This window comes from Streptomyces sp. NPDC051180 (genome assembly GCF_040689545.1).
GTDB lineage: Bacteria > Actinomycetota > Actinomycetes > Streptomycetales > Streptomycetaceae > Streptomyces.
The window spans coordinates 222,603-315,880 of sequence record NZ_JBFBBC010000009.1; the positions used below are offsets into that span (position 1 = coordinate 222,603).

Below are 93,278 nucleotides of genomic sequence, written 5' to 3' on the forward strand. Positions count from 1 at the left end.
ACCGTGATGGCCATCTCCTCGCGCATGACGGCGAGGACGACGCTCGCGCCGGTGACCGCCCTGAGCCGCTGGAGCGGGTGCCGGGCGGCGGCCACCAGGCCGGGGTGCGGTTCCCATGCCTGGCCGAGCCGGTAGAGCTGCGGGCCGACGCGGTACCGGTTGCCCTTCCGTTCGACCGCGCCGACTCCGACGAGCTGGTCGAGCAGCCGGTGCACGCTGCCCTTCGGCACCCCGCAGGCGAGTGCGAGTTCGGTCACACCGGCCTCGTCGCCGCTCCGGCGCAGGGCGTCGAGCAGGGCGAAGGCCCCTTCGAGGACGCTCCTGCCCCGCTCCGGTCCGGCCGTCCGGCGGGCCGCGGCGGCCGCTTCGTCGCCTTCCGGCGCATGCGTCGTACCGGTGTCCATGAGTCTCCCCCGACCCTTCACGCCCCAGCCGCGGTCCCCCGATGGCACGGCTCCGGGCACGTCTCCCACCATGCCGCAGACCGGACGAATCGGCGAAGGGCTTGCGCCGCGCGTCGTGTCGCCGGGCCACCTGCCGGAACGGGGTGCCGGCACCCGTAAGGTGTCGGCTCATGAGACACGCTCATCCGCCCGCTCCCCGGTCCCGGCGCCGCAGGAACACCGCCCTCGCCGGCGGGGTGCTCGGCGTGGCCGCCGTCGCGGCCGCGTTCGTCGTCGCCGCGACGCCCTCGCAGTCCGCGCCGCGGCCGGCGGCGGAGAGCGCGGCGAAGAACGCGGCGAAGAACGCGGCGAAGGGGCCCTGGCTCCGGGCGGCGGGAGCGCCGTTGACGGTGATCGCCCATCGGGGAGCACCGTCCGCGGCGCCGGAGAACACGCTGATCTCGGACGAGGTGGCGCGCCGGGGCGGGGCGAAGTGGATCGAGAACGACGTCCAGCCCAGCAAGGACGGCGTGCCGTACGTCGTCCACGACTCCACCGTCGACCGGACGACCGACGGCACGGGTCCGGTCCGCGGCCTGACGGCCGCCCAGCTGGACGCGCTCGACGCCGGTTCCTGGTTCGCCCCCGCGTACGCCGGCGCCCGGATCCCGACGCTGGCCGCACAGCTGGAGGACCTGCGCGCGCGGGGCGGGAACCTGCTCCTGGAGATCAAGGGCCCGCACAGCCGGGCGCAGGTCGCCCGCGTCGTGGAGGAGATCCGGGAACGGGACATGACCGGCCGGGTCTTCGTGCAGAGCTTCGACATCCCGTCGCTGCAGCACGTCCACGAGCTGGCGCCCGAGCTGCCGCTGGGTCTGCTGCGCGACCACCTGGACGCCGACCCCGTCGCCCTCGCCGAGGAGCTGGGCCTCTCGGCGTACAACGTGGCGGACGCGGCGCTGTCCGGCCGCCCGGCGGTGGTCGCCGAGCTGCACGCGGCGGGTGTGGCCGTGAACGTGTGGACGGTGGACCGTCCCGCCCGCTGGAAGGCGCTCGCCGACCTCGGGGTCGACGGGGTGATCACCAACCGGCCGACGGAGCTGGCGGGCTGGAACAGCGCCCAGCTGCCGTAACCCCTACTCGACCCTTCTCGCCCACTTCGACGGATTAGTCCTCTTCCGTCCAGCCCTACCGCCGCTCCGCCAGTTCGGGGAGGAGTCCGGGGTTGACCCGCGTGAGAATCGCCTCGACCCGCTCGGGGTCGGCGGCCGCCCACAGCACGTCGCGGGCCGCGCGGTACTTGGCGGCGAGCCGTTCCCGCTGGGCCGGCGGGAGCGCCGCCGACCGGTCGGCGCGGCTGTTGTGCGCGTTGTCGGCGATCTTCACCAGGGTCGCCTCCGGGTTCGCGGCGATGGCGCGGATCTTCTCCTCGTAGGGCGTGCCGGGCCGGTTGGTGACGGCCTCGACGAGGGCGACGACCCCGTCCGGGACGCCCTCGGCCCGCAGCCGGTCGGCCGTCCAGTCGGTGTCCTCGATGACGTCGTGCAGCAGCCCGGCCATGGCCAGATGCGCGCCGAACGGCGCGAGTCCCGCCGCCACCGCGCGCACGTGCTCGACGTAGGGGGCGCCGGCCTTGTCGACCTGCCCGGCGTGCGCCAGGGCCACCAGTTCGTCCACTTCGGCGAGAGACTTCATGCCCCCATCATGGCGGGAGGCTCCGGCGCGCCGCGCGGCGCCCGTGCGGAGGGGGCCCGCGGACGCCACATACTTGTCACACGAGAGCGGGAATCCCTTCGCGCGGGACCCGGTTGCCGCGTGCATGACTCTCGGAGCAACGCTCGGCTCGACGTCCCGTCAGCTTCCGATCGACGACACGGTGCGGCTCGCGCGGGAGGCGTACGACGCCGGCCTGCACTCCGCCTGGTTCGGCCAGTCCTTCGCGTACGACTCCCCCGCGCTCGCCGCGATCGTCGGCCGCGAGGTGCCCGGCCTCCATGTCGGGACGGCGGCGATCCCCGTCTTCGGCCGCCATCCGCTGCTCGTCTCCAGCCAGGCCCAGACCGCCCAGGCGGCGACCGGCGGCCGCTACCACCTCGGGCTCGCGCTCGGCACCCGCCATCTGACCGAGACCGGCTTCGGCCTGCCGTACCGGCGTCCCGTCGGGCTGCTCAGGGAGTTCCTCACCGCCCTGCGCCCGCTCCTGGAGACCGGGGAGGCCGACTTCCACGGCGAGTTCCTCACCGCGACGACGCCGTACTCGGCCGCCGTGCCCGGCGCGCAGCCGCCGGTGCCGGTGCTCGTCGCCGCGATGGGGCCGCAGGCGCTGCGGGTCAGCGGCGAACTCGCCGACGGCATCCTGCCGTTCCTGGCCGGTCCGCGCGCGCTGGCCGAGCACATCGTGCCCGCGGTGACCGCCGCCGCGGCCGCGGCTGGGCGGCCGGCTCCCCGGATCGTGGCGCTCGTGCCCGGGGTGGTCGCCGCCCGCTCGGAGGTCGACGCCGTACGGCGGAGCGCCGCCGAGGCGCTGGCGCTGTACGAGCGGATCCCGTCCTACGAGCGGGTCATCGGCCTCTCCGGCGCCGACCGGGCCGCCGACCTCGCGGTGATCGGGGACGAGGAGGCGGTCGCCGCCGAGGTGCGCCGGTACCGCGAGGCGGGGGCGACGGAGGTCGTCTTCACCGCGACGGAGCTCAACGGCGAGGACGGTCGGCGCCGGACGTGGAACCTGCTGGGGCAGCTGTCCCGTCAGGGGTGATCTCGCCTTCGCCCTCGGTGTCGAGGTGCGGCAGGATCCGGTCCAGCCAGCCGGGGATCCACCAGGCGCGTTTGCCGAGGAGGGTCATCACGGCGGGGACGAGGAGCAGCCGCACCACGGTGGCGTCGATGAGGACGCTGACGGCGAGGCCGAGGCCGAGCATCTTGACGACGATGTTGTCGGAGACGATGAAGGCCGCGAAGACGCTGACCATGATGAGCGCGGCGCAGGTGATGACCCTCGCGGTGATCTCCAGGGCGTGGGCCACCGACGCCTCGGCGTCGCCGGTGCGCAGCCACGCCTCGCGGACGCGGGAGAGCAGGAAGATCTCGTAGTCCATGCTCAGGCCGAAGACGATGGCGAACATCATCATCGGGACGTAGCTCTCGATGGGCACCTTGCCGGAGACGCCGAGCGCGGGTCCTCCCCAGCCCCACTGGAAGACGGCCACGACGACGCCGTAGGAGGCGGCGATGGAGAGCACGTTGAGCACGGCGGCCTTCACCGCCACCAGCAGGCCGCGGAAGACGATCAGGATGACGAAGAAGGCCAGGCCGACGACGACGGCGATGATGAGCGGCAGACGGCTGGAGACGATGTCGAGGAAGTCGACCTGCGCGGCCGTGGTGCCGGTCACGTAGGTCTGCGCGTCGGTGCCGGCGACCGCCTGCGGCAGGACGTCGTCGACGAGGTGGTCGGTCAGCTGGGTCGTCTTCTCGTCCTGCGGCGAGGCCACGGAGTACGCGGTGCCGATGAGGACGTCGCCGTCGGGGGTGGTCTGGAGCGGGGTGATGAAGGCGGCGTCCGGGACGCCCGTCAGCGACTGCTGGAGTTTGGTGCCGAGCGCGGCCCGGTCGGAGGCGGGCACGGCGGACTGGTCGACGACGACGGTCAGCGGCCCGTTCGCGCCCGGCCCGAAGGCCGTGGAGATCAGGTCGTACGCCCTGCGGTCCGTGAAGGACTTGGGGTCGGCGCCGTCGCCGATGTGGCCGAGCTGGATGAAGAGCAGGGGGAAGGCCAGGATCAGCAGGGCGATGACGCCGCCGCCGAGGAACCACCAGGGGCGCTTCTGCACCCGCTGGGCGTACCGGTGCCAGGTGCCGTGCGCCGGGGCTCCGGGCTCGGCGTCGGTCTCGGCCACGGGCTTGCGGACGTGATAGCGGTCGATGCGGCGGCCCAGGAGTCCGAGCATGGCCGGAACCAGGGTGAGGGCGGCGATGACGGCGGTGACCACGGTGAAGGCCGCGGCGAGGCCGAGTTTGCCGATGAAGGTGACGTCGGAGACCCACAGTCCGGACAGGGCGATGATGACCGTGCAGCCGGAGACGAGGACGGCGCGGCCGCTGGTGGTGGTCGCCAGGCCGGCCGCGTCGGCGGGATCGTGGCCGTCCATGAGGTTCTGGCGGTGGCGGGTGATGAGGAAGAGTGCGTAGTCGATGCCGACGCCGAGGCCGATCATGGTGGCGAGCGTGGGGGAGACCGTGCCGAACGTGAAGGCGGCCGCGGCGAGGCCGAGCAGGGCGAGTCCGCAGAGCGCGCCGAGGAGCGCGGTGACCAGGGGCATGACGGCGCCGATGACGCTGCCGAAGCCGATGAGGAGGACGAGGATCGCGACGGCGAAGCCGATCGCCTCGCTGCTGCGGTCGTCGGCCGCCGGCCGGGCGAGCTCGCCGAGCGGGCCGCCGTACTCCACGGTGACGCCGGCGTCCCTCAGCGGCTGCACGGCCGCGTCGACGCCGTTCAGGTAGTCGCTGCCGAGGGTGGAGGGCGTCACGCTGAAGCGCATGGTGATGTACGCCGTCTTGCCGTCGGTGGAGAGCGGTCCGACGTTGGGGGTGCCGGCCGGGAGCGCGGGCGGGGTGGTCCCGGGCGGCGGCAGCGGGTTCTGGACGCTGAGGACGTCGGGGAGCTTCGCGAGCGCGGCGACGGCGTCGTTGACGGTCGACGCCTCGTCGGTGAGCGGGCCCGAGGGCCTGTTCAGGACGACCTGGGCGCCGTAGCCGCCGGCCGCCGGGTCGTGCGCCTGGAGGACGGCGAGGCCGTCCGCCGACTGCACGCCGGGGAGCGCGAAGTTGTCGGAGAACTGCCCGCCGACCGCCCGGTCGAGGACCTGGAGGCCCGCGACGGCCGCCAGCCAGAGGGCGATGACGACGAGGAAGTGCCGGGCGCACCAGTGGCCGGTGCGGTAGAGGGCACCCCTGGGGGGTGCTGACCGGCGCGGAGCCGGGTGTCCTGCGTTCATGGGCGTGCCCGTGTCCGGTTGGGAATCCCCGAGCTGGTACCGGCACCGACGTCATGCGCGGGCCTACCCGACCCATTCTTCGCCCGCCGCGTCGCTCCGGCATCTCGGCCGGGACGGGAGCGCCGCGGCGGGCCCGTCGCCTCAGGCGGGGAGGCTGTTGGGGTGGGACGAGCGGCGTGCCGCGGCGAGCAGGGCGTGGATGCGGGGGCCGGCCTGGTCGATGTCGGTGAGGGGGGTGGGGAAGGGGAGGCGGGCGTCGTGGTGGCCGGCGCGGTGTTCGAGGCGGAGGGTGAGGCCGTACCGGTCGAGGGCGACGGGCAGGACCCGGACGAGGTCGCGGTCCGGGCGCGGCCGGACGAGGCGGAGCAGCAGCGGGACGAGTTCGGCGTGTCCGGCGACGAGGTGGGTCAGCAGGGCGGCCTCGGCGCCGGCCAGCGGGTCGGGTTCGACGGCCTGGAGTTCGTCGAGGCCGACGTAGGTGCGCCCGTCGGCGTCCTCCAGGAGGGCCTGGCCGAACTCCATGCACGTGCTGTCGGTGGCCTCCGCGACGTAGGGCGCGGGCAGAAGTCCCGTCAGGGTGACGCGGGCGCGCAGGCGTTCGCGGACGGGGGTGGGGGCGATGTCGGTGAACTCCAGGCGGACCGGGACGCGGTCGGTCCCCGCGGCCTGGCAGTCCTCGGACGGGTCGTGCAGGTGGATGTGGCCCATCGGTCCCGTGCCGTCGAGGCGGTGCACCTCCTGGTGGAGTCCGTCGGTGACGACGTTCATCGAGTGGGCGGCGGTGAGGATCGACCGGACACGTTCGGCGGGCCGGGGCCGGGCGGTGGGGGCGGTGAAGGGACGCATGCACGTTCTCCCGGTACAGGTGGCGGAGACCTTGACCATTACTTAGGCAAGCCTAACCTAACCCATACTCGGCGAAGAGAAGAAGGTCACAGTGGTACGCCCTCCTGCTCCTTTGTCGATCTCCCCTAGCATCCGAGCATGACGGTCCTGCCTGACGACGGCCTCTCCCTGGCGTCCGAATTCCCTGACGCGCCACACGAGCAGTGGCAACACCTGGTGGCGGGTGTCCTGCGCAAGTCCGGCAAGGAGGTCTCCGGCGACGCCGCCGAGGACGCCCTGTCCACCCTCCTGGAGGACGGGATCACCACCCGTCCGCTGTACACCGCGCACGACACCGCTCCCGACGCCGGCCTCCCCGGTTTCGCCCCCTTCCTCCGCGGCGACCGCGCCGAGGGGAACACCGTCGGCGGGTGGGACGTACGCCAGCGCCACACGGTGGCCGACGGCGACGCGGTCCTCTCCGACCTGGAGAACGGCGTCACCTCCCTCTGGCTGGGCGTCGGCGGGAACGGCATCCCGGTGTCCTCCCTCGCGGCCGTCCTCGAGAACGTCTACCTCGACCTCGCGCCCGTCGTCCTCGACGCGGGCGACGAGACCCCCGCGGCCGCCGATCGCCTCCTCGCCCTCTACGAGGAGCGGGGCGTCGCCGCCGCCGCGGCCCGCGGCAACCTGGGCGCGGACCCGCTGGGCTTCGAGGCCCGCACCGGCCGCCCGGCCTACGACCTCGCGGCCGTCGCCGGCCTCGCGCGCCGCTGCGCCGACGGGTACCCGGGCCTGCGGGCCCTGACCGTGGACGCGCTGCCGTACCACGAGGCCGGCGGCTCGGCCGCCCAGGAACTCGGCTGCGCGCTCGCCACCGGCGTGGCCTACCTGCGCGGCCTCACCGACGCCGGACTGAGCGTCACTGAGGCGTGCGGCCAGCTGGAGTTCCGCTACGCGGCCACCGCCGACCAGTTCCTCACCATCGCCAAGCTCCGCGCCGCGCGCCGCCTCTGGGCCCGGGTCGCCGAGGAGTGCGGCGCCCCCGAGGCCGGCGCCCAGCTCCAGCACGCCGTCACCTCGCCGGTGATGATGACCCGCCGCGATCCCTGGGTGAACATGCTCCGCACCACGGTGGCCACCCTGGCCGCCGGCGTGGGCGGCGCCTCCAGCGTGACGGTCCTGCCCTTCGACGAGGCCCTCGGCCTGCCGGACGCCTTCGCCCGCCGTATCGCCCGCAACACCTCCACGATCCTCATCGAGGAGTCCCACCTCTCGCGGGTCATCGACCCCGCCGGCGGTTCCTGGTACGTCGAGCGCCTGACCGACGAACTCGCCCACGCAGCCTGGGAGTTCTTCCAGGGCATCGAACGCGACGGCGGCCAGGCAGCCGCGCTGCGCTCCGGGGCGGTCGGCGCGCGACTCGCCGAGACCTGGGCCGCCCGCAGCGCGAAGCTCGCCACCCGGCGCGAACCGATCACCGGCGTCAGCGAGTTCCCGCACCTCGACGAGAAGCCCGTCGAGCGCGCCCCCGCCCCCGAGCAGCCGTCCGGCGGCCTCCCCCGGGTCCGGCGCGACGAGGCGTTCGAGGCGCTGCGGGCCCGCTCCGACGCCCACCTCGCGGCGACCGGCGCCCGGCCCCGCGTCTACCTGGCCGCGATCGGCCCGGCCGCCGCGCACTCCGCCCGCCTGGCCTTCGCCGCCAACCTCTTCCGGACCGGCGGCATCGAGCCCGTCACCGAGGGCACCTTCGAGGAGAGCGGCGCCCCCGAGGCGTGCCTCTGCTCCAGCGACGCGCTGTACGAGGAGGCCGCCGAGGCCACCGCCGCGGAGCTGCGGGCCGCGGGCGCCGCGCACGTCCTGCTCGCCGGCCGCCCCGGACAGTACGCCGGAGTCGACACCTACGCCTTCGCCGGCTGCGACGCCGTCGCCCTGCTCTCCACCACCCTTGACCGCATGGGAGTGTCCTGATGTCCATCCCCGATTTCTCCGGGATCGAGCTCGGGGCACAGGCCGCCGCCGGCGGCCCGGAGGCGTGGCGCACCGCCGTCGAGAAGGCGGCGGGCGGTGACGACCTCCTCTGGGAGACCCCCGAGGGCATCGGCGTCAAGCCGCTCTACACCGGGCAGGACCTGGAGGGCCTGGACTTCCTGGGCACCTACCCGGGCATCGCCCCGTACCTGCGCGGCCCGTACCCGACGATGTACGTCAACCAGCCCTGGACGATCCGCCAGTACGCCGGCTTCTCCACGGCCGAGGAGTCCAACGCCTTCTACCGGCGCAACCTCGCCGCCGGACAGAAGGGACTGTCGGTCGCCTTCGACCTGCCGACCCACCGCGGCTACGACAGCGACCACCCCCGAGTCACCGGCGACGTCGGCATGGCGGGCGTCGCCATCGACTCGATCTACGACATGCGGCAGCTGTTCGACGGCATCCCGCTGGACAAGATGACGGTGTCGATGACGATGAACGGCGCGGTGCTGCCGGTCCTCGCGCTGTACATCGTGGCCGCCGAGGAGCAGGGCGTACCGCCCGAGAAGCTGGCCGGGACCATCCAGAACGACATCCTCAAGGAGTTCATGGTCCGCAACACCTACATCTATCCGCCCGGGCCCTCGATGCGGATCATCTCCGACATCTTCGCCTACACCTCGCAGCGGATGCCGCGCTACAACTCCATCTCCATCTCGGGCTACCACATCCAGGAGGCGGGCGCGACGGCCGACCTGGAGCTGGCGTACACGCTCGCCGACGGTGTGGAGTACATCCGCGCGGGCCGCGCCGCCGGTCTCGACGTGGACGCGTTCGCACCGCGCCTGTCGTTCTTCTGGGCGATCGGCATGAACTTCTTCATGGAGATCGCGAAGCTGCGCGCCGCGCGGCTGCTCTGGGCGAAGCTGGTCAAGGAGTTCGAACCGAAGAACACCAAGTCCCTCTCGCTCCGCACCCACTCGCAGACCTCCGGCTGGTCGCTCACCGCCCAGGACGTCTTCAACAACGTGACCCGGACCTGCGTGGAGGCGATGGCCGCCACCCAGGGCCACACCCAGTCGCTGCACACCAACGCCCTCGACGAGGCGCTGGCGCTGCCCACCGACTTCTCCGCCCGCATCGCCCGCAACACCCAGCTCCTCATCCAGCAGGAGTCGGGCACCTGCCGGAGCATCGACCCGTGGGGCGGCAGCGCGTACGTCGAGAAGCTCACCCACGACCTGGCCGCCCGCGCCTGGAAGCACATCCAGGAGGTCGAGCAGGCCGGCGGCATGGCCAAGGCGATCGACGCCGGCATCCCCAAGCTGCGCGTCGAGGAGGCCGCGGCCCGCACCCAGGCCCGGATCGACTCCGGCCGGCAGCCGGTCATCGGCGTCAACAAGTACCGGGTGGCGAGCGACGAGCAGATCGACGTCCTCAAGGTCGACAACTCCTCCGTCCGCGCCCAGCAGATCGCCAAGCTGAAGCGGCTGCGCGAGGAGCGCGACGAGCAGGCCACCCAGGACGCGCTCGCCGCGCTCACCCGGGCCGCCGCCGGCGAGGGCAACCTCCTGGAGCTGGCGGTGGAGGCCGCCCGTGCGATGGCCACGGTCGGCGAGATCTCCGACGCCCTGGAGAAGGTCTACGGACGGCACGCGGGCCAGATCCGTACGATCTCCGGTGTGTACCGCAACGAAGCCGGCGAGTCCCCCTCCGTGGACCGCACCCGGGCCCTGGTGGACGCCTTCGGCGAGGACGAGGGGCGCCGACCCCGCATCCTCGTCGCCAAGATGGGCCAGGACGGCCACGACCGCGGCCAGAAGGTGATCGCCACCGCCTTCGCCGACCTGGGCTTCGACGTGGACGTCGGCCCGCTCTTCCAGACCCCCGCCGAGGTGGCCCGCCAGGCCGTCGAGGCGGACGTGCACATCGTCGGGGTCTCGTCGCTGGCGGCAGGACACCTCACCCTCGTACCGGCGCTCCGCGAGGAGCTCGCGGCCGAGGGGCGCGAGGACATCATGATCGTGGTCGGCGGGGTGATCCCGCCGCAGGACGTGGAGACGCTCCTGGAGATGGGCGCGGCCGCGGTGTTCCCGCCGGGGACGGTGATCCCGGACGCGGCCCACGACCTGGTCACCCGGCTCGCGGCCGACCTCGGGCACGCCCGGTGATCGGTCTCGACACCTATGTGGAGGGTGTACTCGGCGGGAAGCGGGCGCTCGTCGCCCGCGCGATCACCCTCGTCGAGTCCACCCGTCCCCAGCACCGGGCCCTCGCCCAGGAACTGCTCACCGCGCTGCTGCCGCACAGCGGCAAGGCCGTGCGGATCGGCATCAGCGGGGTGCCCGGTGTCGGCAAGTCGACGTTCATCGACGCGTTCGGCACGATGCTCACCGGGCTCGGCCACCGGGTGGCGGTGCTCGCCGTCGACCCGTCGTCGACCCGGACGGGCGGCTCCATCCTCGGCGACAAGACCCGGATGGAGCGGCTCTCCGTCGACCCGGCGGCCTTCGTCCGCCCCTCCCCCAGCGCCGGCACCCTCGGCGGGGTCGCCAAGGCGACCCGCGAGTCGATGGTGGTGATGGAGGCGGCCGGCTACGACGTGGTGCTGGTCGAGACCGTGGGCGTCGGCCAGTCGGAGACCGCCGTCGCCAACATGGTGGACTCGTTCCTGCTGCTGACCCTGGCCCGCACCGGCGACCAGCTGCAGGGCATCAAGAAGGGCGTCCTGGAGCTGGCCGACGTGGTCGCGGTCAACAAGGCGGACGGGCCGCACGAGCGGGACGCCCGCGCGGCCGCGCGCGAGCTGGCCGGCGCGCTGCGGCTGATGCACGGCGCCGACCCGTACTGGACGCCGCCGGTCCTCAGCTGCAGCGCCCGCGAGTCCGCGGGCCTCGACGAGGTCTGGAGCCGCCTCACCCACCACCGCGAGCTGCTCGACTCCAGCGGCCGGCTGGACGCCAAGCGCCACGACCAGCAGGTCGACTGGACCTGGTCCATGGTCCGCGACGAGCTGCTGCGCCGTCTGCACACCGACCCGTCGGTCCAGGAGCTGGCTCCCGGTCTGGAGCGGCGCGTCCGGGACGGCGAGCTGACGGCGACGCTGGCGGCCGAGCGCATCCTGGCCGCCTTCGGGGAACGCCGGGACTGATCCGCGTCACGGGCGCCTGGGGGGAATCCCCTCAGGCGTCCTTCTCCATGCCCGGGCGCAGTCGCGCCAGCAGGCCGTAGAGCGTCGTGCTGTCCTCCGCGCCGAGCGTGTCGAGGGCGCCGTGGGTGGCCTGCATCTCCTCGCGGACCCGCCGGATGACCTCCCGGCCCTCGTCCGTGGCCACCACGTTCTTGACCCGCCGGTCGGCGGGGTCGGGCTCCCGGCGCACCAGACCGCGGGCCTCCAGGCGGTCCACGATCCCCGTCACGTTCGACGCGTCGCACACCAGCAGGGTCGCGAGGGCGCGCATCGGCAGCGGTCCGCCCAGCTGGGCGAGGACCTTGGCCTGCGTGGACGTGAGGCCGTGGTGCGCCGCGGCGGCGGCGAAGTCGCGCCACTGGGCGGTGCCGATGGCGGCGAGGAGTTCCAGCAGCTGGAGCTTGGTGGGCGTCTCGGAGGTCGTCGCGCTCATGCTTCGAGCGTACTCACGATGCTTGACATTATCAATTGTTTACTTGACCTCCTCAAGTATCGGGGTCTACCTTCGACGAATTACTTGATGTCATCAAAGATCTATGACCTGAAGCACCGAGAAGGCCCCCACTCATGAGCCATGTGACTCCCCCGCCCGCCGGAGAGCAGCGACGCGAGACGCTCGTCGTCTTCGCGCTCAGCCTCGCCGCCATGGTCGTGTCGATGATGCAGACCCTGCCGGTCCCGATTCTCGGCCTCATCCGCACCGACCTGGGCACCACGACCGCCGGCGTCAGCTGGGTGACCACCGCCACGCTCCTCTCGGCGGCCGTCTTCACCCCGCTGCTCGGCCGCTTCGGCGACCAGCACGGCAAGAAGCCCACCCTGGTGGCCGTCCTCGGCGTCATGGTCGCCGGCTCCGTCATCGCGGCCCTGGCGACCTCGCTCCCCGTGCTGATCCTGGGCCGCGTCCTCCAGGGCGCCGCCACCGCGATCTTCCCGCTCGCCCTGTCCGTGCTCCGCGAGGAGGTCCGCCCGCAGAAGCTGCCCGGCGCGATGTCCCTCGTCAGCGGCACCCTCGCCTTCGGCAGCGGTCTCGCCCTCGTCGCCACCGGCCTGCTCACCTCCGGCTCGGACGCCGACTACCGCAGCGCCTTCTGGATGGCGACGGCCTTCGCCGTGCTCGCCCTGCTCGCGGTCGTCCTGCTGGTCCCCGCGACCCGCCACAAGACCGGCGGCCGTACCGACTTCCTCGGCGCGCTCACCCTGGGCGTCACCCTGCTGCTGCTCCTGCTGCCCATCTCCCAGGGCCACGAGTGGGGTTGGACCTCCGGCCGCACCCTCGGCAGCTTCGCCGGCGCGGCCGTCATGACCGTCGTCTGGGTCCTCACCGAGCTCAAGGTCCGCGAACCCCTCGTGGACATGCGGATGTTCGTCCACCGCCCGGTCCTCATGGCCAACCTGGCCGGCGTCCTCGTCGGCTTCGGCATGTTCGCGAACTTCCTGGGCGTCTCCTACCTCGTCCAGATGCCCGAGGCCCTCACCGGTTACGGCTTCGACGCCTCCATCCTGCGCGCCTCCGTCGAGTTCCTCCTGCCGGGCGCGATCGTCTCGCTGCTCGCCTCCCCCATCGGCGGCCAGCTGGTCCGCCACCGCGGGCCGCGGACCGCGCTCACCCTGGCCGCCGCGCTGGGCGCCCTGGGCTTCGCCTGGCTGGCCCTCGACCACGGCCACATCGCCTCGGTGATCGGCGCCGGCGTCGTCGTCGGCGCGGCCGTCAGCTTCGGCTACGCCGCCATGCCCGCCGTCATCATGTCGAGCGTCCCGCACCACCAGAGCGGCATCGCCAACGGCATCAACTCCATCTCCCGCTCCACCGGCAGCGCCATCGGCAGCGCCGTCGTCACCACGATCCTGGCGTCGCAGACCCTGGAGCACCTGCCCGCCGGCGTCCCCGCACTCCCCGCCGAGTCCGGCTTCACGCTCACCTTCTGGATCGGCGCCGCGGCCTTCGCGCTCGTCGCGGTCATCGCCCGGGTCGGCCTGCGGGGCGGCCACGCCCCCCGTACGGCTCCGGTGACCACGCCCGCCCCCGAGAAGGCGGAGGCGGCCGCGGTCTGAGCCGTGGCGTGCGAGGGGCCGGGCGCGTCGGACGACGCACCCGGCCCCTCGCCGTCTCCGGCCCGGTCAGACGCGGTCGGCCGCGATCAGGACGTACTGGAACGAGCCGTCCTTGTACGACTCGATGAACGCCTCCTCGATCCCCGTGACCAGCGACGACGTGGCGCGCAGCTCCCAGTACGGGAGGGTGTCGGGGGTCAGGTCGACGACGGCCTGCGGGACGAGGCGGTTGTCGGCCATGGCCTTGAGGTACTCGCGGCGGGAGTGGATGTTGCACTCGAAGTGCGCGTTGATCTGGGAGACCCACTTCGAGGGCTGGCCGTAGCGCGGGTTCCAGCAGCCGGTGATGGTCACGTAGCGGCCGCCGACCTTGAGGAACCGGGAGTGCTCGGCGAAGAGGTCGTCGAGGTCGACGTACATGCTCGACTCGTTGTTCCACGAGGCGGCGATGCCGCCCTTCTCGAAGGGGGTGTCGAGCATGTTGCAGACGCGGGCGCGGACGTGGTCGTCGATGCCCAGCTCCTTCGCGCGCCGGTTGCCGAAGTCGGCCTGCGTGGAGGAGAGGGTGACGCCCTCGACCTTGCAGCCGAAGCGCTGGTGGGCCATGACGCTCGAACCGCCGCGGCCGCAGCCGGCGTCGACGAGCGTGTCCGCGGTGCCGACGGCTCCGAGGTGATCGAGGAGCACCTCGGCCTGCGCCGACTCCAGCCGGTGCAGTTCGGCGATCAGCTTCTTCTCGTACTCGCTGTCCTGGGGGTCCCCGAGGGCGGCGTGGTCGACGGCACCGATGCCGTAGTGGTGGTGGTAGAGCCCGTCGACGTCACCCAGGCGCAGGTTCACGGGCCTGGCCTCCTGGTTCCAGTAGCGGGCGATGTCGCCCTGGTAGGGGGACGCCGGACCCGGGACGAACGCGGAGATGCCCTGGGCGGTGGTGAGCTCGGTGTTGGTCACAGATGATTCCATTTCTTACCAGAAGTCGGGCAGGCTGTAGCGGTAGGTATTGGTCTGGTGCCAGTGGTGGTTGCCGTCGATCCACGTGGCCACGCCCCGCAGGAAGCGCTGCACGGTGACGACGGGACAGGCGGCCGCCAGGGCGGCGGCCTCGGCCTCGAAGGCGCGCATGAGGTCGTTGTGGACCTCGACGGCCTTGAGGTAGCCGTCCTGCTCGGAGAGGTTCTCCCGGTCCGAGAGCACCACCGGCAGGTTCAGGTGACGGCCGGGAGCGGCCAGTTCCTTGGTGTACGAGTACAGGTCGTTCACGATCGTGCAGGCGTTCCCGGCGAGGGCGATGACCCGCTGCATCGCCGGCTGGGCGTGCAGGTCCGCGGGCAGCTCGTAGCCGCCGACGGTGTCGGTGATCGTGGGACACGGACGGAAGTTGTTGAACTGCCGCATCACCAGGTACTCCCACACCTCCGGGGTGTGGTCCGTCTGGGCCCAGGCACCCTCGGCGAGGTATCCCAGGTGGAGCCGGGCCATGTCGTGCCGGAAGCGGTCGGCCTGCGAGGGCGTGGCCTGCCGGACGAAGTACTCCATGGCCGAGCGGTACGCCCGCCGCGGGGCGTCCGCGTGCAGCGACTCCTCCCACGGCGCCTGGTACTCGCCCGTCGTGTGCAGCGGGTCCAGCGCGGTGTGCGCGAGGAGAAGGCGGCCGCCGAGGCCGATGGGCGAGCCTCCGTGGTCCTCGCAGTAGCAGTCGTCGACCGCGTTCTCGGCCACCATCAGGCGCGTGGCGATCATGAGGTGGTCGACGGTCGGGGCGTCCGGATGGCAGGCCACCATGTACTTCCCGACGGAGAACCCGTCGAACTGCTTCTCCCACTCCTCGGGGAAGAGCTCGACCTCCTCGACCGCCCACTCCTTGATCCTGCGGCCGATCTCGGCCACCCGCACCGGGTCGGGCTCCGGCACAGGGTGGTAGTAGAGACCGGGGATCTCCAGCACCTCCGCCGGCGCCTCGACCGCCTCGGCAGCGGCCGGCCGCGCGGGGCGGGCCAGGCTCAGGGCCGCCGTGCCCAGGCCGGAGGGACCTCTCAGGATCCGCTCCAGGCCGGGCCCCGGCGTCGCCGGCGCGGCGGGAGCGGGGACGTCCGGAGCCGTGACGGCGGGCGGCCCCGGAACGACGGGGGCGGGAAGGACCGGCGCAGGCGCGGCGGCCGCAGGGGTGGGCGGGGTCGCCGCGGCCACCTCGGCGACGGCCTCGGCGACGGCCTCCCCTGCGGCGTCGGGACCGGCGGCCCGGGCCCGTCCGAGGACATGCGCCCCGAAGTGGGCCGCGGCGGTGGGGAGGGTCGACTGCAGGGGGGAAGGCCCGGGCTCGGGCATCCGTTGCTCCTTGCTGGAATGGGTGGTCTGTCGCGGATCCGGGGCACGCCCGCCCGGCCCGGAAGGGTCCGGGCTGTCGGGTGGGCCGGCGCCGGGTCGGCCGCGCGTCAGTCGCGCCTGCGGGCGATCTGCACGTTCTCCAGCACACCGAGCGCGTTGGGCACCAGGATCGCGGCGGAGTAGTAGGTGGTGACCAGGTACGACATGATCGCCTGCTCGCTGATGCCCATGAAGCGCACCGAGAGGCCCGGCTCGTACTCCTCCGGAAGACCGGTCTGGCGCAGCCCGATGACGCCCTGGTTGTCCTCGCCGAGGCGCATGGCCAGGATCGAGCTGGTGTTCTCCTTGCTGATGGGGATCTTGTTGCACGGGAGGATCGGGACCCCGCGCCAGGCGGGGACGCGCTGCCCGTGGAGCTCGACGGTGTCGGGGTAGAGCCCGGCGGCGTTCCACTCGCGGCCGATCGCCGCGATCGTGCGGGGGTGGGCGAGGAACAGCTTGGTGCCGCGGCGGCGGCAGAGCAGCTCGTCGAGGTCGTCCGGGGTGGGCGGGCCGGCGTGCGGCTGGATCCGCTGCTTGAAGTCGGCGTTGGCGAGGAGGCCGAACTCCGGGTTGTTGACCAGCTCGTGCTCCTGGCGCTCGCGCAGCGCCTCGATCGTCAGCCTGAGCTGCTCCTCCGTCTGGTTCATCGGCCCGTTGTAGAGGTCGGCGACCCGGGTGTGGACCTTCAGGACGGTCTGGGCGACGGAGAGTTCGTACTCGCGCGGCTTGAGCTCGTAGTCCACGAAGGCACCGGGCAGGGCGACTTCGCCGGTGTGGCCCGCCGACATCGCGATCTCGGCCTCGCCGTGCTTGTTCTGCCTCTGCCGGGGCAGCGATCCGAACTCCGCCAGGTGTCCCTGGAGTCCGGGCGCCTGGGACACCACGGAGGCGAAGTCGGCGCGGGACAGGGTGAGAAGGGTTCCGGCCGTCTCGGCGGTCGCGGTGTGGTCCCAGGTGGCGTCGGCGTCCAGCAGGGCGTTCTCGCCGAAACGGTCGCCGTCGGCGAGCACCGCGACCGCGACCTCGTCGCCGTACTTGCCGACGGAGGTCTGTCCGATCCTGCCGTGGGCGATCAGGTGGATCTGCTCGGCCCGGGCGCCGCGCTCGACCAGCACCTCGCCGGCGCGGAAGTCGCGCTGGACGCAGCGGTCGGCGATCGCGGCGAGTACGGCGTCGTCCTCGAAGCCGCGCAGCAGGGCCAGTTCGCCGAGCTCGCGGGGGATCACCCGGACGCGGCTCCCGTCCTGGACGAACTCGATGCGCCCGTCGCCGACGGTGTAGCTCAGCCGGCGGTTCACCCGGTAGGCGCCGCCCTTGGTCTCGACCCACGGCAGCATCCGCAGCAGCCAGCGGGAGCTGATCTCCTGCATCTGCGGCGCGGACTTGGCGGTGGTGGCGAGGTTGCGCGCTGCCGCGGTGCTCAGGCTGGACTGGCGGGGCGGGTCCACCTGGACGTCCGGGCCGGTCTCGACGGTCATGGGTGCGGGCTCTCCTTCTCAGGGGCGGTCCGGCGTATGCACGCCGATCGGGGCAGGACGCATGAAAGAGGGTCAAACTCCGGGAATTCGTCCAGATCCCGGGGAACAGTAACGGCCGGTAAGCCCGGCCCGCCCGCAGAGTTCGGGGCCATTACCCCGATGCAGTGATCTTGTTTCATTGGTGGTTTATCCGTCCGACCAGCGGCATTCGAGCCAGTTGGCCGAGCGCACCCCGGCCCGTCGGGCCGGAAGGGGCCCGTTCCGGTGGTTTGGCCGAACTCCGTGTAGACCGCATAGGTGCCTGAGGCATGTAGTGGAGACGGCGATCCACGTCAGAGCCACCGATGCGCGCTTGCGAGGCCCCCATGTCGAAAGCCATGACGTTCCCCCAGGACCGGACCTGCCCCTACCACCCGCCCGCCGCCTACCCCCGCGTCCACGACGGGCGACCGCTCTCGCGCGTCACCCTCTGGGACGGGCGGGCGGTGTGGCTCGTCACCGGGCACACGGCCGCCCGGAGCCTGCTGGCCGACCCCCGGCTGTCCACCGACTCCACCCGTGAGGACTTCCCCCTGCCCACCGAACGGGCCGCGACCCTGCGCCGCCGCCGGCGCGCCGCGCTGCTCGGCTGGGACGACCCCGAGCACAACGCCCAGCGGCGGATGCTGATCCCGAGCTTCACCCTGAAGCGCGCCGAGGGGCTGCGGCCCCGCATCCAGGAGACCGTGGACCGGCTCCTGGACGCGGTGGAGGCCCAGGGGCCGCCGGCCGAGCTGGTCTCCTCCTTCGCGCTGCCGGTCCCGTCCATCGTGATCTGCGACCTGCTCGGCGTGCCGTACGCGGACCACGACTTCTTCGAGGAGCAGTCGCGCCGGCTGCTGCGCGGGCCGACGGGCGCGGACACCGAGGACGCGCTCGCCCTCCTGGAGGGGTACCTCGGGGACCTGATCGACGCCAAGCGCCGCAGGCCCGGCGAGGGCGTCCTGGACGACCTGGTCGGCCGTGGTTCCGGCGACGACGGGCCGGCACGCCAGGAACTGGTGGAGCTCGCCACCATCCTGCTGGTCGCGGGGCACGAGACCACGGCCAACATGATCTCCCTCGGTACGTACACCCTGCTGCGCCACCCCGAGCGCCTCGCCGAACTCCGGGCGGACCCCTCGCTCGTACCGGCCGCCGTCGAGGAGCTGCTGCGGTTCCTTTCGATCGCCGACGGACTGCTCCGGGTGGCGCGCGAGGACGTCGATGTCGACGGGACCGTCATCCGGGCGGGCGAGGGCGTGGTGTTCTCGACGTCCGTCATCAACCGGGACACCGTCGCCTACCCGGATCCGGACACCCTCGACTGGGAGCGCTCGGCCCGCCACCACGTCGCGTTCGGCTTCGGCATCCACCAGTGCCTCGGGCAGAACCTCGCCCGCGCGGAGCTGGAAATCGCCCTCGGCACGCTGCTGCGCCGGCTGCCGGGGCTGCGTCTGGCCGTGCCCGCCGACGAGATCCCCTTCAAACCGGGGGACACGATCCAGGGGATGCTCGAACTCCCCGTCACCTGGTGAGGGGAGGACCGCCATGCGTGTCTCGATCGACGGCGCCGTCTGCATCGGCGCCGGCCAGTGCGCCCTGACCTCCCCCGACGTCTTCACCCAGGACGACGACGGCTTCGGCACGGTGCTGCCGGGCCGGGAGGACGGAGGCGGCGGGGCGATGGTGCGGGTGGCCGCCCACGCCTGCCCCGTACGCGCGATCACGGTCCACGAGACCGGAGGGGCGCCCCGTCCGTGACGGCGGACCGGCACCGTGCCGAGGGGCGCGGTGCCGGTCCGGGGGTCGGGGGCCTGCGGGGCGGTCCGTCAGGCGGAGACCTCGGGGAGCAGGCCGGTGGCCGGCGCGGCCAGGTCGGTGAGCTGGTGCAGCTGGTGCAGGTCGTTGACCCGGTTCAGGCCGCCCAGCTGCTCGGCGATGCCCGGGAGGCGGTCGCGGGACTCCTCGGGGATGCCGGTCGCCGTGAGGGAGTCGAGCTCGGCGACGGGGCTGATCGGCGGGCCCAGCGGGCCGGTGGCGGCGACCGCTTGGGTCGCGGCGCCACCGAGGCAGGAGAAGGCGGCGGCGACGGCCAGGACGGAGGACATGCGTCGGGTTGAGATCACACCCCACACAACGGATCGGGGCGCCGACGGACACGGTCCCGCCCCGCGCGCACCCTCCGAACGGGGGTCCCACGGAAAACCCCGGCCGCGGGGGCCGGGGTGACCTGGTGGGGCGAGGAAAGCGAGGAGGCTATACAGGGAGTGTGGAGAAGGAAGCCCCCTCATGGCCTCGCCCGGGACGACCGTAGCACTCAGGCGGGGACGAGGTCGCGCAGGTTTTCCGGGGTGAGGACGCGGGTGCCCGGGGGCAGTCCGGCGGGGCGCTCCAGACCGATGTACGTGACCGGGCCCTCGGGCGCTCGCCCGGCCTCCCAGGGGTCCGCCGCGCCGTCCCGGAGACTGCTGGTCGTGGCGGACTCCGCCATCAGCCCGACCAGATGGCGGACCGTCAGGGGGGTGCGGGCGAGGAGGGCGCCGAGCAGCACCGCGACCGACACCCGGTTCTCCTCGACCCGGTTCGACGAGGGCCGGCCCCTGAGGTACAGGTGCAGCCAGCGCGCGTGCCAGCGGCCGTCGGCGTCCCGCTGGAAGGCCAGCGGCAGTGCGACCCGACCGGGGCCGCGCAGGTCGGACTTCATGCGGACGGTCCGGGGTTCGAAGGGCCGGCCCGCCTGCTCGGCGTCCCGCAGCATGTAGCCGAAGAACGACTCCTCGACCTCGTCGAAGCCCTCCCCCGAGAAGACGTTCACCTGCGGGACGACGAACGTGCCGCGGACGGCTCCGAGCCGCAGGTCGATGAACTCGGACGCGCCGTCGGGGGCTTCGGTGACGTCGCCGGAGTGCGTGCCCTCGACTGCGGTGAGGGCGGTGTACGACAGCCATCCCACCGTCGCGAGGGAGGCGTCGAGGACGAGCGCCGACAGGTCGTGGTCCGTGGTGTGCCGCGCCTCCTTCCAGTAGGTGAAGAAACGCAGCAGGTCGCCCTCGACGGGCGAGACGGAGCCGCGCGGCAGGACGCCGAGACCGGCCGCGGTCGCCCGGCCGCCGAGCGGGAGGGCCACGTCGAGGACGGCGGGGTCGACGAGCAGGTGTCCCGGCGCCGGCAGCCGGCGGCGCGTCTCGTCGTCCAGGAGCGCGGTGAGCCGTTCGCGTACGGACTCGGGCAGGGGCGGCCGGGTGTCGGCGGCGACCCAGGCGCCGCCGCTCCCGCTGACGAACACCCGCCGGCGCTCGCCCTCTCCGGTCCGGTTCAGGAGGTGCTCGCGGAGGGAGAGCAGGACGCGGCCGGCGACCTGCGGTGCGACCCGGGCGGCGGCGGCCAGTACGCTCTCCCGTTCGCCGGGCCCGTCCGCCGTGCGGAGCAGGCGGTCGAGCGCGCGGAAGAGCCGGCCGGGAGCCGCGGTCAGCAGCTCCGCCGCCCCGGTGACGTCTCCGCGGCCGAGGTGCTCCTCGACCAGGCTGTCGAGGGACGGGGCGTCCTTCTCGCCCCGGGCGACGGCGAAGACGTCGGCGGCGTGCGGCCGGTGCGGGTACTCGTGCGGGTGCAGCCGCTCGCCGAGCCGCTTCCACGCCTCGCGGTGCGCGCGGACGTCGGCGAGCTTGGCGGGAGAGGCGGCGACGACCGCGTCGAGGCCGGCGAGCAGGGCGCGGCGGACCGGGCGGGACATTCCGCGCAGGCGGGTCGGTTCCCGCAGGGAGACGTCGCCGTCGGAGAGGGCGCAGGCGAGTCGGAGGACGTCGGTGACGGTGTCGAGGAGGAGGTCGGCGCCGACCGCGAGCCGGGCCCGGTTGACGACGGCGCGGTTCTCGCGGACCGGGATGGCGGCCGGCTGGGGCGCGTCGGCGCAGTGCTCGGCGAGCACGGCGAGGTCCTGGAGGCGCTCCGCGCCGAGGGGTGTCGTGCTGCCGGCGAGGGTGATGTAGAGGGCGGCGGCCTCCTCGTCCGCGGTGCCGCCGAGGTGCAGCACCGTCAGGCGGTCGCCCGCGCCGGCGATCAGCTCGTCGTGGGCGGCGAGCATCTCCTCGTAGGTGTGCCGGTAGGTGCCGTAGGCGGGCAGGGTGAGCAGGTCGACCTCGCCGGCGCGCAGCTGCGCGGCCGTGGTGGCATGGGTCCTCGGGTCGCTCAGCGCCTCGGCGACGCAGGCCGCCCAGAAGTCGTGCGTGGCGGGCACGTTGGCCGGGAAGTCCACGAAGTACGCGTTGTGCCGCACGTGGTCGCCGACCATCTCGCGGACGGTGTCCAGCGCGCGGGCCGCGAGCGCGACGACCGTCTCCGGCGGCCGCGCGGAGAGCTCCGCGAGGAGTGCGGTCGAGAGCGTGAAGCCGACGGAGAGCAGGGCGGCGTCGAACTGGCGCGCCGCGACGGTTCCGGCGGCGTCGGTCGTCCCGGCGCGCTCGGCCGCTCCGGCCCGGTCCGCCGCCCCGTCGCCGGTCGCCGCCGCGGCGGCGCGGGCCGGGACGGGGAGCCGGAGGGTGTGGCGGACGACCATGCGTTCGAGACCGTGGACCATGGCGGCATGCTGTCAGCCCCGCGCGGGCTCTCGCACGCGGATTTCCCGGCCCGCCGCCCGGCTTCGCCGCGGCCGCCCCCGCGTCCGGCGACCGGGCGGTCAGCCGAAGTCGGGGATGGGGTGGTCCGGGGCGAGGGCGGCGGCGATGCGTTGGGCGATCAGGTGGGCGCTGTGTCCGCCCGCCGCGTCGGGCCCGTTCGTGGTGGAGACGGCGAGGGACAGACGCTGGGACGGAAGGTACGCCATCGAGGCCGAGTAGCCGAAGAACAGAGGGTGTTGGGCCACCCAGTCGCCCAGGACGAGCAGGCCCGCGCCGTAGTGGGTGGCCTCGGTGTTCGCGAGGCAGACCGTCGCCGGGCAGGTCTTCGTGGGCCGGCCCAGACCGACCGTCCCCGGGTTCAGCAGCTCCCGGTACCCGGCCGGGGAGAGCAGCCGGCCGGAGCCGATCCCGGCGGCCGAGCGGGCCAGGTCGCAGATGTCGGTGGTCTGCACCGCGCCGGGGGCCGTGGTCCACGAGGGGTTCCAGAAGGTGGACTCCTCGTACGTCCCCCGGTCGGCGGCGAAGGCGTGCAGGACGGGGGCGGGGATCTCCGGGGTGACGGCGTTGCGGGTCTCGCGCAGCCCGAGCGGCCCGAGGACCTCCTCCTGGAGCAGGACGTCGAGCCGGGTGCCGGTGATCTTCTCCAGGGCCTCGCCCAGGAGGACGAAGTTGGCGTGCGAGTAGCTCCAGTTGGTGCCCGGCTCGTACCACCGCTCCCTGCTCGTCGCGAGGGCGACCAGTTCCTTCGCCGTCCACTGGCGGAACGGGTCGGCGGCGACGGCTCGCTGGAACTCCGGCAGGCGGACGTAGTCGACGAGACCGGTCGTGGAGGCGGCCAGCATGCGCAGGGTGATCCGGTCGCCGTCCGCGAGACCGGGCAGCCAGCGTGCGACGGGGTCGTCGAGGCCGACCCTGCCCTGGTCGACCAGGCGCAGCAGCGCCGTGCCCAGGTAGCTGATGGCCACGTTGCCGTTCCGGAAGTGCAGGGCGGGCGTGGCAGGCACCCCCGTCATCGACTCGCCGAGCGCGGTGGTGACGATCTCCCGTCCGTCGACGGTGACGCGCACGATGACGGACTTCAGGCCCATCTCGGCCTTCGCCCGCTCGGCGATCCGTCGGACGTCGCGGGCCGGACCCCGGTCGGGCACCTTCGACGCCACGCAGGGCCGCCGGTGCCCCGCCGTGCCGGGCGCCGTACCGGCGGCCGGCACGGCGGCGCCGATCACGCCGAGGGCGAGCAGTGCGGTGAGCGCGGCGAGGCGCGCGCGGGACGGGGTGCGGGCTGGGCTCATGGTCGGAGTATCGGCAGGCCCCCGCGCGCCCGGGGACGTACGCGGCTCCGACCCGCGCGAACATCACCCGTCAGGCCCGCCGGTGCGGAAGGGTGCGCGTCGGCTCGGTCTCACCGGCGTCCGGTGCACGGGCGAGGAGGCGGGTCCACAGGGGGCGGCCCGAGGGGCACCCGCTCCGGCGTACGGTGTCGCGCTCCCCCGTCGTCATGCCGTCCGGGGCGGCGGGGGCGGCGGGATCGCCCAGCGCAGGGCCCCGGTGACCGCGCGGCCTCCGGGGCGGGCCAGCGGCAGGGTGAGACGGGTGGCGACGGGCGGGTCGAGGGCCGCCGCGGCCCAGGCGGGGAGCAGGTCGACCGCGGCGGCCGCCAGGAACGTGTAGGGGAGGCGGACGAGCGGCGGCAGCGGGGGTTCCGACAGCAGGAAGCGGGCCGCCGAGCGGGACTCGGAGGTGGCGCGGAGTTCGGGACGGTACTCGGCCAGGCGGGCCGTCAGTTGTGCCCGCGTGACGGGCGGGCGTTCCACGCCGAGGCGGCGGGCCACCCGGGCCATGTCGGCGACGTACCCGTCCGCCTGGTCCGGGCGCAGCGGCGCACGCCCGTAGCGCTGGTGGGCGTGGAGGAAGCAGGCCGTCTCGGCGACGTGGACCCAGCCGAGGAGGTGCGGGTCCGAGGCGTGGTACGGCACACCCTCGGAGGTCGTGCCCCGGATCCGCTCGTGGACGGCCCGGACCCGCCGCACCGCCTCGTCCGCGTCCCGGGCGGTCCCGAAGGTCGTGACGGCGAGGAACGTACTCGTCCGCTGGAGGCGCCCCCACGGGTCGCCCTGGAAGCCCGAGTGGGCCGCGACCGCCGCCATCGCGGTGGGGTGCAGCGACTGGAGGAGCAGGGCGGCGAGACCGCCGACGTACATCGAGGCGTCCCCGTGCACGATCCGTACGGGACGGTCGGGGCCGAACCAGCGCGGACCGGGCGTGCCGTGGATGCGGTCCCGCTTCCGGTGCGCCTCGGGACCCGCGACCCGGTGGAGGAGGGCGTCACCGGCCCGCTCCCGCAGGGCGCCGACGTACGGCGGTGACCGGAGCACACCCCCAGTATGCCCCCGTGCCGGCGCCGGAGGGGGCGGACGGCGCCCCGGAGAACCGCTTTCCCGTCACGAGGCAACCGGCCCCGGCCCGTTGCCGTCCTCCCGGGGCAGAGGGGCGCGGGGAGGCCGGGGGCCGGCGGCGACCGGGGTTTCCCGAGGGAATGCCGCGCGGGCCGGCGGCGGCCCCGTGCCCCACCGACCGATCGTGAGGAAGACCGCTTTGATACGTGTCACACGCGCCGCGGCCACCGCCGCGGCGTTACTCGCGCTGGCCGCGGTGGCGCCCGGGCCGGCGTTCGCCGGGCCCGCCGCGGCGGACCCGTCCGCCGCGTCCGCCGGAAACCGTCCCGGCGACGGCGGACTCCCCGAAGGCTGGCGGGTCGGCGGGAGCGGGGCGGACCGGCAGCTGGTGTGGACGTCGCCCGGACCGGTCCCGGCGGGCGACGCCCGGGTGGAGTTCCACCTCGGCGACCGGCTGCTCGGCCGGCCGGTGCCCTCGCCGGACGGCCGCACCTTCCGGCTGCCGCTCGGCGGCACCCGGCTGACGGAGGGGGCGCGGCTGCGGGTGACGGCCGCCGGACGGCGCCTCGACGCGGCCGCTCCCGCGCGCGCCGCGGCCGAGCGTCCCGACGTGCCGTCCGCCGTGCCGCCGCCCCCGCTGCCGGTGAACGCCGTCGACCCCGGAGTGCCGGGGCGTTTCGCCACCGTGACCAGCCGCTACGACCTGGCACCCGTCCGGCTGCCGGGCTTCGCCGAACCCGTCGAGATGCGCGCCGTCGTGGTGGGACCGGCGGGCGCGCCGGGGAAGCGCCCCGTGGCGCTCTTCCTGCACGGCCGCCACAGCACCTGCTACGCCCCCGGCACCGAGGACGTCCGCCTCATGTGGCCCTGCGAGGCGGGGACGGTGCCGATACCGAGCCACGAGGGATACCTGCGGGCCCAGCGGCTCCTGGCCTCACAGGGGTACGTCACGGTGTCGGTGTCCGCCAACGGCGTCAACGGCCAGGACCACCTCGCCGAGGACGGCGGCGCCCAGGCCCGCTCGTCCCTGGTGCGGCTCCACCTGGCCCGCTGGGCGCAGTGGTCCGCGCACCGGTCGACCGCACCCGCCGCCGTCCGCGCCGTCCCGCCCGCCGACCTGTCGCGCGTGCTGCTCGTGGGCCACTCACGGGGCGGCGAGGGCGTCAACCGGGCCGCGATCGACAGCCTCACCCCGCCGCCCGCAGCCCAGGACGGCCACCACGGGCCCGTCCGGTGGACGATCCGCGGCACCGTCCCGATCGGGCCCACGATCTTCGGCCACAACCCGGCTCCCGACGTGCCGTCGATGACCGTCCTGCCGGGATGCGACGGCGACGTGTCCGACCTCCAGGGCCAGAACTTCGTCGACGGCACCCGGGGCGTCAGCAGCGGCACCGCCCTGCACAGCGCGGTCTACGTGGTCGGCGCCAACCACAACTTCTTCAACAGCGAGTGGACCCCGGGACAGGCGCAGGCGCCCGCCCTGGACGACTTCTCGTCCGAGGACGGCACCGACCCCGTCTGCTCCCCCGGCACGGCCACCCGGCTGACCGCCGAGCAGCAGCAGGCCGCGGGCGCCACCTATGTCGCGGCCGCCGCCCGGCTGTTCGTCGGCGGTGACGACCGCGTCCGCCCGCTCCTCGACGGCACCGGCCGCCGCGCCCCCTCGGCCGGCCCCGCCCGGGTCCTGGCCCACGCCGTCGGAGCGCACCGCACGCCGGTCGTGCTGCCGGACCCGACGCTCAGGGTGTCGGCGGGCGGCCGGCTCTGCGCCCAGGTCGACCCGGACGCGGCCCGCTCCTGCCTGTCGCCCGAAGAGGGCGGCGCGTCACCGCACTTCGCGTACTGGGACGCCTCGCCCGAACCGGGGCGCGACGCCGTCGCGCTGCGGTGGGAGCGCCCGGGCACCCCGGTGACGGTGCGCCCCGCGCGCGCCGTGTCCCTGGCCGGCGCCGACGCCCTGGCCCTGCGGCTGATCGTCCCGCCGAACACCACCGGCACCCTGCTCGACGTGTCCGTCACCGACGCCACGGGCCGCCGCGCGGACCTGGGCCGTACCCGGGTCGACGGACTCCCGGGCAGCGGGCGGACCGCCTCGTACTGGGCGCGCGAGGTCCGGGTGCCGCTGTCGGCCGCGCGCCGGTCCGGCCTGGACCTGCGGCGGATCACGGCCGTGTCGCTGACCCCGCGCGCCGGCGCCGGCCGGGCCTGGCTGATGGACGCCTGGGGCTGGCGCCCCGGCACGCCGGTCGTACGCCCCGCCCCGCTGGCACGGGTGGACATCGGCCGTCTGACGGTGAAGGAGGGCGACTCCGGGACCCGGACCTACCGGGTGCCGGTCACCGTCTCCGGTCGTGGCGGCGGCCAGGTCCGTCTCTTCCTCCCCCGGCCGGACACCGGCGAGGTCACGTCCCGCCTGGTCACCGTACGGCCGGGCCGTCATGACATCGACGTGCCGGTGGAGGTCCGGGGCAACACCCGCTACGGCTACGACGCGACGCGCGACGCCTTCGTGAAGGCGGTGCGCGGCACGGTGGTCGGCTCGCACCGCGGCGGGGTCACCGCGTTGAACGACGACGCCATGCCGACGCTCCGTCTCACTCCGGTGGCGGACGACGTGTCCGAAGGGGCGGCCCTGGGCTGGCGTCTGACGCTCTCCGACGTCGCCGACGCCGACATCACGGGCGAGGTGTCCTTCCTGGCACCGGCCGGGGGCCCCGAGCTCTCCACGGCCGACGTCGACCGCGCGTGGCTCGAGGAGCGTCTGGGCGGGCTGCCGGACCCGGCCGTACCGCTCTCCGAGGCGAGCCGGCTCGGCCTGTACCTGGCCGTCACCGTGCCCGCCGGGCAGACGGCAGCGGAGCTGTCCGTACCCACCGGCCGCGACGGTGTCGTCGAGCCCGCGGAGTTCCTGCGCGGGCGGCTGACCACGTACGACGGCTCCTGGCAGCCCGTGCCCGGACCGGAGTTCACGGGAACGGTCCGGGACGCGGCGTGACCGTGGCCTGACCGGCGGCCGGGGCCGTCGCGGAGCGATCCGCGGCGGCCCCGCTCGGGCCGGCCGGCCTCAGTCGACCGGCGTCAGGTCCGCCCACAGGGCGGCGGCGTCCGGCGACAGGGCGGCGATCTCCCGGCCCTGCGTCCGGCCGGTCCCGTCCCACCACACGCCCTGGCCGGGGGCCATCGTGTGCCCGTCGTCCCCGGCCCGCCAGCCGCCGCTCAGTACGTGGAACACCCCGGCGTGCCCGGCGGGCGGCGCGACCGGACCGGTGACCCGCTCCACCGCCGCCGCCCAACGGCCGCGCCTCGCCATGATGTTGAGCACCCGGCAGGATCCGCCGGGCAGCTCGGCCGTCAGCGCGAGGTCGCCGGAGAACGCGGTCGGCTCGCCGACCCGCGTCAGCAGCCGGTCGAACACCCCCGGAACCGTCAGCCGCACCCCGTCGCCCGCCACCAGGGTCAGGGTCCGGTCGACCCCGGGGAACGCCGAGAACGGCCCGTCCCGCTCGATGTCGGCGACGCTCGCCCGCCACCCGAACTCCTCGGCGCCCGACGGCCACGAGACGACCTCCCGGGTGGCGCCCCCGCCGTTGCGCCACCTTCCCGCCGTCAGGGTCTCGACATCGAAGGGGTGCATGGGTGCTCCTGGGCCGGTCGCGGTACGGAACCGGAGTCTATGCGGACGGCTCACCCGGCCTCCCGGTCCGCTCGGCGGATCGGTCCGGATGCGAGCCGGTTCCCTCCCGCGCGGGAAACGGCCAAGAGGAAGGACGTGCTCCGCCGTGAGGCCCGCAACGTGCCGGAATCCGGGCGCGGCCTGCCCCGAAGCCCGGCGCGGCGGGTCCGGCACACGCCGCCGTCGCGGAAGCATCGCCCTCCCGTCGTGGCCCCGTCACGGCTCCGTCGTCGTCCCATCACACTCGGGGCCGCCGGGATGGCCGGAAACCACGCGCTCGGGCCCGTCCGGTCCGGACCGCCGTTGATCACGCCCTTCCCGCCTCACATACTGCGCTGACCAGCGGCGGGCGACGTTGCGCCCCCGGTCTGGCATTCGACCACTCGACCTCATCCCAAGCTCCTGGGGGAGACTTGCGCGCACATGTGAAGCGGTCACACGCCTTCACCATCGCGGCGGCCACATCGGTGGCCCTGATCGCGGGCATGACCGGCCCGACGACCGCGATCGCCTCGACCACGACGACGTCACCCGGCGCCGCCCCGAGCCCCGGCGGGACCCAGCGGATCCCGCTCGTCACCGGCGACCGCGTGGTCGTCGACGCCGACGGCCGGATGGTGGGCTTCGAGGCCGCCGCCGGACGTGAGCACATACCCGTACAGGTGCAGCGCACCCCGGGTCACACCCTGGTGATCCCCGGCGATGCCCAGCGTCTGATCGCCACGGGCCGGCTGGACCAGCGGCTCTTCGACCTCGACACCCTCACCGCCCGGCCGCTGCGGGCCGGCCACCGCGACGGCCTGAAGCTCATCGTGCAGTACGAGGGGAAGGCGGGTTCCGCGCGGGCCGAGCTCCGCGCGGCCGGGGACACCCGGATCCGGCGCTCGCTCCCCGCGATGAACGCCGAGGCCATCGGCACCCCGCAGGACGACGTGGCGCGGGTGTGGGAGGCGCTGACCGACCCGCAGCGGACCGGCGCACGGGCCACCGCGGCCGGCATCGGCAAGGTGTGGCTGGACGGCGTCCGTTCGGCGAGCCTGGACCGCAGCGTCCGCCAGATCGGCGCCGACAAGGCGTGGGAGTCCGGCTTCGACGGCAAGGGTGTCACGATCGCCGTCCTGGACACCGGGGTCGACAGGACCCACGAGGACCTGCGGACCCAGGTCGTCGGCGAGCGGAACTTCTCCTCGTCCCCCGACGCCGTGGACCGTGTCGGGCACGGCACGCACGTCGCGTCGATCGCCGCCGGCACCGGCGCCGCCTCCGGCGGCCGCTTCAAGGGCGTCGCCCCCGGGGCCACGGTGATCAGCGGCAAGGTCCTCGACGACGACGGGTTCGGGGACGACTCCGCCGTCATCGCCGGCATGGAGTGGGCCGCCGCCGAGGGCGCGGACGTGGTCAACCTCAGCCTCGGCAGCCCCGACAGCCCCGGCGTCGACCCGGTGGAGGCGACGGTCGACCGGCTCTCCGCCGAGAAGGGCGTCCTGTTCGCCGTCGCCGCGGGCAACGACGGCGAGAGCGGCGCCTCGACGCTCGGCTCGCCCGGCACCGCGGACGCGGCGCTGACCGTCGGCGCCGTCGACAAGGACGACCGGCCGGCGTCCTTCTCCAGCACCGGTCCGCGCCTCGGCGACGGCGCCGTCAAGCCGGACCTGACCGCGCCGGGCGTGGCCATCACGGCGGCGGCGGCCGGGGGCAGCGCGATCGACACCCGCCCCGGCACGCCGCACCCCGCCCCGGGATACCTGCAGCTCGACGGCACCTCCATGGCCACGCCCCACGTCGCGGGGGCGGCGGCGCTCCTGAAGCAGAAGCACCCGGCGTGGAAGTCCACGGAGCTCAAGGGCGCGCTGATCGCCTCCGCCAAGGGCGGCGACCACAGCGCCTTCCAGCAGGGCGCGGGCCGTGTCCAGGCGGACAGGGCGCTGTCCCAGACGGTGATCGCCGAACCGGTCTCGATGACGTTCGGCACGGCACGGTGGCCCCACGCGGACGACCGCCCGGTCACCAGGAAGGTGGTGTACCGCAACCTCGGGACCGACGACGTCACCCTCGACCTCTCGGTGTCCACCGTCGACCCGACGGGGAAGCCCGCCCCGGCCGGCTTCTTCACCCTCGGCGCGGACAAGGTGACCGTGCCGGCCGGCGGCACCGCCGCGGTCGACCTGACCGCCGACACCCGCGTCGGCTCCGCCGACGGCGCCTACTCCGGCTACGTCACCGCCGCCGGGGCGGGCCAGTCGGTCCGCACGGCCGCGGTGGCCGAGCGGGAGGCGGAGTCGTACGACCTGACGCTCAGGGCCCTCGGCCGCGACGGCGCCGACGCGCGGAACTTCTCCAGCACCCTGATCGGGGTCTCCGGGCCCGCCGCCGGCTTCCAGACCCGGATCGACGACGAGCCGGGCGTCCACACCCTCCGTGTCCCCAAGGGGTCGTACACCTTCAACACGGCCGTCTACGCGGACCCTTCGGACTTCACGAAGGGCACCGACTGGATCGCGCAGCCGAAGCTGGAGGTCACCGGCGACACCACGGTCACCGCCGACGCACGCACCACCAAGCCGGTCACCCTCACCGTGCCGGGCCTCGACACGGTGGACTACGGCGGCACGTACTACGAGCGCGCCACCGACATCGGCCGCGTCGGCAACGGCTGGGTCCTGCGGGGCTTCACCGGCTTCCGCACCGCCCACCTCGGCCCAGCCGTCACCGACGGCTCGCTCCTGCAGACCTGGGACGGGCACTTCCTGAAGGGCGCCACGACGCAGTACTCGGTGGCCTTCGGCGGTCCGACGGACACCGTCTCGACCGGCTACACCCGGCACGTGAAGGCGGACGAGCTGGCGACCCTGAAGGTCGGCCTCGGCTCCTCCGCCGCCGGGAAGACCGCCCTGGCCTCCCCTTTCGCCCATCTGCCGGGCGCGCCCGAGGGCAACGGCTTCTCCGCGCCGCAGGCGGCGCCGGGCACGCGCACCTTCCACGTCTCCACCGGTGACGGCGTCACCTGGCTGACCCGGTTCACCCAGGCGGGGCCGCGGGACGAGTGGGGCTACCCGGCCTTCGAGGGAAGCTACGAGATGGTCCGTCCGAAGCGCTACGAGGCCGGCCGGACCTACCGCGAGGACTTCGGCACCGGCGTCGTCGGCCCGCTCCTGGGCACCGACAGCGGGGTCTTCCGCACGGCTCCCGACCCGGTCACGGGCGAGCAGGGCATCGTGGGCTCGGTGCAGCTGTTCGCCGACGGCAAGGGCCACACGGGCGTGATCCCGTACGGCTCGGCCACGTCGAGGCTGTTCCGCGACGGCGTCGAGGTCGGCGGGAACGACGATCCGCTGAGCGGTTCGAAGCCCTTCGCGGTCGACGGCTCCGACGCCGAGTACCGGCTGACGACGTCCGTGGAGCGCCCGGCCGGGACGACCGCGGTCTCCACCCGCGTCGACACCTCCTTCACGTTCCGCTCGCGGCAGGTCGCGGCCACCACCGCGCTGCCGGTGTCCACCGTCCGCTTCGCGGCCCCCGTCGACCTCGCGTCGCGCGCCTCCGCGGGCGCGTCGCTCCGGGTCCCGGTGACCGTGCAGGGTTCGGCCGCCGGCCGCAATCTCAAGTCGCTGGCGATTTGGGCGAGTTACGACGACGGCAAGACCTGGCGCTCCGTGCGGGTCGCGGGCGGCGGGATCACCGTGAAGAGCCCGGCGAAGGACGCGTCCGTGTCGCTGCGCGCCGAGGTCACGGACCGGCAGGGCAACACGTCGACGGTGACGATCCACCACGCCTGGTACGGCAAGTGACGCCGTCCCCCTGACGCGCGGGTGCCGGAGAACGTCCTCGGACGCTCTCCGGCACCCGTCGCGTCCCCCGTGCGTCGGCTCACCCGGCGTCCGGGAAGAGCCCCTTGGCCGGCAGCGGCGGCCGGGCGAGGCGGACGAGTTCGAGGGCCTGCTCCGGGAACCAGGTACCGGCGGCGGGGTCGACCGTGCCGCGTTCGGGGTCCTGGGGCCCGGCGGTGCCGCGCAGGCACAGACCGTCCGACTCGCCGGGGATCTTGATCCAGAGCTTCGCGTCGTAGAGCGGGTCCCCGGTGGCGGTGGTCGGCCGGTCGCCGAGACCGCGGCCGGGCGGGTTGCACCAGTCCTGCGCGTCGGTGTACTTGCCGGCCGGCGCGGTCCACGGGCCGAGGCCGTTGCGGCTGGTGTCGGTGACGAAGTGCTTCCGCCGCGACAGGGGCGTCGTCACGTGCTCCGCGATCCACCCTTCCGCGTCGGCGCGCGGCCAGTACTGGTTCGGGCATTCGGCGGCGGCTCCGCCGTCCTCGACGTAGCCGAGGCACGCGGAGATCAGCGTGCCGTACCAGTGACTGTCGGCCTCCGTACGGTAGTTGGAGGCGTTGGTGAACACGCCGGTGGCGTCGCCGACGCCGGCGCGCAGGAGCCGGGGCACGATGGAGTTGACGGTGTGCCAGCCCGGGTGCCCGGTGTCGAGGTACACCTTCGTGCGGCCGAGCCGGCCCAGGGTGTCGACGGCGTACTTCACCTCCGTGTACCGCGCGGTGGTCCTGGTCCCCTCGGCGTCGTCCTGGCCGCAGTCGGCCGGCAGCAGGGCGAGCGAGTCGGGTTCGAGGACGACCATGGCGTCACGGCCGCCCACCCCGCGCGCCACCGCGTCCACCCACGCCCGGTACTCGGCCGTGGTCGACGCGCCTCCCCCGGAGTAGTTCGCGCAGTCACGCCCGGGCACGTTGTAGAGGGCGATCACCGGCACGGCCCCCTTCCGCGCGGCGTCCGCGACGACCGTCCGCGCCTGGCTCTCGACCTCGGCCGGCGTCTGGTCGCCGTACCAGACGGCCTGCGGGGTGAGGGCCATGGCGACGATGCCCGCGGCGTCCTCGTACCGCCCGTCCCGGAGCAGTGCGGCCGCCTGCCGGTACGCGTCCGGGTTGGCCTTCGGGGTGTAGAGGCGGCTCCCGTGCCCGCCCGAGGCGTCCACGGGCGCGCCGGAGGCGGCGGTCTGAGGCCCGGTCAGCAGCGCTGCCGCGAGGACCAGGGGCAGCGCGAGGGCACGAGCGGCGGTTCTGCGGCGCATGGGTGGGGGACCTCCGTCGACGGCGGGCATGTGAACGCTCCCGGTCCGTCCTAGCGGATGGGAGCGCTCCCATGAGCCTCCCGGAGCGATCGGCGCGCCGTCAAGGGTCGTGCGCGGAACGGTGCGTCACGGTGGGGGGAGCGCGCCGCGGTGGATGCGGGCCGACGGGTTGCACGACCAGTTCAGCCGGGTACGGGTCTTCGGCCCGCTCCCTCAGCCGGTAGGCCGGTCCGGCAGGCGGAAGCCGTCGAAGAGGTCGTCCATCCCCCGCAGGGCCAGCCGGTCGGGGGTGGCACGGACGGCGAGGTCGCGGGCCGCGGCGGCGAGGGGATGACGCAGGGCCCCCACGCGGCCCACCCGGCGGGCGCGGACCCGCACGGCGTCGGTGCGGCGCAGGCGGGCGGCGGTGTACGCCGCGAGGGCCCGAGGCACTCCGGCCGCACCCAGGCCGCCGCCTTCCTCGCCGGCACCGCCTCCCCCACCGACCTCGTCCCTGTCGTCGCCGTCACCCTGTTCGCCGTCCCGGCGCACCTCGCCACGGCCCTCGCCGTCACCGTCCCCACCGGCCGGAAGGAGGTGGCCGAGGACGACCGCGTCCTCGATGGCCTGGCAGCCGCCCTGGCCCAGGTTGGGGGCCATGGCGTGGGCGGCGTCGCCGAGCCAGGCGATCCGGCCGTGGTGCAGTCGCGGCAGCGGGGCGGCCAGTTCGTACAGGTCGTGCCGCAGGACGGCGTCGGGGGCGAGGGCGTCCACGCGGTCGAGCAGGGCGGGGATCGGGTCGTGCCAGGCTCCGAAGCGACGCCGCAGTTCGGCACGCGGGTCCTCCGACCGCGTGCCGGCCGGGACGACGGCGGTGGCGTAGAGGTAGAACCGGCCGTCGGAGAGCGGCGTCACGCCGAACCGCTCCCCTCGCCCCCAGGTCTCGCTCATGGCCTGTATCCCCAGGTCGGGAGCGTCCACCAGGGCACGCCACGCGGTCTCGCCGAGGTAGCTCAGGCCGGGGTGGGCGGGGAAGTGCGCGCGGCGCAGCGGGCTGTGGATGCCGTCGGCGGCGACGACCAGGTCGGCGGGAAGGTCGGGGCCGCCCCGCGTCCGTACGACCGGGCCGCGCCCGGCCCCGTCGACCCCGGTCACGGCGGTGCCGTACATCAGCGCGCTCGCGGGCAGGGCGGCGGTCAGCGCGACCGTGAGCGCCGGGCGCGGTACGGCGATCGGCGGCATGCCGTAGCGCGCCGCCATGTCGGCGGTGGCGGTCCTGGTGAGCCAGCGTCCGTCGGGGCGCCGCACCCCCATCGCGGCGGGCACGGCGCCGCCGGTCGCGGGGGTGACGTCGACGCCGACGGCCCGGAGCGCGCGCAGCGCGTTCGGGGCGAGGCCGATGCCGGCACCGGTGACCGGCGCCGCGGGGGCGGCCTCGCACACGGTCACGTGCCAGCCGCGGCGGTGCAGTGCCACCGCGGCCGTCAGACCGCCGATCCCGGCGCCCACCACCACCGCGCGACGTCTCGGCACAGGGCCTCTCCCCTCGTCTCCGGCCCCGCCTCGCGTGGAGTCGGTGGCCTCCCCCGGACGGGCGTGCCCACCGCACGACCGCCTTTCGCGTACGACGGTAGTCCCCGCCCGGTCAGAGCGCGCCGACGATGTCCTGGACCCGGTCCTTCGCGTCGCCGAAGAGCATGGAGGTGTTCTCCCGGAAGAAGAGCGGGTTCTGCACGCCCGCGTATCCGGAGGCCATCGAGCGTTTGAACACGATGACCCTGCCGGCCTCCCAGACGGTGAGCACGGGCATGCCGGCGAGGGGGCTGCCGGGGTCGTCCGCGCCGGCCGGGTTGACGGTGTCGTTGGCACCGATCACGAGGACGACGTCGGTGGCGGCGAAGTCGTCGTTGATCTCGTCCATCTCCAGGACGATGTCGTACGGCACCTTGGCCTCGGCGAGCAGCACGTTCATGTGGCCGGGGAGGCGCCCGGCGACCGGGTGGATGCCGAACCGCACCACGACGCCCTTCGCGCGCAGCTTCGAGGTGAGCTCCGCGACCGGGTACTGCGCCTGCGCGACCGCCATGCCGTATCCGGGCGTGATGACGACGGACCGGGCCGAGCCGAGGAGCTCGGCGGCGATCTCGGCGGTGATCTCCTGGTGCTCGCCGTAGTCGACGTCGGAGCCCGAGGGCGCCTCGATGCCGAAGCCGCCGGCGATGACGGAGAGGAACGAGCGGTTCATCGCCTTGCACATGATGTAGCTCAGGTACGCGCCGGAGGAGCCGACGAGGGCACCGGTGATGATCAGCAGGTCGTTGCCGAGGAGGAAGCCGGAGGCCGCCGCGGCCCAGCCGGAGTAGCTGTTGAGCATGGAGACGACGACCGGCATGTCGCCGCCGCCGATCGAGGCCACGAGGTGCCAGCCGAGCGCCAGTGCCACGACGGTCACCGCGACGAGCAGCCAGGGCTCCGGCGTGATCACGAACCACACCGTCAGGGCGGCGCACAGGCCCAGCGAACCGAGGTTCAGCGCGTTCTTGCCGGGCAGTACGAGCGGCTGGGAGCCGATCTTCGCCGAGAGCTTCAGATACGCCACGATCGAGCCGGTGAACGTGACCGCTCCGATGAAGACGCCGATGAAGACCTCGGCGTGGTGGATGCCCAGCGTCCCGAGCGCGTCCAGGGCGACGGCCTCGTGGCCGTCCAGGTCGTTCTCGACGTTCAGGAAGCCGTTCCAGCTGACGAGGACGGCCGCGAGTCCGACGAAGGAGTGCAGCAGCGCGATGAGTTCCGGCATGCCGGTCATCTCGACGCCGCGCGCCTTCCGCAGCCCGATGAGCGCGCCGGCCAGCATGGCGGCGGCCGTCAACCCGAGGCCCGCGCCACTGATGTCGCCGTCGATCGCCAGCACGACCGTCGCGACGAGCGCGACGCCCATGCCGAGCATGCCGAAGGCGTTGCCGAGCCGTGCCGACTCGTGCCTGGAGAGTCCTGCCAGCGCCATGATGAACAGCAGCGCGGCAACGAGGTAGGCCGCTTGCGCGGCGAGGGTCGCAGACATGTCAGCTCCGGTTGAACATGGCGAGCATGCGACGCGTCACCGCGAAGCCGCCGAAGACATTGATACCGGCCAGGAGGATCGCCACGGAGGACAGCACGGTGACCGCCGTGCTCGTCCGGCCGATCTGGAGCAGCGCGCCGACGACGATGATCCCCGAGATCGCGTTCGTCACCGACATCAGCGGTGTGTGCAGCGCGTGGTGGACGTGACCGATCACGTAGTAGCCGATCACGATCGCGAGCACGAAGACCGTCACGTGCGGCAGCAGCGCCGCCGGCGCGAGACCCGCGGCGAGGAACAGGACCAGGGCTGCGATCGCCACCGCGCCGAACCGTCTCGCCGGAGTCACCGGCGCCTTCCCGGGCCTCGCCGGCACCGCCACGGCCGCCGCCGGCGCGGGGGCCGGTGCCGCCGAGACCTGGACGGGCGGCGGCGGCCAGGCCGTCTCGCCCTTGCGTACGACGGTGATGGAGCGCTGCACCGGGTCGTCCCAGTCGAGGACCAGTCGCGCGTCCCTGTCCGGCGTCATCAGCTTCAGCAGGTTCACCAGGTTCGTCCCGTACAACTGCGATGCCTGCGCGGGCAGTCGGCCGGCGAGGTCGGTGTACCCGATGATCGTCACGCCGTTCTCCGTGCGGACCTTCTCCCCCGCCACCGTGCCGACCACGTTGCCCCCGTTGGCGGCGGCCATGTCGACGATCACCGACCCCGGCTTCATCGCGGCCACCATCTCCGCGGTCACCAGCGTCGGCGCGGGGCGTCCCGGGATGAGCGCCGTGGTGACGACGATGTCGACCTCACGGCACTGCGCGGCGTACAGCTCGGCCTCGCGCGCCTTGTAGTCGTCGCCCATCTCCTTGGCGTAGCCCGTCGCCGAGACCTCCGTCTCCGGCGACTCGATCGCCAGGTACTCGCCGCCCAGCGACCGCACCTGGTCGGCCACTTCGGGCCGTGGGTCGGTGGCCCGTACGATCGCGCCGAGCGAGCCCGCGGCACCGATGGCCGCCAGCCCGGCGACACCCGCGCCCGCGACGAGCACCTTCGCGGGCGGCACCTTGCCCGCCGCCGTCACCTGCCCCGTGAAGAACCGCCCGAAGGCGTGCGCCGCCTCGACCACCGCCCGGTATCCGGCGATGTTCGCCATCGACGACAGCACGTCCATCGACTGCGCCCGGCTGATGCGCGGCACCGCGTCCATCGACAGCGCCGTGAACGGCCGCCGCCCCAGCTCCTCCACCATCACGGGGTCGAACGCCGGCGCGAACAGGGCGATCACCGTCGCCTCCGCACGCACCCGGTCCAGCTGTTCCGTGCTCGGCGCGTTCACCCCGAGCACCACGTCCGCCACGACCGCCTCGCCGATCCGCGCCCCGGCCTCCTCGAAGGCGTCGTCCGTGAAGCCCGCCGCGACCCCCGCACCGGCGTCCACCACCACGCCGTACCCCAGTCTCCGGATCGCCCCGACCGTGTCCGGCGTGGCCGCCACGCGGTTCTCACCCGCCCGCGCTTCCTTGAGGACTCCGACAATCACGCGTGTTCTCCGTTCGCTGGTGTTGCGCTCGACGGCCGGGCGGCGGACCGGCGCCCGGCCGGGCACCCGCCCGTCGGCTCGCTCCACCGTCCCTCTCGAAGAGTGCCGGACGTGATCCATGCCACACCATCCGCCCCACCCTTGGCGAGAGCGCGCACGACCGAATCACTCCGCACGGGGCCGCAGGGGCAGCTCCTGCCGTGGTACGGGCCCGAGCGGGGCACGTGCCATCGGAGGAGCTGCCGGCCGGGGCGCGTCAGGGCGAGGCCCCTGCCGGCCGGGGCGCGTCAGGCCACGCTGCGGATGCGGCCGACCAGGAGGCCGCCGACGAGGATGACCACGGCCGCGGTGACGTAGAGGCCGGTGTAGCCGCCGAGGTGGGCGATGACCGGCGCGGCGAGCGCGGGAGCCATGACCTGGGGGCCCGAGTTGGCGATGTTGATGACGCCGAGGTCCTTCGCCCGGTCGGCGGCCTCGGGCAGGACCTGGGTGACCAGGGCCTGGTCGACCGCGAGGTAGACGCCGTAGCCCGCGCCGAGGACAGCCGCCGCGGCGAGGGCTGCGGGCCAGGTGTGGAAGAGGGCGAGGAGCAGGGCTGCGGCGGCCATGACCACCGAACAGAGGACGACGAACCCCTTGCGGCGCCCGACGCGGTCCGACAGCACGCCTACGGGGACGGCGGTGAGCGCGGCGCAGACGGTGTAGACGAGGGTGAGGATCAGGACGCCGGTGCCGGGGTCGCCGTAGTGGACGGCGTCGGTCAGGAAGTAGAAGAGGTAGAGGGTGCCCAGGGCGTTGCCGAGGTTGATCAGGAACCGGGTGAGCCAGGCCCAGCCGAAGTCGGGGTGCTGACGGGGGCTCACCCACAGCGAGCGGGCGAAGGCGCGGGCGTCGAAGGCGGGGCGCAGCGCCCGGGGCAGCGGCGGCTCGGCGTACCGGAGCACGAAGGGGAAGGCGAGGACGACGGTGAGGACGGCCAGCGTCACGTAGCCGGGCCGGACGCCGGTGACGAGGAGCGTGGTGATCAGCGCGCCGACCACGAGGCCGAAGGACTGCATGAGGCCGGTCCAGCCGGAGACCTGGGCGCGCTGCGCGACGGGCACGCGGTCGGCGATCGGGGTGGCGACCCCGGCCAGCATCGCGTTGAGGCCCGCCTGCGCGAGGCACCAGCCGACGGCGACGCCCGCGACCGTGTCCTGGCCGGCGGTCACCACGAGCCCCGCCGCCCCGGCCAGGGCGCCGCCGAGGATCCAGGGCCGGCGGCGGCCGAACCGGCTCGTGGTCCGGTCCGACCAGGCGCCGGCGAGCGGATTGACGACCACCGCCACGAGCGCGCCGAGGCCGGTGACGAGGGAGAGCGCGGTGTTCTTGTCGTGCGGGTCGATGTGCTCCAGCTGGAGCGGCAGCAGGATCTGGATGGGCGTCATGAACGCCATGAAGACGGCGAACGTGGCGAGCGAGAGGCCCGCCGTCCAGGAGGCCGTGACCGGGACGGTGGGCTCGGCCAGGACCGCGGGGCACAGGGCGTCCGCGTCGTCCGCCGCGGGGACAGGGGCCATGACGACTCCGCCGCTCAGGACCGCTGGGAGGCGATGAGGTCGCGGTACCACGCGAAGCTCGCCCGGGGCGTGCGGCGCTGGGTGGCGAAGTCGACCTCGACCAGGCCGAAGCGCTGGTGATACCCCTCGGCCCACTCGAAGTTGTCGAGCAGCGACCAGGTGAAGTAGCCGCGGACGTCCACCCCTCGGGCCATGGCGTGGCCGACCGCCGCGACGTGACCCGCGAGGTAGTCGATGCGCTCCTGGTCCTGGAGCCCGGCCGGCTGCGAGCAACCGTTCTCGGTGATCCACACCGGCGGCAGGGCCTCGCCGTACCGGGCGACGAGACCGGTGAGCAGCTCCGTGAGCCCGTCGGGGACCACGGGCCAGCCGAACGCGGTCCGCCGGTACGCCTCCTGGGGCTCGGCGAGGTCGAAGGGCAGCCCGGCGGCGGGGTCGGCGGGAGCGGTGACCCAGGTCGGGTTGTAGTAGTTGATGCCGAGACCGTCCAGCGGTGCGGCGACGAGGTCCAGGTCGCCGTCCCGCACCACCCCTCCCCACGCGGGGTCGCTCATGCCGTAGGCGGACAGGTCCGGGTACGCGCCCAGCAGGATCGGGTCGTTGAACAGCCGGTTGTGCAGGACGTCATAGGCCGAGGCCGCGGCGGCGTCCTCGTCCGACCGCGCATCGGGGCGCAGGCGCACCGGCGTGCAGTTGTTGGACACCAGTACCTGCGCGTCCGGAACCGCGGCCCGCAGGGCGGCGGTCGCCAGTCCGTGGCCGAGCAGCTGGTGGTGGGCGACGGGCAGCGCGTCCAGCATCATCGCGCGGCCCGGGGCGTGGACGCCGAAGCCGTAGCCGAAGGACATGAGCACGAAGGGCTCGTTCAGGGTGATCCACCGCTTGACCCGGTCACCGAGCCGTTCCGCGGTCACGGCGGCGTATTCGGCGAACCGGTGGGCGGTGTCCCGGTTCAGCCACCCGCCCTCGTCCTCCAGAGCCTGCGGCAGGTCCCAGTGGAACAGGGTGGGGGTCGGCTCGATCCCCGCGTCGAGCAGCGCGTCGACCAGCCGGTCGTAGAAGTCGAGGCCCCGCGGCTCCACCCGCCCCGCACCGGTCGGCAGCACGCGCGGCCAGGAGATCGAGAAGCGGTACGCGTCGAGGCCGAGGCGCCGCATCAACGCGACGTCCTCGTCGAACCGGTCGTAGTGGTCGCAGGCGACGTCGCCGGTGTGGCCGTCGCGGACGGCCCCGGGGCGCTGGACGAACGTGTCCCAGACGGAAGCGCCCTTGCCGTCCCGCCCGGCCGCGCCCTCGATCTGGTACGCCGCCGTGGCGGCGCCCCAGACGAATCCCGCCGGGAACCGGGGCGGTCGTACGGACTCGGTCGAGCTCGCGGTCACAGTCCTCTGCCTCCGTTGCCGGTGCGGGGCACCTCGCATGGACGCCCCAACGACGTTGCTCGGAACGGCTGTTGACGTACAGGCCGCCGCCCCGGTGGGCCGCACCCTAACATGAACACATGTTCACGTTATAGGGGTCGGAAGAGGCCGCGAAGCGGTCCCTCGGGGCGACCCCGCCGCGAGCGTGCGACTGCGGAACACGACGGTCACCGGACGGGCGACGGCCGTCCGACGGCACCCACCCGCCGCCGGGTCGGGACGATCGGCGCGGGGCCGGGGTCAGGACCACGGGGCCGACAGGCGGCCGCGCAGATCCCCCCAGTAGGCGTCCAGCATCCGCTTGAGCTCGTCGACCGTCTCCAGGTCCGGCTCGCCGCCGCCCTTGAACACCTCGTGCAGAACGGCGTTGGCGGCCCACACCACCATCCGCGTCGCCCGCCGCGCCGGCTCGCCGCCCGGCCTGCCCGTCAGATGCACCACGATGCGCTCCAGCCCCGCGGCGATCAGCGCGTTGCTCTCCTCGTCGGCCCGCGCGAGCTCCGGACTGAGGTGACGCCCGGACCACAGCGCCATGCCGCCCGGCTGGGTGCGGAACACCTCCGCGTACACATCCACCACCGTGCCCACCGGATCGGCCAGCCCGTGTGCGACGGCCCGCTCCACGAGGTCGTCGATGGCGGTCCGGAACGCCTCCAGGTACCGCCTGCCCAGCGCGTCCACGACCGCGCCCTTGTCCGGGTAGAACTGGTAGATGCTCCCGACCGGCGCCCCCGCCTCCTCGGCGATCCGCCGCATCGTCAGCGCCTCGTACCCCTCCCGCGACAGGATCCGGTCCGCCGCACCGAGCACCGCCTCCACCCTGGCCCGACTCCTCGCCTGCCGCGGCTCCCGCCGCACCCGCGCCGGCGCCCCTTCCGCCTCCGTCACCCCAGGCCCCCCCTCAGACGCAGGGAACGTAGCACGCAGCCCCTGAACGGACTTCGCCTCCGGCCGGCAGCGGATGGTGGCAGGATCCCTCGTCATGGGAACGAGAGAGGGCAGCGACGAGGCGTACGTCGTGGGGCTGTGCGACCGGATTCTCGGGGAGAGCGCTCTGCCGCAGCACAGGTTCGACTGGCTGCTGGGCGATCCCGGAGCAGGCGGCCGGCGCGTCAGGCTGCCGGTCGACGCCTACTGGCCGGGACATCAACTGGTGGTCGAGTACCGCGAACTGCAGCACGATCAGCCCGTGCCCCACTTCGACAAGCCCGACCGTCGCACAGTCAGCGGTGTCCACCGCGGCGAGCAGCGAGCCCTGTACGACGCCCGGCGGGAGGAGGAGATTCCCGCGCACGGCCTGCGCCTGGTCGTCATCCGCCCCGCCGACCTCGATGCGGACGGCCGCGGTCTACTGCGCCGCACCGAAGAGGCCGACATCGCGGTACTCGAACGGATCCTGGCCCGGAAGAGCGACGAGGACCGGGTCGTCGACACCTTCCGCACCTGGCTCCTGGCCGAAGGCTGGACACCCGTCGATCCGACCGACCGCTGGACCGACCTGGAGGCCGTACGCGGCGAGCAACGGCTCATCTGCGAGGCAAAGGGCCGCACCAGCGAGAAGGGCATCGACGCCGACACCGGCTACGGCCAACTGCTGCGCCGCATGACGATCCAGGACCCAGCCACTCGCTACGCCCTCGTCGTCCCCTCCTCCTCCGTCAAAGCCGCCACGCGCGTTCCGGTCCACGTCCGTCAGCTTCTGCGCGTCGACGTGTACGAGGTGACGGATGACAACCGGGTCCGTCAACTGCCCGACTGACGCGCGCCGGCGCACCACGTCGATGGCAGCGTCACCACCCGCGTGTCCTCGCGAGCACCCTCTGCGTGACGTACCGCGATCGCTTCCTTTCGAAGCTTCCGAAGCACATGAGTGAGAGAAGAGAGATGACGGACCACGCCGACACACGAAGTGCCGCGGAGATCGCGGCCGGGGCGTGGCGCCTTCTCCTCGACGGAGGTCACGACCTGATCGACACCGAGACCGTCCGCGCGGCTCATGCGTGGCCGCGGCTGCGGCAGCTCTTCCCTCTGGTCAGCCATGGAGTCATGTACTTCAGCAGCCGCACCGGAATGCCGGCCGTCCATGTCGGCGGGCAGGTCCACCCTCGGGGTGCCGACGGCCGGTACCGGGTGGCCGGCCCCAAGGGCGTGGGGACCCTCGACCGGGCGGAGACCCTCGACCAGGCGTTCGCCCTGGTCGCCGGCAACCTCCCCGACGAGTGCGGGCCGGCCGTGCTCGGAGGCGCGGGCCAGGTCTGACCACGGGAGCGACGTGACACGGCACCCCCGTCGGCGGTGTTCACCCCTCCAGGAACGCGCGCCTCGGCCGCGTCAAGGTGCCCTTCACACTGGTCAAGTGCGGTGGTCCCCAAGTGGTCCCCACAAACGATCAAGGGGCCGTTTCAGATTGCTCTGAAACGGCCCCTTGAGCTGCGACTCTTTCGAGTCGGGACGACAGGATTTGAACCTGCGACCCCTTGACCCCCAGTCAAGTGCGCTACCAAGCTGCGCCACGTCCCGATGCGCGTTTCGGCGGGGTTTCCCCTGCGTCGGCGTGCAGGGGAAACATTACCTCACTCCGGGGGTGGGATGACGCACGGGTAGTCACGGGGTGGAGGGGGAGGGGTGGGCGCCGCAGGAGGCGGCGAGGGTGGTGGCGTGGGCGAGGGTGGAGGGGGAACCGGTGGCGTGGGCGAGGTCGAGGCGGGCGCGGGCTTCCTCGTAGCGGGAGGGGGAGGTGGCGAGGTGGGCGACGGCGCGGGTGAGGAGGCGGTGGGACTCGGGCGGGTCGGCGAGGAGGGCGAGGCAGCGGAGGGCTTCGCCGAGGGCGGTGGGGGTGCCGAGGCGGGTGGCGTGGGTGTGGGCGTCGGCCGCGAGGCGGGCGGCGCGGTCGGGGTCGGTGGGGGCGAGGGCCCGGGCGAGGTCGAAGGGCCAGGGGGCCCAGACGCCGTGGTGGCGGCCGCGGGCGGTGAGGGCCTCGGCGGCGGCTTCGAGGGTGTCGACGGCCTCCTCTCGGCGGCCCTCGGCGAGGAGGAGGCGGCCGAGGACGCTGGGGCCGTCGGGGAGGACGATCGCGCCCGGCCAGGGCGGGCCGAAGGCGTAGCGGTCGGCGACGGCGCGCGCCTCGGCGGTGCGGCCCCGGGCGAGGAGCGTGTCGACGAGGAGGCAGGCGGTGTCCCAGTGGACGGGGAGCCCGCCGCCGACGCGGTCGGCCAGCCGGAGCCCCTCCTCCAGGTGGTGCTGCGCGCGCGGCAGGCGGCCGCGCCTGCGGTGCACCAGTCCCAGGAGCGTGTGGGCGAAGGCCAGGTGGGCGCCGCTCCAGCCGGAGATCTCGAAGGCGCGGACCGCCTCGGTGAAGAGGGCCTCTCCGCGGTCCGGCCGGTCGGCGAAGACGTACGCGATGCCGGTCAGGGCCGGGATCTCGAACCCCCAGGTGGGGTCGGTCCAGCCGAGCCCTCGCGCGGGCAGGCCGTCGGCGAGGGCCCGGTCGCAGAGCCCCACGACCTCGGCGGCGGGCTCCCCTCGCAGCATGGCGTCGAAGCCGCGGACGGCGATGAGGGCGCGTTCGGAGTTGTCGGCGCCGGTGAAGCCCGCCGTCAGTTCGGCGAGCCGGCGCGAGCGCCCGGGGCCGTCGTCCTCCGCCGCCTGGAACCCCTCGTACATGAAGTGGGCGGCCTGGAGCCGTCGCCGTCCGGTACCCGGCGGGGTGCGGTCCGCTTCGGCCGCGACGGCTCTCGCGGCCTCCTGGAGCTGGTTGTTGTGGGCGAGCGCCTGCGCCAGCCGATAGGTCGCGTCGATCCGGAGGTCGTCGTCGAGCCCCGGCAGGTCGAGCGCCGAGCGCAGGTGCCGGACGGTGGCCGCCGGTGAGGTGAGGAGGGACGCGCAGCCGAGTTCGTACAGGACCCCGGCGTACGTCTCCGGGCTCGGCGGTTCGGCCAGCGCCCGGTCCAGGCAGCGGCGCGCCGCGTCGGGCGCCCCGGTGGCCAGGTGCTCCGCCGCGGCGGCCCGCAGTCTGTCGACGACGTCCTCGTCGTCGTCGGGGTGCACTTCGAGGAGGTGTCGGGAGACGGCGGCCGGTCCGTGGCCGGCCCCGGCGAGCACCCACGCGGCCCTCCCGTGCAGCGCGGTCCGCACGGCCGGCGGCACGGAGCCGTACACGGCGGTGGCGATGAGCGGGTGCGCGAACTCCAGGGGGAACGCGGACGTCGGCGAGTGGGCGGATGCCGACGCGCGCGGAGAGGGCGGCGCGGTGGGCGCGGTGCCGGTTCCCGGGGCGGCCCGGGCGTCGTCCTGCGGTCGGGGGTCGGCGGGGGTCGCCGTGAGGATTCTGGTGCGGCGGAGGCGTGCGGTGTGGTCGGTGACCTCGTCCGCCTTCATGCCGGTCAGGGTGGTGAGGAGGCGGGTGGTGCTGTCCGCCCCGAGGACGGCGATCGCCCAGGCGAGGCGGGTGGGGCCGGGACCGAGCGCTTCGAGGCGGGCGACGAGGCCGCCTCCGCGGGCACCGGCGCCGAGATCGCGCAGGAGGGCGGCGGAGCCCGCGACGGGTTCGAGCATCCGGTCGCGGGCCTTGGCGAGCAGTTCGACGGTCTCGTACGGGTTCCCCGACGTCACCGTCCACAGCTCGTGGCAGAACGGCTCGTCCGCGTGCCCGCCGAGCGCCTCGCGGGCGAGGGCGGCCGTGGCCGCCGGGGTGAGGGCGTGGAGGCCGAAGGTCAGGACGGCGCGTTCGGCGAGCGCCGCCAGGGTCGCGGCCGCCGTCGGCCGGCCGGGGTCCGGCTTCGGCGGCCGGTGGGCGAGGACGACCAGGACGGGCAGGTCCCGGTCCCGCCGGCTCCCCGCGAAGGCGTCGAGCCACGCCAGGGACTCCGCGTCGGCCCACTGGGCGTCGTCCACGAGCAGCAGCGGCGGCCGGTCGCACAGCCGGTCCGCGAGGCGGCCCAGGAGTCCGGCCAGACCGTCCCGTACGCCCTGCGGATCGGCGGGCGCGGGCGACGCGGCGGCCGGCGACGCGATCCCGAGCGCGGGGGCGAGCAGGTCGTGGTGGTCGCCCAGGAGGCCGCGGACCTCCTCGGGCCCGAACCGGTCGAGGGCCGGCTGGAGGAGCTGGCGCGTGAGGTGGAACGGGACCGAGGCGAGCGTCTCGCCGCCCCGGGCGGTCAGGACGGTGCAGCGGTCGCGGGCGGTGCGGTGTATCGCGGCGAGGAGCGTGGTCTTGCCGATGCCCGGCTCGCCCCGGTAGACGAGGATGCCGCCGCGCGCGGGGCCGCCCCGGGCCGCTCCGTCGACGAGTGCGTCGACGGCGTGGGCCGCAGCGGCGAGCTCCGGGTCCCGTTCGAGCAGGCCGCCCGCGTCCGGCCCGCCCGGCGCGGACGCTCCCGCGAACGGCCTTGCGGACGAAGGCTGTTCGGCTTCCGACGGCACCGGTGCCCCACTCCCCCACACGAGCTCGTCGGCCCGGCACGGCCCGCGCGGTCCACGCGGGCCGTGCCGTCCCCGCCGACACTGGACCGACGAGCCTAGCGGTACTGTTCGCCCGCGGGGCGACAATGGACGGGTGAACCGGACACCGGGTGACCGCACCGACGACCGCCGCTCCGACGCGGGCCGTGACGACCTCGGGGAGGATCGCCGCGACGACCGCCGCGACGGCCCGCGGTCGCCGGACGCCCGGCCGTCGTCGACCGGAGTCGACCACGATCGTCGCAGGGATCGCGACGCCGCCGGGCGGGCCCGGAGCGCCCGCCCCCGCGACGGGCTCGGGCGGCCCCTGCCGTACGGGACCGAGGGCGTGCCCCGGCAGCCCGAGGGCGTCGTGCGCGCCCCTTCGGAGACCCTGCGCGAGGCGCAGCGCCTGCTCGACGCCGGTATGCCCTTCCACGCGCACGAGGTGTTCGAGGACGCCTGGAAATCCGGCCCCGAGGACGAACGCGACCTCTGGCAGGGTCTCGCCCAGCTCGCCGTCGGCCTGACCCACGCGGCCCGGGGCAACACCGCCGGCGGCGCCCGTCTCCTGCGCCGCGGCGCGGCCCGCCTCGCGGACGCGACTCCCCGCGCCGGGGCGTACGGTTTCGACGCCGACGGACTGGCGGCGTGGGCACGGGAGTTGGCCGCGAGGATGACCACGGGCCCGAGGGAGAAGGGCCGCTCCTCGGACGGCGACCCGGTGGCCGGCGACCCCGCCGATCAGGTCGACCCCGTCGTGGAGGCGCCCCGTCTGCGCCGGAACACCGTCTGACCGCGATCGCGTCGGACGGGGACGGCGTGGGCCCCTGTCGGGACTGCCCCGACCCTATTCCGCCGACCGCTCCAGTTCCCTCCGCAGGACCGAGGTGTGGCTGAGGGTCGGGTCCTTGGTGGCGGTCAGGAGGGTGAGGGGGTGTTCGGCGGCGAGGGTGCGGAGCCGGTCGAGGGCGGCGGCGGCGTCGGGGGCGGCGAGTTCGGCCTCGTAGCGGCGGCAGAACTCGTCGTAGCTGCCGTCGGGGCCGTGGTACCAGTGGCGGAGTTCGGTGGAGGGGGTCAGCGCCTTGGGCCACTCGTCGATGTGGGCGTCGGTCTTGCGGAGGCCGCGCGGCCAGAGGCGGTCGACGAGGACCCGTACGCCGTCGTCGGGTGACGGGTCGTCGTAGATGCGGCGGACGCGGACGGTGGGGTGGGTTGCGGCCATGGGGTCAGCGTGCCGGACGGCACGCGGAGTCACCCGGCGACGCGCAGCGCCGGAAGGAGGACGGCGTCGACGAAGGTCCGCATGGTGGAGGCGTCGGCGAAGCGCTCCTCGAAGAGCCGCTCGATGCGGAGCATGCCCATGAAGCTGGGCGCGACGAAGCCGATGGCCGGGTTGTCGGCGGCCACCTCGCCGCGCTCGACGGCGCGGGCCATGACGGCGTCGATGGCGGCGACCTCGGGGGCGATGACGGTCTCGCGGAGGGCGGCGCGCAGGTCGGGGTGCTGAATGAACGCCTGGGCGACGGCCTCCATCAGCTCCGCGTCGCGTTCGCGGTGGGAGGCGGCGATGCGGGCGGCCTCGCGCAGGTCGTCGGCGACGTTGCCGGTGTCGATGCCGGCGAAGACGGTGCAGCGGCGCCGGGCGAGGGCGGCGGTCACGAGCCGCGGTTTCGTGCCCCACTGCCGGTAGAGGGTGGCCTTGCCGCACTTGGTGCGGGCGGCGACGCCCTCCATGGTCACGGAGTCGTATCCGCCTTCGCGCAGGAGGCAGAGAACGGCGTCGTACAGCTCCGTCTCGCGCTCCGGCGTGATCTTGCTGCGACGGGCGGCGGCGCTCGCGGCCTGAGTGGACATCGATCCCTCCTGGACACCTCTGTCTCTGCACATACGAGAGTAGGGGGTGCACAATCGAGACGCAAACGTATCGAGACGCTTGCGTCTCGATGAAATCGGATCTAGGCTCACTCCGTTTGTTGGCGATTTGACGGATTAGAGGGCCGCACGATGGCTGCCGGGTTGAGCGGGATACGAGGACCACGTCCTGCAGGACAGGGGATGACACCCACCCCCGGCCCCGCCAGGCACGACGGGACCGAGGACAGGGAGGGGACGGGCGCCGACCCGTCCGGCCGGAGCGCGAGGCCGCCGCTCCTGCGCGAGCTGCTGCTCGTCACCGCGCTCTTCCTCGTCTACAAGTTCGGCCGGCTCTTCGCCAACGGCCACGAGGCCCGCGCCTTCCGGAACGCCGACCGCGTCTGGGACGCCGAGCGCGCGATCCACCTGCCGGGCGAAGGAACGATCCAGCAGCTGCTGCTCCACGGCGAGCCGCTGATCCGCGCCGCCAACACGTACTACGCGGCCGTGCACTTCCCGGCCACCCTCGCCTTCCTCGCCTGGCTGTACTGGCGCCGCCCCGCCCACTACGTGTGGTCGCGCCGGGTCCTCGCCCTCGTCACCGGCGCCGCGCTCGCCCTCCACCTGCTGATGCCGCTCGCCCCGCCCCGGATGCTCGCCGCGTCCGGGCTCGTCGACACCGCGAGGGTGTACGGCCCCTCCGTGTACGGGGCGACGCCGGAGACGGACTCGATGGCGAACCAGTTCGCGGCCATGCCGTCCCTGCACTTCGGCTGGGCACTGATGGTCGCCGTCGGCCTCATCGTCGCCACCCGCTCCCGGTGGCGGGCGCTGTGGCTCCTGCACCCGCTGCTCACCCTGCTCGTCATCGTCGGCACCGCCAACCACTACTGGTTCGACGCGCTCGCCGCCGCCGTACTCCTCGGCCTCGCACTGCTCGCCGTCCGCGCCCCCGGCCACCGCCGCACGGCGCCCCCGCCGCCGGCCGCCCGCGCCCTCGGCACGGCCGCCCTCCCGGCCGGAGCCCTGCGATGAGCCCCGCCGCGGGCACCGTGGTCGCGGTGCTCCTCTCCCTCGTCTCCGCCGCGGGTTACGCGCTCGCCGCGGTCGCCCAGTCGCGGCTCGCGGCCGCCTCCCCCGCCCCCGACGACGGGCGGAGCGCGCTGCGCGCCCTGCTCACCCGCGGGCAGTGGTGGTCCGCGGTCGGCCTGAACGCGGCCGGCGCGCTCGCGCACGTCGCCGCCCTGCACTACGGGCCGCTCACCCTGGTCCAGCCGCTCGGCGCGCTGACCCTCGTGGCGGCGCTGCCGCTGGGCGCGCACCTCGCGCACCGGCGGGTCACCAGGACCGAGTGGCGCGGCGCGCTCCTGACCCTGGGCGGCCTCGTCGGCCTGGTCGCGATGACCGGCCCGACCGCTCCCGGCGAGGCACTCAGCCTGCGCGAGTCCCTGGCCGTGGCCGCGGCGACCGCGCTCCTCATCGCCGCCCTCGCCTCGGGCCGGTTCACCGGGCGCGGCGCGTCCGGCACCGGCGGCCGCTCCGGGCGCGGCCTCGGACACGCCACGGCCTCCGGGATCGCCTCGGGTGTCGCCTCCGCGCTCACCCAGACCCTCACGGCCGCGCTGGCGCTCGAACTCCCCGGCGACGAACCGGTCTGGTGGCAGACCGCGGTGCTCGCGGTCCTCATCTCGGCCTTCGCGACGGGTGGCCTCCTGCTGTCCCAGGCCGCCTACCGGGGCGGCCTCGCGGCGCCGCTCGCCGTCGTCAACCTCTCCAACCCGGCCGCCGCCGCCGTCATCGGCGTGGCGCTGCTCGGTGAGACCTTCCGAGCGGGCGCCTGGGGCTGGCTGGTCGCGGCCGCCGCCTCGCTCGTCGCGGCGCGGGGCGTGGTGCTGCTGACGAAGGGCGGCCCGACGGAGGCGGGGACGGAGCCGGAATCGGCCCCGGGGACGGAGGCGGGAGCGGCCGTCGACGCGAGTACGGGAGCGCGAGCGACCACGACGGCGGTCACACCGTCGCCCGTTCCCGCGGAGGCCCTGCCGCCGGTCGCCGCACCCCTGACGGTGTCCGTCGGCGCGTCGGCACCACTGTCCGTCGCCCTGGCCGCCCCCGCGCCCGCGCCCGCGCACGCCGTGGCCACGCTGGACGCGGTCCCCTCCCCCGGGGCGGGGCCCGACGGCGTGGCCGGGCCGGTCGTCATCCCCGCACCGGCGCAGTCGCTGCCCGTGTCGTCGGTGCCGCCGCACATGGCGTGCCCGTGAGCGGTGGCGTCCCCGGTGGGGTCGCGGGCCGGTACACCCACTTTCGTCATCTTGACGACAAGTAAGGAAACCCCCTATCGTCAGGATGACGACAAGGGGGTTCTCATGGCTGACATCACCCGGCGGGCCGGCTGGCGGCATCTGCGTTCCGCGCCCACCGCGCACATCCGCCACCAGCGCGGGGGCAAGCTGGTCCACGACGGCGAGGGACTGAGCTTCTGGTTCCGGCCGCTCACCGCCGCCCTCTCGGAGGTCCCGGTGAACGACCGGGAGCTGGCGATGGCGTTCCACGCCCGGACCGCCGACTTCCAGGACGTGAGCGTGCAGTCCACCGTCACGTACCGGATCGGCGACCCGGGGACGGCGGCCGCGCGGCTCGACTTCTCGATCGACCCGGACACGGGCGCCTGGCGGGGCACGCCGCTGGAGCAGATCGCCACACTGCTCACCGAGACCGCGCAGCAGCACGCCCTCGACGTCCTCGCCCGCACCGCACTGGCGGCGGCGCTGGTCGACGGCGTGACGGCGGTACGGGACCGGATCACGGCGGGACTCGCGGCCGAACCGCGGCTGCCCGCCACCGGCATCGAGGTCGTCGCGGTCCGGGTGGTGGCCATCCGCCCCGAGCCCGAGGTGGAGCGGGCCCTGCGCACCCCCGCCCGCGAGCAGATCCAGCAGGAGGCGGACCGCGCCACCTACGAGCGCCGCGCGGTCGCCGTCGAACGCGAACGCACCATCGCCGAGAACGAGCTCGCCAGCAAGATCGAGCTCGCCCGGCAGGAGGAAAGGCTCGTCGAGCAGCGCGGCACCAACGCCCGCCGCGAGGCGGAGGAGAACGCCGCCGCCGACGCCGTCCGGGCCGAGGCCGAGGCCGCCCGGAAGGTCCGGCTCGCCCGGGCCGAGGCCGAGGCGGCTCGCGAGGTCGGCGAGGCGCGCGCCGGAGCGCAGGCCGCGTGGCTGCGGGCGCACGGCGAGGTGGCCCCTGCCACCCTGCACGCCCTCGCCGTGCACTCGGCGGCGGAGAACCTCCCCCGCATCGAGCACCTGACGCTCTCCCCCGACGTGGTGACCGGCCTGCTCGCCAGGCTCGGTGAAGGCGGGGCGGGCACCGGGGCCGGTTCGTGAGCCTCGCGCCGCGCGCGGTCCTCGTGCACCGGACCACGGAGTACGAGGAGCTGCTCGCCCGCCACGGCACGCACGGCCAGGCCGCGTTCTTCCTCTCCGCGCGCGGCCGTTCGGTCGAGGCGGTGCGGGAGCGGCACGAGCGCGCCCACCGGGCGCTCGCCGAGGTGGCGGGCGCGGTGCCGCTGGCCTGGCGGCAGACCCGGGTGGAACGCGCCGACCTCGACCGGTTCCTCTTCGGCCCCGAGGACGTCGTCGTCGTGGTCGGCCAGGACGGCCTGGTCGCCAACGCGGCCAAGTACCTGACCGGACAGCCCGTCGTCGGCATCGACGCCGACCCCGGGCGCAATCCGGGCGTCCTGGTGCGGCACCGTGCCGGCCAGGCGCGGCGGCTGCTGCCGCACGCGGCCGGGGCCGGGGCGGTCGTCGACGAGCTGACGATGGTCGAGGCCGTCACCGACGACGCGCAGCGGCTCCTCGCCCTCAACGAGATCTACGTCGGTCCGCCCGGCCACCAGACCGCCCGCTACACCCTCGGGCTCGACGGCACCGGTCTCCCCGCCGAGGCCCAGGCGTCGTCGGGCGTCCTCGTCGGCACCGGCACGGGGGCCACCGGCTGGCTCCGGTCCTTGTGGGAGCAGCGCTCCAGCACGCTCGCGCTGCCGGCACCCTCGGACGCCCGGCTCGCCTGGTTCGTACGCGAGGCATGGCCGTCCCCCACCACCGGCACCACACGCGTCGAGGGCCTCCTCGTCGCCGGCCAGGGGCTGCGCCTCACCGTCGAGTCCGACCGCCTGGTCGCCTTCGGCGACGGCGTGGAATCCGACGCCCTGCACCTGACCTGGGGCCAGACGGTCACCCTCACGGTCGCCGGCCCCCGCCTCCGCCTGGTCGGCTGACCGCGACCCGTGCGCGTCACCCGCTGCGGGCACGCTTGACGACAGGGGTCGGGTACGGCGTACACGCGCGTCGAGGGCGGCTCGGCCGAAATCGATCGGCGTCGGTCGGGGGAAGTGGACGGCGGCGTTATGCTCGGCGCGCTTTGCCCGGTTTACGTGTGACCGACCCGCTCCCGGCCGCTGAAGGAACCTCATGACCTCCGCCTCCTCCGGTTCGCTCTCCGTCGCCCCCGCCACGCTGCCGGACTGGGACCTCGTGCGGGCCTGGGCGGCCGAGGAGGGGTGGAATCCCGGCCTCGCGGACGCGCGGGCGTTCTTCGCGCAGGACCCCGGTGGCTTCTTCCTGGGGCGGGTGGACGGGGAGCCGGTCTCCGCCATCTCGGTGGTGAACTACGACGAGACGTACGCGTTCCTCGGCTTCTATCTCGTACGGCCCGAGTTCCGGGGGCTCGGCCACGGCCTGGCGACATGGCGGGCGGCGCTGGCGCACGCGGGCGAGCGGTCGGTGGGACTCGACGGGGTGCCGGCGCAGCAGGACAACTACCGTCGTTCCGGTTTCGCGCCGGCGTACCGGACGGCGCGGTACGTAGGGGCGGTTGCGGACCCGGGGACGCCGGTGACCGGTGTGGTGGCGGCCTCTCGGGTGGACCCGGCCGCGCTGGCCGCCTACGACGGCGCGTGCCATCACGCCGGGCGGCCGCGCTTCCTGTCGGCCTGGCTGGCGACGCCCGGCCACCACGCCCTCGTACGGGTCGTCGACGGGCGACTCACGGGATACGGCGTGGTGCGTCCGGCCGAGGACGAGGCGCGCGTGGGGCCGCTGTTCGCGGACACCCCGGCCGACGCCGCCGCTCTTCTCGACGCCCTCGCCGCCGCCGCCCGCGACTTCGGCTCCGAGCGGATCGCGGTGGACATGCCCGAGGCGAACCCGGCGGCCGCCCGCATCGCCCTGGAGCGCGGTCTCGAGCCGACCTTCGAGACGGCCCGGATGTACACGGGTCCGGTCCGTCCGGTGGCGCCGGAGAGGGTCTTCGGCGTCACCACCCTCGAACTGGGGTGACGACCGGGGTGCGGCGCCCGTCCGCGCGCCCCCATGTCGTCCCGGTCCGACATCGATTGCCCCTGTAGCAAGCACGATGTCCCCTATGGAGGGACAACACACGATTCCGCGCCATGGTGCACCTGCCCCGTGGCTGTGGGGACTTCCGGCTCCGCGTGAGGGCTCCGGGCAGCCGCGTACGGCTCTCGACGTGCGCCTCGACGGGGCAAGTCGCCTTCCGGCGGCCTCGAAACGGTCCTTCTCGCCCGGGCGGATGCGCGTCGCGCGCGGCTCGTGGCGCCCCCGCTCCGCGCCCCCTCACCGCACCCCCGCAGCCCGGTGAGGGGTGACAAGGGTTTTCCCCGTATCGGGTTAACCCCCCCGTTCCCTACTGTCCTCCGCACCGGCAGATATCATCCCCCCAGCGCACCCTGACAGGTGCATGCGGAGGGTGATGTCCGCCGGTGACGGCCTTGACCCGGGCCGTCGCGCCGGTGGCGGCGCACGGGCCCCCCAAGCCCAGGGAACCTCGGACGCGACCCCACTTCGCCCCGTGTGTCCCGCGCCGCCGCCACTGCTCCGCAGTCACGTCGTACTCGAAAGGGCCACACCTTGAACGGTTCCAGGCGGAGAGTCATATCCGTGGTCGCGAGCGCCGCGATCCTCGGCGCCGCTGCCACGACCGGGGCGATCGCCGCCGCCCCGGGCGCTGCCACCCCGAAGCCGGCTCCGGCTTCGCAGACGATGCGCGCGCTGCCCAGCGCCCCCGTCGAGAAGGTCATCGTCACCTACAAGAGCCAGGCCGCCGAGGCCGGTTCGAACACCGCCGCGAAGAGCGACACGGCCGAGAAGGCCGCGAAGACGGGCGAGAAGCTCTCCTTCGAGCGTCGCCTCTCCGGCGGTGGCGCCCTGGTCGACCTGGGCGACAGCGCCACCAAGCAGGACGTGGCGGAGGTCATGGACGCCTTCCGCGCCGACCCCTCCGTCGCCTCGGTCGAGCCCGACATCCGCGCCTACGCGATGGCGGTCACCCCGAACGACACCGACTACGCCAAGCAGTGGGACCTCTTCGAGGCCACCGGCGGCATGAACGTCCCCGCGGCCTGGGACAAGACGACCGGCACCGGCGTCACCGTCGCCGTGATCGACACCGGCTACGCCGCCCACTCGGACGTGGCGGGCAACATCGTCTCCGGCTACGACTTCATCTCGACCTCCGCCGACGCCCGCGACGGCAACGGCCGCGACGCGGACCCGAAGGACGAGGGCGACTGGAACGCCACCGACGGCGAGTGCGGCACCGGCTCCAAGGCGTCGAACTCCTCCTGGCACGGCACCCACGTGGCCGGCACCATCGGCGCCGTCACCAACAACACCAAGGGCATCGCGGGCATCGCGTACAACGCGAAGATCCAGCCCGTGCGCGTGCTCGGCAAGTGCGGCGGCTCGTCCTCGGACATCGCCGACGCCATCACCTGGGCCTCCGGCGGCACCGTCGCGGGCGTCCCGGCCAACGCGAACCCGGCGAAGGTCATCAACCTGAGCCTGGGCGGCGCCAGCGCCACCTGCCCGAGCGTCTACCAGACCGCGATCAACGGCGCCGTCTCGCGCGGCACCACCGTCGTCGTCGCCGCGGGCAACAGCAACGCGAACGCCTCCGGCTTCACTCCCGCGAACTGCTCGAACGTCATCACCGTGGCGTCGACCAGCCGTGAGGGCAACCGGTCGTACTACTCGAACTTCGGCACCATCGTGGACGTGGCCGCGCCCGGCGGCGAGACCCGCCGCGCCACCGACACGCCCGGCACCGTCACCACCCCCGAGAACGGCATCTACTCCACGCTGAACTCGGGCACGACGACCCAGTCGGCCGAGAACTACAAGCCCTACCAGGGCACCTCGATGGCCGCGCCGCACATCGCCGGCCTGGCCGCGCTCCTGAAGTCGGCGAAGAGCACCCTGACGCCGGCCGAGATCGAGTCCGCGATCAAGACCAACGCCCGCCCGCTGCCCGGCACCTGCTCCGGCGGCTGCGGCACCGGCATCGCCGACACCGCGAAGTCCGTGGACGCCGTCCTCGGCACGACCCCGCCGTCCGGCAACGTCTTCACCAACGCGACGCGCGTGACGATCTCCGACAACACCACCGTGTCGTCCTCGATCGCCGTGACCGGCCGCACCGGCAACGCCCCCGCCGCCCTCAAGGTCGGCGTGGACATCAAGCACACCTGGCGCGGGGACCTGGTCGTCGACCTGGTCGCCCCCGACGGCACGGTGCGCAACCTGAAGGCGTCCTCCTCCTCGGACAGCGCCGACAACGTCCTCGCGACGTACACGGTCGACGCGTCGAGCGAGGTCGCCAACGGCACCTGGAAGCTCCAGGTCCGCGATGTGGCCACGGGTGACACCGGCTACATCGACTCGTGGAGCCTCACCTTCTGATCCCTCGGTGACACCCCACTGAACCACCCCCCACATCAGCATTCTTGCTGGTCAGCGACGCGTCCGTGGTCTACACCACGGGCGCGTCCTGGCATGTGACGGGCAGGGCCGCACCGAGCCCGCTGTCCGTATGTCGGACAAGGGGCCTGGACTCCTCCGGTGGGCTCCGTATTCTCTGCGCACGGGGCTCATGGGCCGGGACCCGAGGGCCGGAGGTGGTGGACAGTGACGACAGCACCGCACCGCGCTGCCCCGGTGGGGCGCGAGGAACTCCTCGCCCGGGTGGAACGGGCCCTGCACGCACGCGGTCGCGCCCTCCTCACCGGACCCGCCGGCGTCGGCAAGACCGAGGTCGCCCTCGCCGAGGCGGCCCGCGCCGAGGCACGCGGCGAGACCGTGCTCTGGCTGGCGCCCCTCCCCTCCGACCGCGACATCCCGGGCGCCGCGGCCGCCGCGCTCGTCGCCTCGGTGGCGGCCACCGTGAGCGTCGGAGTGCCGTCGCCCGGAGCGCCCGTGTCGGGCATCCTCGCCTCCGGGGTCTTCGACGAGCTCCCCGGCCCCCAGCGCACCGCCGTCGCCATGCTGTGCCGCGAGGCGCCGATCGACGCGGGCGGCTGGGACCCGATCGCGCTGCGGCTCGGCATCGCCCGCATCCTGCGCGCCCTGACCTGCAACGGCCCCGTCCTGCTCGTCGTCGACGGGGTGCAGCACGTCGACGCGGACAGCGCGGACCTGCTGCGCTTCGCCCTCCATCTGGCGCCGCCCGCGCTGCGCGTGGTGTCGGTGGAGACGCCGGAGCCGTACGGGGAGGTCCACGAGCCCTACCGCGAGCCGCACCGCCCGGAGGACCCGCACGCCACGCACCTGTGGGTGCCGTCCGAGGCCGACGTCCTGCTCGTGCCGCCGCTGGCCGCCGACGAGATAGCCGAACTCCTCATCCACCACCGGCTGCCCTCGCGGATGGCCGGGCGCATCCACCGGGCGAGCGGCGGCAACCCGCGGCTGGCGCTCGCCGTGGGACGCTCCCTCGCCGACGCGCGGACGCCGGTGCACCACGCGGAGGCCCTGACGCTCTCCGGCCGCGCCCGCGACCTCGCCCGCCAGCTCCTCGGCGCCGCGCCGGCGGCGGTTCGCGAGACGCTGCTGCTCGCCGCGCTGGCGCTGCGCCCGTCGGCGACCCTGGTGCGGCGGGCCGGGCGGCCCAACGCGGAGGCCGACCTCGCGGCGGCCGAACGGGCCGGTCTCGTGTCGCTTGCCGAGGACGGCTCGGTGACGTTCACCGCGGGGCTGCTGCCCTCGACACTGGTGCACGACGCCTGCTGGGCGGAGCGGAGCGCCGGGCACGCGGCGCTGGCCGAGGTGGTGGACGACCCCGTGGAGGCGGTGCGCCACCGCGCGCTGGCCACCGACTGCCCGGACGAGGAGCTCGCCGCCGAGGTCGCGGAGGCGGCGGATCTGGCGCGGCGGCGCGGGAACAGCGCCCTCGCGGCCGAACTCGCCCTGCTCGCCGCCGAGTCGACGCCCGGACGGCACGGCGGCAAGCGGATCGCCCGGCTGGTCGACGCCGCCGAGGAGGCGGCCCGCGCGGGGCGCGCCGACCTGGCCATGCGGGCCGCCACGGACCTGCTCGCCCGGGACGCGGTCCCCTCCGACCGGGTCAGGGCGCGGCTCGCCGTGCTCGACACCGCCGGCCAGGGGCTGACCGGGCTCGACGAGATGTACGTCCACGCCATGGAGGACTCCGAGGGGGACACCGCGCTGCGGGCCGCCGTGCAGCTGCGGCTCGCCGTCAAGTACGTGCTCGCGGACGGCGATCCGCTGCGGTCCCGGACGGCGGCGGTCGAGTCGGCGGCGCTCGCCGCCTCGATGGGCGACCCCCGCCTGGCGGCGCAGGCGCTGACCGTGCAGGCGCGGATGGAGCGTGCCCTCGGTACGCCGGACGCGGAGGCCGTGCTCGCCCAGGCGCGCTCCCTGGAACTGGCCGAGCGCCCGCTGGGGATCCGCAACGCCGCGCAGATCCTGACGATCCGCCACGCCCTCTTCGACGACCGGCTGGTGGAGGCGCGTGACGAACTGGGCGCCCTGCTGCCGCTGGTGCAGCGCCGCGGATCGGTCGAGGACGCCATCGAGCTCTTCCGCACGCTGGCCGAGATCGAGTCGCGGATCGGGCCGTGCGCCGCCGCACTGTCGCACGCGGGCCAGTCGCTCGCCCTGACCCTGGAGGCCGGGCTCTCCCCCGGCCCCGCCTGGTACGCGCTCGCCCTCGCGGAGACGGCGGGCGGCAGCTTCGCCCGGGCCGCCAGCTACGCGCGCCGCAGCGTGCAGGCGTCGGAGGAGGAGGGCGACCGCGTCTTCCTCTCCCGCAGCCGGTACGCGCTCGGCCGGGTCCAGCTCATCAACGGGGACGTGGCCGCCGCCCTGGAGACGCTGCGGCGGGTGGAGGCCGACGAGCGCGCCCAGTCGACCGTCGACCCGTCGATGCTGCGGTGGCACGAGGAGCTGGCCGAGGCGCTGCTGGCCCACGACGCCGCGGACGAGGCCCTGGCCCTCCTCGCGGAGGTTCGGCCGGTGGCGGAGCGTCTGGGGCGTTCCACGGTGCTGCTGGGCTGCGACCGGGCGCACGCCCTGTGCCTGGCGGCGGAGGGGCGCACCGACGAGGCCGCCGAGCTGCTGACCCGTACCGCCGACCGGTTCGGACGGGCCGGACTGCCGCTGGAGAGCGGTCGGGCGCTGATCGCGCTGGCCCGGGTCGAGCGCCGTCGACGGCGCCGGTCGGCGGCGCAGAGCGCGCTGCAGGCGGCGGCGTCGGTCTTCGAGCGGGCCGGGGCGGCCCCGTGGCTGGCGCTGGCGGGCGAGACGCCGGCGGGCGAGGGTCCGGGGGCCGGCGCGGGCGTCGAGGAGGTGCTGCCGGCGCTCTCCTCGCTCACGGAGGGCGAGTTGCGGCTCGCGCGGCTGGTCTGCCAGGGCGCCAGCAACCAGGAGGCGGCGGCGAAGCTGTACCTGAGCGTGAAGACGGTCGAGGCGCGGCTCACCCGGATCTACCAGAAGCTCGACGTCCGCTCCCGCGCGCAGCTGGCGACGGCGCTGCGGCCGTGACGCACCGGGCCTCGTCCCGCGGCCCGGGCAGGCGGGCGGGGGCGGGCCGGGGAGGGGCGGGGCGGGGTCGGCGGCCGGTCAGATGGTGAAGGGCCGCTGGTCGAGGAAGGTCTCGTCGGGCGAGCCGGTCAGGTGGAGGTTGGGGCGCTGGGTCGGGGGCAGCCGGTGCTGGACCTCGCGGTGGAGGTCGCGGTAGCCGCCCTGGAAGGCGCCGTCGTCCCACGTCCGGAGGAGGGCCTCGGTGAAGGCTCCGTTGACGTCGCCGTCGGAGGCGACCTGGTCGTCCTGGCAGGCCGACACGAGGAGGGCGTCGGGGCCCTTCCGGTCGGCGGGGGCGGACGCGGCGAGCGAGCGGCGGAGTTCGGCGAGGAACTCCCGGTCGCGGTCGTAGAGCTGCCGTTGTGTCGGTTCGGGCATGTAGCGGCCCCTTCCGTCGTCCGCGCCGGGCGCCTCGATGCTGCTGCCGCTGTGGCAGCAGTCGAAGAGGGCGACGATGCGCACGTCGTCGGCGAAGGCGAGGAACGCCTGGTGGACCTCGTCGTCGAGGAACTGGCGGTCGTAGAGGACGAGGGTCTCGTCGAGTGCGTCCGGTTCGTCGTCGGCGTCCGAGGCGTCGGGCAGCTGTCCGCCGTGCCCCGAGTAGGTGAGGAACAGGATGTCGCCGGGGAGGAGCCGGGCGGCCGCGTCCCGGAGCGCGGAGGTGACGTGCGCGACCGTACCGTCGGGGGTGAGCAGGGTGGTGGTCTCGAATCCGGCGGTGCGGGCGAGCCTCGCCATGTCGCGGGCGTCGTTCTCGCAGGCGACGAGGGTGCCGTCCCAGCCTTCGTAGCGGGCGGGGTCGACCCGGTTGAGTCCGACGTGCAGGGAGAGTCCGGTGGCCATGGGGTGCCTCCTGGAGGGGAGCGGAGGGGATGCCGGGGGCGTCTGATCGAGTGGCCTGTGGTCCGGCGCCGAGCACGACCCTCTCCACGCGGTACGTACATCCTATGAATCCTTCGGTCCCTTCGCCCCCTCCCGCCGCCGGACCCGGCGGGCGGCCCCGCACCGACGCGCTCGCCGGCCGCACCGGCTACGACGCGTACTTCCTCGGCCCCGAGGTCCCGCTGCCGGTGCCGGCGCGCGAGGCGGTCGCGACGGTGCTGCTGCCGTACGAGCACTTCACCGTGGTCTTCCGGCCCGACCGGCGGCTCGCGGCGTCGACGGCCGTGTGCATCGAGGGGCGGGAGCTCCTGGAGGACGTCCCCCGCGGCGACGACTGGCAGTTCGACCCCCGGCTGCCCGAGGAGCAGCAGGCCGGCGACGACGTCTACCGGAACAACAGCCTCGACCGCGGTCACCTGGTCCGCCGGCTCGACCCGGTCTGGGGCACGCCGGCCGTCGCGGTCCGGGCCAACGCCGACACGTTCCACTTCACCAACGCCGCTCCGCAGGCGGACGTCTTCAACCAGGGGAAGCAGCTCTGGCAGGGGCTGGAGAACTACCTGCTCGACCACGCCGCGGCCTACGACCGGAGACTGACGGTCCTCACCGGCCCGGTCCTCCACGACTCCGACCCGCCGTACCGGGGCCTCCAGGTGCCGATGCGGTTCTGGAAGGTGGCCGCGTTCCTCCAGGACGGGGCGCTCGCCGCCGCCGCGTACGTCCTGGACCAGAGCCCCGACCTCAGCCGGGACGCCGAGCGGGCCCTCGCGGGGGCGACGCCCGGCGCGCCGCCGCCGCTGGGCCCGTTCCGCACGTACCAGGTGCCGGTCTCGGACGTCGCGGAGCTCACCGAGCTGGAGTTCGGGCCGCTGCCGGACGTGGACGTGATGCCGGTGGCGCGCGGCCCCGAGGAGCGCTGGCGGCGCCTGGAGTCGTACGACGACATCGTGCTGCACCCCTGACCGGCGGGGCCGTCCGGAGGGCGTCCGCGCCCGGCCGGGGCCGCGATTGCGGCGCCCGTGGCCCGGTGGAACGATGGAGGTACCTCCGGCGTCGGAGCGTCCGGCGCTGCGCGAAGAGCGCCGGGCAGGTGCGGTATGCCGCTCACCGAGACGGAGTGGGGGCTCGTCGCCAGCTGGGTGCGGGACCATCTCCTCGACACCGCTGAGCCACGGGAACGGCTGCTGCGCGCGGGCCTCCCGGCCGACTTCGTCGAGGACCTGCCGCTCACCCCGGACGCCGAACGCAACGCCCTGCTGCTCGTCGCGGCCGCCCGGCGGGACATCGCCCACCAGCGTCGTCTGCTCGCCGTCCTCGCGGGCCTCGACGCGCTGGCGTCCATCGACCACCCGCACGCCTTCGAGCAGGGCTCGGAGGCCCGCAGCCTCCTCACCCGGCTGCGGGAGGACGAACGGCTGCAGCGCTCGCCGCGGGACCCCTTCGACAGCCGGCTCCTCAGGCACGGCACCTCGGTCTTCCTCGACCGGCGCGAACTCCGCTCGAAACTCAGGGGGTTCCTCGCCGACCCGGAGCAGACGGTGCTCGTCGTCGACGGCCCGCCGGACAGCGGCCGGTCGTACACGTACGAGCTGATCCGCCATCTCGGGCAGCACTGCGGCTTCCGGCCGGTGCGCGTGACGCTGTCCCGCACCTCCACGGCCGCGCGCCTCCTGGAGCGGCTCTCGGCCTTCGTGTCGGGCCCCGGGGCCGACGGCGTCCTGTCGGACCCGACGCGGCTGAACGATCCGCTGCCCTGCTTCGAGGACGCCGCGCACCGGATCGTCGCCCGCGCCACGGCCGCCGAGGACCGCTTCTGGCTGGTCCTCGACGACTGCGACCGGCTCGATCCGCAGTCGGACGTGTGGGACTGCATCGGCGTCCTCGCCCGGGCGGTGTACGAGCACACCCCGGTGCGGGCCGAGACCGTGCCCCGGCTCGTGCTGCTCGGCTACGCGACGACGATGCGCCAGCTGCCCTACGAGGTGCGGAAGAACGAGTGCCGCGACACCACCCGCCTGGTGGACGCGGACGACCTCCGCGAGTTCTTCGGCGAGTTCTTCGCCGACACCCTCCCGCCCGGCCGGGAGGGGACCGTCGGCGAACTGACGGAGACGGCCGTGGCGGAGGTGCTGAGGGCCGTCGAGGCGCCCTCGGACGGCGACAGCTACATGCGGCGGGTGTGCACGGCCGTGGAGGACGTCGTACGGCTCCGCCGGGCCCTGCCGCCGTCTCCCGCCCAGGCCCCCGGGGAGGCGGGTCCGCTCCTGCGGGACGCCCTGCGCACCGGACTCGCCGCACCCGCCACCGCCCTGCCGGACCTGCGCCGCTCGTACCGCGAGGCCGCCTGCCTGCTCCAGGAGTTCGACCCCGCGCTGCTGCGTCTGCCGGGCGAGGAGCGGGCCACCGGGCGCGCCGTCCTGGAGCTCGTCGACGACTGCGCCGGCCTGCCGTGCCCGGGCGGCGAGGTCGCCACCGTGTGGACGCTGAAGCCCGAGATCCGCGACGCGACGCTCGCGGGCCTGGCGGGCCCGGGCGCGGCCGTGCGCGCCCTGCGCGCCAACATCGGCCTGCGGCCCGAGGGGCCCGGCCCCGAGCGCGCCGCGCTCGCCCTGCTCACCGCCCCCGGGGCGGCGCCCCAACCACTCGGGCCGGGCGTCTTCCCCGTCGCCGGACTCCCGCTGACGGGCGCGTCCCCCGACACCGGGCTCCCGGGCCCGTCCCCCGGTGGCGGCCTCCGTCCGCACGAGGTCGCCGACGGCTCCGCTCCCCCGTCCCGGGACCCGGTGGAGGAGCTGTCCGACACCCTCCAGGCCGTCCTCTGGCTGAGCCGGGTGCCGGGCACGACAGGGCTGCCAGCCGTCGACGACGTCCAGCAGCGGCTGGAGAAGGCCCGGCTGCTCCAGCCGATGCACCGGCTGATCCGGGGGACCTTCCACGGCCGCACGGCCGAACTCGACGCGCTGCACGCCTATCTCGCCCTCCCCGAGGAACCCGCCGAGCCGCCCGTCCTGCTCCACGGCGTGGGCGGCATCGGCAAGAGCACGCTGCTGGCCAGGTTCCTCGTGGAGGCGCTGTCCGCCTCCCCCGACGGATTCCCCTTCGCCTTCATCGACTTCGCGCGGCCGACGCTCTCCATCCACGAACCCGCCACCGTCATCGCGGAGGTGGCGCGCCAGCTCGGCGTCCTCCACCCGGCCTTCCGCGCCGACTTCGACGCGCTGGCCGACGAGTGCGAGCGGACCGCGGCCGTCCAGCGGGGCGAGCGCGACGAACTCGACGAGCTGTACCAGCTGGCCGGCGCCCGGGCCACCATGGGCCGCGACCACTCCGCCGACTTCCACGCCCGCGCCAGCGCCCGGGAGCAGGAACTCGCCCACCGGGCCGCCTCGCTGGTCGCCGAGGCGGTCCGGCCCGCGCCCGGCGGGACGGCGCCGCCCCTGCTCGTCGTCGTCGACTCCTTCGAGGAGGCCCAGTACCGCGGCTCCCCCGTCATCGGCCGGATGTGGGCGATCTGGACCGCGCTGCGGGCCGCCTACTCACGGCTGCGGTTCATCGTCTCCGGGCGCGCCCCCATCGACCACCCCGCCCGCGTCCTCACCCCCCGCACGATGGAGCTCACCGAGCTGGACCACCGGGCGTCGGTGGACCTCCTGATGTCCTCGGGGGTGGACGACGAGCCGCTCGCCGAGGACCTCGCCGACCGGATCGGCGGCCACCCGCTGAGCCTGCGCCTGGCGGCCCGTACGGCGGTGGCACTGGGCACGGACTCGGCGTCGCTCGGCGAGCTGCTGAGCGGACTGCCCTCCCGGCGACGCTACTTCGACCGCCAGGTCGACCAGATGCTCATCCAGGGCACGCTGTACGACCGGCTCCTGAAGCACATCGCCGAGGACGACGTCCGGGCCCTGGTGCAGGCGGGGCTGGCGCTCCGGTTCATCACCCCCGACCTGGTCAGGGAGGTCCTGGCCGAGCCGGCGGGGCTGCGCGTGGACTCGCCGGGCGAGGCGCGGCGGCTCTACGGGCTGCTGACCTCGCGGGTGGACCTGATGGAGCCGGCCGGGCCGGGGACCATCCGTCACCGGGCCGACCTGCGGGCGATCATGCTGCGGCTCTCGGACCGGGCGCGGACCGATCTGATGCGCGCCGTGGACCGGCGGGCCGTCGCGTACTACGCGGCCCGCGAGGGTGCCCGGGAGCGTGCCGAGGAGATCTACCACCGGTTGCGCCTGGGCGAGAACCCCCGGACCGTGGAAGCCCGTTGGGAGCCGGGCGTGGCGGCGTACCTGGGCGGCACGACGCACCGGGAGATGGCGCACCGGTCGGCCGCGTTCCTCCTCGGCCTGATCGGCGGCCACGTGCCGGACGCGATCATGGCCGAGGCCGACCAGGAGGACTGGGAGCGGATCGCCGCGCGCGAGGTGGAGGACCTGCTCACCCAGGGGTACGTGGACGCGGCGGCGCAGCGGCTCGCGGAGCGGCGGCCGTGGACGCCGTGCAGCAGGCTGCACGCGCTGCTCGCCGAGACCCTCGCCCGGTCCGGCCGCACGGCGGAGGCGCGCGAGGGCGCCGAACGGGCCGTGGACCGCGCGGAGGAGGCGGGCTGCGCGGAGACCCAGCTCGAACTGCTCCAGCTGTCGGCCCGGCTCGCGCAGGACTCCGGGGAGTTCGCCGCGGCGGACCGCGACCTCCAGGAGGCGGAGGAACTGGCGGCGGGCCTCGGACTGCGGTACGAGTCCCTGGGCGTGCTGGTCGCCCGGTCCCGGCTCGCGGCCCTGGCGGACGTCGACTCCTCCCCGGCGGAGGAGCGGCTCGCCCGGACCCTGCGCGGGATGCCGGACGCGGACCTGGCCCGGCAGCCGTCCCTGGCCCGGACGGCGGCGGCCACCGCCTGCCGCGCCGACCCGCGGCTCCTGGAGCACACCCTGCGGCTCGTGGGGCTCCCGGCGGACGAGGACGCCGTCGTCACCGAGCTCGCGCGCTGGATCGACACCACCCTGACCGACGAGCCGGGCCTGACCGGGCCGCTGACCCGCATCCTGGAAACGGCGGCGGGCACGGCCGGCACGGAGGGTCCGGGCTCCCCGGCTGCGGCGCCGGACCGCCCGGACCTCGCCCGGATCGAACGGGACCTGCGGGAGGCGCGGCGGCGCGGCACCCTGGACGGCGTCGCCCGCCAGGCGCTGACACTCCGTGACGACAGCGGGGACCTGCTGCTCGGGGTCGCCTCGGCGATGGACGCGGGCCCGCACGGCCAGGCGCAGGACGGCCGCGCGCCGGCCGCCGCGGAGCCGGCCGTGCGGGGCGGGGCACGGACCCGGCACGGCGGCGCCGGCCTGTGGACGCGGCCGCCGCCGAACGCCGCCGGGGCGGCGCTGCGCAAGGTCCCGTTCCTCCCGCAGGCGGAGCTGGTCCGGGTCCGCAACGCGGCCATGGAGGCGGGGCTCGCGGACCGCGCGCTGCGCCCCGCGCTGCTCAAGGGCATCCCCCGGTACTTCACGGCCACCCTGGAGCCGTTCGACGACCCGCGGGAGCAGGCCCACGCCGACCTGAACGCGATGAACCAGGTCGAGCGGCTGCTGGACGGCCTGGTCCCGCTGGAGATCTGGCTGCACAACGCGATCGAGCACGTCCACGACCAGGGTCCGCGCGCCGTCCTCCAGAGCGCCCTCGACGCGGTGGCGCGCGAGATCACCGGTGAGGCGGAGCTCCCGGCGGAGCTGATGCCCGGCGAGATGAAGGAGGAGATCGTCCTCCAGGACGACACCGTGCCGTACGAGTTCCTGCACGGCGGCATCCGGGCCGGCGCGTCCGTCGCGCTGCTGCGGATCCCTCCCTACGAGTCGGGGGCGCCGCTCCTTCCGTCGTATCCGCACGGCGGCACCGGCTGGATGCTCGCGCCGGGGCTGCTGATCACCAACCACCACGTGGTGATGGCCCGTTCGTGGGAGGCGGGGGTGCGCCCCTACGTCAGCGACGAGGACCTGCGCCTCCAGGCGCTCATGTCGCGCTCCCGCTTCGACTTCGTCGAGAACGCGGCGGCCTCACCGGAGGCGACGGCCGGGGAGCTGGCCGCCTGGGACGCGGCGCTCGACTACGCGATCGTGCGGCTCGCCCCCGAGCAGGAGCCCCGGCCGACACTGAGGATCGCCACCCGGCCGCTGCTGGTCGGCGAACGGCAGCGGGTGCCGGTCAACATCATCCAGCACCCCGGCGGTCTGCCGAAGCGGGTCGCGCTGCGCAACAACCTCGTCTACCGGGCCGACGAGCACGACATCCTCTACTTCACCGACACCCGCGGCGGCTCCTCGGGTTCCCCGGTCTGCCTCGACGACTGGACGGTGGTCGGCCTGCACCGCGGCACGAAGAAGGTCGACGAGGTGGAGTTCCAGGGCGGGCGGACCCGCTTCGTGAACGTCGGAACGCAGATGAGCAGCATCCTGGACCATCTCCGGTCATTCCGGCCGGAGTTGTACGAGGAGGTCATGGCGGCCCAGTCGGGCCGGCCGGCCCCCGGGGCCCGGACGAACGGGAAGCCGAGGTGAGGGAGCATGCCGAACGCACCACGGAGCGTGTCACCGGTCGCGACCGCGGCCGAGCGGGTCTTCGACGACCTGCGGCAGGTCGCGGAGCGGGTGCGCGCGGACCTGGAGGCCGAGATCGCCGAGTCCGCGCCGGAGCTCCCGCCGGACGTGGCACCGGCGGTGGAGATCTCCCGCTTCGCCCGCGAGGAGCGGGCCCGTGTCCTGGAGGCGGGTGTCAGCGGTCTGGAGAAGCTGGCGGCGCACCGCGAGGACGAGCTCGACGGGGACGAGTCGTTCGGCGTGGAGGCGATCGTGCTCCTTCAGGGCCGCCCCGCGATCCTCGTCCAACGCCAGGACTTCGCCCCGCAGCGGGACGAGTGGTCGGTGCTCGACGGGCAGCGGCCGGCGATCCGCGAGTCCCTGCTGCGGGTCGGGCGCGTCGAGGTCTCCGGGCACCCCCGGCTCGACTGGGTCGGAACGGCGTTCCTCGTGGGTCCGCGCACGGTGATGACGAACCGTCATGTGGCCGCCGAGTTCGCCCGGTTCGAGTCCGACCGCGGCCGCTGGAGTTTCGAGTACGGCATGTCGGCGCGCGTCGACCCGGCCGAGGAGCTGCCCGTCGACGGCGTGCCGCTCCCGGCCTCGACGCCGTACGAGATCGTGGAGGTCGTCGGTGTCCACCCCGACGTCGACATGGCGCTGCTCCGGATCGAGCCGTCCGCCGACGGCCCGCTGCCCACCCCCCTGGCGGTCGCCGCGGACGCCCCGGCGAGCGTGCCGGGGCGTCCGGTGTACGTGGTGGGCTACCCGGCCTGGGACGGCCGGCGCAACGAGCCGGAGTCGATGCGCCGGATCTTCATGGACGTCTACAACGTGAAGCGCCTGCAGCCGGGCGCCGCGACCGAGTTCGTCCCCGGCGGGCTCGTCATGAAGCACGACTGCTCCACCCTGGGCGGCAACAGCGGCTCCCCCGTCTTCGACCTCGCCGACCACCGGGTGCTCGGCCTCCACTTCGGCGGCCGCTACCGCACGGGCAACGTCGCGGTCCCCTTGTGGGAGCTGATCGACGACCCGCTGCTCGCCCGGGCGGAGGTGAACTGGGTCTAGGTCAGGTCAGGTCCGGTCGACGCCGGCGCCGCCGGCCAGGACGTCGGCGAACGGACCGCGGCCGGAGGAGCCGTCCGGCCGGCGCCACTCGGACGTGAGGCGGCCCGCGCCCGGGGCTGTGTCCGGGCCGCCGCGCAGCACGCGGTGGAGGCGCAGGGTCGGTCCGTCGGCCGTGCCAGGGGCGCCGACGAGGACGTCGGTGTGGTCGGGGCCCTCGGTGACGCGCACCGGCCGGGCGTCGGCGAGGTCGACTCCGGGGGCCAGGGTGACGGCGACCGTGGCGTCGGGCGTGTCGGTGAGGGACTGGTCCTGGGCGACGGCGCGGCCGGTCAGGACCGCGGCCAACTGGCCGACGAGGACGGGGTCGTGGGCACCGTCGTAGATCCAGCGGGTGCCGAGGACACCGTGTTCGGAGGTACCGATGAGGGCGTGCTCGGCGCCGTCCAGGGGGGCGCCGCGGTAGGTCAGGGGGACGAGGTAGACGGCCGCGTCGTCGTCGGTTCCGTCGGCCACCGCCATGAACTCGATGCCGACCTCGCCCTCGGGGTCGTCGATCCGGAAGCCGCCCGCCTTGGCCGGCCGCGGCCCGTCGTCCGCGGCGGTGTACCAGGACCGGGTGGGGAGCCACGCGGCCAGCAGCTCCAGCTTGGTGGGCTGCATCGTCGTGTGGTGGATGACGGCCATCGTGGGCTTCTTCCTCTCGGACGGGGCCGGACGGGGCGGGCCCCGGGGAGCGCAACGTAACAGACCGGCCCCGCGGGCGGCGCGGCGTCCTCCCCGGTCGCGAGGGGCGGGCGGGGAGGAGCGGGCGCCGCCCGGCGGGAGCCTCCCTCGCGCTTCCGGGGCCCGTTCCGCGCCCGCCCCGGCCGTCGATCCGCTGCTACTGTCGAAATGACCCACTTCGATGCCATTCGGCCCGGCACATCAGCCGTGCCGCCGCAGAACGGGAGCAGCAATGACCGGTGGACCCGAACCCCTCAGCGCCTCGGCCCGAGAAGCGCTCCAGCGGCAGCTCGGCGATCTGCGCACCGAACGGGACGCCGTGGCGGCCACCCTGGGCGGGTCCGACGACGAGGTGGGCGACGAGGCCGACCAGGCGGACGAGTTGCAGCGCGCCACGGAGCTCGACCGGCTCGACGCCCGCATCTCCGAGATCGACGGGCGGCTGCGGGAGGGGGCCGTGGCGGGGCCTCCCCGTACGGATGCCGTGGGCGTCGGCAGCTCCGTGACGGTGCGGTTCGCGGACGGCACGGAGTCGGCCCTGCACATCGGCGAGCTCCCCGACTCCCGGGACCCGGCGCTGGTCACGGTGGACAGCCCGCTCGGCCGCTCGCTGCTCGGGCACCGCGCCGGCGACACGGTGACGTACGAGACGCCCGGCGGGCGCACGACCGCGGTCGTGGTCTCCCTCGGCTGACGGCCTTGCCCGGGGCGGCGGTCCCGGGCGGCGCGCCGGACCGCCGCCCGGTCCGCTCAGCCCGTGACGATGCCCGTCACCAGGTTGATGGTGGTGGCGAGGATGCTGGCGCCGAAGACGTACGAGAGCAGGCAGTGCCGGAGGGCGACCGCGCGGATCCTCGTGGCGGAGACGTTCGTGTCGGAGACCTGGTAGGTCATGCCGAGGTTGTAGCTGAAGTACAGGAAGTCGCTGTAGCGCGGCGGCTCCCGGGAGTTGAAGTCGATGCCGCCGCCCGGTGTCGGGACGTAGTAGAGGTAGGCGTACCGGGTGGCGTACATCAGGTGGAGCGCCGCCCAGGCCATGAAGACCCCGCAGAGGGCCGTGGCCGCCGCCGCGTGGCTCAGGTCCGACCGGCCGGTCAGCAGCATGACGACGATGCCGACGAGGCCGCAGACGGCGGTCCCGACGACGGCGAGCTCCTCGACGAGCGGCCGGAACTCCTCGCGCCGGACGTTGCGGTGGGTGGTGGCGGCGTCCATGGGCCACAGGGCGAGCCACCCGGTGACGACGAAGAGGGTCTCCGCCGCGGCGATCCCCGCGAGGACGCCGAGCGGGGTGTGGGTCGCGGCGGCGACGGCGGCGCCCACCGCCGCTCCGGCCAGCGACGATCCGGTCAGCCGGGCGACGGCGCCGGCGAAGGGGCGGGGCACCGCTCATGCCTCCAGGACGACCACGGCCTCGTCGGTGTACGTCAGGAAGGTCAGCGTCTCCTGGATGTACAGGTGGACCCGGCTCTCGTCGTGCCCCGTGTAGCCGATCGCCACGTCCTGGCCCAGGCGCAGTTCGAAGTCGCCGCCGCGGGTGGACAGGACGAAGCCGCCGCTGAGGGCGGGCGCCCAGATCGGGGAGCCGTCGAGCATCCGCGCGAGGTGCGCCGCGACGGGGTAGCCGTGGTCGGAGGTCTCGCTGACCGCCCGGTACTGGTCGGCCCCGAGGAGCAGGGCGTAGGGCCCGTCGACGCCGGCGAGGCGCAGGGCGGTGAGGGCGCGGCTGACCGCGTCCGGGTAGTCGCGGGGCTCCTCGGGCAGCCGCACCACCGGGTTGGAGCTCCGGGCGCGCAGCCCGTCGACGCCGGCCGCGCCGTATCCGTCGAAGACGGCCCGGTCCTCGGCGAAGGCCAGGGTGCGGGCGGCGTCCTTGACGGGCTGCCAGTCGGAGTCCCTGGAGCCGCGTTCGACGTCGTCCACGGCGGCCCGGTCGACGCTGAACGGCACCCTCAGCTCGACGAGGGGCTTCACCTCGCGCAGCCGCGCGGTGACCCCGTGGGCGGGCGGGGCCATGTCGGCGAGGTGCCCGGTGCCGACGGCGGCGAGTTCCGGGCCCGCCGCGTCGGGGACGTCGACGACACGGCGCCCGGCGACGTGGCGCCGGAAGGTGCGGCGGGCCTCCTCCTCGATCTCGGCCCAGGCCGCGGGCGTGATCGGGGCGAGTTCGCGGTGCAGGTTGTTCGTGACGTCGGGCGTCGTCATGGGGCTCAGGCTCCTTTCAGTCCGCCGATGCCCAGGGTGTCCCCGGGGACCACGGCGGCGGCCGGCGGCGCGGCGGGCAGGTCGTCGAGGAAGTCGGCACTCGGCACGAAGAAGAGGCCGCCGGTCACGGCCCGGGAGAAGTCGAGGATGCGGTCGGTGTTGCCCGGCGGATCGCCGAGGAACATGTTGCGCAGCATGCGTTCGGTGACGGCGGGCGTCCGCGCGTAGCCGATGAAGTACGTGCCGAACTCGCCGCCGCCGATCCGCCCGAAGGGCATGTTGTCGCGCACGATCTGCTGCTGGACGCCGTCGTCGTCGACGACGGTGTTGAGGGCGACGTGCGAGTTCGCGGGCTTGACGTCGTCGGCCATCTCCACGTTGGACGCCTTGTCGCGTCCGATGACGGCCGCCTGCTCCTCGACGGTCAGGGCGTCCCAGGCGGCCATGTCGTGCAGGTACTTCTGCACGACGACGTAGCTGCCGCCCTGGAAGCCGGGCTCCTCGTCGCCGATGTGGACCGCGTCGAGGGCGGTCCGGCCCGTCGGGTTCTCGCTGCCGTCGACGAACCCCAGCAGGTCCCGCTGGTCGAAGAAGGTGAAGCCGTGGACCTCGTCGACGACGGTCACGGCGGCGCCGAGGGCGTCCACGATCTGCCGGGCGAGCTCGAAGCAGAGGTCCATGCGGCGGGCGCGCAGGTGGAGGAGGAGGTCGCCGGGTGTGGCGGGCGCCCGGTGGCGGGGTCCGGTCAGCGGGACGAAGGGGTGCAGGTCGCGCGGGCGCGGGCCGCCGACGAGCCGGTCCCATCCCTCGGAGCCGATGCCGGCGATGCAGGTGAGATCGTCGTGGGGTGCCCGGAAGGCCACGGACCGGGTCAACCCCGACAGGTCCTGGAGCACGTCCCGCACGGCCGTCTCACCGCCGGGGTTGACGGTGACCACGAGGAAGACGGCCGCTCTCGACGGCGGTGCCACGACGGGCTGCGGTACGACCACGACGCTCCTGTCGAACAGGACCGGGAACAGACCGGGAAACGGGAGGAAAGGGACAGCGTCAGCGTAGGGGCGGGTGATCCACCGCGCAGCCCGGCGGCCCCCCGGGGCATGGCCGGGTGGCTCAGGCGGCCCCGGGGCGGGGCTGGGTGGCAGGGGGGAGGGAGCGGACATAGCCTGCGAGAAGGGGGGTGAAGGCCGCCGCCGGTCCGGCGGATCCCGCGGGGCCCGCGCCGCGGGCCCGCACGGCGAGAGGGTGAAGTGCCTTGAGCACCGACGAGGACACGCAGGGAAACCCGGAGCCCGCCGAGCCGTCGGGGGCCGCGGAGCCCGAGGCGGCCCGGGTGGGCCCGACGCCCGACGGCGAGCCGTCGTTCTCCCCGTACCACCACCCCGCCGCGGGATGGGGCGCCGCCAAGAGCGTGACGGGCTTCCTCGTGCGCGAGAAGGCGCTGGTGGACGGCCCCCGCGCGATCATGCGGATGAACCACGAGAACACCGGCTTCGACTGCCCCGGCTGCGCCTGGCCCGACGACACCAAGGGCCTGCACCTGGACATCTGCGAGAACGGGATCAAGCACGTCACCTGGGAGATGACCGGCAAGCGGGTCGGGCGCGAGTTCTTCGCCGCCCACTCGGTGACCGAGCTCGCCGGGTGGAGCGACTACGACCTGGAGGACCAGGGCCGACTGACCGAGCCGATGGTCTACGACCCCGCGTCCGACCACTACACGCCGATCAGCTGGAAGGACGCCTTCGAGGTCGTCGGGGAGGCGCTGCGCGGCCTGGACGACCCGAACCAGGCGTCGTTCTACACGTCGGGCCGGCTGGGCAACGAGGCCACCTTCCTCTATCAGCTGATGGCCCGCGAGCTGGGCACGAACAACCTGCCCGACTGCTCGAACATGTGCCACGAGGCCAGCGGCCGGGCCATGCAGGCGTCCCTGGGCACCGGCAAGGGCACCGTCGACCTCGCCGACTGGGAGACGGCCGACGCGCTCTTCGTCTTCGGGGTCAACGCCGCCTCCAACGCGCCCCGGATGCTGACCGCCCTCGCCTCGGCCTACCGGCGCGGCGCCGCGGTCGTGCACGTCAACCCGCTCGTCGAGGCCGCCGCCACCCGGACCATCGTCCCGCACGACTTCACCGACATGGCGCTGTTCAAGGCGACCAGGACCAGCACCCTCAACCTCCAGCCGCGGATCGGCGGCGACATGGCCCTGCTCCGCGGCATGGCCAAGGCGATCCTGGAGCGGTCCGCGACCGACCCCCGGGCCCTGGACCGGGAGTTCGTCGAACGCCACACCACCGGGTTCGAGGAGTACCGCGCCCGGTGCGAGGCGACGCCCTGGGAGGAGCTGGAGCGGCAGTCCGGGCTGACCCGGGCCGAGATCCTCGAGGCCGCCCGGGTGTACGGCGAGGCCGACCGCACCGTCGTCAGCTGGTGCCTGGGCATCACCCAGCACGAGCACGGCGTCGACACCGTCCGCGAGATCGTCAACCTGCTGCTGCTCCGCGGCAACCTGGGCCGGGAGGGCGCGGGCCCGTCCCCCGTCCGCGGCCACAGCAACGTGCAGGGCAACCGCACCTGCGGCATCGACCACCGCCCCACCGACGCGTTCCTCGACCGGCTCGCCGAGGTCTGCGGGATCGACCCGCCGCGCGCCCACGGCCTGGACACCGTCCGCACCATCGAGGCGATGGCCCGCGGCGAGATCAAGGTGTTCGTCGGCATGGGCGGCAACTTCGCCCTCGCCGCCCCCGACACCCCGGTGACCTGCGCGGCCCTGCGCCGCTGCGACCTCACCGTGCAGGTGAGCACCAAGCTGAACCGCAGCCACATCGTCCACGGTCGCCGGGCCCTGATCCTCCCCTGCCTCGGCCGCACCGAGAAGGACCACCAGCGCAAGGGGATCCAGAGCACCTCCGTCGAGGACTCGATGAGCATGGTCCACCTGTCGGTCGGCATGAAGCGCCCCGCCTCGTCCCACCTGCTCTCCGAGCCCGCCATCGTCGCCGGCATGGCCCGCGCCGCACTGCCGGGCAGCGCGACGCCCTGGGAGTGGTACATCGAGGACTACGACCGCATCCGCGACACCATGGCCAGGGCCCTCGACGGCTTCGAGGACTTCAACCGGCGGGTGCGGCTGCCCCTCGGCTTCCGCATCAGGCAGCCCGCCCGGGAGCTCGTCTTCCTGACACCGTCCGGGCGCGCCGAGTTCTCCGACGCCGCGCTGCCCGACGTCGTGCCGGCGCCCGGCACCCTCGCCCTGGGCACCATGCGCTCGCACGACCAGTGGAACACCACCATCTACTCCGACAACGACCGCTACCGGGGCGTCGAGAACCTGCGCACGCTCGTCTTCATGAACCGGGCCGACATGCGGGAGCGCGGCATCGCGGACCTGGGTCCCGTCGACATCACGAGCACCGCGAAGGACGGCAGCCGGCGGTCCCTCACCGGCTATCTCGCCATCCCCTACGACATCCCGCGCGGCTGCGCCGCCGGCTACATGCCGGAGATGAACGTGCTGTGCGCGCTCTCCGACTACAGCACCCAGAGCGACCAGCCGATCATGAAGCACGTCAACGTCACGATCGCCCCCGCCGCCTGAACGGCCGCGGCGGTCACCGCCCGCGGTGCAGCCGCTCCAGGAGCAGATGGGCGCGCCGTTCCGCGGCGGCGAGTTCCGTGGGGTCGATCTCGGCGGGCCAGAGTTCGCCCGCCGCCGCGTCGTCGGCCTCGCGCAGCTCCACGACGGCGGCCGCCAGGCCGCTCTGCACGGCGGGGTACGACTCCACCGCACCGCCGACCAGCGCGCGTTCGACGCGCACCGACGCCTCCGCGCACGCTCCGAGCGCACGCTGTGCCCGCACGGCGGCACGGTCGTGGACGACGAGGAGCGCGCAGCCCAGCGCGACGCCGACACCGAGGACGCTGCCCAGCGCCCGGTCCTCGACGAGGACGTCGGCCGCCGCCGGTGCGGCGAGGTCGGAGAGCAGGAGGGCCAGCGGGGTGAGGAAGACGACGCCCAGTCCGTAGTTGCGGGCCACGACGTACTCCAGCAGGAACTCGAGCAGCACGATCACGAGGACGAGGACCGTGGGTCCGGGCTCCGCGGCGAGGACCCCGAAGGCGAGGAGCAGGCCCGCGACGGTCCCCAGCGTGCGCTGGACGGCCCGCTGCGTCGCCGTGCGCACGTTGACCGAGTGGAGGACCGCCGCGGCGGAGATCGACGCCCAGTACCCGTGGCCGAGGCCGAGGAGGAGCGCGGTCCCGCCCGCGAGGCCGGTCCCGAGGACCATCCGCAGGGCGGGCACGAGGAGCACGGCCGCCCGGCCGTGGCGCGGCCCCGCCACCAGCTCCGCCGCCCGGAGTTCGGTGGCCTCCGGGCTGCCGCGCCCGGCAGCCCCCGCCGCCGTCCCGGACCCGCCCGGTCGCGGGGCGGGCGACGGCGGCGGGGGCCCTCCCGCCGTCAGCAGCACCGGCGGCCGGCGCAGGCGGCGGTCGGCGAGCAGCCGTGCCTGGTGCCGCAGGTCGCGTGCGAGCCCGGCGGGGTCCCCGGGCGGGCGGGCGGCCGAGCCGACGAGCAGCGACCAGGCGAGGTCGGCGAGCCGGAGGCAGGTGTCGCCCCGGCCGTGCTAGGCGGCGGAGGCCGGCGGCAGCCGGCCCAGCGTCCGGTACGCCTGGAGGACGGCGGCCGTCGCCCGGTGCCGTACGAGCCCGCCGGGCGGCCCCGGGGCTCCCTCGCCGGCGTCCGGGGCGGTCGCCTCGCACAGGTCGGCGACCTCACGGAGCGCCCCGGCCACCGCGAGGCGCTCGGGCCGGTCCGGCTGGAGCCACCGGCCCGCGACGGCCAGGGCCCAGGCCACGGCGGCGCCGGTCGCGGCCAGGGCGGTCCGGGGCAGGACGTCGCCGGTCGTGGCGACCGCGTTGGCCGCCACGGCGAACGAGAACAGCAGCAGGACGGCGCCGAGACCGGTCAGCCGCGCCGCGTCGCAGGCGAACTTCGCGGCCCCGGCGACGAGCGCGGTGGCGGCCACCGTGACGGCGGCGCCCGCTCCCCCGTCGGCCGGACGGGCCCACGCGGCGAGCGCCGTCCCGGCGGCCACGCAGGCGGTCATGGCCACCGCGACGACGGCGAGCACGCGCGCCCTGCGCGCGTACGGGAGATTGCGTCCGAAGGTGGTCGTGAAGGAGCCCAGCATGGCGTAGACGGCCAGGTCGGCCCGCCCGGCCAGGGCCATCGGCACGGCGGGCAGGGCCATGGCCAGCGCGGCGCGGAGGGCGAAGGACAGCGCGCCGTCCACGCTCTGGAGGGCGAGAGCGCCCCGGGGCGAGAGCGCCCGCGCCGCGCGCGCCGTCCACGGCCGCCGGGGTGTCACGCCGCCGGTCCCCGCTCGGCTCAGGTGCCGCCGTCCGCGGCGGCCGGCTCGTCCGCGGCCCCGGGCGCGGGGGCGCCCTTGCGGACGGTGCAGTGGAGCGAGTCGTCCCGGACGTCGGCGACGAGGGTGTCGCCGGGGTCGGCCTCGCCGCCGAGGAGGAGGGAGGCGATGCGGTTGTCGAGCTCGGTCTGGATGGTGCGGCGCAGCGGGCGGGCGCCGAAGGCGGGCTGGTGGCCGTGGGCCACCAGGAGCTTCTTCGCGGCCTCGGTGACCTCCAGGGTCATGCCCTGGGCGTGGACGCGGTGCTTGCTGCGGTCCAGGAGGTGCTCGACGATCTCGGACAGGTCGTCCTCGGTGAGGCTGTGGAAGACGATGATGTCGTCGATGCGGTTGAGGAACTCTGGCAGGAAGCGCCCGCGCAGGTCCTCCATCAGCCGGTCCTTCAGCTCGGCCGCGTCGCCCTCGTGGGCGAGGATCCGGTGCGCGCCGATGTTGGACGTCATGATGACGACGCAGTGGCGGAAGTCGACCGTGCGGCCCTGGCCGTCGGTGAGGCGCCCGTCGTCGAGGATCTGCAGCAGCGTGTTGAAGACGTCCGGGTGCCCCTTCTCCACCTCGTCGAAGAGGACCACGCTGTACGGCTGGCGCCGGACCTTCTCGGTGAGCTGGCCGGCCTCCTCGTACCCCACGTATCCGGGCGGGGCGCCGACGAGGCGGGCGACGGTGTGCTTCTCCTGGAACTCGCTCATGTCGAACCGGATCATGCGGTCCTCGTCGCCGAAGAGCAGCTCGGCGAGCGTCTTGGCGAGTTCGGTCTTGCCGACGCCGGTGGGTCCGAGGAAGAGGAAGGAGCCGACCGGGCGGTTCGGGTCCCCCATGCCGGCGCGGTTGCGGCGTACGGCCTCGGAGACGGCGGTCACCGCCTCGTCCTGGCCGACGATCCTGGCGTGCATCTCCTCCTCCAGCCGCAGCAGCTTCTCCTTCTCGCTGGCGGTGAGCTGGGAGACCGGGATGCCGGTGCGCCGGGAGACGATGTCGGCGATGTCGGCGGCCGTGACCGAGACGACGCCCTCGCGTCGCTCCTCGATGCCGGCGAGCTCGCCCTCCACGTCGGCGATCTGCCGCTTGAGGTCCGACGCCTTCTCGAAGTCCTCGCCGGCGACGGCCTGGTCCTTCTCGCGGCGCAGCTTCGCCAGGCGGTCCTCCCGGCCGACCACCTCGGTGGAGCGCCCGGCGGCACGGAGCCGTACGCGGGCGCCCGCCTGGTCGATGAGGTCGATCGCCTTGTCGGGCAGGAAGCGGTCGCTGACGTACCGGTCGGAGAGCTCCGCCGCCGCGGTGAGGGCGCCGTCGGCGAAGCGGACCTGGTGGTGGGCCTCGTAGGCGTCCCGCAGTCCTTCGAGGATCTGCACGGTCTCCTCGACGGTCGGCTCGGGGACGAGGACGGGCTGGAAGCGGCGTTCGAGGGCCGCGTCCTTCTCGATGTGCTTGCGGTACTCGTCGATGGTGGTCGCCCCCACCAGCTGGAGTTCGCCGCGCGCGAGGGCGGGCTTGAGCATGTTCCCGGCGTCCATCGCGCCCTCGCCCGTGGCGCCCGCGCCGACGACGGTGTGCAGTTCGTCGATGAAGAGGACGATCTCGCCGCTCGCGTTCTGGACGTCCTCGATGACCTTCTTGAGGCGTTCCTCGAACTGGCCGCGGTACTGGGCGCCCGCGACCATCCCGGAGAGGTCGAGGGAGACGACCCGCTTGCCCTTCAGGGTCGCGGGGACCTCGTCGGCGACGATGCGCTGGGCCAGTCCCTCCACGATGGCGGTCTTGCCGACGCCGGGCTCGCCGATGAGGACCGGGTTGTTCTTGGAGCGGCGGGAGAGGATCTCGACGGTCTGCTCGATCTCCTCGGCGCGGCCGACGACGGGGTCGAGCCTGCCCGCCCTGGCCTCCTCCGTCAGGTCGCGCCCGTACTCGTCGAGGGTGGTGGCGGGCTCCTGCTGCTTCGGCGCGGCGGGCGCGGCGCCGTCTCCGCGCCCCGCCTGCTCCGTGAGGCCGCGGAGCTTGCGCACGTCCACGTCGTCGGCGTCCAGCAGCTGCGCGGCGCCCGCCTCGGGCTCCGCGAGGAGCGCGCCGAGGATGTGCTCGGGGCCGATGTAGGAGACGCCGGCCGCCTGCGAGCGCGCGTAGGCGGCGGCGAGCGTGCGCTTGGCCGCCGGGGTGAGTCCGGGCTCCGAGGACGGTTCGCCGGACTCCCGGGGCAGCACGCGGTCGAGCTGGGACGCGAGCGCGTCGGGGTCCACGCCGACCTGGGAGAGCAGTCGGCGGGCGGGGTCGACCTGGGTGGCCGCCCACAGGAGGTGCTCGGTGTCGAGGTCGGTCGTGCCGTCCTGGGCGGCCTTGCCGGCCGCGGTGTTGAGGAGGGCGTGCGACGACTCCGTCAGCAGCCGGCCGATCGGGACGCGCTGCACCGCCGGGGGCGACGACGCCGGTGACATGCCGAAGAACCGGTTCAGCATGTCGCTGAAAGGATCGGACGAGCCAAAGGGAGAACCGAACGCCATCGACATGTCAGCTCCAGGACGCGTGGGGGTCGCTCCCACTCAAACCCGGCCTCCGACGGTCCGCAAACGGAGTCCCCGACACACCCGCCCCGCCCGAATCATCCGCATTCCGGGCTCGCGGGCCGCGCCGGTCGACGATGGCACCATGACCTCCCCGAACACCCCCGACTCCCCGCACCCCACGGACGCGCCGGAACCCCAGGTCCGTGCGGGGCGCCTGCTCCGGAACCCGAAGCTGTGGCTCGTGCCCGCGGTCCTCAGCGCCTTGGTCGCCCTGCTGCTCTCGCTCCTCTACACGGGTGGCGTCCTCAACCCGTCGGAGAACCTGCGCGGGCTGCCCGTCGCCCTCGTCGACGAGGACCGGGGCGCCCCGCTGCCGGGGCAGAGCGAGAACCTCGGGCAGCAGATCAGCGACGCGATCGTCTCGGCCTCCCGGGGGAAGGACTCCGTGGAATGGCACCTGGTGAGCCGTGCGGAGGCACAGGACTCACTCGCCTCGGGGAAGGTCTTCGGCGCCCTGGTCGTGCCCGCGGACTTCACCGCCTCCGTCGCGGCCCTGACCACGAACCGGGCGACGCGACGGCCGACGCTCACGGTGCTGACCAACCCCGGCCTCGGCAGCCTCGGGTCGTCCCTGACGGCCCAGATCAACCAGAACGCCGCCCACCAGGCGTCGCTGACCATCGGCAAGCAGCTCTCGGCCACCGCCGCCACGCCCACCGCACGGCTGCTGCTGGCCGACCCGGTCGCCGTCGTCACCCGCCCCGGGCACCCCATCGGCGCGCACAGCGGACTGGGCCTGACCGCGTTCTACTACACCCTGCTGCTCGTCCTCAGCGGCTTCATCGGGGGGAACCTCGTGAACACCGGGGTCGACACCGCCCTCGGCTACGCGGACAGCGAGCTGGGCCCCTGGCACACCCGCCGGCCGACCGTGCCCGTCAGCCGCACCCAGACCCTCGTCCTGAAGATGGTCATGACGGCCGGGATCGCGCTCCTGACGACGACCCTCGTCATGGTGGCGACGATCGCGCTGCTCGGCATGGACGCCTCGCACCTGCCGATGCTGTGGGTCTTCTCCTACTGCGCGACGGTCGCCGTCGGCCTCGGCGTCCAGGCCATCAACGCGGCCTTCGGGGGGATCGGCCAGCTCGTCTCGATGTTCGTCTTCATCGCGCTGGCCCTCCCCTCCTCCGGTGCGACCGTGCCCCTGGAGGCGACGCCGGGCTTCTACCGCTTCCTCGGCGTCTTCGAGCCGATGCACCAGCTGAGCGCCGGTGTCCGGGCGATCCTCTACTTCGACGCGCGGGCCGACGCCGGTCTCGCCCGGGGCTGGATCATGATCGCGATCGGCACGGCCGCCGCCCTGCTCTTCGGCCTGGGCATGACCCGCTACTACGACCGCAGGGGCCTCGCCCGACTCACCCCGCAGCCGGCCTGACCGACCGGCCGATCGCCGGCCCGCCCTCCAGGCCGGGCCCTGGAGGGCGCTCCGGCAGGGGCTCCGGCGGGGCGGGAGGGCCCGCTACTCCCATTCGTCCCACGGCGGCTCGGTCTCGTCGTCGGCGAAGAGCGGCGGACCGTCGTCGTACGGCGCGGAGGACCGCCCCGCCGGAGCGGCGGGCTCGGCGGCCGAAGGGACCGAGGCGGACCGCGCGGACGAGGCGGGAGCGGAGACCGGACCCGCGGGGGCCGGGCCGGCGGGGGCCGCCGGAGCGGGTGCGGCCGGGTCGTCACCCGCCGGGGCGGCGGGGGCCTCGCACTCGGCCAGGGTGGCGAGGACGCCCTCGGCGTACTTGGTGAGCTTGGCCTCGCCGACTCCGCCGACGGTGCCGAGCTCTTGGACCGTCGCGGGGAAGAGGGTGGCGATCTCGCGGAGGGTCGCGTCGTGGAAGACGACGTACGCCGGGACGCCCTGCTCGCGCGCGGTGGCGGCCCGCCAGGCACGGAGCGCCTCGAAGACCGGGACGGCGGCGGCCGGCAGGTCGACCGGCACCCGGGCGCCCTTGCCCGAGCGCGCTCCGGACTCCTTCCGGGCGGCCGCCGCGGGGGCCTTCTCCTTGCGCAGGGCGACGGTGCGGCGCCCGCCGAGCACCTCGCCGCTCTGCTCGGTGAGGACCAGCGTGCCGTAGTCGCCCTCGACGGCGAGCAGGCCCTGGGCGAGCAGCTGGCGGACCACACCGCGCCACTCCGCGGTGCCCAGGTCGGCACCGACGCCGAACACGGACAGCCCGTCGTGGTCGAACTGGATGACCTTGGCCGTCCGCTTGCCCTGGAGGATGTCGATGATCTGTCCGGCGCCGAACTTCTGGCGCCGCTCCTTGGCCAGCCGCCAGATCGTGGACAGCAGCTTCTGGGCCGCGACCGTGCCGTCCCAGGACTCGGCGGGCGTCAGACACGTGTCGCAGTTGCCGCAGGGCTCGCCCGACTGCCCGAAGTAGGCCAGGAGCCGCACGCGGCGGCAGTCGACCGTCTCGCAGAGCGCGAGCATGGCGTCCAGGTGCATGCCGAGGCCCCGGCGGTGCGCCTCGTCGCCCTCGGAGCCGTCGATGAGCTTGCGCTGCTGGACGACGTCCTGGAGGCCGTACGCCAGCCAGGCCGTGGCCGGCTCGCCGTCACGGCCGGCGCGGCCGGTCTCCTGGTAGTACCCCTCGACGGACTTCGGCAGGTCGAGGTGGGCGACGAACCGCACGTCCGGCTTGTCGATGCCCATGCCGAAGGCGATCGTCGCGACGACCACGACGCCGTCCTCCCGCAGGAAGCGGGCCTGGTTGGCCGCGCGGGCGCGGGCGTCCATGCCGGCGTGGTACGGCACGGCGTCGATGCCGTGCTCGACGAGGGAGGCGGCGGTCTTCTCCACCGAGGAGCGCGAGAGGCAGTAGACGACTCCGGCGTCCCCGGCGTGCTCGGTCCTGATCAGTTCGAGCAGCTGCTTGAGCGGGTTGTTCTTGGGGACGATCCGGTACTGGATGTTGGGCCGGTCGAAGCCGGCGACGAAGTGCCGGGCCTCCTCCAGGCCGAGCCGCGCCGCGATCTCGGCGTGGGTGGCCTCGGTCGCCGTCGCGGTCAGCGCGATCCGCGGCACCTTCGGCCAGCGCTCGTGGAGCATGGACAGGGCGAGGTAGTCCGGGCGGAAGTCGTGGCCCCACTGGGCGACGCAGTGCGCCTCGTCGATCGCGAAGAGCGACACCGTGCCCCGGTCGAGCAGCCGCTGGGTGCCCTCGGTCCGCAGCCGCTCGGGGGCGAGGTACAGCAGGTCGAGCTCGTCGGCGAGGAACGCCTGCTCGACGGCCTGCCGCTCGTACGGGTCCTGGGTCGAGTTGAGGAAGCCGGCGCGCACGCCGAGCGCCCTGAGCGCGTCCACCTGGTCCTGCATCAGGGCGATGAGCGGTGAGACCACCACGCCCGTACCGTCTCTGACCAGGGCCGGGATCTGGTAGCAGAGCGACTTGCCGCCGCCGGTCGGCATCAGGACGAGGGCGTCACCGCCGCCGACGACCTGCTCGATGATCTCCTGCTGCTCACCGCGGAAGGAGCTGTATCCGAAGACGCGCTGGAGCACCCGCTCGGCGTCGGAGATCTCGGTGGATGCGTCGGAGAGGACCATTCCCGAAGCCTATCCGCCCGCACGGACACCCCGGGCCCGTCCACCGGGGCCTGTGGACGAAGGGGGTTCCGGAGGCAACTGGCCGGGCCGTCCGGACGTCCTTCCGTACGGCACGCGTCGGCCGACGCGACGCCCGTGGACCGGGTACCCCGGGGAACGCGACCAGTGGACAGCGGACAGGACACGCCATGAGCGACAAGGCCCGGACCCTCTTCGACGCGCTCGACCTCGACCGGGACGGCACGCTGACCCGGGCCGAGGTGATCAGCGCCCTGCGGGCCAAGGGCCCGACGCTCGCGGCGCACGGCGTCATCCCGGTCTGGGGCGTCGGCGACGACGACGCGTCCTCGGCACTCTTCGACGAGGCCGACCGGAACGGGGACCGGGTCCTGACCTTCGAGGAGTTCGCCGCGCTCGTGAACCGACGCTTCGGCTGGGCGCCCGCGTCCTGAAACCGCCGGTCGGCTGCCGCCCCCGACTACCGGGCCGGCGGCACCGGCGTCCCTACGCTCCTGGCCAATTCCCCAGAGACAGGAGTACGCCATGGAGAACCCCACCCGTAAGGTGGCCGCGGCCGGAGCCGCCGCGCTGCTCGCCGCCGGCCTCGTCGTCACCGGTGCCGGTGCGGCGGCCGCGTCGGACGCCGCGACCACGCGGATCACGTCGACGGCCCAGCTCAAGGACGGCATCCTGCTCGCCGCGGCCCAGGACCGGGAGTCCGGTTCGGAGCCGCTGAGCCAGAGCGTCGGCGGCCGGGTGGCGGGGCTGGGCATCCAGTCCGGCACCTGCTGAGCCGGAGGTGACCACCGTGGGCAGGGACGAGTCCCCGCAGACCTGGTGCCCCAGCGGCGACGCGCACGCGCCCGAGTCCGTCGTCCTGGGCGTACGGTCCGGGCAGGACGGCCGGGTCGTGTACCTGGCCGATCCGGTACCGGCGTCCGAGGCCCTCTCGGAGGTGCCGGAGGGCATCGAGCCGCGGCGCATCCTGCGCTTCGCCTCGCACTGCGTCAGCGACTGCCTGAACCGCAGGGGCGACGACTGCACGCTCGTGGAGCGGGTGCTGTACCGGCCCGCCGCGCAGGAGGACGGCCACGTCCCGCGGTGTCACCTCCGGGCCAGGTGCCAGTGGTGGCAGCAGACCGGGGTGGCCGCGTGCGCGCGCTGCCCCGCCGTCTCCACCCGGCACCTCGCCGACGACACGCTGGCCGAGCTGGTGGCCGATCCGGCCACGACGCCCGAGCAGCTCGACGAGTGGATCGCGGCGGCCGGCTGAGCGCGGCCGCCGGTGTTCGCGCCGACACGAGAAGGTCCCCGGACGGTTCGTCCGGGGACCTTCCCGTGTGCGCGGTCCCGCCGCCGCCCTCACGGGCGGTCCGGCGGGTCCCCGCGGATGTCGCGCTCCGAGAGGCGGTTCACCCGCGGCGACGGCGTCGTCAGCTCGCCGTGGACGGCCACGGCCGCCGCGTACCCCCGGTCGACGGGGATGTCGAGCAGCGTCCAGCCGGCCGGGGGCAGCGGGCCCTCGGGGCTGCCCGATCCCACGTAGTCGGCGGCCGGATCCCTGCCGAGCCCGGTGCCGAGGCCCTTGAGGTACGCCTCCTTGCGGGTCCACAGCCGGGCCAGCGCCCGCGGACGGCGCGGAGGAGGCAGCGCCTCGATCTCGCGCTGTTCGGCCGGGTGCAGCATGGCGGCGAGTTCCGCGGCGCCGCCCGGGTCGGCGACCAGGTCCACGTCGACGCCGATGGGGGCCACCGCGGTCCCCACCAGCACGAGGTCGCCCCGGTGGGAGAGCGAGAAGTGCAGTCCGCGGGTGGCCCCGAGGACGGTGGGCCGTCCGTGCGGGCCGCCGCAGCACGGGCAGGTCTCCCGGCCGTAGCGGATGTCCTGCGGAAGCATGTCGAGGTAGGTGCCCAGCAGGCGGCGCAGCGCCAGATGGGCGGCGGTGAAGCGGACCCGGTCCTCCGCGTACGCCAGCCCGGCGGCGCGCTGCCGCTCGTCGGCGTCCAGCACGGCCGTGTCGAGGCCGGTGCCCCGGGCGTCGGAGACCCTGAGCAGCCACAGGTCGAGGGACCCGGGTCGCGGCAGGTCGCGCGGCGGTGGCGCGGGCGCGGGCAGCAGCAGGCCGCTCGCGGAACTCCTGGAACCGCTTCTGGGATCACTCACGGGACCCCTCCTGTTCGGTGACGGATGCGCGGACGCGGATGGCCGTCGGGACGGATCAGCCTTGTTCGGGGGTTGCGTACCGGGATGCCCGCCGCGGGGGCGCGGCGGGCTCCTCGGACTTCTCGGGGGTGCCGGAGGCCGCCGGCCCGGCCGGCTCCGTGGACGCGGCGGACGCGAGGGCGCCCACCGGCTCGGGGGGCTCGGCGGGGTCGCCGGGCGGATCGGTGGGCAGGTCGCGGCGGCCGCGCAGCGGGCCGGCCAGGAGCAGGACGGAGCTGACGGCGAGGCCGGCGGTGAGCAGCCAGAGCGCGGGCCGCAGCCCGAGCACCCCGCCGAGCACGCCGCCGAGGAGCGAACCGACGGGGATGGCACCGAAGTTGGCGACGGACACGCTCGCGGTGATCCGGCCGAGGAGCTGCGGCGGGCAGTACGTCTGCCGGAAGGCGCCCTGGATGACGTTGGCGGAGACCACGCCGAGGGCGAGGACGGCGCCGCCGAGGGGCAGCAGGACGACCCGCCAGCCCGGTTCGGCGAGCGGGATGAGCAGGCCGAAGGGGGCGGTGGCGAACTTGCACAGGAGCATGCCGCGGGCGGTGCCGAAGCGCCGGGCGATCGGGGTGGCGACGACGGCGCCGAGCAGTCCGCCGACGCTGCTGCCCGCGAGGAGCCAGCCCACGGCGGCCTCGCCGACGTGGAGTTCACGCACGAGGAACACCGTCAGGATGGCCTGGTAGCCGGTGAGCAGCAGGTTGGTGACGGTGCCGTAGGTCGTGAGGACGCGCAGGTAGGGGTCGCGCACGGTGTGCCGCAGCCCCTCCGCGACGTCCTTGCGCAGGGCGGTGGGCCGCTCGGGACGCTCCGGCGGCGGCTCCGTGGCGCGGATGCCGAGGAGGCAGAGCGTGGAGGCGAGGAAGGTCGCGGCGTCGGCGAGCAGTCCGGTGACCGCGCCGAACACCCCGGCCAGGACGCCGCCGCCGCCGAGCCCGGCGAGCTGCGCCGCCGACTCGCTGCCCTGGAGCTTGGCGTTGGCCTCGGTGAGGTGCTCCCGGCTGACGACGAACGGCAGGTAGACCCGGTAGGCGATGGAGAAGAAGACGTTCGCGAGGCCGGTGAGCAGCGAGACGACGAGCAGCTGGCCCATGGTCAGTACGTCGAGCCAGGCGGCGGCGGGCACGCTGAGCAGGAGGACGAGCGAGGCGACGTTGCAGGCGACCATGAGGGGGCGTCTGGGCAGCCGGTCCACCCAGGCCCCGGCCGGCAGGCCGACCAGGAGCCAGGGCAGCCAGGCGGCGGCGGCGAGGGCGCTGACCCAGAAGGTGCTCGCGTCCAGGGTGACCACGGCCACCAGCGGCATGGCGACGCCGGTGATGTTGCTGCCGAAGCGGCTGGTGGTCTCCCCCGCCCACAGGAGCCGGAAGTCGCGCTGCCGCAGCAGTCCGGACCGGGGCCGTGCGTTCATCGGTCGGCCACCACCTTGGCGACGGCGACGTCGAGGCGTTCGGCGGCGTCGGCCCAGCGGGCCCGCCGGGCGGCCGACTCGGCGGTGAGGCGGTCCAGTTCGGCGCGGGCCCGGGCGAGGGCGGCGGTCTGTGCCGGTCCGCCGGGTCCGCCGCCGTGGGCGCAGGCCGCGGCGACGGTCTCGGGGTCGAGCCAGTCGGCCGGGTAGCCGGCGGCGGCGGTGGCGACGGCCGGGTGGGAACGGGCCGCGTCGGACAGGGTCGCGCCGCCGTCGAGGGCGGCGAGGACGGTCTCGCCGACCAGGTGGTGGGCGGTGCGGAAGGGGGTGCCGTCGACGACGAGGCGTTCGGCGAGGTAGGTCGCCGAGGTGAGGCCCTCCCGTGCGCGCTCGCGCATCCGTTCCCGGTCGGGTTCCGCTCCGGCGACGACGAGCCGGAGCAGGGTGACGGCCTGGGTGGTGTCGGCCAGGCCGGGCCAGAGGTGGCGTACGGCCTCGGTGCCGACGGCGATCGCGTTGGTGTAGCCGGCGGTGGACATGGAGGCTGCGGCGCCGGTGAATCCGGCGAGGGCGGCCGTCGACCGGCCCTGGATGTGTTCGAGGAGGAAGGGGTTGCGCTTCTGCGGCATCATCGAGCTGGATCCGACGAGGTCGTCGGCCATCCGCAGCAGCCCGAACTCCTCCGTGGTCCACCAGGTGAGGTCGCGGGCCACCCGGGCCAGGAGCACGCCGAGGACGGCGGCGGACGACAGCATCCGCAGCACGAAGTCGCGGGAGGCGACGGCGTCGACGGAGTTGGGCGCGGCCGTGGTGAAGCCGAGGAGTTCGGCGGTGCGGGCGGGGTCGACGGGCACGGAGGTGCCGCCGACGGCGCCCGCGCCGAGCGGGTTGACGTCGATCTCCCGTCCGGCGTCGAGGAGCCCCTCCAGGGAGCGCAGCACGGCGCCGGCGGTGCCGGTGAGGTAGTGGCCGTAGCTGATGGGGACGGCGGGCTGGCCGTGGGTGTAGGCGGGCATGGTGACGTCCTGGTACGCCTCGCCCTTCTCCAGCAGGACCCGGGCCAGTGCGGCGACCTCGTCGAGGAGTTCGGCGTAGGGGCCGCGCACCTTGAGCCGCACGGTGGTGGCGTTGAGGTCGTTGCGGGAGCGTCCGGTGTGCAGGACGCCGCCGGTCCGCTGGCCGAGCCGGTCGACGAGCCAGCCCTCGTACGCCAGGTAGAGGCCGCGGGGCATGGGACGGTCGCGGACGGGCCCGAAGTCGTCGGCGCGCAGGGCGTCGACGGTGTCGAGGAGGGCGCCGGCGCGGGCGGTGTCGACGATGCCGCGCTCGGTGAGCATCACCAGGTGGGCGCGGTCGACCTCGCTGATCAGCCGCAATTCGCCGCCGACGGGGTCGCCGCCGTCGGGCCGGTACTGGTCGTAGACGATGCGGTGGGCGCGCGGGTCGAGCCCGGTGCGCAGCCGACCGGTGTCGACGCCTGCCTCCCGGTCGGCGGGGGCGGCCGGGTCCGACGCGTCGCTGACGCCGGTCATACCGGCAGCACCTCCTTGACGACGGGGGTCGCCGGGGCCGCCAGGGGCTCCAGCGCGGTGGCCAGTCCGCGGGCGAGGGCGGCCTCGGCCGCCTCGGCGGTCCGGTCGGGGGTCTCGCCCGCGGTGATCACGTGGCCCACCCGGCCGCGGAAGTCCTCGGCGGGTTCGACGCGGGTGCCGGCGGGGCGGTACAGGGCGGTGTCGACGACGCCGGGCACCGCCCTGGCGGCCGTCTCGGCGGCGGTGACGTCCGCGAGGACGCTCTCGGCGCGGGCCGTGAGGAAGCGGATCGAGGCCGCTCCGGCGGCGTCCGCCGCGGGGTGGGCGAGGTCGACGTCGCGGCCGAGGGCGGCGCGTACCTGGGCTCCGACCAGGTCGATGCCGCGGGCCCGGCGCACGAGCTCGGGGATCATGCCGCCGGCCAGCCGGGGGTTGACCTCGATGACGCGGGCCACGTCGCCGTCGAGCCGGAGCTCGACGTGGGCGGCGCCCCAGCCGAGGCCGAGGGCCTTCACGGCGTGGACGGCGCTGTCGACGAGCGCGGCGGCCTGGGCGGCGGGCAGCAGTGCGGGGACGTCGTGCCCGGTCTCGACGAACACCGGGGGCGCGCCGACGTGCTTGGCGACGGTGACGACGGCGTCCTCCCCGAAGACCTCCACGGAGAACTCGCGGCCCGTCAGGTACTGCTCGACGAGGACGACTCCGGGGGTGCTGAGGCCGCGTTCGTTGACGGTGGCGGCCAGCAGGACGCGGGCGTGCTCGGCGACCTCGTCGCGGTCGCGGCAGAGGCGTACGCCGAGGCTTCCCGAGCCCTGGACGGGCTTGACGACGACCGGGCCGCCGAGCCACTGGGCGGCGGCGAGCGCCTCGGCGACGTCGCCGGCCACCGAGAAGAGGGGTACGGGGACGCCGGCGGCGGCCAGGGCGCGCCGTTGGAGGGACTTGTCGCGGCAGGCCCGGACGGCGTCGGCGGAGGGGCCGTGCAGGCCGAGCCGCCGGGCGAGGTCGGCGGCCGTGGCCACGTAGTACTCGGAGCTGGAGAGCACGCCGGCGATCGGCGCGCGGGCCGCGAGGGCGGTGACGGCGGCCCACAGGGCGTCGGCGTCGGCGGTGTCGACGACGACGGTGCGCAGGTCGTCCTCGGCGGCGTACGGGTAGCGGCCGGGGTCGGCGGCGAGCAGCACCGGCTCGGCGCCGAGGGCGCGGGCCCGCTGGGCGAACTGGCGGCCCGTGCCGGTGGTGTTGGACTCGACGAGCAGCAGCTGGGGGGTGCTCATGCCTCGACCTCCGGCGTCATCACGTCGTCGAAGCCCCGGCGGGCCCACACCAGGCGGGTCCAGGAGCTCGGCGCGTCCAGGGGGTGGTCGACGGTGACGGGGCCGCCGACGGTGGGGGCCGGCTCGATGCCCTGCTCGCGCAGCCACTCGGCGTGGTAGACGGTGGACTGGTAGCGGTAGCCCTCGTCGGGGAGCACCATGACGACCTTGCTGCCGGGGTTGCGCGCGGCCCACCAGGAGGCGACCTGGAAGGAGGCGCCGCTGGTGGGGCCCATGAACAGGCCGTGGTTGCGGAAGAGTTCGTGGGTGGCGTGGAACGCCTCGGGGGCGGTGACCCAGTGCACCTCGTCGTAGGCGCTGTGCTTGACGTTGCCCGGGTGGATGCTGCTGCCGAGGCCGCGCAGGGTGCGCGGGCCGTCGGGGGTGCCGAAGATGATCGACCCGTGGGTGTCGACGCCGACGAGGTGCAGGGCCGGGTCGGCGGGGCGCAGGGCGGCGGCCAGGCCGCCGGTGGAGCCGCCGGAGCCGACCGGGCCGACGAGGCAGTCCACGGAGCCGACGGTCTCGCCGATGAGGTCGGCGACGACGGCGTAGGCGCCGGGGTTGTCCGGGTTGTCGTACTGCCCGGGGACGAAGCTGTCGGGGTGGAGCCGCTGGAGCTCCGCGACGCGGGCGAGGCGGGCGCCCTGGATGCCGCCGGCCTGACCGGCGTACTCGACGATCTCGACGTCGGCGCCGAGCATCTCCAGGCGGTTGCGCAGGTCGCGGTCGATGGCGGAGTCGCCGACGATGGTCAGGTCGTAGCCGCGCAGCCGGCAGACCATCGCCAGGCCGAGGGCGAAGGTGCCGGAGGAGGTCTCGATGACGCGGGTGCCGGGCCGCAGCACGCCGGCGGCCTCGGCGCGGTCGACGATGTAGCGCGCGGGCAGCAGCTTCATCAGGCTGAACGCGGCGGCGTAGAGGTTGTCGGTCACCTGGATGATGCGGGGCAGTTCGGTGGCGTCCACCACCGAGTCGTGCAGCTTGACGGCGCCCGCGATCGTGGTCGTAGTCATGTCAGTCACCCGTCGTGAAGATCCACTGCTCGTGGATGCCGATGTTGTGCAGCAGTCGCTGGGCGTGCTCGGTGCGGGCCTCGACCTCGGGGTCGTCGCGGTCGTAGAGGAGGCCGGCGATGTCGCCGCTGTGCGCGGTCTGGATGCCGAGGGCCCCGGTCTCGCGGACGATGGTCCGCAGGCCGTCGAGGCGCGGGATGGGCAGATGGCGCTGGTTGATGTCGGTACTGGCGGTGGCGACGGCGCCGACGAGGGCGACGTCCTTGGTGTGGATGGCCTCGCGCAGCATCACCTGGAGTTCGGCGAAGAGCTCCAGCTCGGCGGCGCCGTACTCGGCGGGCGGGAAGGCCAGCGTGTCGACACCCTTGCCCTCGTTCTCGGGCCGCGAGCCGAAGCCGAGCACCCGCACGGCGGGCATGCGGTAGCCGAAGTCCTCGATGACCTTGCCCTCGCGCTGGGCGAAGAGGACCGAGCTCTCGTTGAACATCAGGGAGTCGGACGCGGTCTCGGCGCGTACCGCGATCCGCGCGATCTCCTCGGCGGGCAGCGGGCTCACCAGGGCGTCCTGGACGGCCCAGACCGCGGCGAGCACGTCGCTGGTGGAGGAGCCGAAGCCGCGGCAGAGCGGGACGTCGCCCGTGAGTTCGAGGTGGCCGCCGACCGGGCCCTCGCCGGGCGGGACGCACGCCTCGGCGGTGAGCTGCGCGGCGCGCATCGCCTTGGTCTTCCAGGCCGGGGAGACGGTCAGCTCCTCGCCCCGCGCGGGGATGAACGACGCCCGGGTCGTGTAGACCGTGCAGGGCAACGTGACCAGCCCCCGGGTCAGCTGGCCCTGGTGCGGAAAGACGCCCTGGAGAATTTCGCCGTGATGTATGGGGGCCGAGGCGACACCGACCCGCCAACCGGAATGATCCACCATGTCCTTGACTTCCTCTGGGGGCCGGACCGCACCACTCACGGGGCCTGGCCGATCGTGCGGACATCCCCAACGCTAAGCAGCGCCGCGACGCCGACCCGGCTGGTCAGGCGGCAGTATGCGGGCAGTTAGCCGGGGCGGTGCGGGCAGGGGGTGGGAAGGCGCTACGGGCGGCGGGCGGGCGCGGTGCGGCGGCGCCGGGGCCCGACGGACCGGGCGGGAACGCGCCGGGGCCCGTACGGCGGTCGAACCGCCGTACGGGCCCCGGTCCCCCGGTCGCTCCCCCGGTCAGATGCGGGCGGGCCGCAGCCTGCGGGCGAGCACCCGCCCGATCTCGCGCAGCGGCTCCGCCTCGGTCATCCGGGCGTGCTCGCAGTCGACCGCGAACTCCTCGATGCGGCCGGTGAGGTACGGCGCCCAGGCCGCCGCGCCCGACAGGGGCGCGGGGGTGCCGGTGGCGTCGAAGAACACCGCGTCGCCGGCGAACGCGACGTCCGGCACGTACCGGTAGCGCATGCGCAGGTTGTCCAGGGTGGCGGCCACGACGGCCGCCGCCTGCGCGTGCTCCAGCGCGCCGAGCACGGGGTCGGCCCCGCGGAGCGCCTCGGCCAGTTCGGCGATGTCCGGCGTCGTGTCCGCGCAGCGCACCGGGACCGTCTCGCCGAGGGTGCCGAGGAGGGCGGTCAGGACGTGCCGGCCGTCGATCTCCGGTGCCCGGAAGCCGTCGGGCAGCGGGTAGGAGTCGAGGAGGGCCAGCAGGGCCACCTCCTCGCCGGCCGCTTCGAGCCGGGCGGCGACGGCGTGCGCGACCAGGCCGCCGAAGGACCAGCCGAGCAGGTGGTAGGGGCCGTGGGGCTGGATGCGCCGGATCTCGGCGAGGTAGTCGTCGGCCATCTCCTCCAGGGAGGCCGGCGCCCCGTGCGGGCCGGCGAGCCTGCGGGCCTGGAGCGCGATGACGGGCCTGTCCTGGTCGAGGTGGGGCAGCAGGCCGGCGTAGCCCCAGCTCACGCCGGACACGGCGTGCACGCAGAACAGCGGAGCCTCGCCGGAGTTCGCCGCGGTGGCGGCCCGGATGGGCAGGACGGTGCCGAGGGCGTCGGCCCCGCTGCCCGCCGCGATGTGTTCGGCGAGCAGCGCCGGGGTGGGGCTCTGGAACAGGTCGCTGATGGTGATGCGGGTGTCCCAGACGGCGCGGATGCGGCTGATCAGCAGCGTGGCGCGCAGGGAGTGTCCGCCCCGGTGGAAGAAGTTGTCGTCGATGCCGACGGATTCCAGACCGAGGTTGTCCGCGAAGAGGCCGCAGAGGATCTCCTCGGCGGGGTTGCGGGGCGCTCGGCCGCCCTCGGACGCCGTGCCGAGGTCGGGTGCGGGCAGGGCGCGCCGGTCGAGCTTGCCGTTGACCGTGCGCGGCAGCTCCTCCAGGACCACGAAGGCCGAGGGAACCATGTACTCGGGCAGCCGGGCGGCGACCCGGCGCCGCAGGTCGTCCACGGTCGGTGCCTCGCCGGGTGCGGGTACGGCGTAGGCGACGAGGCGCTTGTCGCCGGGCCGGTCCTCCCGCACGACGGCGGCGGCCTGGACCACCGCGTCGTGTGCCATCAGCGCGGCCTCGATCTCGCCGGGTTCGATGCGGAAGCCGCGCAGCTTGATCTGCTCGTCGCCGCGTCCGAGGTACTCCAGCGCGCCCTGCTTGTTCCAGCGCGCGAGGTCGCCCGTGCGGTACATCCGGGAGCCCGCCGGGCCGTGCGGGTTGGCGACGAACCGGTCGGCGGTCAGGGCCTGCTGGCCGATGTAGCCGTGCGCGAGGCCGTGGCCGGCCACGTACAGCTCACCCGGCACACCCGGCGGAACCGGTTCGAGGCGGGCGTCGAGCACGTAGGCGTGCTTGCCGGAGAGCGGGCCTCCCACGGGGATGCTCGCGGCGCCGGCCGCGGCGTGGGGCTCGATGACGAAGGCGGTGGTGAAGCCCATGCTCTCGGCCGGGCCGTACCCGTTGAGCAGGTGCAGCCGGGGGTGCCGGGCCAGGGCTCGCGCCGTGTGGGCCGGGGAGGCCGCCTCTCCCGCCGTCATCGCCTCCTTGAGGTGGGTGAAGGTCTGCGGGTGCTCGTCGAGCATGTGGTTGAAGAGACTGGCGGACATCTGCAGCGTGGTGACCCGGTGCTGCTCGACCAGCTCGGCGATGAGGTTCGGGTCGGTGTGCTGACCGGGCTGGAGGACGCAGACACCGCCGTGCAGCAGCGGGCCGAACACTTCGAGGGCGAAGGCGTCCCAGGAGACCGGGGAGCACTGCAGGAACGTCTGCTGCGGGCCGAAGGCCAGGTAGTCCGGTCCCACGAAGGTCGCGGCGAGCGCCCGGTGCGACGCCATCACGCCCTTCGGCAGACCCGTCGAGCCCGAGGTGAACATCACGCAGGCCACCGACTCCGGTGAACCGCCGGTCTCCACCGGGGTCCCGGACAGCCCGCTCACCTCCCCCGCCTCGGCGGTCAGGTCCACCACCACGGCTTCGGTGGAGAGTCGGGCGAGGTGGGTCTGGGTGAGGAGCGCCGACGGTGCCACCTGTCCCAGGACGCCGTTGAGCCGCTCCACCGGGAACAGCGGGTCGAGCATCGTGTACCCCGCGCCGGCCTTCAGGACGGCGAGGATCGACGCCACCATGTGCGGCGACCGCTCGACGTGCACGCCGACGAGATCGCCGGGACGCACGCCCCGGCCGGTCAGGTGACGCGCCAGACGGTTGGACCAGACGTCCAGTTCACCGTACGAGATCACCTGGTCCTCGAAGACCAGCGCCGGCGCCTCGGGCGACCGCGCCGCCTGCGCGGCGAACAGACCGTCCAGACCAGCGTCCGGGCCGGCCGTCGGTGCGCCGGACCAGGCGGTGAGCAGCTCCCGCTCCTCCTCGGGAAGGAGGGGCAGCGAGGCGACGGCCGTGTCGGGGTGGGTCGCCGCGGAGTCCAGGAGGAGGAGCATGCGCTCCAGCAGGCGGTCGACGGTGCCGGGTTCGTAGAGGTCGGTGGCGTACTCGACGGTGATGTCGAGTCCGTCGGGGCTGCCGTCCGCGGTCCGCCGCTCGCCGAAGGCGAACGTCAGGTCGAA

General features: G+C 74.4%; 66 protein-coding genes, 1 tRNA gene and 1 pseudogene (1 of these 68 only partly in view). 29 read left to right on the plus strand and 39 right to left on the minus strand.

Features of this window, described 5'->3' with window-relative positions; all coding sequences use genetic code 11:
* A protein-coding gene (locus tag AB0424_RS18540; RefSeq protein WP_366306639.1) for a helix-turn-helix domain-containing protein crosses the window boundary here: on the minus strand, positions 1 to 404 show its 5' portion. The gene continues 334 nt to the left of window position 1, outside the view; 404 of the gene's 738 nt are visible here — the first part of the coding sequence; the start codon lies at positions 402 to 404; its stop codon lies beyond the left edge, outside the window.
* A 170-nt stretch (positions 405 to 574) separates the two neighbouring features.
* Between AB0424_RS18540 and AB0424_RS18545 the strand changes: the two genes are divergently transcribed.
* Positions 575 to 1,516, plus strand: a complete 942-nt coding sequence (locus AB0424_RS18545; RefSeq protein ID WP_366306641.1) for a glycerophosphodiester phosphodiesterase family protein — start codon at positions 575 to 577, stop codon at positions 1,514 to 1,516.
* A 55-nt stretch (positions 1,517 to 1,571) separates the two neighbouring features.
* Here AB0424_RS18545 and AB0424_RS18550 read toward each other — a convergent pair whose 3' ends face one another.
* On the minus strand, positions 1,572 to 2,078 hold the full coding sequence (locus tag AB0424_RS18550; RefSeq protein WP_366306643.1) for an HD domain-containing protein: 507 nt from the start codon (positions 2,076 to 2,078) through the stop codon (positions 1,572 to 1,574).
* A gap of 124 nt (positions 2,079 to 2,202) precedes the next feature.
* Here AB0424_RS18550 and AB0424_RS18555 point away from each other — a divergent pair, with 124 nt between their 5' ends.
* Complete coding sequence (locus AB0424_RS18555; RefSeq protein WP_366306645.1) at positions 2,203 to 3,138, plus strand: TIGR03564 family F420-dependent LLM class oxidoreductase; 936 nt, start codon at positions 2,203 to 2,205, stop codon at positions 3,136 to 3,138.
* Here AB0424_RS18555 and AB0424_RS18560 read toward each other — a convergent pair.
* A complete protein-coding gene (locus AB0424_RS18560; protein WP_366306646.1) occupies positions 3,074 to 5,380 on the minus strand; it encodes an MMPL family transporter in 2,307 nt (768 codons plus the stop codon). The two genes, AB0424_RS18555 and AB0424_RS18560, sit on opposite strands and share 65 nt — an antisense overlap.
* A 141-nt stretch (positions 5,381 to 5,521) precedes the next feature.
* Complete coding sequence (locus AB0424_RS18565) at positions 5,522 to 6,226, minus strand: DUF2470 domain-containing protein (RefSeq protein WP_366306648.1); 705 nt, start codon at positions 6,224 to 6,226, stop codon at positions 5,522 to 5,524.
* A gap of 138 nt (positions 6,227 to 6,364) precedes the next feature.
* Here AB0424_RS18565 and AB0424_RS18570 point away from each other — a divergent pair, with 138 nt between their 5' ends.
* The 3 genes from AB0424_RS18570 to meaB are packed head-to-tail and all read left to right on the plus strand — an operon-like array spanning position 6,365 to position 11,330.
* Positions 6,365 to 8,176, plus strand: a complete 1,812-nt coding sequence (locus AB0424_RS18570) for a methylmalonyl-CoA mutase family protein (protein WP_366306650.1) — start codon at positions 6,365 to 6,367, stop codon at positions 8,174 to 8,176.
* Positions 8,176 to 10,350: a methylmalonyl-CoA mutase gene (scpA, locus tag AB0424_RS18575; protein WP_366306652.1), complete on the plus strand. Its 2,175-nt coding sequence runs from the start codon at positions 8,176 to 8,178 to the stop codon at positions 10,348 to 10,350. Before AB0424_RS18570 ends, scpA begins: the two co-directional genes overlap by 1 nt.
* Positions 10,347 to 11,330 carry a methylmalonyl Co-A mutase-associated GTPase MeaB gene (meaB, locus tag AB0424_RS18580; RefSeq protein WP_366306654.1) on the plus strand — a complete coding sequence of 328 codons (984 nt, stop codon included), beginning with the start codon at positions 10,347 to 10,349 and terminating at the stop codon, positions 11,328 to 11,330. The genes scpA and meaB overlap by 4 nt, the downstream gene beginning before the upstream one ends.
* A 31-nt stretch (positions 11,331 to 11,361) precedes the next feature.
* Here meaB and AB0424_RS18585 read toward each other — a convergent pair whose 3' ends face one another.
* Positions 11,362 to 11,802, minus strand: a complete 441-nt coding sequence (locus AB0424_RS18585; protein WP_366306656.1) for a MarR family transcriptional regulator — start codon at positions 11,800 to 11,802, stop codon at positions 11,362 to 11,364.
* Positions 11,803 to 11,936: 134 nt separating this feature from the next.
* On the opposite strand from AB0424_RS18585, the gene AB0424_RS18590 reads away from it, so the two are divergent.
* Positions 11,937 to 13,424 carry an MFS transporter gene (locus tag AB0424_RS18590; RefSeq protein ID WP_366306658.1) on the plus strand — a complete coding sequence of 496 codons (1,488 nt, stop codon included), beginning with the start codon at positions 11,937 to 11,939 and terminating at the stop codon, positions 13,422 to 13,424.
* Positions 13,425 to 13,490: 66 nt separating this feature from the next.
* On the opposite strand, the gene AB0424_RS18595 is transcribed toward AB0424_RS18590, so the two are convergent.
* The 3 genes from AB0424_RS18595 to AB0424_RS18605 all read right to left on the minus strand — a co-directional run bounded on the left by AB0424_RS18595 (position 13,491) and on the right by AB0424_RS18605 (position 17,269).
* A complete protein-coding gene (locus tag AB0424_RS18595) occupies positions 13,491 to 14,387 on the minus strand; it encodes a geranyl diphosphate 2-C-methyltransferase (RefSeq protein ID WP_366306660.1) in 897 nt (298 codons plus the stop codon).
* Between the two features lie 3 nt (positions 14,388 to 14,390).
* Entirely contained in the window at positions 14,391 to 15,749 is a 1,359-nt protein-coding gene (locus AB0424_RS18600) for a family 2 encapsulin nanocompartment cargo protein terpene cyclase (protein WP_366306662.1), read from the minus strand.
* Positions 15,750 to 15,856: 107 nt separating this feature from the next.
* The gene (locus tag AB0424_RS18605; protein ID WP_366306664.1) at positions 15,857 to 17,269 is read right to left on the minus strand and encodes a family 2B encapsulin nanocompartment shell protein; all 1,413 of its coding nucleotides are present in this window, start codon (positions 17,267 to 17,269) and stop codon (positions 15,857 to 15,859) included.
* A gap of 377 nt (positions 17,270 to 17,646) precedes the next feature.
* Here AB0424_RS18605 and AB0424_RS18610 point away from each other — a divergent pair, with 377 nt between their 5' ends.
* Both AB0424_RS18610 and AB0424_RS18615 read left to right on the plus strand, forming a co-directional pair.
* Positions 17,647 to 18,825, plus strand: coding sequence for a cytochrome P450 (locus tag AB0424_RS18610; RefSeq protein WP_366306665.1), 1,179 nt, complete (start codon positions 17,647 to 17,649; stop codon positions 18,823 to 18,825).
* A gap of 13 nt (positions 18,826 to 18,838) precedes the next feature.
* A complete protein-coding gene (locus AB0424_RS18615) occupies positions 18,839 to 19,051 on the plus strand; it encodes a ferredoxin (RefSeq protein WP_366306667.1) in 213 nt (70 codons plus the stop codon).
* Positions 19,052 to 19,119: 68 nt separating this feature from the next.
* Here the strand turns inward: AB0424_RS18615 and AB0424_RS18620 are convergent, their stop codons facing one another.
* The 4 genes from AB0424_RS18620 to AB0424_RS18635 form a co-directional block, all read right to left on the minus strand.
* A complete protein-coding gene (locus AB0424_RS18620) occupies positions 19,120 to 19,398 on the minus strand; it encodes a hypothetical protein (protein WP_366306669.1) in 279 nt (92 codons plus the stop codon).
* Positions 19,399 to 19,607: 209 nt separating this feature from the next.
* Positions 19,608 to 21,866, minus strand: a complete 2,259-nt coding sequence (locus AB0424_RS18625) for a hypothetical protein (protein ID WP_366306671.1) — start codon at positions 21,864 to 21,866, stop codon at positions 19,608 to 19,610.
* A gap of 99 nt (positions 21,867 to 21,965) precedes the next feature.
* Complete coding sequence (locus tag AB0424_RS18630) at positions 21,966 to 23,198, minus strand: serine hydrolase domain-containing protein (protein ID WP_366306673.1); 1,233 nt, start codon at positions 23,196 to 23,198, stop codon at positions 21,966 to 21,968.
* A gap of 204 nt (positions 23,199 to 23,402) precedes the next feature.
* Complete coding sequence (locus tag AB0424_RS18635; protein WP_366306675.1) at positions 23,403 to 24,281, minus strand: oxygenase MpaB family protein; 879 nt, start codon at positions 24,279 to 24,281, stop codon at positions 23,403 to 23,405.
* 220 nt (positions 24,282 to 24,501) lie between these two features.
* On the opposite strand from AB0424_RS18635, the gene AB0424_RS18640 reads away from it, so the two are divergent.
* Positions 24,502 to 27,300, plus strand: coding sequence for a hypothetical protein (locus tag AB0424_RS18640; RefSeq protein ID WP_366306677.1), 2,799 nt, complete (start codon positions 24,502 to 24,504; stop codon positions 27,298 to 27,300).
* 69 nt (positions 27,301 to 27,369) lie between these two features.
* Here AB0424_RS18640 and AB0424_RS18645 read toward each other — a convergent pair whose 3' ends face one another.
* Positions 27,370 to 27,939, minus strand: a complete 570-nt coding sequence (locus AB0424_RS18645) for a HutD family protein (RefSeq protein WP_366306679.1) — start codon at positions 27,937 to 27,939, stop codon at positions 27,370 to 27,372.
* 524 nt (positions 27,940 to 28,463) lie between these two features.
* Here AB0424_RS18645 and AB0424_RS18650 point away from each other — a divergent pair.
* The gene (locus tag AB0424_RS18650; RefSeq protein ID WP_366306770.1) at positions 28,464 to 31,766 is read left to right on the plus strand and encodes a S8 family serine peptidase; all 3,303 of its coding nucleotides are present in this window, start codon (positions 28,464 to 28,466) and stop codon (positions 31,764 to 31,766) included.
* A gap of 79 nt (positions 31,767 to 31,845) precedes the next feature.
* Here AB0424_RS18650 and AB0424_RS18655 read toward each other — a convergent pair whose 3' ends face one another.
* The 7 genes from AB0424_RS18655 to AB0424_RS18685 form a co-directional block, all read right to left on the minus strand.
* Positions 31,846 to 33,057 carry a glycoside hydrolase family 6 protein gene (locus AB0424_RS18655; protein ID WP_366306681.1) on the minus strand — a complete coding sequence of 404 codons (1,212 nt, stop codon included), beginning with the start codon at positions 33,055 to 33,057 and terminating at the stop codon, positions 31,846 to 31,848.
* 213 nt (positions 33,058 to 33,270) lie between these two features.
* Positions 33,271 to 34,569, minus strand: a complete 1,299-nt coding sequence (locus AB0424_RS18660; protein ID WP_366306682.1) for an FAD-dependent monooxygenase — start codon at positions 34,567 to 34,569, stop codon at positions 33,271 to 33,273.
* A 112-nt stretch (positions 34,570 to 34,681) separates the two neighbouring features.
* A complete protein-coding gene (gene pntB, locus AB0424_RS18665) occupies positions 34,682 to 36,100 on the minus strand; it encodes a Re/Si-specific NAD(P)(+) transhydrogenase subunit beta (protein ID WP_366306684.1) in 1,419 nt (472 codons plus the stop codon).
* A gap of 1 nt (position 36,101) precedes the next feature.
* Positions 36,102 to 37,631: a Re/Si-specific NAD(P)(+) transhydrogenase subunit alpha gene (locus AB0424_RS18670; RefSeq protein ID WP_366306686.1), complete on the minus strand. Its 1,530-nt coding sequence runs from the start codon at positions 37,629 to 37,631 to the stop codon at positions 36,102 to 36,104.
* 287 nt (positions 37,632 to 37,918) lie between these two features.
* Complete coding sequence (locus AB0424_RS18675) at positions 37,919 to 39,190, minus strand: MFS transporter (RefSeq protein WP_366306688.1); 1,272 nt, start codon at positions 39,188 to 39,190, stop codon at positions 37,919 to 37,921.
* A gap of 14 nt (positions 39,191 to 39,204) precedes the next feature.
* Entirely contained in the window at positions 39,205 to 40,572 is a 1,368-nt protein-coding gene (locus AB0424_RS18680) for a GH1 family beta-glucosidase (RefSeq protein ID WP_366306690.1), read from the minus strand.
* Between the two features lie 279 nt (positions 40,573 to 40,851).
* The gene (locus AB0424_RS18685; protein WP_366306692.1) at positions 40,852 to 41,430 is read right to left on the minus strand and encodes a TetR/AcrR family transcriptional regulator; all 579 of its coding nucleotides are present in this window, start codon (positions 41,428 to 41,430) and stop codon (positions 40,852 to 40,854) included.
* A 163-nt stretch (positions 41,431 to 41,593) separates the two neighbouring features.
* On the opposite strand from AB0424_RS18685, the gene AB0424_RS18690 reads away from it, so the two are divergent.
* Together AB0424_RS18690 and AB0424_RS18695 are read left to right on the plus strand one after the other, a co-directional pair.
* Complete coding sequence (locus AB0424_RS18690; RefSeq protein ID WP_366306694.1) at positions 41,594 to 42,370, plus strand: hypothetical protein; 777 nt, start codon at positions 41,594 to 41,596, stop codon at positions 42,368 to 42,370.
* 107 nt (positions 42,371 to 42,477) lie between these two features.
* On the plus strand, positions 42,478 to 42,870 hold the full coding sequence (locus tag AB0424_RS18695) for a DUF6193 family natural product biosynthesis protein (RefSeq protein ID WP_366306695.1): 393 nt from the start codon (positions 42,478 to 42,480) through the stop codon (positions 42,868 to 42,870).
* 187 nt (positions 42,871 to 43,057) lie between these two features.
* Here the strand turns inward: AB0424_RS18695 and AB0424_RS18700 are convergent.
* A tRNA-Pro gene (locus tag AB0424_RS18700) sits at positions 43,058 to 43,131 on the minus strand.
* An 84-nt stretch (positions 43,132 to 43,215) separates the two neighbouring features.
* Positions 43,216 to 45,951, minus strand: a complete 2,736-nt coding sequence (locus AB0424_RS18705; RefSeq protein ID WP_366306772.1) for a tetratricopeptide repeat protein — start codon at positions 45,949 to 45,951, stop codon at positions 43,216 to 43,218.
* A 214-nt stretch (positions 45,952 to 46,165) separates the two neighbouring features.
* Between AB0424_RS18705 and AB0424_RS18710 the strand changes: the two genes are divergently transcribed.
* The gene (locus AB0424_RS18710) at positions 46,166 to 46,846 is read left to right on the plus strand and encodes a DUF309 domain-containing protein (RefSeq protein WP_366306697.1); all 681 of its coding nucleotides are present in this window, start codon (positions 46,166 to 46,168) and stop codon (positions 46,844 to 46,846) included.
* A 54-nt stretch (positions 46,847 to 46,900) separates the two neighbouring features.
* On the opposite strand, the gene AB0424_RS18715 is transcribed toward AB0424_RS18710, so the two are convergent.
* On the minus strand, positions 46,901 to 47,275 hold the full coding sequence (locus AB0424_RS18715; RefSeq protein WP_366306699.1) for a DUF488 family protein: 375 nt from the start codon (positions 47,273 to 47,275) through the stop codon (positions 46,901 to 46,903).
* Between the two features lie 29 nt (positions 47,276 to 47,304).
* Entirely contained in the window at positions 47,305 to 47,907 is a 603-nt protein-coding gene (locus AB0424_RS18720) for a TetR/AcrR family transcriptional regulator C-terminal ligand-binding domain-containing protein (protein WP_366306701.1), read from the minus strand.
* Between the two features lie 201 nt (positions 47,908 to 48,108).
* On the opposite strand from AB0424_RS18720, the gene AB0424_RS18725 reads away from it, so the two are divergent.
* The 7 genes from AB0424_RS18725 (at position 48,109) to AB0424_RS18755 (ending at position 58,766) form a co-directional block, all read left to right on the plus strand.
* On the plus strand, positions 48,109 to 48,942 hold the full coding sequence (locus tag AB0424_RS18725) for a phosphatase PAP2 family protein (protein WP_366306703.1): 834 nt from the start codon (positions 48,109 to 48,111) through the stop codon (positions 48,940 to 48,942).
* Positions 48,939 to 50,168 (plus strand): DMT family transporter, encoded by a 1,230-nt coding sequence (locus AB0424_RS18730; protein WP_366306704.1) that lies wholly within the window; start codon positions 48,939 to 48,941, stop codon positions 50,166 to 50,168. The genes AB0424_RS18725 and AB0424_RS18730 overlap by 4 nt, the downstream gene beginning before the upstream one ends.
* Before the next feature lie 105 nt (positions 50,169 to 50,273).
* Positions 50,274 to 51,293, plus strand: a complete 1,020-nt coding sequence (locus tag AB0424_RS18735; protein WP_366306705.1) for an SPFH domain-containing protein — start codon at positions 50,274 to 50,276, stop codon at positions 51,291 to 51,293.
* Positions 51,290 to 52,189 (plus strand): hypothetical protein, encoded by a 900-nt coding sequence (locus AB0424_RS18740; protein ID WP_366306707.1) that lies wholly within the window; start codon positions 51,290 to 51,292, stop codon positions 52,187 to 52,189. Before AB0424_RS18735 ends, AB0424_RS18740 begins: the two co-directional genes overlap by 4 nt.
* Positions 52,190 to 52,382: 193 nt before the next feature.
* Positions 52,383 to 53,249, plus strand: a complete 867-nt coding sequence (locus tag AB0424_RS18745; protein ID WP_366306709.1) for a GNAT family N-acetyltransferase — start codon at positions 52,383 to 52,385, stop codon at positions 53,247 to 53,249.
* A gap of 723 nt (positions 53,250 to 53,972) precedes the next feature.
* Entirely contained in the window at positions 53,973 to 55,670 is a 1,698-nt protein-coding gene (locus AB0424_RS18750) for a S8 family serine peptidase (protein ID WP_366306774.1), read from the plus strand.
* Positions 55,671 to 55,895: 225 nt separating this feature from the next.
* Positions 55,896 to 58,766, plus strand: coding sequence for an AAA family ATPase (locus tag AB0424_RS18755; RefSeq protein ID WP_366306710.1), 2,871 nt, complete (start codon positions 55,896 to 55,898; stop codon positions 58,764 to 58,766).
* Positions 58,767 to 58,844: 78 nt separating this feature from the next.
* On the opposite strand, the gene AB0424_RS18760 is transcribed toward AB0424_RS18755, so the two are convergent.
* Positions 58,845 to 59,648 carry a caspase family protein gene (locus AB0424_RS18760; RefSeq protein WP_366306712.1) on the minus strand — a complete coding sequence of 268 codons (804 nt, stop codon included), beginning with the start codon at positions 59,646 to 59,648 and terminating at the stop codon, positions 58,845 to 58,847.
* 104 nt (positions 59,649 to 59,752) lie between these two features.
* Here AB0424_RS18760 and AB0424_RS18765 point away from each other — a divergent pair, with 104 nt between their 5' ends.
* The 3 genes from AB0424_RS18765 (at position 59,753) to AB0424_RS18775 (ending at position 67,315) form a co-directional block, all read left to right on the plus strand.
* Positions 59,753 to 60,649, plus strand: a complete 897-nt coding sequence (locus AB0424_RS18765; protein WP_366306714.1) for a DNA/RNA non-specific endonuclease — start codon at positions 59,753 to 59,755, stop codon at positions 60,647 to 60,649.
* 135 nt (positions 60,650 to 60,784) lie between these two features.
* Positions 60,785 to 66,229, plus strand: a complete 5,445-nt coding sequence (locus tag AB0424_RS18770; RefSeq protein ID WP_366306715.1) for a trypsin-like peptidase domain-containing protein — start codon at positions 60,785 to 60,787, stop codon at positions 66,227 to 66,229.
* Positions 66,230 to 66,235: 6 nt separating this feature from the next.
* Positions 66,236 to 67,315 (plus strand): serine protease, encoded by a 1,080-nt coding sequence (locus tag AB0424_RS18775; RefSeq protein ID WP_366306717.1) that lies wholly within the window; start codon positions 66,236 to 66,238, stop codon positions 67,313 to 67,315.
* 6 nt (positions 67,316 to 67,321) lie between these two features.
* Here the strand turns inward: AB0424_RS18775 and AB0424_RS18780 are convergent, their stop codons facing one another.
* Positions 67,322 to 67,999, minus strand: a complete 678-nt coding sequence (locus AB0424_RS18780; protein WP_366306720.1) for a 1,4-alpha-glucan branching protein — start codon at positions 67,997 to 67,999, stop codon at positions 67,322 to 67,324.
* Positions 68,000 to 68,270: 271 nt separating this feature from the next.
* On the opposite strand from AB0424_RS18780, the gene AB0424_RS18785 reads away from it, so the two are divergent.
* Positions 68,271 to 68,732: a GreA/GreB family elongation factor gene (locus AB0424_RS18785; protein WP_366306721.1), complete on the plus strand. Its 462-nt coding sequence runs from the start codon at positions 68,271 to 68,273 to the stop codon at positions 68,730 to 68,732.
* A 56-nt stretch (positions 68,733 to 68,788) separates the two neighbouring features.
* Here the strand turns inward: AB0424_RS18785 and AB0424_RS18790 are convergent, their stop codons facing one another.
* The 3 genes from AB0424_RS18790 to AB0424_RS18800 are packed head-to-tail and all read right to left on the minus strand — an operon-like array spanning position 68,789 to position 71,235.
* Positions 68,789 to 69,424, minus strand: a complete 636-nt coding sequence (locus tag AB0424_RS18790) for a DUF1345 domain-containing protein (RefSeq protein WP_366306723.1) — start codon at positions 69,422 to 69,424, stop codon at positions 68,789 to 68,791.
* Between the two features lie 3 nt (positions 69,425 to 69,427).
* Entirely contained in the window at positions 69,428 to 70,243 is an 816-nt protein-coding gene (locus AB0424_RS18795; protein WP_366306725.1) for a family 1 encapsulin nanocompartment shell protein, read from the minus strand.
* Between the two features lie 5 nt (positions 70,244 to 70,248).
* Positions 70,249 to 71,235, minus strand: a complete 987-nt coding sequence (locus AB0424_RS18800; RefSeq protein WP_366306727.1) for a Dyp-type peroxidase — start codon at positions 71,233 to 71,235, stop codon at positions 70,249 to 70,251.
* Between the two features lie 341 nt (positions 71,236 to 71,576).
* On the opposite strand from AB0424_RS18800, the gene AB0424_RS18805 reads away from it, so the two are divergent.
* Entirely contained in the window at positions 71,577 to 73,847 is a 2,271-nt protein-coding gene (locus tag AB0424_RS18805; protein WP_366306775.1) for an FdhF/YdeP family oxidoreductase, read from the plus strand.
* 13 nt (positions 73,848 to 73,860) lie between these two features.
* Here the strand turns inward: AB0424_RS18805 and AB0424_RS18810 are convergent.
* Positions 73,861 to 75,501: pseudogene (locus AB0424_RS18810) on the minus strand (FUSC family protein).
* A 137-nt stretch (positions 75,502 to 75,638) separates the two neighbouring features.
* Positions 75,639 to 78,179 (minus strand): ATP-dependent Clp protease ATP-binding subunit, encoded by a 2,541-nt coding sequence (locus AB0424_RS18815; RefSeq protein ID WP_366306729.1) that lies wholly within the window; start codon positions 78,177 to 78,179, stop codon positions 75,639 to 75,641.
* Positions 78,180 to 78,318: 139 nt separating this feature from the next.
* Between AB0424_RS18815 and AB0424_RS18820 the strand changes: the two genes are divergently transcribed.
* Complete coding sequence (locus tag AB0424_RS18820) at positions 78,319 to 79,614, plus strand: DUF3533 domain-containing protein (protein WP_366306730.1); 1,296 nt, start codon at positions 78,319 to 78,321, stop codon at positions 79,612 to 79,614.
* An 84-nt stretch (positions 79,615 to 79,698) separates the two neighbouring features.
* Here the strand turns inward: AB0424_RS18820 and recQ are convergent, their stop codons facing one another.
* A complete protein-coding gene (gene recQ, locus AB0424_RS18825) occupies positions 79,699 to 81,780 on the minus strand; it encodes a DNA helicase RecQ (protein WP_366306732.1) in 2,082 nt (693 codons plus the stop codon).
* Positions 81,781 to 81,968: 188 nt separating this feature from the next.
* On the opposite strand from recQ, the gene AB0424_RS18830 reads away from it, so the two are divergent.
* The 3 genes from AB0424_RS18830 to AB0424_RS18840 all read left to right on the plus strand — a co-directional run bounded on the left by AB0424_RS18830 (position 81,969) and on the right by AB0424_RS18840 (position 83,053).
* Positions 81,969 to 82,232, plus strand: a complete 264-nt coding sequence (locus tag AB0424_RS18830) for an EF-hand domain-containing protein (protein ID WP_366306734.1) — start codon at positions 81,969 to 81,971, stop codon at positions 82,230 to 82,232.
* Between the two features lie 91 nt (positions 82,233 to 82,323).
* On the plus strand, positions 82,324 to 82,572 hold the full coding sequence (locus AB0424_RS18835) for a hypothetical protein (RefSeq protein ID WP_366306736.1): 249 nt from the start codon (positions 82,324 to 82,326) through the stop codon (positions 82,570 to 82,572).
* Positions 82,573 to 82,588: 16 nt separating this feature from the next.
* Positions 82,589 to 83,053 carry a hypothetical protein gene (locus AB0424_RS18840; protein WP_366306738.1) on the plus strand — a complete coding sequence of 155 codons (465 nt, stop codon included), beginning with the start codon at positions 82,589 to 82,591 and terminating at the stop codon, positions 83,051 to 83,053.
* Between the two features lie 89 nt (positions 83,054 to 83,142).
* Here the strand turns inward: AB0424_RS18840 and AB0424_RS18845 are convergent, their stop codons facing one another.
* The 7 genes from AB0424_RS18845 to AB0424_RS18875 form a co-directional block, all read right to left on the minus strand.
* Entirely contained in the window at positions 83,143 to 83,943 is an 801-nt protein-coding gene (locus AB0424_RS18845) for a 4'-phosphopantetheinyl transferase superfamily protein (RefSeq protein WP_366306740.1), read from the minus strand.
* 55 nt (positions 83,944 to 83,998) lie between these two features.
* Entirely contained in the window at positions 83,999 to 85,402 is a 1,404-nt protein-coding gene (locus AB0424_RS18850; RefSeq protein ID WP_366306742.1) for an MFS transporter, read from the minus strand.
* Positions 85,399 to 86,931, minus strand: a complete 1,533-nt coding sequence (argH, locus tag AB0424_RS18855; protein ID WP_366306743.1) for an argininosuccinate lyase — start codon at positions 86,929 to 86,931, stop codon at positions 85,399 to 85,401. The genes AB0424_RS18850 and argH overlap by 4 nt, the downstream gene beginning before the upstream one ends.
* Positions 86,928 to 88,208: an ATP-grasp domain-containing protein gene (locus AB0424_RS18860; protein ID WP_366306745.1), complete on the minus strand. Its 1,281-nt coding sequence runs from the start codon at positions 88,206 to 88,208 to the stop codon at positions 86,928 to 86,930. The genes argH and AB0424_RS18860 overlap by 4 nt, the downstream gene beginning before the upstream one ends.
* A complete protein-coding gene (locus tag AB0424_RS18865) occupies positions 88,205 to 89,263 on the minus strand; it encodes a PLP-dependent cysteine synthase family protein (protein ID WP_366306747.1) in 1,059 nt (352 codons plus the stop codon). Before AB0424_RS18865 ends, AB0424_RS18860 begins: the two co-directional genes overlap by 4 nt.
* Position 89,264: 1 nt before the next feature.
* The gene (locus AB0424_RS18870; RefSeq protein ID WP_366306749.1) at positions 89,265 to 90,182 is read right to left on the minus strand and encodes a kinase; all 918 of its coding nucleotides are present in this window, start codon (positions 90,180 to 90,182) and stop codon (positions 89,265 to 89,267) included.
* Between the two features lie 285 nt (positions 90,183 to 90,467).
* On the minus strand, positions 90,468 to 93,278 hold a 2,811-nt coding region (locus tag AB0424_RS18875; protein ID WP_366306751.1), incomplete at its 5' end, for an amino acid adenylation domain-containing protein.

What these genes read in the sequence shown, in the direction of transcription:
- AB0424_RS18545 (WP_366306641.1), top strand. Translation starts at nt 575, where the DNA reads ATGAGACACGCTCATCCGCCCGCTCCCCGGTCCCGGCGCCGCAGGAAC.
- AB0424_RS18550 (WP_366306643.1), bottom strand. Translation starts at nt 2,078, where the DNA reads ATGAAGTCTCTCGCCGAAGTGGACGAACTGGTGGCCCTGGCGCACGCC.
- AB0424_RS18555 (WP_366306645.1), top strand. Translation starts at nt 2,203, where the DNA reads ATGACTCTCGGAGCAACGCTCGGCTCGACGTCCCGTCAGCTTCCGATC.
- AB0424_RS18560 (WP_366306646.1), bottom strand. Translation starts at nt 5,380, where the DNA reads ATGAACGCAGGACACCCGGCTCCGCGCCGGTCAGCACCCCCCAGGGGT.
- AB0424_RS18565 (WP_366306648.1), bottom strand. Translation starts at nt 6,226, where the DNA reads ATGCGTCCCTTCACCGCCCCCACCGCCCGGCCCCGGCCCGCCGAACGT.
- AB0424_RS18570 (WP_366306650.1), top strand. Translation starts at nt 6,365, where the DNA reads ATGACGGTCCTGCCTGACGACGGCCTCTCCCTGGCGTCCGAATTCCCT.
- scpA (WP_366306652.1), top strand. Translation starts at nt 8,176, where the DNA reads ATGTCCATCCCCGATTTCTCCGGGATCGAGCTCGGGGCACAGGCCGCC.
- AB0424_RS18585 (WP_366306656.1), bottom strand. Translation starts at nt 11,802, where the DNA reads ATGAGCGCGACGACCTCCGAGACGCCCACCAAGCTCCAGCTGCTGGAA.
- AB0424_RS18590 (WP_366306658.1), top strand. Translation starts at nt 11,937, where the DNA reads ATGAGCCATGTGACTCCCCCGCCCGCCGGAGAGCAGCGACGCGAGACG.
- AB0424_RS18595 (WP_366306660.1), bottom strand. Translation starts at nt 14,387, where the DNA reads ATGGAATCATCTGTGACCAACACCGAGCTCACCACCGCCCAGGGCATC.
- AB0424_RS18600 (WP_366306662.1), bottom strand. Translation starts at nt 15,749, where the DNA reads ATGCCCGAGCCCGGGCCTTCCCCCCTGCAGTCGACCCTCCCCACCGCC.
- AB0424_RS18605 (WP_366306664.1), bottom strand. Translation starts at nt 17,269, where the DNA reads ATGACCGTCGAGACCGGCCCGGACGTCCAGGTGGACCCGCCCCGCCAG.
- AB0424_RS18610 (WP_366306665.1), top strand. Translation starts at nt 17,647, where the DNA reads ATGACGTTCCCCCAGGACCGGACCTGCCCCTACCACCCGCCCGCCGCC.
- AB0424_RS18615 (WP_366306667.1), top strand. Translation starts at nt 18,839, where the DNA reads ATGCGTGTCTCGATCGACGGCGCCGTCTGCATCGGCGCCGGCCAGTGC.
- AB0424_RS18620 (WP_366306669.1), bottom strand. Translation starts at nt 19,398, where the DNA reads ATGTCCTCCGTCCTGGCCGTCGCCGCCGCCTTCTCCTGCCTCGGTGGC.
- AB0424_RS18625 (WP_366306671.1), bottom strand. Translation starts at nt 21,866, where the DNA reads ATGGTCCACGGTCTCGAACGCATGGTCGTCCGCCACACCCTCCGGCTC.
- AB0424_RS18630 (WP_366306673.1), bottom strand. Translation starts at nt 23,198, where the DNA reads ATGAGCCCAGCCCGCACCCCGTCCCGCGCGCGCCTCGCCGCGCTCACC.
- AB0424_RS18645 (WP_366306679.1), bottom strand. Translation starts at nt 27,939, where the DNA reads ATGCACCCCTTCGATGTCGAGACCCTGACGGCGGGAAGGTGGCGCAAC.
- AB0424_RS18650 (WP_366306770.1), top strand. Translation starts at nt 28,464, where the DNA reads ATGACCGGCCCGACGACCGCGATCGCCTCGACCACGACGACGTCACCC.
- AB0424_RS18655 (WP_366306681.1), bottom strand. Translation starts at nt 33,057, where the DNA reads ATGCGCCGCAGAACCGCCGCTCGTGCCCTCGCGCTGCCCCTGGTCCTC.
- pntB (WP_366306684.1), bottom strand. Translation starts at nt 36,100, where the DNA reads ATGTCTGCGACCCTCGCCGCGCAAGCGGCCTACCTCGTTGCCGCGCTG.
- AB0424_RS18675 (WP_366306688.1), bottom strand. Translation starts at nt 39,190, where the DNA reads ATGGCCCCTGTCCCCGCGGCGGACGACGCGGACGCCCTGTGCCCCGCG.
- AB0424_RS18690 (WP_366306694.1), top strand. Translation starts at nt 41,594, where the DNA reads ATGGGAACGAGAGAGGGCAGCGACGAGGCGTACGTCGTGGGGCTGTGC.
- AB0424_RS18695 (WP_366306695.1), top strand. Translation starts at nt 42,478, where the DNA reads ATGAGTGAGAGAAGAGAGATGACGGACCACGCCGACACACGAAGTGCC.
- AB0424_RS18715 (WP_366306699.1), bottom strand. Translation starts at nt 47,275, where the DNA reads ATGGCCGCAACCCACCCCACCGTCCGCGTCCGCCGCATCTACGACGAC.
- AB0424_RS18720 (WP_366306701.1), bottom strand. Translation starts at nt 47,907, where the DNA reads ATGTCCACTCAGGCCGCGAGCGCCGCCGCCCGTCGCAGCAAGATCACG.
- AB0424_RS18725 (WP_366306703.1), top strand. Translation starts at nt 48,109, where the DNA reads ATGACACCCACCCCCGGCCCCGCCAGGCACGACGGGACCGAGGACAGG.
- AB0424_RS18730 (WP_366306704.1), top strand. Translation starts at nt 48,939, where the DNA reads ATGAGCCCCGCCGCGGGCACCGTGGTCGCGGTGCTCCTCTCCCTCGTC.
- AB0424_RS18735 (WP_366306705.1), top strand. Translation starts at nt 50,274, where the DNA reads ATGGCTGACATCACCCGGCGGGCCGGCTGGCGGCATCTGCGTTCCGCG.
- AB0424_RS18745 (WP_366306709.1), top strand. Translation starts at nt 52,383, where the DNA reads ATGACCTCCGCCTCCTCCGGTTCGCTCTCCGTCGCCCCCGCCACGCTG.
- AB0424_RS18750 (WP_366306774.1), top strand. Translation starts at nt 53,973, where the DNA reads ATGCGCGCGCTGCCCAGCGCCCCCGTCGAGAAGGTCATCGTCACCTAC.
- AB0424_RS18760 (WP_366306712.1), bottom strand. Translation starts at nt 59,648, where the DNA reads ATGGCCACCGGACTCTCCCTGCACGTCGGACTCAACCGGGTCGACCCC.
- AB0424_RS18765 (WP_366306714.1), top strand. Translation starts at nt 59,753, where the DNA reads ATGAATCCTTCGGTCCCTTCGCCCCCTCCCGCCGCCGGACCCGGCGGG.
- AB0424_RS18770 (WP_366306715.1), top strand. Translation starts at nt 60,785, where the DNA reads ATGCCGCTCACCGAGACGGAGTGGGGGCTCGTCGCCAGCTGGGTGCGG.
- AB0424_RS18775 (WP_366306717.1), top strand. Translation starts at nt 66,236, where the DNA reads ATGCCGAACGCACCACGGAGCGTGTCACCGGTCGCGACCGCGGCCGAG.
- AB0424_RS18780 (WP_366306720.1), bottom strand. Translation starts at nt 67,999, where the DNA reads ATGGCCGTCATCCACCACACGACGATGCAGCCCACCAAGCTGGAGCTG.
- AB0424_RS18785 (WP_366306721.1), top strand. Translation starts at nt 68,271, where the DNA reads ATGACCGGTGGACCCGAACCCCTCAGCGCCTCGGCCCGAGAAGCGCTC.
- AB0424_RS18795 (WP_366306725.1), bottom strand. Translation starts at nt 70,243, where the DNA reads ATGACGACGCCCGACGTCACGAACAACCTGCACCGCGAACTCGCCCCG.
- AB0424_RS18815 (WP_366306729.1), bottom strand. Translation starts at nt 78,179, where the DNA reads ATGTCGATGGCGTTCGGTTCTCCCTTTGGCTCGTCCGATCCTTTCAGC.
- AB0424_RS18820 (WP_366306730.1), top strand. Translation starts at nt 78,319, where the DNA reads ATGACCTCCCCGAACACCCCCGACTCCCCGCACCCCACGGACGCGCCG.
- recQ (WP_366306732.1), bottom strand. Translation starts at nt 81,780, where the DNA reads ATGGTCCTCTCCGACGCATCCACCGAGATCTCCGACGCCGAGCGGGTG.
- AB0424_RS18830 (WP_366306734.1), top strand. Translation starts at nt 81,969, where the DNA reads ATGAGCGACAAGGCCCGGACCCTCTTCGACGCGCTCGACCTCGACCGG.
- AB0424_RS18835 (WP_366306736.1), top strand. Translation starts at nt 82,324, where the DNA reads ATGGAGAACCCCACCCGTAAGGTGGCCGCGGCCGGAGCCGCCGCGCTG.
- AB0424_RS18850 (WP_366306742.1), bottom strand. Translation starts at nt 85,402, where the DNA reads ATGAACGCACGGCCCCGGTCCGGACTGCTGCGGCAGCGCGACTTCCGG.
- argH (WP_366306743.1), bottom strand. Translation starts at nt 86,931, where the DNA reads ATGACCGGCGTCAGCGACGCGTCGGACCCGGCCGCCCCCGCCGACCGG.
- AB0424_RS18860 (WP_366306745.1), bottom strand. Translation starts at nt 88,208, where the DNA reads ATGAGCACCCCCCAGCTGCTGCTCGTCGAGTCCAACACCACCGGCACG.
- AB0424_RS18865 (WP_366306747.1), bottom strand. Translation starts at nt 89,263, where the DNA reads ATGACTACGACCACGATCGCGGGCGCCGTCAAGCTGCACGACTCGGTG.
- AB0424_RS18870 (WP_366306749.1), bottom strand. Translation starts at nt 90,182, where the DNA reads ATGGTGGATCATTCCGGTTGGCGGGTCGGTGTCGCCTCGGCCCCCATA.